Source organism: Pelodictyon clathratiforme (assembly GCF_982375515.1).
The window spans coordinates 1580102-1695444 of record NZ_OZ455102.1; the positions used below are offsets into that span (position 1 = coordinate 1580102).

Below are 115343 nucleotides of genomic sequence, written 5' to 3' on the forward strand. Positions count from 1 at the left end.
CAACCATCTTCGCTCCACTTGAAAACCTCGGAGCAATCATTGTTGACGAAGAGCATGACAGCGCATACAAGCAGGATCGTAATCCCCGCTACCATGCTCGCGATACAGCAATCATGAGGGCAATGTTCAGCAAGGCGATCTGCGTACTCGGATCAGCGACACCCTCGTTCGAATCCTATAACAACGCAGTCAAGGGCAAGTACACCCTTATCAATCTCCCGGAACGAGTTGATGGAGCAACCATGCCCGCCATCACGCTTGTCTGGATGAAAGGCAGTCCCAAAGCTTCAGCATCCATTTCAGAACTCCTTTACAGTCAGATTGCACTTCGTCTTGAAAAAAATGAACAGGTCATTCTTCTGCAAAACAGAAGAGGATTTGCCGGCAGCATCTTCTGTCTTGCCTGTGGTCATATCCCTCTTTGCCCCTTCTGCAATATCCCACTGGTCTACCATGCGACCCCGAAACAGCTTCGCTGCCACTATTGCGGTCACGCCATTCACTTCACGGAATCGTGCATGAAGTGTTCATCGTCTAATCTGTTTTATAAAAGCAGTGGCACCGAACGCATTGAAGAAGAGCTGCAAACCCTCTTCCCTGAAGAAAAAATTCTCCGCATGGATGTCGACACCACCTCCGCAAAAGGCTCTCATGGCAGAATTCTTAAAGAATTTCACGACCGCAAAGCCCGTATTCTGCTGGGTACGCAAATGGTTGCAAAAGGGCTTGATTTTCCGGCAGTCACTCTTGTCGGGGTTCTGATGGCTGATATCGGACTGAATATTCCGGACTTTCGGGCTTCAGAGAGGACATTTTCCCTGCTCACCCAGGTGGCCGGACGTGCAGGACGCTCTTCCCTGCCGGGTGAAGTCTATTTCCAGGTTTATAACATGGAAAACGATGTTTTTACCGCTCTTTTGCAGAAAGAGAGGAGCTATGAAAAGTTTTTTCTGCAGGAAAGCGCTCTAAGAAAGGAGCTTCACTACCCTCCTGCATCCCGACTCATAAAATTCGAATGCAGTGCAGAAGAAGAAAATCAGGCTGAAGCGGCGGCGCTCTATTGCAAAAAAAGTCTTGAATTGCAACTACCAGCAGAAAAAGGTAGGGTTCTTGGGCCGGCACCTGCCGGTATTGCAAAAATAAGAGGCCGGTATCGCTACCATATCCTCGTCAAACTCTTCGACGGCAAACTCTCACCACCATTCATCAAGCAGATGAGCGACGACATCATCGCCCGCTTCCGCTCCTCAGGAGTGCTGTTCAGTATTGATGTCGATCCCCAGAATCTCATGTAGCAACCAGCTTGTTTGAGATCCCATTCTGATGTGGTTACCTTGAGCGGCTCTTCACCTCTGTACGGTATCTCTTTTTTTATTGCTCCGCAGAGTTACTAAAGATCATAAGGATCATCGATAATTTCAAAAACAATCTCTTTCTGGTGATCCGGAAATCCAATTCTGATGTAATGGATGTTTTCACTTTTGAAGATATCTGCGCCTTTTTCTGCTGCCCTCAGAATGATGTGACCTTTATGATGACCGAGCTCTTTTGAAAGGTCGTTCCATTTTCTGAACACGATATTGGTATACGACTCCCCCTCTCTGACCGCTAACAGATCGCTCTCCGAAAGATCAACTATCAGCTCCGGAACTGCAAGCAACGACATCTCCTTGCCAATCCAGATAGAAATAATTTCACAGTGAAACGGCAGGAAAACAGCGTTTTTGACAACAAATCCCTTTTCTGCATTCCTGACAGCATCAAAAAAGCTTTTCATGAGGCTTGAGTGTTTATAATTATTAACCGACGACAACTATAAGCAAAACAATAGTAACCATAATAACAACGGATATTGGCAAAAGGACAGGCAAGGCATCGTTAGAGACTTACGCCAGAAAATCAGGACACTCTACATCTGCCTGAGCTGCAATATTTTTACCCATGAAGTTTGGTGCATTACCGATATACATCATTGCTCAAAAAAAGAGTGTTGCCAAAGAAATTGCCAGGAGACAAATGGCTGATGATACCTCCCCCTGTACCGGAGATCCATTGTGGTATCAGCTTTTATGACTCTCATACTGATCAGACCCATAGAGATTGACCTGTTTGCGATAATACGCAAAAGCCTCTTCCTGACGAACCACTCCAAGCAGCTTTCCCTCACCAGAATCAAGAACCGGCAACAGGTCATAATCGGAGATCTCAAAAAGCTTGAGCGCCTCATCAAGCTTTGAGCTTTCATAGAGCACTGGAACATCTTTTTTTACAATATCTTCGGCAATCAATCCCACAAGAAAATCTTCCTTGAGAAGAATTCTCATCTCATTGAGACTGATAATACCTGAAAACAAGCTGTGCTCATTGGTGACAAGAAAAGTTGACTCAGGTGTATTGAAGAATACATCAATCATGTTTGTCGCACTCTCTGAATCTCTGAATTGTACGTAGTCTGTTTTCATGACTTCGGAAATGCTGATATGCTCGGCAACCGACAAGGCAATGCCGAAGCCGACCCTGACTCCCTCCTTTTCAAGGACATAGCTTTCCATGGTATGGCGGTAGGCAAGCCGTGCAATAAGAGAGGAGGTTACGGCAGCAAACATGATCGGTAGCACAATCTCGTACTGGCCTGTTATTTCAAAGAGAATAAGGATGACGGTCAACGGGGCTCTCATGACTCCTGCCGTCAACGCCCCCATACCGACAAGAGCATAGGCTCCTGAGGTTGCCGTTATTGCGGGAAACAACATATGCACAAGCGTACCAAACATCCCTCCGAGCATGGCCCCCATTTTCATGGCTGGTGCAAACATCCCTCCCGAGCCTCCGGAACCAATACTGAAACCGGCAACAACCGGTTTGAGAAAATAGATACCGATCATGTTGCTCCAGCTTTCATGACCATTGACAGCATGATTAATGGCCTCATAAGAAAATCCATAGAGTCCGGGAAGCCACATGCAGATCAGTCCACTCATGAGGCCACCAATAGCCGGCATGGCCCATATGGGGATCTTCCATCGTTTTTCGATTCTGCCAAACCACTCCTCAATTGCATAGTAAATCTTGATGAACATAACAGCCGAGAGCCCTGCAAGAATGCCAAGTAAACAATAAAAAAGGAGTTCCGTATTTGATACAAGGGAGTATTCATGAACCTGAAAAGTCGGAGAGTTCCCGAGAAAGCTTCTTGAAAGGACAGTTCCGATAACTGCTGCGATAACAATGGGACTGAATGTTTTGACACTGAAATCTCCAAGTAGTACCTCGATAGCAAACATGACGCCACCAATCGGAGCATTGAAAACGGCCGCAAGACCGGCTGCTGCTCCACAGCCGAGAAGCGTACGGGTTTTGTTCGGCGAAAAGCGAAGCATCTGAGCTACCGTAGAACCGATTGCTGCACCAACCTGAACAATCGGAGCTTCACGTCCACCGCCACCTCCCGTACCGATGCTCAAAACAGAGGTTATGCTTTTATGAATCCACAATTTCCGGTTAATAACACCATCATTCTGGGCAACAGCCTTGATCACTGAAGCAAGACCATGTCCGGGCCGTGCTTTTACAATAAATGCATTGTAGAGGCCGACAAATAGCCCCCCTGCTGCTGGTATGAAGGGAAGAAAGAAGATCCAGTATTTGTCGATAAATGGAGCTTTGTCAAAAGATCGAAGAGCGGTAAAACTGATGGCGCTGATCGTCATGATGGCATCGTGAAAAATGACGGCAACATATCCGGTCATAAGACCAACGCCTACAGCAACAAAAAGGAACGGAATATCCTGGGTCAGATTAAGCTGAACAAGAAAAGAATCGAGGGTAAGGCGAAAAAACTGCTGTGAAGTACCCTTGAAATATCGGCTTCGCCTGAAAATACTGTAGAAAAAAGCTAATACCTTTCTGCTGAGACTCCCTTTCATGCGAGGTGACAGTTTCATTACTCAATATGCTAAAAAACGAATGCAACCCGGTGACAAAACCCCTGAAACCCCAACATTCAAAATAAGGTCGGGTTTTAGCACCAAAACTTCAAAGCCGCCTTTTCATCAGGCGGCTTTGTTTTTTTAGAAGTACAGGTTTTACTCAGGATCAAAAAATGAGAGTTGTGAACTTACCGATTGGCTATCACTCACCTTGAAGTCACGATAGGCATTGATAAGAGCGTTGGTCGAACTGTCGTGGCAGGAGATGGTTTCACTCCCCTGAATTTCAGGGAAAATAGCCTTGGCAAGCTGTTTGCCAAGTTCGACACCCCACTGGTCAAAAGAGTTGACACCCCAGATAATCCCCTGCACAAAAACCTTATGCTCATACATGGCGATGAGAGCACCAAGGGAATAAGGATTGAGTTCCTTGAGCAGAATCGTATTTGTCGGACGATTTCCAGGAAAAACCTTATGCGGCAACAGCATGTTCATTTCGGAATCATCACATCCAGCCGCATCGAGTTCCTGACGCACCTCCTGCTCATTTTTGCCTCTCATGAGCGCTTCGGTCTGTGCAAAACAGTTTGCAAGAAGGATATCATGATGCTCCCCTATCGGGTTTTGGGTTTTAAGCGGCACAATAAAATCTGCCGGAATAAAATTGGGGCTCTGATGGAGCAACTGAAAAAATGCGTGCTGTGAATTCGTGCCTGGTTCACCCCAGATCACCGGACCGGTTGCATACTCAACCATGTTGCCAGCAAGATCAACCCTCTTGCCATTACTTTCCATATCAAGCTGCTGCAGATAGGCTGGAAAGCGGTGCAGATACTGGTCGTAGGGAATAACTGCGTGAGATGAGACATCGAAAAAATTATTGTACCAGACTCCAAGCAAAGCAAGGAGAATCGGGATATTGCCTTCAAGAGGCGACTGACGGAAATGCTCATCCATCGCACAGGCTCCATTGAGGAGCTCCTGAAAACGGTCAAAACCGAGAAAAAGTGCTATTGAAAGCCCTATTGAAGACCAGAGAGAATAACGCCCGCCAACCCAATCCCAGAACCTGAACATGTTCGCATCATCAATACCGAACTCCACCACCTTTGAACGGTTGGTTGAAACCGCCACAAAGTGCTTTGCAATATGTGATCTCTCGACAGCATGAGTCAAAAACCATGCACGGGCGCTCATGGCATTGGTAAGCGTCTCCTGGGTCGTAAATGTTTTTGAGGCAATAATGAAGAGCGTCGTTTCCGGATTGAGCTTTTTCAGCGTCTCACTGATATGGGTTCCATCAATATTGGAGACAAAATGCACCTGAAGATGGCCATGTGCAAAAGGACGGAGCGCTTCGGTTACCATACAGGGGCCGAGGTCAGAGCCACCGATACCGATATTGACCACGTCGGTCATACGCTTTCCGGTATACCCCTTCCACGAGCCAGAAATAACCCTCTCACAACAATCCTTCATCTGAACGAGCACATCAGCAATTTCTGTTGAAAGATCGAGACCGTCAACAACAAGCGAATATCCTGGTGGTCTGCGAAGAGCAGTATGGAGCACTGCACGGTTTTCGGTGCGATTGATTGGAGCGCCATCAAACATCTCATCACGTCTTTTTTCAAGCTCAACACTGCGGGCAAGATCCAGAAGCAGTTCCATCGTACGAGAAGTGATCCTGTTTTTTGAATAGTCAAGCATCAGTTCGCCCCACTGAAGAGAAAATTGTTCAAAACGATTACCACCGTCCTGAAACATCTCCCGCATATGAAGTGTTTCAATCTCCTGCTTGTGTAATAAAAGAGCATTCCAGACTTCGCTTCGTGACAGACCCATGTGTTGAATTTGTTTACCTGTTTATAAATTTTTTACTGCCATGAGGGACGATAACGCAGAGTCAGCAACCATCCATCACCATCACGCTCACATGCAATAATCTCAGCAATGCTTCGGATAATATACAAGCCTCTCCCTGATAACCGGAAAAGATTCCGGGGATCAACCGGATTTGGCAATGCATCCAAATTAAACCCGTTTCCACAATCCCTGACAGAGGCCAGGAGCACTTCGGCAGAAGCAGTGAGTGAAATGGAGACATTCAAGTCCTCCCGCTCTTTATTACCATGCTTGACCGCATTGACAAAGGCCTCCTTCATGGTAAGCTGCAGCTCTTCAAAAAAAAGGGTGCTGTATCCCTCATCTTGCGAAAACAAGGCAACAAACCTGTACAATACTTCGTATGCTGAAGAGTTGCCCTGCAGCATAATGTCAGCTCGCCTCATGATACGCTTATCTGTTACGGTAAAATCGGAATATACGCAATGAATGTACAATGAAGCGAGCGTCCGAACAAACCCGAAAAAGAGGGCTGTGCATTATTTTGTTAAGCAAAAAGTAAAAAAAGCCTGATTTATCTCCCTCATTTGCAATATTTTATTAGTTTTCTATATTAGGTGTCAATGTTTTCTTTAAGAACTCAATCTTGTTTCAGGAAGAGAAAAAAAGAAGACAACTGATTAACACAACAACACAACCAATAAAACCAGGAGCAGGTCAATGAAAAAAGCAGTAAAATTATTAAGCCTCGCAGTAGCACTTTTTGCTGGACTCGGCAATACCGCCCAGGCAGCAGGATTTAAAATCGGCGCAGACGTCGTCAGCAGTTACGTCTTTAGAGGTACCGAATTTGGTAATTCAGTAGCCATTCAGCCAGCCCTTTCCTACACCTGCCCGACAACCGGTATTATTGTTGGCGCATGGGGTTCCTATGCTGTCAGTGAAGATGCGGGCAACAGACACAAGGAGATTGATCTTTATGCAACGCTGCCGGTAGGTCCACTCAGCTTCACTGTAACCGATTATAATTCACCTGATGGCGGCGATTCATTTGATTTCAGTGATGATGGTTCCAACGTGGTTGAACTCAGCGTTGGCTATACAAAAGACAATCTCAGCCTTCTGGCCGCAATCAACGTCGCTGGACTTGATACCGATAATGCAAAATACTGCGAAGCCGGCTACAAGTTCTACGACAAGGATGGCTATACGGCAAAAGGCGTTGTGGGATTAGGTGATGAAGATTTCTATGGCGATGGTGATGGAGACAATATCGCTCTTGTCAACACCGGTATATCGGTTTCCAAAGACCGCTTCACTGCATCGTACATCTACAACCCTGACACCGCTAAATCAAACCTTGTCTTTATGGCATCGTTCTGAACCCGGTTCCCGAAACAAAAAAAGGAGGCTTTCTCAAAAGGCCTCCTTTTTTTTATACCTGCCATTGAGCTAAATATCTGCTTCGTAAATAACATACTCTTTATAAGGTGTACCGCCAATCACCTTTGCAAGCTTGCTCATAGCTTCATTGGCTTTGAGTATCCAGCTCATCTCACTTGCATGAACCCCGTGCTGACCGCCATAATCAGCAATTTCGGCATTCATGATACTGTCAACACCCTTGTTGCGATATTCAGGCAGCACACCCATCACAATAGTGCGCACCATAGTAATTTTTCGACTGTACCAGAGATATTTCAGAAGACCAATGGGTGAAAAGGGGTTGCCATTTACATGCCTGAGAGCCTGATTGACATCGGGAAGCGAGAGTGAAAAACCGATCGTACGCTTGTTACGATCCTCAACAAAAAAGATGTAGTGAGGATTTGCAAGAGGCTTGAGACTTTTACCAAGAAAATAGAACTCCTTGTCGGTCATCGGAACAAAACCCCAGTTTTTCTCCCAGGCCTTGTTATAAATCTCCCGCATACGATCAACTTCCCGGTCAAAATCCTTCATGTTCATGGTACGTATGGTCAATCCTTCCCGCTTCTTGACATGCTCTGATATACGGCGCAGACGCTCGATATCAATACTCTCCTGATCGATATACCAGGCAAGAAGCTCCTGACCGATATGATGGCCGTATTTCAAAACAAGATCATTGTAATAGGGGGGATTGTAGAGCATGAGGAAAACTGGCGAACTGTCATATCCTCTTGTCAACATACCGCACTGATCGTTCATGGATGGACTCACCGGTCCACGCATGGCATTGAGTCCCCTCTTTTTGAGCCACCCTGCCGCTGCGCCAAACAAGGCGTCAGCAACACCCTGGTCATTGATACACTCAAAAAAACCCCAGAAGCCAACCTTGTCTTCATGAACTGCATTATGGCGACGATTCTCAATCGCGGCAATGGTGCCCGCCATAACGCCATCTTTCCAGGCAGTAAAGAGGGCTAATTCGGCATGATCATAGAGGGGAAAAAGCTTGGTATCGAGTGTTTTCATGTAATCCTCAATAACCGGCGGCACCCAATACTTATTGAGTTCAGGACTCTTGCGGTAAATCTGCCACGCAAAAGTGATAAACTGTTTTCGCTCTTTTTTATTCTGAACCTGTCGAATCTCAATGGCCATAGAACCCCTCACTCGATAAATTTGTCAGACGCGGAACGGTCTCTCAAAGCTGACTTACTGAAAAAGCTTGCGCATTACAGCGGCCCCCTCACGGAGCATGCGTTCTGTCTCTTCCCATGACAGACATTCATCAGTAATGGAAACCCCATATCTCAGCTTGTCAGGATCCTCGGGGAAAGGTTGGTTGCCACAATAGAGATTACTCTCAATCATGACACCAACGATACTTTTGTTACCCTCGGTTTTCTGTTTGAGAATATTATCCCAGACAGTAAGCTGTTGCTCATGTTTTTTGCCTGAATTGGCATGACTGCAATCAACAAGAAGTGACGGCTCAAGACCGGACTTGCCAATCCATGACTCTGCGACAGCAATACTTGCTGCATCATAATTTGGTTTCTCTCCACCCCGCAACACAAGATGCCCAAAGGGGTTCCCTTTCGTTGTAATGACACTGCTGTGTCCTTCCTGATCAATACCAAGGAAACTGTGGGGATGCATTGCTGAACGGATCGCATCAACGGCAACGTTAAGTCGGCCATCCGTAGAGTTTTTGAAACCGACCGGCATGGAAAGTCCGCTGGCCATCTGCCGATGAGTCTGTGATTCAATAGTCCGAGCCCCAATTGCGGCCCAACTCACCAGATCTGCAACATACTGAGGCGATATGGGATCAAGAAATTCAGTCGCGGACGGCAAACCCATTTCATTGATTTCAAGCAGAAGCTTTCGGGCATGAAACAGACCATGCTCTATATCGTAGGTATCATCAAGATGAGGATCGTTGATAAACCCTTTCCAGCCAATAGTCGTACGTGGTTTTTCAAAATAAACCCGCATCATGATGCAGAGATCATGCTGGAGTTCCGTGCGCAATACGGACAGTTTTGAGGCATACTCCCGAGCGGCATCCATATCATGGATTGAACAGGGACCGACAATCACCAGCATTCTTGAATCCTTGCCAGTCAATATATTTTCAACTTCACGACGTCCAGCCGTTACTGTCGCGGCAACCTTCTCACCAACCGGCAGCATCTCCTTCAGTGCCCTTGGGGAAGCAAGACGAATAATACGCGAAACTCTTAAATCATGTAACTGTTCCATTCTTTCTACAGCAATAATAACATCATAAGGATTTACTTGAGGCAAGATAAAAAAACCACACGAATATCATGAGCATCCATGTCTATAAATTCATCAAAATGGTACACAGAAAAAATCTCTGTTTTTTTATGCAATCATTTATGTATGCTGCTCGTCGCGACAAGATTTCTTTAATCGAATAGCCTCAAAAAAAATATATTATACCAGTAAATAGCAAAGGTGCAAATAAAAAGGTGTAACCGCCATTGAAACATTATCCAATAAAATTACAGGCAATCCATAATCAAACAAAAATATGAACGTACTGATCACTGACGGTATTGACCCTCAATGCGGTCAGATACTCACTCAAAACGGTTTTACGGTAACCGAAAAGCCAAAAATCAGCAAGGATGAACTCAAGGAGATCATCGGGAACTTTGACAAGTTGATCGTCAGGAGCGCAACGAAAGTTACCGCAGAAATTATCGAGTGCGGCACAAAGCTGAAACTTATCGGAAGAGCCGGAGCCGGAGTGGATAACATCGACCTTGAGGCTGCCACCCGCAATGGCATTATCGTAATGAACACCCCTGGAGGAAACACAGTTTCCGCTGCTGAACACACCTGCGCCATGATGCTCTCCGCTGCACGTCGTATCCCCCAGGCAACAGCAGATCTGAAGCAGGGAAACTGGAGTAAGACAAAATTTTCCGGCGTCGAACTTGAGGGTAAAACCCTTTCTGTGATCGGTCTTGGAAAAATCGGGCGTGAAGTAGCATCCCGTATGCAGGCATTCGGAATGAAAACAATTGCCTATGACCCCATGATCCCTGACGAATATGCTGCAAAACTCAACATTGAGCTCCTTCCCCTGCATGAAAATTTCATGCGTGCCGATTTTATCACTATCCACTCATCCCTTAACGAATCAACCCGTAATCTGATTTCAAAAGAGACGCTTGACTTGATGAAGGATGGAGTAATCATCGTCAACTGCGCCCGAGGTGGAATTATTAATGAAGCCGATCTTGCGGAAGCCATTCTTTCCGGAAAAGTCTCTGCTGCGGCACTTGATGTTTTTGAAACTGAACCCGTCAGCCCTGATAATCCACTTCTCAAACTCGATCAGGTTATTGCTACCCCGCATATTGCCGCATCCACCAGCGAAGCTCAGGAAAAGGTTGCCATTCAAATCGCCGATCAGATTGTCGAGTGGAAGCAAACAGGAAAACTCAAAGGCGCCGTTAATGCCTCCGCTGTCGAACTTGCACAGGCCCCGGGGGTACGCTCATATCTTACACTGGCGGAAAAACTCGGAGCTACACTGGCACAAATGGCTCCCGATCAAGCCAACAAAATGACCGTCAGAACCTCTGGTGAGTTCCTTCACACCTTCAATGAAGTCATTACAGCGGCAGCCCTTAAAGGCTTTCTTGATGTCAGGCAGTCGAAAGACACCAATTACATTAATGCATTCACCATGGCAAAAGAGTGCGGCATAAGCCTGGAGCAGAAATTTGAAAAAGAGAATCCGGACTATACCAACCTGATCCGCATTGAACTTGAGAACGGAACAACAAAACGCATGATCGGCGGCACCATCTTTGGTGAGAAGGAGATCAGGATTGTCATGATCGACCAGTTTCTTGTGGAATTCAAACCGGAAGGCAACATCATTATTTACAACAATACCGACAAACCAGGCGTCATTGCCAATGTCACCCAGTTACTGTTGCAGCATAATCTGAATGTCGCCTATGTGGCCCTTTCAAGGGATGAGGAGAAAAATATGGCAATGACCGCAATTGTAGTTGATGGTGAAGTTACACCGGTGTTACTCGATGAAGTGAGGAACGTTAATGGTGTTGATGTCGCCAACCTTGTTTCGCTCTGAACTCTGAAAAAGAAAAAACAGTCAACAAAAAACCTGCCATCGTAGCAGGTTTTTTGTTGTGTTCATAGTAAATAAGAAGCGAACCACCCTGATTATTTCGCCTTTTCGAAATCAACACTCAGCCACTTGTCTTCATAAGAGGCGCCTGTTGACTCCATGCCGGCAAGAAAAATCGGAAGGGCAACAATTTTCTGGTAATCACCAATACGGATAGTAAGATCGTCGCCAAGTTTGAGGATTTTTGGCTCCAGTCCCATGTTTTCCATAAAAGGCAATCTGACGCGAACCTTGTAATGACCATCAGAAACCTTCTTGATATCAATAGGGTTCTCGTTGAAGAAGACATCGAGAGGATTCAGGTCACCATAAACTTTCTCACCTACCCTGCGAAGCATCGGAAGACCAACAACCTCATCATCAAACAAAGGTACTTCGGTGATCGGTATTGGTGCAAAAGCCTCACTGATCTGATCAATGTACTTCTGCTGAATAGCACGCCACTTCTGGAAATAAGGATCGGGACTCTGATCTGGCATAACGCGGTTAATCGTAATGCGGTCAACCGTAATGCCGTAAAGATTAAGATAGGTCAAGGCACGCATAGACTCCTTGATCACCATCTTTTCAGGATTCATGACAAGCCGCATGGTCGTTTTTGAACTGTCGGCCAACAAATCAATAATCCCTTCCGTAGAAGAAAAAAGATTGTCAACCTTATCATAAACTTCCACTGGAGCCACAAAATCGTCCATTTTCTTGATTTTCTTCGAAAGCGGCCTGAGAACCGGCTTTACCATAAATTTTTCGACATTACGGATAAGCTTGATAAACCATCCAAATGTTTCAGGCAGGGAGAGCAGACGAAGTGTTTCACCGGTTGGTGCGCAATCAACAACAAGAAGATCATACTCCTGCTGCTCATTGTAACGTTTAATATACGAGAGGGAAAAGAGCTCTTCCATACCTGGAAGCACACCCATCTCCTCAGCATAAACCCCCTCAATTCCACGAGATTCCATCAAATGAGCGAAGTGCTCCCTGACTACATCCCAGTTCAGATTGAGATCACCAAAAACGCTGACTTCCTGACCCCAAAGATTTTCAGCAACTTTTACTGGCGAAGGTCCTAACTTAACATCGAGCGAGTCACCCAGACTGTGGGCCGGATCGGTAGACATAATGAGGGTCTTGTACCCCATATCTGCTGCCTTAAGCGCTGTTGCGGCTGCTACAGAGGTCTTACCAACACCACCTTTTCCGGTAAAAATGATATTACGCATACGTTTTAGTTATTCTCATTTAAAGAATTATTGAATAAAGCGGTTTCTACCAACAATTATTCTCCGTCAGTTGTCCAACCTGAAAAGGCCTAAGATAACAAATTATCCATAAATTGAATACGACGAAAACAATTCCGATACTAAAAAAATCAGCCCCCCCCCAAAAAAACAGATTGACCCTTGAGAGCTGCTCACATCCCTGTCAACAAGCTGAACAAGAACGCGTCAACACAAAAACCAGCGGGATCAACAAAAGTCTTTTCCCTTGATGATCAACGCCTGCGCTTCCGGGAATGACGAGTATGTCTTGCTTTTTTCGCTTTTCGATTCTTTGCAGCCGAAACCTTCCGGGATGATGAGTGCTTCTTTGTGGTGAAGGTCTCACCCTCAACCTTGAGACGCTGACCAGGAAGAACTTTCATCCTGCCACCCAGATTGTTCAGCGCCATCAAATGCTGAACGGTAGTATGATACTTCCTTGAAATAGAGAGAAGCGTATCGCCTCTCCGCACCCTGTAACGTATTATTTTTTTACCTCCACCATCATTGCCTTTTGGCTTATCCACCTGTGCAGAAGTGCTGTTATCCGGTGCGCCAAAAACGATAAGCTTCTGACCCGGAGTAACATCGGCATCCTTAAGGTTATTCCACGCTATGAGCTGACTGATGTAGGCACGATACAACCGTGCAATAGAGCCCAGACTTTCTCCTGATTGCACGATATGTACTTTCTGGGCATTGTCTGCAGCTCCCGACTCAACAGTGCGGCTGCGAGGCTCAGCATTGAGACTTTCAAGCCGGGCATAAAGATTCTCACGCTCCAGCGTTGCTGCAGACTTGTAAGCATAGATCTCCTCTTCACGCTTCTGGAACTGAGCAACATATCTCCTTGGAAGTCTGATGACATTGGGAGAAACAGATGCCGCTGCAGGAATAATACCCAGTTTATATTGCGGATTAAGGAATCGGAGATCACCCATCGGCACACCTATGGTCTCACTGATCTGTTCAAACGACAAAAGACGTGTCGTTTTCAGCGTATCAATATCCTGATACAAAAATCCCGGTTCAACCGGACGAATATTGTGCTCATTGTAGTAACTCATAATATAGTTCACAGCAATGAACGCTGGAACGTAGCCCCTGGTCTCTGCCGGAAGGTAATCCCATATTGCCCAATAATCCTTTATTCCTCCAGCCCTCCTGATAGCCTTGTTGACATTTCCCGGACCGGAATTATAAGCAGCAAGGGCAAGGAACCAGTCTCCATAGATATTGTAGAGATCCCTTAAATGCCTGCTTGCAGCAACTGAAGCCTTGTAAGGGTCATAACGATCCTCAATAAAGGAAGATGACTGCAATCCGTACATTTTTCCGGTTCCGTACATAAACTGCCATAACCCTTTTGCCCCGGCAGAAGAGACCGCCGTCGGATTCAGGGCAGATTCCACAATAGCGAGATACTTCATCTCAAGAGGCACATTGCAGGCATCCAATTTCTCTTCAAAAAGAGGAAAATAGAGTTTGCTCAATCCCAGAATTTTAGCCGTTGAGCTTCTCCTGTCAACAGCATAAAGTCGTATAAATCCGCGAACATGCTCATTAAATACGAGATTTATCGGCGTTTTACGTCTAAGTGCGGCCATCCTTGCCACATATACCGAATCACTGAACTGGGGTACAAATGTTGCTGGAAATCCGAACTTGTCACCCTCCCGGGCAGGAACAGAAAAATGTTCATCCTTGAAATAGGTCGCATTCACCAAACTGTCAAGAATCTCGGCAACAGTCGACCTGGCAAACTGCTCTTTGCTATTGGTTTGAGATTCTGCAGCACGAACCGGAAAAACCGGCAACTGGAAAAGAAGTGCTGAAAGCAACACCTTAAGCAACGTATACGAAAAGCTGATTTTCACAAGCGGCAGTTTTATTTGGGCAGTGGTTGTTAAACGATCCATGCTGCAACAGCAAAAATCCCTGTGTAAACTATCGGAGTAACATAAAAACAGTTCCTGACTATTACAATAATCGTTTGCGTTTATCTGTAAACATGAGCAAATGACGCCAGCATCAGTAGAGTACGTCCCAGAGAAAAAGACCTGCCGGCAATGCTGGATTAAGCTGACTGGTCGTGACCCCGGTTTCAAGCATCCGACAGAAGTCCCCAACCGAAAGCCTCCCCTTTCCTGCACGTATCATGGCATCCACCAGATAGCGCACCATACTTCGCAAAAAGCGATCCGCTGAAATCCGTAGAACAAGGTAATGTTTGCAGGGGTACCATTTGCAAGCCGTTACGCTACATATCCGACCCGGGTTATCTCTGTCTTCCTTTGAAAAAGCCGAGAAATCATGAGTACCGACCAGGATGGCTGCCATTTGCTGCATAATCGCTACATCAAGCTTACCGAACGAACAGCCCGCAAACCGCCCATAAATCGCCGAAGGCTCCTCGATAAGGAAATAGCGGTATTGCCTTTCTTTGGCACTATGCCTTGCATGAAAATCAGCATCAACCTCTTCGGGATTGCTTATCCTGATTGTTTGAGGCAGAAGCGAGTTCAGTGAATGCACAATCCGGGATGGCTCCAGAGATGATGCTGTAAAAAAGTTTGCCGTCTGAGCCCTGGCGTGAACCCCCTTATCCGTTCTCCCTGCTGCAGCAAGAGAGATCTTTTCCTGCAAAATTTTACCAAGTGCGACTTCAATCTCCCCCTGAACGGTAACAATAGCACCCGACTGCCGCTGCCAGCCGGCAAACGAGGTTCCGTCATATTCAACAGTAACCCTTATGTTCTTCATAAAGAGAAATAAAATCTTTAGTACATTAGCTTTCCAATAATAGTTATCTTCCCGTCATCTACCAGAAAAACAATTACATTACGTTGCAGAAAACTCACCTTGCATCGCTCCTTCATGCGCTGAAAAGCCTGAAAAGCCCTGAAACCGAAAACCACTACAATGTTCCCGGCATCTGGAGCGGGAAAGAGAGCGGTACTGAACAGGTCAACCCTGCTGCTTACTTCGCTCAAATTATCGAAACAATCCTGAACAGCCGGGAAAACCCTGCCCGAAAGCCACAAAATCCCGACTGGAGAAGCAGTGCTGTAGTCTATAACCTCTTTATCCGTACCGCAACAGCTTTTGATCATGACGGTGACGGTTCAATCAGCACAGAGCCTCTTTCATGCGGATTCAGAGAAACAGGCACTCTGCTCAAAGCCATAGCGCTCCTGCCGTATATAAAGAATCTTGGTGCAAATACCATCTATCTTCTTCCGCTCACAGAAATAGGAACAACGTGCAGAAAAGGAGTTCTCGGTTCCCCCTATGCGGTCAAAAATCCGCGAAAACTTGATCCCCTGCTCGTCGAACCGGTACTTGAACTTTCAGCGGAACTTCTCCTCAAAGCATTTGTCGAAGCGGCACATCTCCTTGATATGTACGTTGTGCTTGAATTCGTCTTCAGGACAACCGCCATCGACAGCTCATGGATAACAGCTCATCCCGAATGGTTTTACTGGATTAAAGAGAATGAATGTACGCGCAATTACGGTCCCCCCCATTTTGACCGGGAGACACTCAACCGGATTTATGAGGTAGTTGACCGCCACGAACGGCACAACCTCCCAACCCCCCCTTCAGAGTACCGGGAACAGTTCGTTGCCCAGCCCGTAACACTCTGCGGAGAAGAAGACCTTCAGGGCAACGCAGCAGACGGAACATTATGCCGAATTGCAAGTGCCTTCTCCGACTGGCCCCCTGATGACCAGCAGCCCGCATGGAGCGATGTCACCTATCTGAAAATGCATACCCATGATGCATTCAATTACATCGCTTACAACACCATCAGAATGTACGACAGTGCCCTTGATGATCCCGCCACCTTCAACACAAGCCTCTGGGACGAGATCGCTGATATCATTCCCTTCTATCAGGATGAATATCAGATTGATGGCGCAATGATCGATATGGGCCATGCACTGCCAACACAATTAAAACAGACAATTGTCCGCAAGGCACGCGAAAAAAGAGCCGATTTTGCCTTTTGGGATGAAAATTTCAATCCCTCTCCCGAAATTCTGGCTGAAGGGTTCAACGCCGTCTTCGGTTCACTCCCCTTTGTTATCCATGATATTGTTTTTATCAGAGGGCTCTTGAACCACCTCAACAAAACCGGCGTCGCACTGCCATTTTTCGGTACAGGCGAAAATCACAACACACCGAGAGTCTGTTTCCGTTATCCCTGCCAGGAAGCTGGACGGAACCACTCCATCTTTATCTTTACACTCAGTGCCATACTGCCAACCATCCCGTTTCTTCAGTCGGGCATGGAGCTCTGTGAATGGTATCCCATTAACCTCGGCCTGAATTTCACTGCCGAAGACCGGACTCTTTACCCTCCCGAAAAACTCCCTCTTTTCAGCGCATTCAGTTTCGACTGGGAAAACAGCAATGGTCTCAGGCCACTCAACGGCTATATCCGCAAAATTCTCGAAATACGGGGAAGCTATCTCGACCTCATACTCTCGGGCGAAGCCGGTTCAATAACCATTCCCTATATCAGCCAACAGGATCTTTTTGCCGTGATGAGAACTGCAGCCGGTCGATCACTTCTGTTTGTCGGTAACAGCAACATCAACGATACCAGGAGTGGTTTTCTTGAGTTCAGCATGGAAAACTGCTCCCTGTACGACTTGATCAGCGAAACACATCTGCCGATCAAGGAGCATCGGCTTGAGGTGAGCTGCAAACCAGGAGAATGCATGCTGTTTGAATTGCCTCCCGAGCTTTGAAATACAATCATCGAAAACGTAACTTCCGTACTTTTCCATTAACCAAACCCATCGCTTCTTATGTCTATTCTCATTGTAGGCTCACTTGCCTTTGACGATATCGAAACCCCTTTTGGACGTTCCGACAACACCCTTGGCGGATCATCCACCTACATTGCCCTCTCGTCAAGCTATTTTACCGACAAAATACAAATGGTCGGCGTTGTCGGATCAGACTTTGGGAATGAACATTTCGAACTGCTGCACTCCAGAAACATCGACACCAAAGGGATACAAGTGATTGACGAAGGGAAAACCTTCCGCTGGGCAGGCCGCTACCATTACGACATGAACACCCGCGATACGCTCGACACCCAGTTGAACGTCTTTGCTGATTTCGATCCCGTTGTTCCCGAGCAATACAGGGATGCCGAATTTGTCTGCCTTGGCAATATCGACCCGGAACTGCAACTCAAGGTGCTCGACCAAATCAACAAACCGAAACTCGTCATCCTTGACACCATGAACTTCTGGATCGAAGGGAAGCCGGAAGAACTTAAAAAAACCCTTGAAAGAGTTGACATTTTCATCATCAACGACAGCGAAGCAAGGCTTTTCAGCGGTGATCCCAACCTTGTCAAATCAGCAAGAATCATCCGCCAGATGGGCCCAAAAACCCTGATCATCAAAAAAGGAGAGCATGGTGCCCTTCTCTTTACCGAAACAGGCATTTTTTCTGCTCCGGCCTATCCACTCGAATCCATTTATGACCCAACCGGTGCCGGCGACACCTTTGCGGGAGGTTTTATCGGACACCTTTCCCGCTGCGAAACCATCACTGATACCGAATTGCGCCGGGCGGTTCTCTACGGCAGCGCCATGGCAAGCTTCTGTGTAGAAAAGTTCGGAACCGACAAGATTGCAGCTCTTAATCTGCTTGAAATCGAAGATCGCTACCACAGTTTTCGTGAACTTTCAAGAATTGACGAATAAGGCGATCCCCTGGCCACAACAATTTCAGGAAAAAAAGTGATGGAACAGCTCACCCTCCTTGATTACAGTTTCATCGTCGGCTACCTCCTGCTGACGCTCGGTATCGGCCTCTGGTTCTCCTCACGCGCATCAGAAAATGTGGGGGAATTTTTTCTTTCCGGCCGAAAGCTCCCCTGGTGGATTGCCGGTACCGGTATGGTAGCAACAACCTTTGCTGCCGATACCCCCCTGGCGGTTGCAGGGTTTGTAGCCAAAAACGGCATTGCCGGCAACTGGGTATGGTGGACCTTTGTTTCAGGCGGAATGTTGACTGTATTCTTTTTTGCCCGCCTCTGGCGGCGGGCAGAAATTTTGACTGACCTTGAATTCATTGAACTGCGCTACAGCGGAGCGGCAGCCCGTTTCCTGCGCGGTTTCAAAGCAATCTATTTCGGACTCTTCATCAACGCCATAATTATCGGCTGGGTCAACCTCGCCATGTTCAAGATTATCAGAATCATGGTACCGGAACTGAACCCCGAACTGACCATTGTGGCCCTTGTGCTGCTGACCACCTTTTATTCCGGCCTTTCCGGCCTCTGGGGGGTCTCCATTACCGATGCCGTGCAGTTCGTCATCGCCATGACTGGTTGTATCATTCTTGCAGTTCTCGCCGTTCAGTCGCCCGCCGTCGTCTCTGCCGGAGGCCTTACAAAAGCCCTTCCTGCATGGATGTTCGACTTCTTTCCAACCTTCAGCTCATCATCAGGAAAAAGTATCACCGGAGCAGTTGCCATGCCGTTCATCTCCTTTGCTGCTATGGCCTTTGTTCAGTGGTGGTCTTCATGGTACCCTGGCTCCGAACCGGGCGGAGGGGGCTATATTGCCCAACGCATGATGAGCGCCAAAAACGAAAAACACTCGCTCCTTGCCACCCTCTGGTTTACAGTTGCCCACTACTGTCTGAGACCCTGGCCATGGATCATCGTCGGTCTGGTCAGCCTCGTCATGTTTCCCGATCTTCCCGCAAACCAGAAAGAAGACGGGTTCGTCTACGTCATGAAGGCCGTACTGCCTCCCGGACTGAAAGGACTGCTGATCGCCGCCTTTCTTGCTGCCTACATGTCAACACTCTCAACCCATCTGAACTGGGGAACAAGCTACCTGATCAACGACTTTTACAAGCGCTTCCTGAAAACTGACGCCAGTGAAAGACACTACGTAACCGTTTCCAAAATCACCACATTCCTGACGGCTGCTTTTGCACTCTATATCACCTTTTTTGTGCTCGACACTATCACCGGAGCATGGGAGTTCATTATCCAGTGCGGCGCAGGCACCGGCTTTGTCCTGATTCTCCGCTGGTTCTGGTGGAGGCTCAATGCCTGGTCGGAAATCACCTCCATGGTGGCACCCTTCATCGCATTCACCTGCTTACAGCTTTTTACCACCATAACTTTTCCTTTTTCGATTTTCATCATCGTTGCCTTTACCATTACCACAACCCTCATCGTCACCTTTCTGACACCACCAACCGAAACCACCCAGTTGGAAACCTTTTACAGAACAACCCGGGTCGGAGGCCTGCTTTGGAAAAAAATCTCAAGAAATCTGCCCGACGTTAAATCCGATACCGGCTTCGTCATGCTCTTTGTTGATTGGGCACTCGGCATTATCATGATCTATGCCATCCTGTTCGGTACCGGAAAATTCATCTTTGGCGATATTCTCCAGGGTTCACTCTATCTTGGTGCAGGAGTCATTGCCGGATCCTTTATCTTTGCTGACCTGAACCGCAGGGGCTGGAACAACCTGAACTGACACCATAACTCATGGGTAAACCCGCTCTTATTCTCGCATCGCAGTCACCAAGACGACGCGATATTCTCTCGCTGACACTCATCCCATTTGAAACGATGGCAATTGAGACCAGAGAAACGCTTGACCCAACATCCTCAATTGAGGAGAATGTCACCAAAATAGCCCTTGAAAAAGCGGAGTGCGCAGCAGCCTTGCTGCCGAAACAGAACGGGAAAACCATTATTCTCACAGCCGATACCGTTGTTGCAAAAGGAAACCGGATTTATGGAAAACCGGCAGGATTCGACGAAGCATTCGAAATGCTCAAAAGCCTCCAGAACCGCTCACACCGAGTCTACACCGGTTTTGTACTGCTCTGCTGTGACAAAATCCACACCGAATGCGTAACCACCACTGTGGAACTGGAGCCGATGTCCGACAACGAAATCAAGCGCTACATCCTCTCGGAAAAACCCTACGACAAGGCTGGATCCTACGGCATTCAGGATCCCCTGATGGCCTGTTATATCCGGCGAATTGAAGGGTGCTACCATAACGTTGTCGGACTGCCACTTTCAAGAGTCTGCAAGGCGCTTAAAACATTTTTATAATCCATACAATCGATCAGACATTCAGCGCTCTCATGAAAAGAAAATCACCTCCCCGAATTTTTTCATGGATAGCTCATGAGACGTGGATGAGCATTTTTCTTTCCGTTTTACATATTTGCGCACCCTCGTTATCTTCCGCCTTCTACGCTCTGAAATAACCGTTCAAGATGTAACCCTATACCTATGACCATGAAGGGAGAAACCCAGGCGATTGTCCTGCAGAAAGCCAACAAGCTTAAATTGCAACGTGCTGCATATCATGCCAGTGAACCCGGCGATGTTCTGGTAAAAACCATTGCGAGCACCATCACGCCGGGATTTGACCGGCTTCTTCTGACCAACAAGGCGGTATCAAGCCGGGTTTTCAAATATCCCATCATGCCTGGCAGTGAAGCTATCGGCCAGATTCTCACAATCGGCCCAAGCGTAACAGAGCTGCAGCCCGGCGATTTTGTCTATGCCTTCAAGGGAGATCGCTGGAGTGGAATCGAACCCTATGGAGGCTGCCATGCGGAGACCATCCCCACATCTCACGAGAACCTCTTTGCCCTTGGCCGCCCTCCCATCCACAGGGATCTGCTTATCGGCCTTCTTGCCTATGCCGTCAGCGCCGTGGAAAAGGTACCTCTTGATGCTTCGTCAAGGATTCTTGTACTTGGTCTCGGCTCGGTCGGACTCATGGTTGCCGAATACCTGCAATCTCTCGGCTATAAACACATCGATGCCGTTGAAACCTTCAGCATCAGGGGACAACTCTCCCATGCTGAACATATCGCTCTCGATATCGACGATTTTACCCAGGATTTCAACAACAGCTACGATCTTATTATCGAAACCACCGGAAGGATTCTTCTTGTGGAAAAAGCTGCCCGGCTGATGAAAGCACAGGCAATTGTCCTGCTGATGGGCAACTATGAGGTTATGGCCTATGACTACAGACTGATACAGCATAAGGAGCCCGTCATCATCTGCTCCGGCATTACCACCGGTTCTCACCTGAAGGAGGCTTTTGCTGTACTTGAAAGCGGAAGAATTGAGACTGAAAAATTTTTCACCAATGTCTTCCCCGTCGCACAGTACGAACTGGCCTATCGCAAAGCGCTTGACAGCAAAGATTCCATCAAGACCGTGTTGAGCTGGCTCTAAGCACGGACAACCTTCACGCTATGAGTGTTGCCATACAGTTGAGAAGTATCTCAAAAAAGTTTGGAAATTTTTCCGCAAACAGCAATATCTCACTTGAGGTGAAGGAGGGAACCATTCACGCCCTGGTCGGGGAGAATGGAGCGGGAAAAAGCACGCTTACAAAAATCATCTACGGCATACACCAGCCGACCTCAGGCGAAATGATCATATCGGGTAAAGCTCTCCGCTTCACCTCTCCCCGTGACGCCATCAACGCAGGTATCGGCATGGTTCATCAGCACTTTATGCTTGTTCCAGAGCTATCAGTCACCGAAAACATTATCCTTGGCAATGAACAAAGTAGACTTTTTCAGCGCATTCCCCTGAAAAAAAGTAAAGAGCAGATCCTGAAAAATGCCCAAGCCTACGGGCTGGCTGTCGACCCTGATGCTCTGGTTGGAAACCTCAGTATCGGAGAACAGCAGCGAGTTGAAATTCTCAGGCTCCTCTTTCGTCATGCCGCCATCATGATTTTTGACGAACCGACTGCAGTGCTCACCCCTGCTGAAACGGAATCCTTTTTTGCAACACTCCGCTCCCTTCGCGACACGGGAAAAACCATTATCCTCATTACCCACAAACTGGACGAAGTACTCGCCGCAGCCGACATGATCAGTGTAATGAGAAGAGGTGAAATCGTCGGTACCCTGCCAGCCTCTTCCGCAACAAAAGCAGAGCTTGCACGGATGATGGTGGGACGCACTCTCCTTTTACGAGTCACCAATCCAGAGCCCACCCCTGGCCAAACAATTCTCTCCATCAAGAAGCTCGGGTTTCGCACCAGAAAGGGTGCACTGAAACTCCATGACCTCACCTTGAAGATCAGAGCCGGTGAAATCTATGGCATTGCAGGAGTTGAAGGCAACGGACAAAGTGAACTCCTGCAGGTACTCTGGGGGCTTGTACCTGAAGGATGCATCATCTCTGGCGAAGCCTTGCTCCAGGGAGAGCAACTCATCGGAAAAAAGCCCGCCGAAATAGCCCTAATGGGCGTTTCACACATTCCTGAAAACCGCCTGCGCCATGCAGTTATTACCAACTACACCGTTTCTGAAAACCTCATTTTCGGACGACATCGGGAGCCCTCTTTTCACCGGGGAATTGGTTTCAACAACCACGAACTCGAACGGAATGCCGCAGAGATGACCACCATCTACGACATCAGATGCGGCTCCCCCTCCCGGCAGCCGCTCAGCACTCTCTCGGGAGGCAACCAGCAAAAGGTCGTCCTCGCAAGAGAACTCAAACGACCTGCCATCTCCCTTCTTCTCCTTGCCCAGCCAACCCGGGGCGTTGATATCGGCGCCATTGAAACAATCCATAAAAAAATTCTTGAAACACGCTCAACAGGCGTAGCAATCCTTCTTCTCTCCTCCGAACTTGATGAGATCACGGCACTGTCAACCCGCATCGGATGCCTCTATAAAGGTTCGATTCGCCATGAATTCAGTCAGAAAGAGGTAGAACTCAAAAGAGAGTCCGAGTATGAGTTCCAGAAAGAGATCGGCCTTTATATCACCTGAATAGATATCCCTGCCATGAGTAGAAAGAGCCTCACATTGCTCATCCCCATACTCGCGATCCTCACAGCTTTTGTTGTCAGCAGTCTGCTTATTTTCATGGCAGGTCGCGATCCGGTCATGATTTTCCAAAAAATGTTTCATGCCACACTTGGCTCGCCATACGGAACCGGGCAGGTGCTCTTCAAAATGACAACACTTGTTTTTGTAGCCCTTGCCGTTGCACTCCCCTTCCAGGTCAGACTCTTCAACATCGGTGCTGAGGGGCAGCTTCAGATGGGCGCCTTTGCAGCAGCAATGACCGGAGCAATGCTTCCTGCCTTCGTCCCACCACTTGCAGCAATCACGCTCTGTATCATATCGGCAATGGCGACAGGTGCATGCTGGGCGCTTGTTGCGGGCGTGCTCAAAGTACGCTTCGGCGTCAATGAGGTCATTGCAACCATCATGCTCAATTTTATTGCCCAGGGTATTACCGGATACTTGCTTACCTGGCACTTTGCGATCCCCTCAACAGACCACACTCCACCAATCACGGCCGCAGCAACCATACCAACTTTCGATACCGTAACAGGCTGGTTCGCCAACTCACCAGCAAATCTCAGTACACTGCTTGCTCTCACTCTTGCCCTGCTCTTCCAGATTCTGCTCTTTCATTCAAGATATGGCTATGAGATGCGAGCTGCCGGCATGCAACCTGATGCTGCCCGATATGGAGGAATCAATGCCGGGATGCATACACTCACCGCAATGGGTATCGGTGGCGCTGCAGCCGGTCTGGGAGCCGCGAACCTCGTCCTCGGCTACAAACACTACTATGAAGCTGGAATAAGTGGAGGAATCGGCTTTACAGGAATCGCCGTCGCACTTCTCGCCGGTGCCCATCCGTTATGGATACTTCTCTCAGCCCTCTTTTTCGGAGTCCTCGAATATGGAGGACTGACCGTCAATGCATACATCCCAAAGGATATTTTCATGATCATTGAAGCCCTCACCATCCTTCTCGTCATTACCTTCAGCGCTCTTGGCAGAAGATGGCTGCATGAGAAAAATTAAATAGCCAGCCCTCTACCCTGTTACAGGATTATTTTTTATCTTGGGGATGCTTCCACAAGCTCATATCTACCGATAATAAAGAGACGGAAACAATGGGAAAAAGAAACACAGAAAAAGAGAGCGAAGATAAATATCCTGCAAAAAAAAGGAAAAAACATGACTTCGCCGTTACACCGGAAATGCGCGAAGAGCGCTTGAAGATAGCCGCATACTACCGGTGGGAACAGAAAGGAAAGAAACACGGTTCAGATTCCGACGACTGGCTTGAAGCTGAAGACACGCTTACTGACTGAACCTGCACTGCAAGGCCATTCCGGTGAACGAGTGGCCTTTTTTATGATTATCAACACCTCACTATGATAAAAAAAAGCATCTCCTCTCTTTGGGGATCACTCTCAATTATGTTCGCTGGCCTCTGGCTGGTTGGGCGAATCATCATGGAATATTTCGGTATCATCAGCGACGGCAACGACCGGACGACCGGCATAAAAGATCTTCGGGAAGAGTACAAAAAAGCCAACTATAAATGATTGCGTCTACTCTTCCATGATGACCACCGTAAGCGCCACCGGCTGGTTGGGCGAAACGAGAGAACCTACCCCAGGCCTCTGGCTGATGACCGTATTGGGAACAAGAAAAGCTGAATATTCGGTAGCAACCCTTCCCATAGGGAGGCCTGCTTCCGCAATAGTACGCTCTGCCTGAAGAAGAGACATGCCGAGAACATTCGGCACTGCAATTTTTTCCGCACTCTGTACCGGCGCCTCATAACGACCGATAACGACCGAAACAGAAGAGCCTGACTTTACAGTTGCCTCGGGCGGAATTGACTGACTCAGCACCCGTCCATCCAGGTCAGGACTGGTAACGATGTTGAACTGGACATCCGCAACATCCATATCCATACGAAGGGCAATCTGACGCGCCTCGAATTCAACTCTTCCGAGAAGATCCGGCATAGTAAACGAAGGCTTTTCGCGCTTGTTAACCACCAGATAGACATTCCTGCCAGGTTTTACCTCCGTTCCCGCTTCAGGAATCTGGGAAAGAACAATATTGGAATCAACACGGCTGAGATATTTGACATGGTAGCTTTTTTTTGCCTCAAATCCGGCTCGCCGCAATCGCCCGGAAGCCTCATCATAATCCATGTTAAGAACATCAGGAACAACCTTGACACTTCCCTGTGAAATATAGAAGGGCATTATCAGCTTGTCGAGCATCACGACAAAACCGATGCATAAAAGAATGATCAACCCTGCTTTTTTCATCTCGCTTGTGGTACCATTATTTCCTCAATTATCCTCTGATCAAAAAGCCAACCCCTTGTGTAACGAGCCTGCTAATACTCTCTTTTCATGACAAAATCAACGAGGCGCAGCAGCGAGGTTTTTGCTGCGCTTTCAGGAAAAGAGCTGATAGAAGCCACCGCTTTTGCAGCAAATCCTTCTGCAACTTCAGCAGCATAGACAAGCCCACCCTTGCCTGTAACAAACGCAATAACCTCTCCGCTCTTCACCGCTCTTTTACGTGAACTTTTCAAAATAGAGCGAATCATCTTCTGCTCTGCAACCGGGGCATGAAGAAGCGCATAAATAAGAGGGAGCGTTATTTTCTTGTCCTTGATATCAATACCCATTTGCTTGCCGGTTTTTTTTGAATCCCCTGTATAATCAAGCAGATCATCACGAATCTGGAATGCAAGACCAAGATATTCCCCATAACTTTTCAGAGCAGCAATACGCACCTCATCAGTGGTCGCGCTCATAGCGCCCATTGCACAGGCTGAAGAGATGAGCGAAGCTGTCTTATCGGCAATGACACTGAGATAATCCGCCTCGGAAATATCAAGACTGCGGGTTTTCTGTATCTGAAAAATTTCACCCTCACTCATCCGGCGAACCGCCTCGGAAACCATGTGCAAAAAGCCATAATCCTTGTATTCAAGAGAATAGAGCAAACCCTTGGAAAGCAGATAATCACCAATAAGAACTGAAATCTTATTTTTCCAAAGTGCGTTGATTGATGCCAGACCACGCCTCATCTCGGCGCCGTCAACCACATCATCATGGATCAGTGTTGCCGAATGAAGCAACTCAACCATAATAGCCGCACGATAGCTCGACTCATTTACCCCTCCACACAGTTGAGCGGCAAGTAAAACCATAGCCGGGCGAATCTGTTTTCCCTGCTGCTTGAGCACATAACGGGTAACCTTGTCGACCAGTGTATTCTGGCCTTGCAGCACCACCTTGTACCTCTGCTGAAAAATCTCAATCTCACCGGCTACCGATGCAACAACATCCTTGATATTCACCAATTCCCCGGACAATTACGTGACAAGCCCCGCATACCAACTGAAGCTCTTGAAAAGGAGGAAAAGTATAACATTTCCGGGAGCAAAAAAAATCAGTGAAAGGGTATCGCTTCCTGAAGAGCAAATAAAGTCCATATTAAGGGCTGATTACAAAGTAAAATACCCCTCTCTCGCAAACCACTGAAACAATTTCTTGGCTACATGCATCTTTGTTGCTATGTTTTGTGATTCTTGTCGTTCCCAAAAAAAGATCTCAGCCACAACAGCAGCCACTATCAAAACAATGCCCGAAGAGATAGAATCCACAACCTCACGGCAACTGCCGGAAAGTGACCCAAAGAGCACAGCAATCAGCAAAGTCAGCGAGACCAGTGAGGCCAGCGAAGCCGAACCAGAAAACGAAATGAATTTTATTGGCCATCTCGAAGAGATCCGGTCACGACTGATCCAAACCGGTATCGCGCTGCTCATCGTCACCGCCCTGTGTGCCACCTATGCCGACTTTCTGGTCAACGAAATTCTTATCGGACCACTCAAAAGAAGCAGTGAAGGGTTGGTACTTCAGAACCTTGTCCCCTATGGACAGGTCTCCCTCTACTTTCAGGTCGTCTTTTTTGCAGGATTCATTCTCTCATTCCCCTTCATCGCCTGGCAAATCTGGCAGTTTGTTGCTCCCGGCCTGCATGAACACGAACGTAAAGCCAGTCGTTTTTCAATACTCTTTATCTCCCTCTGCTTCTTTTCCGGCATTGCCTTTGGTTATTTCGTCTTTCTGCCCATCTCGCTGCAATTTTTTGCAGGATTTGGAACAAGCCTGATCAAAAACAATATCTCGGTACAAGACTATGTCAGTTTCTTCATCGGAACACTTCTGACAGCAGGACTGGTTTTCGAACTTCCGTTCATCTCCTATATCCTTTCCAAAATCGGTCTATTGACACCTGCATTCATGCGGTTTTATCGCAAACATGCCATCGTGTTTCTGTTGATTGTTGCTGCACTCGTTACCCCCTCAACCGATCTGGTCACCCAGCTTATCATCGGCCTCCCGATGATCCTTCTCTATGAGCTCAGCATCCTGATTTCAGCACGGGTCAACCGGAACAATGCCGCATTGAAATCATGACAAGAGCCGAAAGAACATACCCCAGGATTATTGAACTTGACATACCGGGCATCACCCTTGCCGGGAACCCCCTTAATGACCCGAGCGAACGCCGGATTCCGGTCTATCTTCCACCCTCCTACGACGGAAAAAAACGGTTTCCGGTTATCTATCTTCTTGCGGGGTTTGCCTCTACAGGAGCAAGTTTCATGAACTTCAGCTTCGGGCGTCAAAGCGTACCGGAGATGGCAGCCGCACTTATTGCTGAAGGGAAAATGCAGGAAACAATCATGGTTATGCCTGACTGCATGACCCGTTACGGGGGCTCCCAGTATGTAGACTCAGCAGCAACAGGCAACTACGAAACCTATCTCGTTGATGAACTGGTTCCCTGCATAGACCGGACGCTCTGTACCCTTGCAGCAAGGAAGCACAGGGCGTTGGCCGGAAAATCATCAGGCGGGTTTGGAGCACTCCGACTTGCCATGAAACACCCGGATCAGTTTGCTGCCATTGCCTGCCACAGCGGCGACATGTGCTTCGAACTCTGCTATAAGCCCAATTTCCCGGCTGCCGCAAAAATCCTTGAGCACTATCAGGGCAGCATTGCCAACTTCCTGGGCGCCTATGAAAATGCACTGAAAAAACCTCAAAAAGAGTTCGCCCTTCTTGACCTGATTGCCATGGCTGCGGCCTACTCTCCCGATTCCGGAAAAGTCGCACCCGAAAACATGCGACTGCCATTCAATCCCTACACCTGCGAACCCATCAGTGAAATATGGAACGAATGGCTGAGCTTTGATCCGGTAGAGATGATTGAGCATGAAGAGTACCGTGACGCACTTCGTTCACTTGACCTGCTTTTCCTTGACTGCGGAACCCTCGACGAATACAATCTGCAATTCGGTAACAGGATATTTTCAGCCAAAGCCGAACGTTATGCAATCGCGCACCGCTATGAAGAGTTCATGGACTCGCACAGCAACACCTCCTATCGATTCAACGTCTCACTGCCTGCACTGTCAGCAGTTATTGCAGAGTGATTCGGCGGCCTGAAGCAATACCTGAAAAAGCGCTTCGGTCTCTTTTTTCAGCTCAACAAGAGAGCCCCTGTTGTAAAGGACATAATCAGCTTTTGCAATCAGCTTCTCCTGAGGCCATTGTGTTGCCAGTCGCCTTACGATCCCTTCACGCTCCCCCATCCCTTTCAGCACGGCCCGCTCAATTTGATCCTGCAGTTCAGCAGCCACAACAACCACAACATCAAGTCCCTCATTTCCACCTGATTCAAAAAGAATTGCCGCCTCTTTCACCAGAATTTTTACCCTCCGCCGTCGGGCATCAAGCACTGCGCGGCTGAATTCGGCCAACACCTTTGGATGGACAAGCCTGTTCAGTGCAGCAAGTTTATCGGAAGAAGAAAAAACAACGGCCGCAATTGTTTTTCGATCCAGCACCAGATTACCGGAAAGATCAAGCGAATAAACCTTTTCCCCAAAAAGCGCCTTAATCCCCTCAATCACTTCGGGATCATGAAGCTGCAGCTCCTTTGCCACCTGATCTGATTCAAAAAGAGCACAACCCATCTCCGAAAGAAAACGGCAAACCATTGATTTCCCGCTCCCGAGCCCTCCCGTTATACCGACCAGAAAAGGATAGCTGTGCATCATTCAGCTCTCCCTGTTTTTTTTACAATGGTCGCCCGCACCTGAACAAGAATCGATTTCCAGAGTTCAGGATTTTTCTTGTAAATTTCAATCTTGCGTTTCAGACTCTCCTGGGTAAGAGCGTGCTTCAAGAGAAGTGCACTGACCTCTGAAGCATCAAGTGCGGCAAGTGCGGCGCCTTCATCTGCAGCCACCACTCCCGATTCAAGGAGATAATCGCTGTAAAATCCGGCAAAATGCAGATCATCCCTGTCAAGAGGTAAAGATTGTTGTGCACCGCATCCTGACAGAACACAAGAGAAAACAAGACAAATAAAAAAACTTCGAATGGTATCACTGCATTTCATCGCGCACCCAGCCCCCTGTTGATATATTCAGATAACCTTTTCGACCATTAAAATCGATTTTGAAAAATGCAAAGAAACTAAATCCCCCAAATGCAAGTTTAAGCATTTCAAATCATACGTGAAGCATCTTTTTAAACCCTAAATGACATCGCTTTATGGCATATCAGCAACCAGCACTTTTATACGCAGAGAACGCACTGGAACCATTTATTTCCGCAAAAACCCTTGGGTTTCACTATGGCAAGCATCATGTTGCATACATCACCAATTACAACAACCTTGTCGCCGGTACACCTCTCGACACCATGAGCCTTGAAGAGGTCATAGCCCATAGCGCTGCCGACCCGCAGAAAGTCGGCATATTCAATAACGGCGCACAAGCCTGGAACCACTCCTTCTACTGGAACTGCCTGACACCCAACGGTGGCGGGGAACCCTCCGGAGAACTTGGAGCAAAAATTACAGAAGATTTCGGCAGCTTCGACAAATTCAAAGAAGAGCTTAAAAGCGCAGCCGCAACTCAATTTGGCAGTGGATGGGCATGGCTCGTCCTTGATGGAACAACGCTGAAGGTAGTAAAAACCGCCAATGCACAAACACCTTCAACCAGCGGTCAAAAACCGATCCTCACCATTGACGTCTGGGAGCACGCATACTACCTCGATTATCAGAACCGCCGCCCCGACTATGTCGCAACCGTGATCGACAACCTGCTCAACTGGGAATTTGCTGCTGAAAATTTCCGCGCTGCACAGTAAAAAACAGATCAAATAAAACGTTCCGGAGGGGGAAAGATTGATCACCCTCTCCGGTTTTGTCCTGCACATAACGCTGGCAATGAGGGCCAGTTACATCCAGGGCAGAAACACCGCATCATCAAGATTGACCACCTTGACTTTTTTCGGCATCAGAAACTGAATCGACTGATTTTCCGGATTAAATACCCGTTCATCATAAGAGATCAGCAGTTGATGCTCCCCAAGCCCATCTGCACCGCTGTTGTAAAGCACCATCCCGATCTCTTTTGGCACCAGCTTGCTGCGACCCTCAATCGTAATGGTCTCAAAATTCCTGAACTGGATCTCCGTTATTGTTCTGCCCTTCCGATCCTTGACAAGAAGAGCGGTCAAGGTTCTGTTGAGAGGATCAATGACCACCTCCTTGCTTCCCTTACGAGTCGCAAGGGTAAAGAGCAGCGACCCTGAGCCTTTTTTCACCGATTGTATAGCACTTGCCGGCTCCGGAATTTTCACAAGCCCCAACAAAGACTCCTTCAGCAAAGTATATCCTGAATTCACTCCAAGAATTTTCTCAAGATTTGTCTCATTGTTACGGCCCTGAAAAAGACGATTATTGAGCATGTCATGCACATAGAGAGAATCACCATTAAAAAACATATCCGCCACAGGCCATCCAAGCAGGCCTGCACTGGCAATCACTCTTGCATTGCCTCCCCGATTGATTCTGATATTGCAAAAGAGACGATTTTGCCTTTTCGGAGTTTTTATCCAGACATCAGCATAACCATCAAGCGAATGAATAAATGGCGATGCCTCTGCAACTTCCCGATAAAGCGCCGTATGTTCAGCAATCAGCGCAGTCTCCTCAACAGGCATCTCCTGCCTGCCAACCGTTCTGAAATCGGCACAGCCACCACCCAGAACAAGCATAAACAATACCAACAAGAGTACTCCCCTTCCCTTCATCTTTCCACTCCTTTACCATGAGTCACCACCCCTGCAGCAACAGATGCATTTATTTCCTTTGAGATTCGTCGCTTTTGCTGCACATTGCAACAGGCCCGCAAAGCACCGGGCTTGATGCTTCGCTACAGAAAATGCCGTTCACTCGCAAGCGAAACCATCGCGTTTTACATTCCACGGTCATGTTAATGTAAAATGCAGAGCTATCAAAACCACAACACATTTTTCAAGCCATGCAATCGCTCTATCTTAAGCCAAAAGAACACCACCGGATCCAGAAAGGACATCTCTGGGTGTTCAGCAATGAACTCGCAAGCCTTCCCCGCGATATCGCTTCCGGTGAAACCGTAAAGCTCTTCACTCACGACAAAAAATTCCTCGGAACAGGCTTCTACAATCCCCACTCACTTATCTCGATAAGATTGCTGAGCCGCAAGGACGAAGAGCCTGACAAAGATTTTTTTCTCAAAAAATTTCGTGAAGCGCTCACACTCCGTGAAAAAATATACAACAGTGATGAAACCAATGCCTACCGGCTTGTGCATGGTGAATCAGACGCTCTTCCAGGACTCATTGTAGACCGCTTCAACAAGGCAATCGTGCTGCAGGCTTTTTCGGCAGGCATGGACATTCACCTGCCACTGATCTGCGATGTCTTGCAGGAGCTGTTGCAACCTGAGGTCATTATCGTGCGCAATGAATCCCCGTTACGAGAGCTCGAAGGACTTACACTCTACAAAGATGTTGTCAGGGGCGAACACTCAGCAACGAAACAAACCATTCACGACGCAGGCATCTCCTATGAAGTCGATTTGTTTGAAGGTCAAAAAACCGGCTTTTTCCTCGACCAACGCGAAAACCGCCGAGTGATCAGAAAGTTCTCTGAAGGCGCCGAAGTTCTTGATGTCTTCACCAATGATGGCGGTTTTGCCCTTAACGCCCTTTATGGAGGAGCACGCTCAGCCATTCTGATTGATGCATCCAAAGAGGCACTGCAGCGGGCCGAGCGTAATGCAGAACTGAACAAATTTTCAGACTACAGTCTTGTTGCCGCAGACGCCTTCGATACCCTCGATCAGATGGTTGAATCGAAAGAGGAATTCGACCTTGTCGTCCTTGATCCGCCAAGTTTCACCAAGAGCCGAAAAAACCTGCCCGGTGCGCTCAAAGCCTACAAAAGACTCAACAAACTCGGGCTGCAGCTCACCCGAAACGGAGGGTTCCTCGCAACAGCATCCTGCAGCCATCATGTTTCAGAAGAAGACTTCCTGCAAAGCGTGCATCAGGCCGCACTTGCTGCCGGTTGCCAGCTCAGGCTGATCCACAAAAGCTCTCAACCCTTCGACCATCCCGTACTGCTTGCCATGCCGGAAACAAGCTACCTCAAGTTTGCCTGCTTTTATGTAACACGCTAAAAAGCGAGAGAACTCTTTCCATAGTTCCTCCCGCTTCCGCCATAACGCAGCCTTCGGGCTGCCGGGCGAGTTATTCCCGCAACAAGCAGTATGCACAAAGAAGCATACGCAGCCTCTTACTTCGGAAGTTCCGAAACTGCAGTCCGTATATACTCTGCAGCATCATCAAGAATTTTTATCGCCTGACGAATTTCATAATCATCATCAGCATCATCTTTTGCTCTTTCCATCCGTTTTTTCGCATCCTGTATTGCATTTGCAGCAAGCTGCAGTTTTGAATCGATCGCCATGGCATTTCCCCTTTTTGATTATGGTGTTACAAAATCCCCACTCCCTGAATGTAGCACCGATTGAGGAAAAGTTATAATCCGGCCATGATGAAAAATCATTGCTGACCGTTCCCGAGAAAACCTCTGCGCAGAAACCATTTAAGCAACTCAATAACAGGCACAACCGAAGCGGCAGCACCAATCACAATGGCCCAGTCTTCCGCCGTCAGGAGGAACGTTCCAAACGGAGTACGAAAAACGGGAATGGTAATAAGGGCAGCAAGCATTACCAGCTCCCAGACAATGGCAAGGTTCAGCCATTTATTGGCAAAAGGACGCTTAAGAATGGAGGCCCGTTCAGAACGGAAATTATAAGCCTTGAAAAACTGGATGAGAACAAGCGACACAAAAGTCATCGTCATGGCCTCTTTCAGTGAACGCCCTGAAGCAATGGCAAACTGAAAAAGCGAAAGATTGACAATCGTCGACCAAATCCCGCCAGTGAGCATAAGGGCCAGTATGGCAGGCGTAAAAATCCCTTTTTTGGGATCATTCGGCTGGCGCAGCATAATATCACGTTCCGCCGGATCTACAGCCAGCGCAAGAGCCGGAAGACCATCGGTAGCGAGGTTCACATAGAGAATCTGTACTGCAGAAAGAGGCAGGGGAATACCCATGAGTGTTGCTCCAACCATCAGGCCAAGTTCGCCAATATTCGAGGAAAGCAGATAAGTGAGATATTTTTTAATATTGTCATAGATACCCCGTCCCTCCTCCACTGCAGCCACAATCGAGGCAAAATTATCGTCGGTCAGCATCATTGCTGAAGCCTCTTTTGAGACATCGGTGCCTGTTATACCCATCGAGATGCCAATATCGGCTTTCTTGAGGGCTGGAGCATCATTCACCCCGTCACCCGTCATGGCGACAACTTCACCGTTTTTCTGCAGCGCGTCAACAATACGAAGCTTGTGCTCCGGAGCTACTCTCGCAAAAACCGAAATGGTACCGATAGAACGACCAAGCTCTTCCTCACTCATAGCCTGCAGTGTTACGCCTGTCACCACCCTTCCATCCCGTAAAATCCCAAGCTCGCGGGCAATGGCTTCAGCCGTCAAAGGATGATCTCCGGTAATCATAACCGGACGAATGCCAGCTTCAAGGCACTGACGCACCGCCTCTCCAGCTTCAGCCCTCGGCGGATCAATCATACCTGCAAACCCAAGAAAGGTCATCCCTTCGTCAGCCCCCCGAACCTCCGAAACCTGATTGACAGCAAAAGCAAGCACCCGCAGCGCCCTTTTTCCGAGAGCATCTGCCTCCGCAAGCAGAGCCTCTCGCATCGCATCATCAAGCAACTGAACACCACCAGCGATACGGACAGAACTACAGTGAGCAAGCAACACTTCAGGTGCACCCTTGATGACCGCCTTCATTCCCTCATCACTCCGGTGCAGGGTAATCATCCGTTTCGTCTCAGAAGAGAAGGGCTGCTCATCAAGACGCTCATTGGCCAATTGCAGCTCACCCTCGTCAAAACCAGCCTTACGGGCAACAACAAGCAGCGCCCCCTCCGTCGGATCACCGGCTATCTTCCAGCCACCATCATCGTTCTTCACCAACCGGGCATCATTACACAAAATACCGGCCAAAAGCAATTCCTGCATACTTTCCGGCAAATCACCCCCACCCGGAACAGTAAAGGAGCCTTCAGGACTATAGCCTGAACCGCTCACCTCAACCAGAACAGCAGAGGTATAGAGCGCACGCACGGTCATTTCGTCACGGGTAAGCGTACCCGTTTTATCAGAACAGATAACGGTCGTGCTGCCAAGGGTTTCAACAACCGGCAAGCGCCTCATGAGGGCATGACGCTTAACCATGCGCTGCACACCAAGAGCAAGCGAAATGGTCACCACCGCAGGAAGAGCTTCAGGAACCACCGCCACAGCCAGCGCAATTCCAAAAATAAGCATCTCAATAAATGGCTGGCCACGGAAAACTCCGAAAGCAACAATAACCAGCACAATCACAAAAGCGGCACGAGCAAGGATCGATCCGACCTTGTCGAGATTTTTCTGAAGAGGTGTTTTTTCAGTTTCAACACTCTGCAGCATAGTGGCAATCCGGCCAAACTCCGTCTGCATACCGGTCGCAACCACCATTGCCACAGCACGACCATAGCTGACAGAAGTACCAGCAAAAACCATGTTTTTACGATCACCAGGGCCGGCATTTTCGTGCAGCAACGCAGCAACCTCTTTTTCCGAGGGTAACGACTCACCTGTCAGTGAGGCTTCATCAGCTCGCAGATTATTGGTCTGCAACAGCCTTGCATCAGCAGGAACACGATCACCAGCAGCAAGCATCACCACATCACCAGGAACAAGCTCCGAAGCATTGATCAAAACCTCTTCACCCTCACGCCTTACTTTTGCAAGTGGAGCCGCCATTTCCCTGAGAGCCTCAATAGCCCGTTCAGCCCTGAACTCCTGAACAAAACCAAGCAGCACGGCAAACAAAACAATAACTGAAATAGCAATTGCCTCAACCCCATGACCAAGAAAAGCCGAAAGAGCCGTAGCAATAAGAAGTGTGATGATAAGTACATTTTTAAACTGCTCCAGCAGCAGCTTCCAGGGACTGGCCCTGCGCTCAGCCTGAATCCGGTTAGGCCCATAACGTGCAAGCCGGGAAGCAGCTTCGCCGACACTGAGACCACCAGGCGTCGAATGCAGCTTCTCAAACAGCTCTTCAACCCTCAACATATGCCATACAGAATTCATCATCCTTTAAACTCCCGTCATGTTAATCATAAACAAATATACACAGTACACGATCCGAATGCTTGAACACCCTTTACGACATCCTCATTTCCCGCAGATCCCTATCAGGCTCCTCTCCTGAAGCCACTCTCATCAATCCATTACATGCGGGACATTTCATCATACTCTCCTGTTATTGGTTTCCGATCGGATAGTCATACATAACTATAATTCGACTGCAAAGATATCGGAACCAACCTTAAAATAACCTGAAGAGCAGCTTAAAAAATCCTTAAAGCGGTCTGATCGGGAGATGAGGATTTTCAAATTCCAGCTTGAAAGACAACAGAATACCGCAGAGTTATGGCAGGATCAGGATATGAAGAGAATGCAAGCACGGAGGAATGCTTTTATCAGGAAGATGCTCGAAGAGATCGAAATCAATATCAGGGGATGCAGGTTTTTCCCGGGAGGAAGCCGCACAAGAGGAACTTGCATACGACTTCAACCAGGTACTTTATGACTATTATAACACGCTTTCACAATAGCTTACAGGAGCAATACCGGCCCGATACGGCCATGACTCCACTCAACGTATCGTTTCAAGGAACCGCTCGGCATCAACAGCCGCCATACAACCGGTACCAACAGCAGTAACTGCCTGCCGGTAAGTAAAGTCCTGAACATCTCCGCAGGCAAAAACACCCGGCACATTGGTTTCGGTCGATGACTTTTTGGTTTTTATATAGCCATAATCATCCAAATCAAGCTGATCCTTGAAGAGCCCGGAATTTGGCGCATGACCAATCGCAAGAAAAACCCCATCGCAGGGATGCTCGGTAAGCTCACCCGTCAGAACATTTTTCAGTCTGATTCCGGTTACCTTTTGCCCATCCCCGAGAATTTCATCAACAACCTCATTGAGCATCATACTGATTTTCGGGTTTTTCCGGGTACGCAGACTCATTATTTTCGATGAACGAAACTCTTCACGGCGATGCACAAGAGTTACATGAGAAGCAAATTTCGTCAGATAGAGAGCCTCCTCCATTGCCGTATCGCCTCCGCCAACCACAAAGACCTTGCAATCCCTGAAGAAAAATCCGTCACAGGTCGCACACGCCGATACACCCTTTCCCCGATAACGAGATTCCGAGTCTATGCCCAGCCATTTGGCATTAGCTCCGGTGGCAACAATAAGCGCATGAGTCAAAAACTCCTGCCCATCTTCAAGAGTCAAACAAAACGGGCTTCTTGAAAGGTCAACCTCAGTGACGCTGCCACCAACAAACTCCGTCCCGAACTTTGCAGCCTGTTCGCGCATTTTCGCCATAAGTTCCGGACCACGGATACCTTCAGGAAAACCCGGAAAATTCTCAATCTCTGTCGTGATCATCAGTTGACCACCCGGCTGAAACCCTTCAATGACCAGAGGCTTGAGATTTGCCCGACCCATATAAATAGCCGATGTATACCCGGCAGGGCCAGTTCCCATGATGATGATATCGCGAACGTTACTCTCCATAATGTTATTTTCAGGATGGAATTATAGGAAGGAAAAACAACCCCCCGGAGCCACTTCCAGTGGTAACCAGTTTCATTACTCTCAAACTATGAGGCAATATACTCATCAAGTTTTTTGGCAATCATATTTTTCGGCATCGCCCCCAACATCTGATCAACAACCACACCATTTTTATAGATAAGCAGAGACGGAATACTTCTGATACCATACTTGGCCGCAGTAGCAGAATTCTCGTCAACATTGAGTTTTGCAATAACAGCCCTGTCCGCATAATCAGCGGCAAGCTCTTCAATAACAGGACCAAGCATCATGCAAGGACCACACCAGACTGCCCAGAAATCAACCAACACAACTTTATCAGAATCAAGAACCTCCGACTTGAAATTCAGATCAGTTGCCACAAGATATTTTCCGCTCATTTTTTCGTCGATTTAAGGATTAATAACAGCTTCACCAACATGACAATCTTAATATATCAGCGAAAACCTTTAAGCATCCTGAAGGCAACCTTAAAAAAAACTTAAAAAACCAGGGGGACGTTGTTGACTACCAGCACTTGCGTTAAAACAGATCGCATCAATACATCTCTTCCAGCGCTATCAGAAGCAACGAACCGACTAAAATATTTTCCAGTGAAATCAGACAGGCAGTTTGTAGCTAATCCTGCCGGTTTAAAGAGTTGCTCCGTAACGGACAGATCCACTACCCATCATGATGGTATCGGGAAACCTCATTTTCAAACATGGATGCTCTTTCAGAATTGGATTACAGTGAATGCCTGCCATATCGGTACTGGCGCACCAGGATAACAGGCTTCGCTGCTCTGGATATCAGAATATCAACCGATATGCTCGTCGATTTTCTTGGCAATGATGTTTTTCGGCATAGCTCCAAGCATCTGATCAACAACCTGTCCATTTTTAAAAACAAGCAGGGAAGGAATGCTTCTGATTCCGTACTGTGCAGCAGTATTGGGATTCTCGTCAACATTGAGTTTTGCAATGACAGCCTTTCCCTCAAAATCACCGGCAAGCTCCTCAATAACGGGTCCAAGCATCATGCACGGTCCACACCAGGCAGCCCAGAAATCAACCAGCGCAACTTTATCAGAATCAAGAATCTCTGTTTTGAAATTCAGGTCGGTTGCCACAAGATATTTTCCACTCATTTTTTTATACACCATTTTAAATTAGAAATACAAACTCATTCATTGCGATATGATCAATTACAATCGATCAGTGGAGAAAGTAACAAAAATATATCAATAAATCTGCCTACCCGGAAATCCTCACATTATCGGGGCCAAGAACCTCCTCAAGCTTTTCAATAGTGCTCTCCCCGGCATCGATAGGAGTACTCCGGGCAAAAATACTGATCGTCTCAATATTTTCGCCAGACTGCGCTTTTACCTCAAACTCGACCGGTGTTCCACCCTTGTTCGCATCAAAAATTTTTTTAACCCTGCCAAGTTTTTCCATCTGCAACTGATCATCAGCATCTACTTTAAGGACAACTTTTTTAACGAGAGCGTTCCTTACCTTCTTGATCGGAATAATCTCGCGGACAAGCAATTTAAGCATACCTCCACTCACCTCTCCTTCAGCAACGAGCATCAAGACCTCTTCAGGTTTTATCAAATGGCCATACTGCTCATAAAGACTGGCAAAGACCGTAAAATCCGCTTTGCCGGTAAAATCTTCAATAATGCCAAAAAGCATCTGCTTGCCTTTGCGGTCCTGATAGGGTTTCACCGATACAATGAGACCAAGTACCTTATACTGTTTTGCCGCAACAACCTCCTTGGCATCAAGCTGCAGCGTTGCAAAAGCCTGCCAGTCACGACGATAGGGTGAAAGTGGATGATGGCTCAGGTAAAAACCGACCAGTTTCTTTTCATGCAACAGCTTTTCAGCCTCGGGCATCATCTCGGCTGCATCCATGTCAGGATAGTGCGCCTCCTCAAGCTCCGCCCCCTCCTCAGCAGTAAAAAAGCCACACTGCCCCAGCGTCACGGAGCGATTCTGCATCTGTCCGAATTTAAACGCCTTGTCAACATTGGCAAGAAGGCGGGCACGATGCTGGTCGATCTCGTCAAATGCCCCCGAAAGAATCAGACACTCCAGCGCCTTGCGATTCATGACCCTCAAATCGACCGATGCCGCCAGATCAAACAAATTCACAAAATCACGCTTTCTGCGAAGCCTTGAAGTAACAACCGCCCTTGCAGCCGCACCAACCTGCTTGATGGCGCTCAACCCCACACGGATAAACGAACGTCCGCCAGCATCTTCAACCGCAAAAAGCGCATCACTTTTATTGATCGAGGGTGGCAGCGTCGAAATACCGAAACTTTTGGCCTCATCGGTCAAATGTTTCATCCGCTCAATATCACCAATTTCGCTGTTCAGGACAGCCGTCACAAACTCAATCGTGTAATGAGCTTTCAGATACCCCGTCCAGTATGCAAGCACCCCGTAAGCCGCCGAATGGCTTTTATTGAACCCATAACCGGCAAACTCAGCCATAAGTTCAAAAACCCTTGTGGCAAGTGTATCGTGTACCCCCTGCTTGATGGCTCCCTGAACAAAATCAGCCTTGTACTTCTCCATAATTTCAGGCTTCTTTTTTCCCATCGCCTTGCGCAGATTATCCGCCTTTGCAAGAGAAAAACCACCCATAACCTGAGATATCTGCATCACCTGCTCCTGATAGACAATAACGCCGTAGGTCTCTTTCAAAATCGTCTCAAGCATGGGATGCATGTAATCAATCGCCTCACGGCCATGCTTGCGATCAACAAAAAGATCGACAGCATTCCGCTTCTCATCAATTCTTGCATTAAGGGCCCCCGGACGATAGAGTGCGCTCATGGCGATGATATCACCAATCTGTGTCGGCTGAAGGCGTGTCATATAGCTCTGCATCCCCGACGACTCAAACTGGAAAATACCGGCCATCTTCCCCTCCTGAAAAATCCTGAACGTTTTGCGATCGTTCATGGGAACTTTTTCAAGCTCAATATCAAGGTTGTGGCGCCGCTTGATCATCTTGAGCGTTTCATCAATAACCGCCAGGGTTTCAAGTCCGAGATAATCAATCTTGAGCAGTCCGGATGTTTCAATCCAGTTCTTGTCAAACTGGGTAACAACCTGCTTCTCCTCGCTGCCGTCAGAAGCCTTTCCCCTGACATGATCGGGTTCATCAAGATCAATCTCATCAGCAAATTTACGCACCTCAGTTTCAATCTTGTTTGAAACATAAAGCGGAACCTGCTCCTCAAGCCGCCCGTCAGTAATCACAACAGCGCCCGCATGCATGGAAACATTCCGCGCCCTCCCTTCAAGAGCACGGGCATAGCGGATCAACTCTCGGAGTTCCGGCGTGCTTTCGGCAAACTGCTGCATCTCCTTCGCTTCACTCAATGCCTTTTCAAGCGTAATACCCGGCTTGACAGGCACCAGTTTAGCCAGTTTGTCGACCAGGGGCAGCGGAACCTCCAACACCCTTCCAGCATCCCTGATAGCCGCCTTGGCAGCAAAAGTACCAATCGCAATAACCTTTGCGACACTCTCCGTACCATATTTTTCAACGGTATACTCAAGCACCTTCTGCTTGCCGACAGGGGTAAAATCGATATCGATATCCGGCATTGAGGAACGCTCGGGATTTAAAAACCGCTCGAACAGCAACTTGTATTTGAGCGGGTCGATCCGTGTAATACCAGTCAGATAGGCAACAATGCTCCCGGCAGCCGATCCCCTTCCCGGTCCTACAGAGTAGCCAAGACGCCGGGAAGCCGCAATAAGATCACTGACAATAAGAAAATAGGAACTGAACCCCATCTTTTCGATCACACCAAGCTCAAGCTCGATTCTCGCGCGGACATCCTCAGCGCTGATACCATCAGCATCCGCGTCAGCATACTTCTCCTTTGCCCCCTCCAGTGTCAGATGACGGAGATAGGCAAACTCGCTCTCAAACCCCTCAGGAAGAGGAAAATGGGGCAAAATAGGCTCTTTGTCACTGAAACTGTAAGAACATTTCCCGGCAATCAGCGCCGTATTACTCAGCTCCCGATGTGCATCACTGAAGAGAGCGCTCATCTCCCCGGAAGATTTCAGATAATGGTCGCTTCCTGCAAGAGCCTGGAGATTCTGGTTCGAGAGCTTCTCCTTGGTGCGGTTGGCAACCATCGCCCGGTAACAGTCAGCATCCTTTCTTTCGAGATAGTGGACATTGTTGGTAGCGACAAGTTCAATCCCTAATTTTTCCGCCAGGGCAATTGTCTGCTCATTAAGCTTGTCATCAAAAGGGGTATTATGGCGCTGCAATTCCAGATAGAAGCGATCCCCAAAAATCTGTTTATAGTAGGCCGCAAACGTTTCAGCTTCATCCGTGGCCCCGGCAAGAAGCGCCCGACCTATTCTTCCTGCAGAATAAGCAGAAAGAGCAATCAGACCCTCATGACAGCTTTCAAGCAGACGGCTTTCAATATGCGGCATACCATTAACAAACCCCTCCCTCGCCGCACGTGAAAGCAGAATACAGAGATTGCGATATCCCGCATCATTCTGAACCAGAAGCACCAGCGAAGGAGAGACAGGAATACGACTATGCTGGTGAGCATCGGTTTCAAGCAGTAACAACTCGCTGCCGATAATGAGCTTGATCCCGGCACTTTTTGCCTCACTGAACAGCTCCGGCATATTGAACATTGCGCAATAATCGGTAACCGCAACACTCTTCATGCCAAACTTTACCGCAGCAGAAAAAATTTCATCCGGAAAAATTGGACTGCTCTGCATCGAATAATGCGTATGAGCATGTAAATGTATAAAATCCATATCGATAACGATCCTTCATCCTTAAATTCCAATATTTCCGTTTTCTGAACCACCCCTATACTTTGGAAATATTCCCGAAAATCAAGATAAACAAGGAAATGAAGAGAGTAAACTTTTGAAGGGTGAATTTATTATTCTCTTCTGAAAGAGGACGTTCACTGCATTAACATCAGTGATACGCCCGGTGCCGGGTAGTTTTGGGGTCTCTGTCCTCTACCTGGCGGCTGAGCGGGTTGAGGCGGAGGCTGATGTGTTTCACCTGAAAAATATTGAGCTGGCTTCAACGAAGAACTGGTTTGAGGCTGCGTGGTTTTTGGAGCGGAAGCATCCTTGAGCGATAGAACAAGCGTGAGGTTCCTCCCGGCGGATGACATGCCGAGGGATAAGTCTGAGGTGATTGGGTAGAGTACAACGGTATATGGACGGTATATGGACGTCATTTGGTTAAAACGATCAGTCAAAATGAACAGGCTGAATAAAGTGACGACCAATGTGGTAAGGAAGCAATTTTTTATGATTGAATCGTCCTATGATCATAGCTGGATGTGTGCCGAATTTTTGTGCAAAATCAATGATCTCGCTTTCCGTCAATGCTCCAGACTCAATAACAGCCCGCTCCTCTTCTTCAGAAAAAGTCCATCGTACGGCAAAAGCATCCGCTTGATCTTCTTTCGCCTTATCCTCTGCATCGAAACAATCATCTTCCAGTGATATATATTTTCTGCCGTGCAAAAGAATATGGCCTGCTTCATGAAAAAAGGTAAACCAGAATCGGTCATTCTGGTCATACCGTGCTGAGAGTTGAATCAATGGGATGTTATCGTGCAACCAGCGGGTTGAACCATGAATCGGGGCTTTCGGCAGACACGGTGTGTAAACAACCTTTACCCCCGCCTCTAAACAGAGCTGCTGCAGAAGCGGGAAAAAATCATCAGGATGCCCTGCCATGACTTTTTTGATGCTTCCAAGATTTGTTTTAAACGTTTTTGCATTAAACGAAGGGGCAACGAGCTTCGCAGCCTCCAACTCACCTTGACGAAGCCATGCAGAAATTGCAAAGGGCTCACGAGAGTGGGCTAACGATATTCGAAAGCTCACCTTCAGCTTGAGACCACAATAAAAGTCTTCCCAGGCCTGATGGCCGGAAATTCCAAAAAAACATAAGAGCGCCTCAACTTGTTGCTCCTCCTCTTCGGTTTTTGGCAACCAACCCAGTTGAGTCATTTTCGCGCAGGGAAATGAACGAGCCCAATCAATTCCAGAGATGAATAGATCCCGGCGTTTTTCCCTTGCAACCGCTTCATCATAGTTCTGCTGCCTCTTCAGCCAGAAATTGGCGGGGATGGCAAGTACTGATTCAAACTGCACCGCCATATCGGGAGTAAGAGAGCTCTCTCCATTGATAACTTTGACAATGGTCTGCTCTGGTTTTCCGGTACGCACGGCAAATTCTTTCTGGCTCATACCCAGTTCAACCAGCTTTTCCCGTAACGTCAGCCCGGGATGGGTCACCGTTTGCGGGATATATTCATTACGCTTCGACATTTTCAACCCTCTTTGTGATAATTTTCTATCTCAACGATCTCAACTCCCCTTATTTTTAGCCAGATATATTGACCATGATCAGTCTCAGGAACAGGGTTTTCATGAGGTTCAAAGATTAACCTGTAAGGCTGATCCAGATCACATGCCCATTGACCTTTACGATTATTTTTCAATTCATGATATCGTCCCGGGAGGTGGCGGACATCTTCAAGAGTTTCTGCTGCTCTCAGATCATCGAGCCGTTGCTTGAAAAGCTCCGCTCTTCTCGACCCAAGTTTACGCACTGCCAAACGATCATCATTTGCATATTTCCTCAGATCTTTACCCTCAAACGAAATGTCCATCAATAATTTAATAAAATTATGAACACTTACTACTCATCAAAATATCACAAATGAAGAATAACTCTGATAATCACCAAAGATCAGCCCCTGCCTGGTCAGGAAAAAAACGTCAGCGTTTCACGACACAATAGGGAAGTTCATATCGCTTGTTCGTCATAATCTTCCAGGTTTTCTCGTAGAGCGTAACAGGCAGTAACAGCTTTTCATCAGAAATGACGAGCAATGCAACCCTGTCATGGAAAATGGTAATTTCAACGGTTCTTGCCCTCCACTGTACACAAAACGAAAGGCTTTCCCATTTTTTCGGCAGCCACGGTTTCAACACCATCCGGTCAGACTTTATCGAAAAACCTCCGAAACCCGAGATCACCGTCTGCCATGTACCGCCAACCGCAGCCGCATGAATCCCCAGCGCCGTGTTTTCATGAAGATTCTCCAGATCAAAAAGCGCCGTCTTCATAAAATAGTGATAGGCCCTTGTGCGCATCCCGACAGAGAGGCCCATCATGGCATGAATACAGTGACTCAGTGACGATGCATGCGCCGTACGTTTCTCATAAAAATCAAAATTGGCTCTTTTATCCTCATCACTGAAAGAATGGGGAAAGAGCATCATCATGATGAGAACATCAGCCTGCTTGATCAACCGTGTCGACTGTATATTGCTGTAATCAATCCCCTCGGGAAGCACAGGATGACCCTTGCGGTCAAACTTCTCAACGAGATAATCTTTCAGGGAAAAGTAGCCGTCAAACTGCTCAAAAAGCCTTGTTTGGGGATCATAGGTGAGCCTGAGTTTCCTGCTGATAGCCAGCCATACATCCACCTCCTCCCTCTCAAGCCCTATTTTGGCGACAAGATCATCCAGAATTCCCGAATAGCTCCTGCCCATATACTTGAAAAGCAGCACAGCAAGCCCGAGATGCCATTTCACCATAAAATTCGTATAGGCATTATTGTTGACATGCTCATGAAACTCGTCAGGGCCAATGACACAACGAATTTCATAATGATCGCCCTCCTCAACAACCCTCGATGCCCAGAATCTCGCCGTAAGAAAGACCATCTCAAATCCATAATCCACAAGAAAACTGTCATCACCAGTGACACGAAAATACTTTTCAACACCATAGATCACATCAGAAACAATATGATCCTCCTCTGTGCCGGTATAAATCAACCGAATGGTTCGCTCAAGTTTTGAAGCAAACCTCGGAGTAACATCCTCTCCGGTCGTTGCTGACTCCCATGCATACTTCGCCCCTTTACAGCCCATTTTCAGCGCATTCTTCTTTGCCCCGTCGAGAGTATTGTAACGGTATAACAGCATATTCCGGGCAACATCAGGAAAATTGTAGACATAGAACGGAAGAATAAAAATCTCGGTATCCCAGAAAACATGACCCAGATAACCCTCGGAACTCAGAAATTTTGCTCCAATACCGGCAGGGCGGGAAGGCGCATTGATCAGCAACTGATAGACATTGAAACGCACTGCATGCTGAGCCTTCTCATCCCCTATAAGAACAATGTCCGCCTGCTTCCATTTTTCATTCCATGCCTTCAGATGAGCCGTTATTTCAGGAACCACTCCAGTGCGAACAAAGGATTTCAATTTGCAGATTGTACCCTTGAACATCTCTTCAGCCACAAACTCCCTGCTTGTAGCAACAACAACCAATTTCTCAAAAACATAGCTCTCACCCTGACGGGCCTCAAGGCTTATTTCGCTGGTGAACTTCTCACCATAAATCCTCGGTTCCCAGGCAAAACTCTGCATAAAAGGAGAAACAAGCTTCCATGAAGCCGCTTCAGCAATCCGTATACCCCGCTCTCTGGTTTTCATTTCGATATACATCAAAGCCCGGCCACGCTCGATTCTCTCAAGCTGCAGATGTTTGAGCTTTTCACGGGGGAAAAAGCCCCTGTTGCACACCTCACCGTTCAAACCACTGAGAACCCGGATCGGGCCGGAAAAATTGATCGGGGTTACCGTTACCATCATGTACCCCAGATGCACATCATGCATGAAAACAAGGCGAGCCGTTTCCAGCCGCACGATCTGGCCTGCAGGATTCACAAGCGTCGTACTCCGATGCAGCACCCCTTTCTTCATATCAAGGATCTGCTCATGGCTGAGCACCTTGCAAGTAGTCATACAGAATTTACAGCCATCACTCCAGACCGACACATCAGTCCACATAGGACACTTAACCAACTCCTCCACATCAGCTTCAGATTTATCGTAAATCCCCCCCACATACATACCACCGGCATTTCCGGGAGGCAACTCCTCAAGACTCCCCCGGATATTGAGATAACCATTTCCGATGGTCAAAAGCGTCTCATTAACCTGTACACTCTTTTCACTGTTGCGAAAACCCTTCCGCCTCAGCAGCCACTCTTCCGCCGAAAGATCAAGCAACGCCTTAACCACCAATCTGTCATCCGTAGCCTCCTGCAAAGAACCACTTACCATAATGCCCCCTCCCCCACTTTATTCCTGATGATGAGTAAACCCATCCGGCAACAGCCTTACTGATGAGAAAATAACGTATTACACTCTAATTCGAACAAAAGCTGCGGTTTAAAAGTTTATACCCATTTTCCCCACTCACTCCTCAGAATTACGGTGCAGAAACCAATTGGCATCAACTTTATCGGGATTTTCAGACTCCTCTTTATGGCGGTAACGCTTTTTTTCTTATTTTTTAACGAAATGCCAGCCTGTTTTATTCCTGTATCTATTTCAATGAAGTAATTGCCATCATCACTTTGGAGCAAAATACCTACAATCAATGCCCTGTCTGTGGCTATCCCCTCACCATGCAAAGTGCGGTATGCGCTCGGTGCGGTAATGACATTCTTGAAGATATCTCCTCCCTTGACCAGCAATCCCAGGAATTTCACCATCAAAACATTGAGGAAAAAAAAGCTGCGTGGTATACCCGCTGCCTAACCGAAAAGCTCAATGTCAGCACCAACGATCCAGCCTCATGCGGCGCAAAATCTCATCAGGAAAGCGCACGACAGAGCTTCACCCGAACGGATGAAATTGCCTACCTTGACAGCATCTCCAGAGCCGAACTCCTGAAAGAGTCTAACGCACGAAAAAAATGGTGGAACGCCCTCACCGCTGACTGGAAGGAGATTGTCAAAACAACCCTGAAAGTTGTTCGTGATCCCTCCGACCAGGAGCTGCTTGACTTCCTTGAAACAACCCACCTCCGTTGCGATAATCGTCGAATCCATAATCTCCTGCCTCTTCGCGTCCTTGAACATCTCCAACAGCTCCGCTGCGACGAGTCACCCGTCGAAAATCTCGACCCGCTTCAGCACCTCGAAAAACTGCGGCGCCTCTACGCATTCGACTGCGACTTTTCATCACTGGAACCCCTGCGTCACCTTGCCGGGCTGAAGCTCCTCTGGATCTCAAGCACCAAGATCACCTCACTTGAACCCATCAGCAACCTGCTCAATCTTGAAGAGCTCTACTGTTCCGAAACCGTCATCGATGACCTCTCCCCGCTCAAAAAGCTCATCAAACTCGAAAAACTCAGTTGCTACAAAACAGAAATCTCCTCGCTTGAACCACTCACAGATCTCGAAAATCTCATAGAACTCGGCATCGACAACTCAAACGTCATCGATATAACGCCGCTCTCCAAACTCAGAAGTCTTGAATACCTCCGCTGCAACAAAACCGGTATCAAGGATATTGAAGCACTCAGAGAGCTTTCCGATCTTCGTGAACTGAGCCTTGCAAACACGCCGCTCAGCAATATAGACCCCCTCGAAGAGCTCGCCAACCTTGAAGAGCTTGATCTGTCGAACACCGCCATCAGCTCCATCGCCCCCCTCATGCATCTTCAGAACCTCGAAAAGATAGAACTTTCAGCAGGCAGGATTCCCCAGGAAGAGCTTGAACGATTCATTGAACTCCACCCGGAGTGCGAAGTACTTTTGAAAGCATAGGCAATCCCCGCCACATGCAACAGGGGCGCCACACATCATCGCGCCCCTGCCTTGCTGCCCCAGATTCCCATTCTATCTTTCCTGGTAAACCCTATGGTTGACACCGTTACAATGGCTCCCCATCCACTTCCGGCATAGCCCGGCGCATAAATTCATCAAAAAGAGGTACCGTAAAGGCCATCACGCCATGCGAAGGGCTGTAGATCATTCCTTTTTTGATGAGCCCCGAGCGCACGGAGCTGAGCGCTGTAATTTCGACACCAAGAGCCGTGGAGATGTCGGCACTGCGATAGGGGCCCGGGCCAAGCTCGGCCATTGCACGCAGGTACTTTTTTTCACGATCGGTAAGGCAATTAAAGCGCACCCGAAAGAAATTTTCATCCAGACGGTTGACGACAAGTCTGGTTGTTTTCTCGACAACCGACAAGGTAATGGGTGAGCTTTCGGCCTGGTTCCAAACCTGATAGCCCCACTCCTGAAGAAAATAGGGATACCCCTTGGTCAGGCGAAAAATTTCGTGGAGGGCGTCACCGTCAAATAAGACCCCAGCCTCACCAACAGGTTCCTGAAGCGCTTTGGCAGCATCCTGCTCGTTGAGCGCCCCGATGTCAGGAAAATTAAAGAGCCGTTCTGCATAAGATATCACGTCCTGCCAGTTCCGGAGGAGGAGAGCCCGCGCCGGGAGAGAATGGATTTCTGATAGCATCCATCGAGAGTCCTGTTTTATTGAGAGTTATATTCTTTTATACCAATTTATACACCATTATACAACACTATACAACAAAAACGATATAATTCGTTCATATGCATTATCATCGCAACTTCCCTTATGACACCAGCGCAAAAAACTGCCGTACTGTCTATTGAAAAAAAAAATTTCCAAGCCCCCCCATGTCAGTTTTTCCCTGTTGAGTGAACTTTCTTTTTCAGAGTTCCAGATAACAGAGGATCAGAATTTCAGGAAGAGGAAGAATGACTGGAACGAATCACTCGAAAACCAATGAAGTAGCCCCTGTTCCTCGGATTGAGGTCGAGCCGGGAGGAGCAGCGCAGAGCATCAGCTTTATCACTATAATCCCCTCCGCGTAACGAACGCCTGTCTTTATCTTCATCATACCAATCCTCTGTCCACTCCCACACATTGCCCGCCATATCGTAGAGCCCCTCAGGCGTTGCTCCCTCAGGATAACGGCCTACAGGTGTCGTTCCCCCCTCGTGATTGTTATAATTAGCCCGTGTTTTATCAGGCTTACCCTTCTCTTCGGGCCAGGGATAGTCCCTAACCTTTAATACTTCATCCCGCTTGTCGCGCTGGCCTCCTGCGGCCCACTCCCACTGCACTTCATCCGGAAGCTGGTACCGTGCCCTCTCCCCTTCAAGCAGCGAAAGCCAGAGGCACCAGGCTTTGGCGGCAAACCAGCTCACCCCGACAACCGGCTGTTCATCCTTGTTGAATCGCTTGTCATCATCATAAAATGAGCGAAAGCGGCTGACCAAAGAGGGTTCTTCTTTCAGCCAATTGCTGAATCCTTTTATGCCCGATGCCAGCTCCTGCAAGCTCTTTCGGTATGTTTCAACGGGCACTCTTTCAGCAAATTCCGGCTCCTTTGCATCGAGATAGTCGATAAAGCGGCGGTAGTGCTGGTTGGTCACCGTGTATTTTGCAACGTACATATCAGGCACGGTTTCCGGCTTCTTCGTCCGAGAATAGATAAATGTTCCGCCTTTGATCAGGATGTACTCTGCACCAAGCTTGTCGAGTGTTACAGCAACAATAACCCGTTCCTCTTTCGACAACCCCAACTGCTTGAACTCCCTCACAACGGCAAGCGCTTCCGGTTTTGCGATAGTTTTCAGGCACTCAAGCAAATAGCGCTGCCGGTTTTGCGTGGTCGCCGGATCAAGCAGTTTTTGGCGCAAGGCATCAATCTTCCGTTGCGGCGCCTCCTCAACAAGAGCAACAAGCAAGTCCTGCTGCTTTTGTGTCAAGTTTTCAGTGACCGGTGAATCAAAAAGCTTCTGCATGAAGGAATCAAACACATCGGCATCATCAACATGACCGATAAAAAAGCGAAGCGGCTCCTGCCACCAATCGTCCCCGAACCGGGTAACGATGATGTCGAGATAACCCATCCGATGCATGTTTTTGAGCAGTTGAACGCCCGCCATATACTCACGGAATGACTTGTGCCGGAAAACATACTCTTTTTCACCGTACTCAACCAGAAGACCAGCCCGGTCAACAAGATTCCGGCAGAACTCCGATGCTGGCAGCGAATTGCAGAGCGTATCGAGCAGCTCCTGCATTTTATCCTGCATTTTATCCCGGTCAGCCTCATCTTTTTTCAGCTCATCCTGCATCCAGAGAGAGACCGGGCTCAGCACCCGACGAGCATCTTCTGCCGCAAGCAGCGGGTCAATTCCCCTGCGACGGTCGCGATAATCAAGCATGTAGTTCAACGCCGCATCGTAGAGCTTCAAACGACTTCCAGGCAGATACTCCCGATCTTTCCAGAGCATAGCCATAATCTGTAACAGCAGAGGAACCCCTGCCAGTGCACGTAAACTCCTGTTTTTATCCTGTGACAGAAAAGCAATAATCGCATCGGCTTTTTGGTCTGCTTTCTGTTCCTGAAGAATTCGCCATCTCCCCTTATCTCCAACGCTTGGTGGAATTTCGCCCAGAAATGCGGCCTTGAACCAGCGCTGTAAAAACTCCGCCTGCTGCTCTTTGGAAAAATCCATAATGTCGGCACGCAGATGGCTCGCTTCAAGCTCAATGCCATCTCCTTTCCGGTACCCGGTGCTCCGTGAAGTCACCACAAAGCGGGCAGAGGTAAACCTCTCAACCATCCTGTCAACCCAGCTACAGACAGCAATCCGCTCGTCAACATCACTGATTTCATCCAGACCATCGAGAAGCACAAGAGATGACGGCTCCTCAAGCCAGCCAGAAAAAAGTGTATCCGGAAGAGTGAGATAATTTTTTTCACACCATCCAGAGAGAATTGCAGGCAGTGAGGCATAGCCGCTATCACCCTTCTTGAGTTCACGCAGCGGAAAGTAAAAAACATTGACGTCTTCGCTGAACCCAAACTGAGTACAGCGCCCGTTGTCGAGACAGGAGAGCGCATAGTATTTCAGCAGGGTTGTTTTTCCTGAACCAGGATCGCCGATAACGAGCAGTAACGGGTAATTTTGGAAAACAAAACGCATAACCTCTTCAGGAGTGCTCGTACGCTCCTCAGTTTGCGACACACACGGTTCGTCTGCGGCATGGATGCGTGTTTCGCAACGCGATGTGCCAGAAAGAGATAAAGAAACAAAAGTGTCGGAGAGCTTTGCTGAAAAATTTGTAATGACGGGAGAGCCTGTCAGGGTGATGTTGCCCAATTGTCTCGCCAGGGTTGAGTGGTAACGTTTGAGGGCCGAAGCAGCATCGAGCTTCGGCGAAACAACAACGCGCTCTTGAGCTGTGGCTTCAGGCCCAAACCACTTGGGTATCTGGATGTCGAGATGAGTCAGAAGGTTTTGACGAAATCTATCCTGACTGTCATATTCCCACAACAGCGAATACCCTTGCAGGGAAGCTTTAAATTCAGCAAGTCTCGTCAACTGACCGGCGAACTCCATTACCTTGCCGGAATCCGAAAGATTCAATGGGTAGTTGGCTTTGGAAAAATAGAGCATGACCGGCTTACCCTTGCTCATCAACCGCTGTACCTCTTCAACAGCTCCTCCCGGAGCCACACCGGTATCAGTACCAATCCGTGTCCAGAAAATACCGATGGCACAATCACACTCGTCAACAATCTGTTTATTGAGAATTCCCTGCACCCTGTCACCGCATTCAGGAGCACCGTGTGATTCCCACAACACCGGTTCCAGCCTCAGTCCAGACAACTGATGACGGATATGCCAGGTACGGATTACCTCATCGGCTATTTTCCGCTCTGCAGCAACGTCAGAGGGAGATGCGACAAGAACATGTACAATTCGACTTTGTTTATCATCTGTTCGTCTGTTCATTTTTTCAGCTCTTGATTTGCAAAGCCAAGCGCATCAACTCCCACCAAACAGCCAATCGGATTGATCGACTTGAGTTCCAATACTGCTATTGCTCTCTTGATGCCGTAACAACAGATAAAAGATGCTTGTCCAATGTCAATAACTCAAGCTTCAATGAGAGTGCCGTTGCTGCAATAATGGCATCTGGCAATTTAATTTTACGCTTTCTGCGTAACTCAATAACCCTGTTTTCAATCTCACTGGTCAGAGTGCAGTGGGTAAAATGGTCAAGTTTCTCCCTGATAAACGACTCTTCACCATCGGTAATCCCTGGATATCCCAATAATTCCATTCGCGTCACAACACTGTAAAAACACTCGGAAGAGTAAACCTGTCGGGAGAATAGTTCCTCTATTACTATCGGATTTGACTTGAAGAGAGCAAGTATAAAATTGGTATCAAGAAGATATTTATTCCCACTCATCACGCAACCGTTTCTGGATTTCTAAAGGATCTCCGGAGAATGTAGTGGAAGTTTCCAGGCCACCAGCAATATCGATCAACACCTCTCTATTTGCGGTGTTTTTTTTTACCGTTTTATTCTGCAAAAACTCTGCGAAATCAAGAATTTCGGCAACAACCGACTCGGGAAGCTCTTGCGCTGTTTTATAAAGTTTTTCTGCTGTCGTCATGGTATGCCCCCTTTTCAACGATCGGTTACCTTATGCATCTATCTTTATTATACTCACAATACAAAGAAAATTCAAACCACAGTTCCCCCACCCATCCTCAAGGAGCATAAAAGGTTGCGGGTATTGGCCTGCCGCGCATGGCCGACCCGCCCTGAAAGCTTGTTGCTGCGCATATTGGCCACTGCGGCAATGAAAGAGCGGTAAAGCCTGTTGATAACCGGATATTTGGCAACGTAGAGATCCGGCACATCCACAGTTTCCTCTGTCACTGAATACCGGTAGTTTCCACCCGGTATCAGGATGTACTCGGCATTCTCTTCATTAGGGTTGCGGTATGAAGTGTTTTTTTCGCCTGCACTCGTTGTTGCTTGATCGACGTATGGTTGCCCTCCAAGAGCGAGCAAGACCTCTTCAGCCCGACTGGCAACATCCCTGTTTTTGGCAAGCCCCTCAAGGATAAACTGCTGCAAGGCATCAAGGGGCGCCGTTTTTCCGATGGTTTTCAGACAGTCCAGAACCACCCGCTGGCGGCTGACAGTGGCTGCGGGGTCAAGCAGCTTTTTGCAGAGGGCAATGACCTTTTTTCCGCCAGCAAACCTGCTCGATTGCTCAGATTTATCCTTTTTATTGGGATGGAAACCTGACTCAGGCCTGTCGGAAAGGCGAAGAGGCACAAAGGTGTCGTCGTTCAAATTGACCTTGATGCTTTCAACGCCAGGCAATCCCAGCATACGAATATAGCCCAACTCCTCTTTCAGGGTTGAACGACATTTCAGTAACGCAGCCCAATTGTCCGCAGCTTGACGCTTGACCTGAAAATCAGGATCGTTTTTTTCGCCAGTTTTGCTCGCTTTCCCTCTCAACCCTGCCTGAGAAGTGTGGCCGCCAGCTTCATCTGTGCATGCTCAAAAGCTGGCGCAAAATCGACCAGGTCATGCGGTTCCATGCCAACCGTCGCAGTTAAAGCCACAACTCGCCAGTTCTCTACAGCAGTGTAGACCTGCCGCAGGATTTCGAGCGCACGCTCTCTTTCGAGCCAAAACTGAGCAGCAACAAGCAACACATCTTTAATGGAGGATACAGGCCCCGTATCCTCCGTCAACCATGTTTTGAGTTCCTGATCCTTGTCGGGGAAAGGATTGAGATCGAAGGCTGGCGCAAGCCGCCACTGACCGTGACCGACGTGCAGAAAGCCATGATTGTGCAGATGGTCATCCACATTGGTAATCAACAGATTAAAGACAATTCGACGCCACAGCTCTGCCAGATCATGTTTTGGGTCTGCACAGGTAGCGATAATACGCTCGGCTATCTCGCTGTATGAAGAATCATCATCACGGCGGAGCTGAAGGAGAGAGGCTGCCGACAAATAGGGAATACGACCACCCTGAAGCGTACGATCAAAACGACGCACGACAGCCACTGGAGCTTTGTCAGCATAAACAATACGAGCCTGGGCGGCATCAATACCGGCAACCAAAGCAAGGCGCAAGGCCAAAACTTCACCTTTGGTCACACTGCGCTGATCCTTGACGCTTGAGAACTTGCCGATGGCCAACTGCCCATTGTCATCAATGACAGAGCATTTCGGACGAAGCCCGCCGAGTGAGGTTCCCCTGCCACGGAGGTAACGAAGGTCTGCTTCCGTATCACTCCCCCGCTCAACAGCATGGCTTGCACCAAGCAAATGTGCCAGCTCCAGCAAGGGTGGCGTTGCCCTGTCGCCACTCTCAATGGTTCTCAGATAGTTCCCGGTTTCATCGCGCAAACGCAGAGCGCCAACCCTACTGAAATCATCCACACCGACCAGATAGTCCCATTCCGTAAGAGGAGCAAATGGCTGCTCAGCGCCATGCAGCATCTGCACGTTACGACGCTTTGCATGATCACGCGCAATGACACGGCAACCCCAACCATCAGGCGCCGTATCGGCAATTGCAAAATGAAAAACGGAGTCATTTGCGGAAGCTGCCTTATGGTACTGATGTGTTTCAATCAATAGAAGGTCAGGGGAGATTGAAAAGCGCTCAATCGACTGAAGCCACTGTCGGCTATAGGCAAACGAAGAGTTTTCACGCATACCACTACGAGCATAGGCAAGTTGGCCAACAACCATCCCGCCTTCACCAAGGCAAACCGTTGCACTTCGCTGTATCGCCTTGCTCATAGCGCACCGGACTCCGCTGAAGGCTTTCGGGAGCGGATACGCCGGGGCAACTGCTCATCCATCAAAACAAGTCCGATATCATCTTTTGCCGTATCGAGCAGTTGGTTAAGCTTCTCGATTTCACCAAGCACATACATGGCACGAGCAATGGTTCCCCAGCTCAAACCTGGATCGCCCTTTTCCAGCCGCCTCAAACTGGAGACCGAAATACCTATCCGCTCTGCCATCGACTCCTGCGAAAACCGGCGACGACGCCTCGCCAGCGACAAATCCCGGCCAAATTTCATGACAGCGCGTTTAACCGGCAAAGGCATTGGCGCTTTTTCTTCAGAAACAATCATATTTAAGCGCTTATAAAAGATTAATGTTTTTATATAAATGAATATAAAAAACGACAACAGCAATCAAAAAAGACAGGGAGCCGCTTGAGCAGATCAAAAAGATGAACTATTACGAAAAATACACAGGAGAACGCTACCTGATTGGCATCGTTTTTGACCCCAAAGCAAGAAACGTAAGCAAGTTCGAGTGGGAGAAGATCTGCTGTTGAGTGAGTTCTTTTTTTTAGATTTCCAGATTGCTATAACGGATCTCTTAAAAAAGCTGATCCGCTGATGTTCCGATACAAAAACACCCCTTCCGGGAGGCTTATATCAAATACTGAAGGGATTATCCCTGAATAACATCGTTCAAAAAAACGGCAGGAGAAACAATATCAATCCGACGGAATGGATTCAGAACAAGACAACAAAATCAAAAACCTGCCGCGATACCGTATGGGGAAGTAAAACCGCACTAATTGCAACATTTGTATCAATAACAGCACAAATTTTATTTTTCATTGAGTAATGATGCCAAAAGTTCCGGTGTCATACCCTGAGCCTCTGCATAACGGCCAATTTCATCCATAATATCAGTGAGAGAGCGTTCAGGAATCGACATCAATTCCTGTAAACGCAACGTCAATAACAGTTGAAGCTTGTTCTTTTTATCGGCAGATACCTGTGAAAACGTCTGAGCGACCTTTTCATCGACCTCAATAACAATCGCTGTCATGTTGTATAACCTTTTGCATATCGTTTCGGATTCTTTTTAATCTATAAAATACTCATCAAAGAAGCAGATGATATTTGTTCCAACCTGCCCCCCAACCGTTTCCGAATCTCTGAAGGATCCAGTTTTTCCCCTCACAACCACAATAATTGCGAAAGGTTGCGGGTTTTGGCCTGCTTGGCATGAGCAAAACAATCAGCATTTCGTGAGCTGGCATTGCAGGATAGTTGACAATTGACAATGGAGATACACCGACTTCGAGGTTTACAAAAAAATTTTTTCAACCCTCCCCATGTCAGTTTTTCCCTGTTGTGTGAACTCTCTTTTTTCAGAGTTCCAGATATCAGAGAATCAGAATTTCAGGAAGAGGAAGAATGACTGGAACGAATCACTCGAAAACCAATGTAGCTATTCCTGCTCCTCGGAAGGTCGGCGTACCGGGAGGAGCAGCGCAGAGCATCAGCTTTATCACTATAATACGCACCACCCCTTAATGCACGCCAGTTTTCTTCTTTTTTATACAAATTCTCCGTCCACTCCCACACATTGCCCGCCATATCGTAGAGCCCCTCAGGCGTCGCTCCCTCAGGATAACGGCCTACAGGTGTCGTCCCCCCCTCGTGATTGTTATAATTAGCCCGTGTTTTATCAGGCTTACCCTTCTCTTCGGGCCAGGGATAGTACCTAACCTTTAATACGGTATCCCGCTTGTCGCGCTGGCCCCCTGCGGCCCACTCCCACTGCACTTCATCCGGAAGCTGGTACCGTGCACTCTCCCCTTCAAGCAGCGAAAGCCAGAGGCACCAGGCTTTGGCGGCAAACCAGCTCACCCCGACAATCGGCTGTTCATCCTTGTTGAATCGCTTGTCATCATCATAAAATGAGCGAAAGCGGCTGACCAAAGCGGGTTCTTTTTTCAACCACTCGCTGAATCCCTCTATGCCCGATGCCAGCTCCTGCAAACTCTTTCGGTATGTTTCAACAGGCACTCTTTCAGCAAATTCCGGCTCATTTGCATCGAGATAGCCGGTAAAGCGGCGGTAGTGCCGGTTGGTCACCGTATATTTTGCAACGTACAGTTCAGGCACGGTTTCCGGCTTCTTCGTCCGAGAATAGACGAATGTTCCGCCTTTGATCAGGATGTACTCCGCTTCCAGCATATCACGCTCTACATCAGCAACAATCACCTTTTCTTTCGACAAGCCTGACTTCCGGAACTCCTGTATTACCGCTTCGGCATCCGGTTTATGAAAAGCCTTCAGGCACTCAAGAAGGTAACGCTGCCGTTCAAGAGTGGTTCCCGGAGCAAGCAGTTTGTTTTTCAAGGCATCACTCTTGCTCTGCGGCGCCTCTTCAATAAGGGTTATGAGCAAATCGAGCTGCTTCGGTTCCAATGCATCGGTGACCGGTGAATCAAAGAGCAGTTCCATAAATCTGTTGAACAGATCAGCATCCTCAACATGGGCAATAAAAAAGCGAAACACCTCCGTCCACCAGTCGTCACCAAAATGGCTCACCAGATTCTTCAGCGCATCAGGCCGATGCATATTCTTGACAAGCTGCACTCCGGCCATGTACTCGCGGAAAGATTTGTGGCGGAAAACATAGTGATGATCACCATACTCCAGCAGCAAACCTGCACGATCAACAAGGTTCCGGCAAAAATCTTCTGCCTGTAGTGACTTGTTCAGCGTATCAAGCTGCACCTGCATCTGCTGCTGCATCTCAGCCCGGTCAACCTCATCTTTTTTCAATTCATCCTGCATCCAGAGCGAAACCGGGCTTAATACTCTCCGTGCATCTTTTGCCGCAAGCGATGGCTCTATTGCTCGATAGCGATCACGATAATCAAGCATAAAGTTCAGCGCCGCATCGTACAACTCAATCCGGCCTTCAGCCAGATAACCACGCTCTTTCCAGAGCATTGCCATAATCTGCAAGAGCAAAGGCACGCCCGCAAGCAGACGCAGGCTTTTGTTTTTTTCATCCTCAAGAAAAGCAAGAATTGCTTGAGCTTTTCCGGTTGCCCTGCTCTCCTGCTCTGCTTGCCACTCCTTAAACGCTATCGTACCAGGGCGAATCTCTGCAAGCAGGGCCGCTTTAAACCAGCGTTGCAAAAACTCCCTCTTCTGCTCCAATGAAAAATCAAGAATGTCTGCCCGTCTGTGTCCGGCCTCAATTTCAATACCATCGCCTTTTCGGTAACCCGTGCTGCGCGACGTTACCACAAACTTTGCTTTTGTAAAGCGTCGCACCGTCCGGGTAATCCACTTGCAGGCAGCAATACGGTCGTTTACATTGCTGATTTCATCCAGTCCATCAAGCAACACCAGTGCAGAAGGCTGCTCAAGCCACTGCGTAAAGTGCTCTTTTTTGATGGTGAGTAATTGTTTGTGAGACGACGCTGCAAGGTTCTCCTCAAGTGACCTATACCGGTTGCCCCGCTTTTGCAACTCTCGCAAGGGCAGAAAAAAAACAGTGACGGCTCTCTTGAAACCATACCTCTCCCGTTGCTGTTCATCAAGGCAACAGAGCGCATAATGCTTCAGCAAGGTGGTTTTTCCTGAACCTGGTTCACCGATGATGAGCAACAGTGAACAGCGCTGCTCAAAAAAGACCCCGCGCATCACCTTTTCCGGTGTACTGCTTTTTTCGTACACAACGTCGTCACATCGGCACCCTTGTGCAGTAGTGCGATCTTCACAATGCAACGATCCCGAAAGGCTTAACGAAACAAAGGTTTCAGAAAGCTTTAAAGGCACATGGCCAAACGCTGGCGAACCCATCAGCGTCATATCGCCAAACTGCTGCTTCAGGGTAGCATGGTAGCGCTGGAGCAAGGCGACGGATACATCCACCTGCGGCAAAGGCTCTGGAAGATACGCTGGAGACTCAACAGCAAGAATATCGGCCATAGCCACTTTCAGCTTTTCAAGCGCAACTTTCACAAGATCATCGCAATTCTGATAATTGGGACATGGTGTCAAGGAGCAGGAGTTCTTTTCCGTCCAGTCACTTGTCAACTGCATCTGACGCTTCAGCAATGCCGTCCAATCTTCGGCAGCCTGAAGTTTGGCCTCTGCATTTGGAAACGTGCCGTGATCAGGCTGCTTTTCCGGAAAAAACGCCAAAATATGCAGGCGCTGCTTCCGGCTGCGCTCTCTTACCTTTTCCAGCTCCTGCCAGGTAACAGCGCCAACCCGCTCTTTAAAAACAAAAATGGCAATCCGTGCATGATCAAGAGCATCTCTGACAACCGCCTCCTGACCGCCAGTGATGGGTAACGCGTCTTCACGCCACTCCCAAAAAACCCACCTGCGAAAACGTGAACGATGCAAATTGACTTTCAGAAATTCCCGAAAGCTCTTCTCAATCTCCGGCCTCAACAACTTTAGAGCCTCAGCTTCCGCCGAAGCATCGTCACTGTGCCCAATGAAAATCAGAAGTTCATCCGGCGGGAATTCAGGGGTGGCATTTCTGGTGTCTGGTTGCATGGAGTGCGGCATTTCTTTTTTCGTATCATTCTGCTCTTTTCCGTTCGCCAATTTACCAGAAATTCCCGGTATACCGTTCAAATCAGGATCGATTTTTTTCGCCAGTTTTGCTCGCTTTCCCTCTCAACCCTGCCTGAGAAGTGTGGCCGCCTGCTTCATCTGTGCATGCTCAAAAGCTGGCGCAAAATCTCCTTGCTCATAGCACACCAGACTCTGCTGAAGGCTTTCGGAAGCGGATACGCCGGGAAGGAGCATTGCAGATGCAATCGCTTTCTGTGTATATTTGCTGGAGCCTTTCAGCAATGCGAACCATTGATGATGAAAAAAATGATACTCATGATGGTTGCTGTTTAAAATCGAGGTTGAATACCATGCAAAAGCTGCCCGTAGGAATACAAACTTTCAGTAAAATAATCGAGGGTGATTATCTCTACATCGACAAAACGGAGATTGCCCGTTCATTGATTGAACAATATCAATATGTCTTTCTGTCGCGGCCACGCCGTTTCGGAAAAAGCCTCTTTCTCGATACGCTGAAAAATATTTTCGAAGGGAAACGAGAGCTATTCAGGGGGCTTCTCATCGAAGAACAATGGAACTGGGAGGTAACCCGGCCAGTCATCAAGATCAGTTTCAGTGGCGGGGTTCACTGCCGGGAGAGCCTTGAAAAAAACCTCTTCTATATCCTTAAGGACAATCAGGAACGGCTCAATATTGTCTGCGAAGAAAAAGAGGATCCGAACCAATGTTTCGCAGAATTAATCAAAAAAGCATTTCAAAAGCATAATCAGAAAGTTGTCATTCTCGTTGATGAGTACGACAAACCCATCCTTGACAATATCGAGCAGCTCCCCGAAGCGCTCGCCATCCGGGATGGAATGCGCGACTTTTATACAAAAATCAAGGAGAATGACGAATATCTGCGCTTTGCCTTCCTCACCGGAGTGAGCAAATTCTCCAAGGTATCACTCTTCAGCGGCCTGAACAACCTCGAAGATATCAGCCTCAATGCGGACTATGGCGCTATTTGCGGCTACACCCAGCTTGACGTGGAAACCCGTTTTGCTCCGTATCTCGAAGGCGTCGATATGGAAGAGGTCAAACAGTGGTACAATGGGTATAACTTTTTGGGTGACAGGGTCTATAACCCTTATGATATCCTGCTCTTTATCAAAAACCAAAAGATGTTCAAAAACTATTGGTTCGAGACAGGAACACCCCGCTTTTTGATTGAGCTCATAAAAAAGAACAGCTATTTTATCCCCAAGCTTAACGGGATTCGAGTTAATGAGTCTCTGGCCAACAGCTTTAACATCGAGTCGCTCAATCTGGAAACGATTATGTTTCAGACAGGCTATCTGACCATAAAATGCGTGATCCAGTCGGGCATGGGAGTTGGTTACGAGTTGGGATTTCCCAATAAGGAGGTGCAGATCAGTTTTAACGATTATATTTTGCAATCGATGACCAGCGTTTCAGAAAAAGAGCCGATTCGCTATGAACTGCTTGATGTCATCAACGCCGGGGATGTTGCAAACCTGGAACCTCTTATCCATCGGCTTTTTGCAAGCATCGCCTACAACAACTTCACCAACAATGCTATCGAGAGTTACGAAGGCTTTTACGCCAGCGTACTCTACGCCTATTTTGCAAGTCTCGGCCTCGACATCATCGCCGAGGATGTGAGCAACAAGGGGCGGATTGACCTGACGCTGAAGGCCGAAGGGAGAACCTTCCTGTTTGAGTTCAAGGTGACCGACAGGGAGCCGCTTGAGCAGATCAAAAAGATGAACTATTACGAAAAATACGCCGGAGAACGCTACCTGATTGGCATCGTTTTTGACCCCAAAGCAAGAAACGTCAGCAAATTCGAGTGGGAGAAGATCTGAGAAGAGTGGACAGTGATCAGTTGTCAGTTGTCAGTGGGCAGTGGGCAAGCACCGACTGAGTGACTTTGCAAAAAAAATTTCAGCTCCTCACCATCTGTCCATTATTCATTGCCCGGTGTCAATTGTTTTTTCAGAGTTCCAGATAACAGAGGATCAGAATTTCAGGAAGAGGAAGAATGACTGGAACGAATCACTCGAAAACCCACAAGGTCGAGGTACCAGCCCCTCGGATCGCTGCCGTTCCGGGAGGAGCAGCGCAGAGCATCAGCTTTATCACTATAATCACCACCCCTTAATGCTTTCCAGTTTTCCTCTTTTTTATATATATCCTCCATCCACTCCCACACGTTGCCCGCCATATCGTAGAGCCCCTCAGGCGTCGCTCCCTCAGGATAACGGCCTACAGGTATCGTTCCCCCCTCATGATTGTTATAATTAGCCCTTGATTTATCAGGCTTACCCTTCTCTTCGGGCCAGGGATAGTCCCTAACCTTTAATACTTTATCCGGCTTGTCGCGCTGGCCTCCTGCGGCCCACTCCCACTGCACTTCATCCGGAAGCTGGTACCGTGCACTCTCCCCTTCAAGCAGCGAAAGCCAGAGGCACCAGGCTTTGGCGGCATACCAGCTTACCCCGACAACCGGCTGCTCATCCTTGTTGAATCGTTTATCTTCATCATAACGTGAGCAAAAGCGGCTGACCAAAGAGGGTTCTTTTTTCAACCACTCGCTGAATCCTTCTATGCCCGATGCCAGCTCATGCAGGCTCTTTCGGTATGTTTCAACAGACACTCTTTCAGCAAATTCCGGCTCCTTTGCATCGAGATAGTCGATAAAGCGGCGATAGTGCTGGTTGGTCACCGTGTATTTTGCAACATACATCTCTTGCACGGTTTCCGGCTTCTGCGTCTGAGAATAGATGAATGTCCCACCCTTGATCAGGATGTACTCTGCACCAAGCTTGTCGAGTGTTACAGCAACAATAACCCGTTCCTCTTTCGACAACCCCAACTGCTTGAACTCCGTCACAACGGAAAGCGCTTCAGGTTTTGCGATAGTTTTCAGGCACTCAAGCAAATAGCGCTGCCGGTTTTGCGTGGTCGCCGGATCAAGCAGCTTTTGGCGCAGGGCATCAATCTTCCGTTGCGGCGCCTCCTCAACAAGGGCAATCAGCAAGTCCTGCTGCTTTTGTGTCAAGTTTTCAGTGACCGGTGAATCAAAAAGCTTCTGCATGAAACTGTCGAACAGTTCTGCATCCTCAACATGGCCAATAATAAAGCGAAACACCTCTGTCCACCAGTCGTCGCCAAAATGGCTCACCAGCTTGTCGAGAGCGTTCGGTTTGTGGATATTTTTCACCAACTGAACGCCCGCCAAATATTCGCGGAATGATTTATGGCGGAAGAGATACTCCTTTTCGCCATACTCCACCAATACTCCCGCACGGTCAACAAGGCTTTGGCAAAAATCCGATGCAGGCCGCGAATTGGAGAGCGTGTCGAGCTGTACCTGCATCTGCTGCTGCATCTCAGCCCGGTCAACCTCATCTATTTTCAGCGTCTCCTGCATCCAGAGCGAGACCGGACTCAGTACCCGTCGGGCATCCTCCGCCACGAGCAGCGAATCAATTCCCCTCCGACGGTCACGATAATCGAGCATGTAGTTCAATGCCGCATCGTAGAGCTTTAAGCGGCTGCCGGGCAGATACTGCCGATCTTTCCAGAGCATCGCCATGATTTGCAACAAGAGCGGCACACCCGCCAAAGGGCGCAAGCTCCGGTTTTTCTCCTGACCAAGAAACAACAGGATGGCATCAGCTTTTGTGGCAGCTTTTTGCTCCTGCTGGCCGCGCCACACCGTATCATCTTCGACGGCTGGCGGCAACTCACCGAGAAATGCCGCCCTGAACCAGCGGTGCAAGAACTCCCTCTGCTGCTCTTTGGAAAAATCCATAATATCCGCCCGCAAATGGCTTGATTCAATTTCAATGCCATCTCCCTTCCGATACCCCGTGCTTCGTGAGGTCACCACAAACTTTGCGTTGGTAAAACGTCCGACCGTCCGGTCAATCCATTTGCATACCGCTATCCGGTCGTGAACATCGCTGATTTCATCAAGTCCATCAAGGAGCATCAGTGTTGAAGGCCGCTCAAGCCAACCGGAAAAGAGGGATTCCTCAATTTTGAGAAACTGTTTGCTTGACCACACAGCAAGATTTGCCGGTAACGACGCATAAGCTCCATGCTCATCTTGTTTCAGTTCGCGCAACGGCAGAAAAAAAACATGAACCGGCTCATTGAACCCGAACTCCTTGTGCCGACCGTTGTCGAGGCAGGAGAGCGCATAATATTTGAGCAGTGTGGTTTTCCCCGAACCCGGATCACCAATGACGAGCAACAGTGGATGGTGCTGAAACACAAAACTCATTACCTTTTCGGGTGTGCTGCTATGCTGATACTCCGCCTCATCGCACCCTTCACCGCCAGCACTACTGCGCACCTCGCATCGCGACGCAGCCGACAAACTGAGCGATACAAAAGTCTCGGAGAGCTTTACCGAAAAATGCTCCAGCGCTGGTGATCCGGTCAGCGTAATGTTGCCAAGTTGCTGCTTCAGGGTGGCGTGGTAACAGCGAAGAAGTTCGGCAGCACTGTTTACCTGCTGTAACGGAGTTGGACGAACTATAGAAGATTCGAGAGAGAGAATAACAGAAAGAGCAGTACAAAGCCTGTCAGCCGCTATTTTTTGCAGATCTTTTGGATCCTTATACTTTGGGAAAGGAGTAACAGAAGACGACCCACTCTGAGTCCAATCACTGGTCAGGCTCTTCTGATACTTCTTTAATTCAAGCCAGTCTGAAGTCGCCTGAATTTCATCATCAAGAGTATCAAACGAATTTACCAGAGGCTGATTGTGCGGGAAAAAAGCAAAAACATGAGTATCCCTGCTCTGCTTTCTTGTAATATCAAGCTCTTGACGAGTCACGCAGCCAACTCGTTTTTTGAAGAGAAAAACAGCTATCTGTGCACGTTCAAGAGCCGGTGCCACAACCACATCCTGGCCGCCGGGTATCGCCAATGCATCATATCTCCACTCCCAAAACTTGATTCGGCGAAAACGTGAACGATGATTATTGGACGTAAGCAAACGGCGAAAATCATGCTCAATCTCCTCTTTCAGTTCAAGCATTGCATCAGCTTCCGCCGAAGCATCGTCACTGTGCCCGATGAAAATCAGCAGCTCATCCGGCGAAAATTCAGGGGTGGCATTTCTCGTATCTGGTTGCATGGAGTGCGGCATTTCTTTTTTCGTATCATTCTGCTCTTTTCCGTTCGCCAATTTACCAGAAATTCGCGGTATACCGCCCAATTTTGGAAGCAAAAATCCAGCTTTGCGGGGCGCTCATGAATGAGCTTGATAAAACCCCTGGCGCTGAACGGAAGTTTATTCTTTTGAAATCATCGCTGCGGATATCCCTTTGTCAAGATCGCACAACTGCTGTGTAATATCGAACAGCGACATCGCCTCTATGTCAGCGGCAAGCCGATAACGCTCTTTTCCGGGATAGACAACAATTTTTCGGGAAGGGTTCAAGTCGGTGCAGGCAGCATGGAATCCGCGCTCCAGCTTTGGCGTCATGCTGCGTTTTATCTCAATTGCCCACAGGTTACCATTCGACCATGAGAGCAGCAAGTCAATCTCAGCTCCTCCTGCGCTTCGGTAAAAAAAGCCCTGAACATCGTCAGTAGCGGCTACGAGGATATTTTCAATAACAAAACACTCCCAGCTTTGTCCAATGACGGGATGAGAGAGAAGGCTCTCCTTGTCGGGAATGGAGAGCAATGCGTGTAAAAGTCCGCTGTCACGCACCGATACTTTTGGTGACTTGACCAGGCGCTTGCCAATATTGCTGTGCCATGGCGCCAGACGGCGAACCAGCAACAAATCGACCAGCAAATCAAGATAGCTGTTGATGGTTTTGACTCCTCCTCAAGAGCACACAAGGCATAATATTTGATCAGGGTTGTTTTCCCGGAACCCGGATCGCCGATAATAAGCAGCATCCGGCGCTTTTTGTAGGCGCGTTGCATCACTTCGTCGGGGTTGAGCATCTCCTCAATCTTGTCACGCCGTTGAAGCAGCGCCTCTTTCCCTGGATGAAAGCCACTCTCTTGTCGATCGGAAAGACGAAGCGGCACAAAGGTGTCGTCATTGAGGTTGACCTTGATGCTCTCAACTCCCGGCATTCCAAGCATACGAATGTATCCCAGCTCCTCCCTCAGCGCGGCATGATAGCGGCGCAATACTTCATCGACTGGAATCGGCTTTGGGGATGGTAGAGCGCCGGGGGTACAGAACCATTCGCGTATATTTCTGTCAAGGTGCCGGGCAAGCAGTTTTTGGAACTTCGCTCGGGTATTATATTCCCACACCAGCCCATCACGCTTCATCGCTGCCTTGAACTCTTTAAGCTTTGCTTTTTGCTGATCATCAATTTTGCTCGGCGCAATGGGCATGTCAGAGAAATAGAGCATGACGGGACGTTTCAGAACGGTGAGCATCCGCTGAACCTCTTCAACGGCTCCTCCGGCAGCAATTCTGGTGGGCGTTCCAATGCGGTTCCAGAAAATACCGATGACACAATCACAATCGTCCACAATCTGGCGGGTAATCACCTCCTGAGGGCCAAGAGCATCTCCCCTGTTCTCCGATGCAGCATGTTTTTCCCACAGCACCGCTTCGAGCACCATGTTATGCTCATTGCCGTTGCGGATATTCCAATCCTCAATCAGCTCCTCAACAATCTTCCGCTCCCTGTCAACGTCACCGGGAGAAGCAACAAGAATCCTGATGGGCTGCAATGTCGTGTCGGGCATCATGTTTCTCTTTTGAGGGTTCTATGACAAGGAAACAGAGTGTGTGTTGCAGAAGCCCCCGGCATACCACCCCCTGGAATCGGTATCCGGGGGCGGGCGGCGGGCATGCTATCCGATGGTCATCATGGTCTCTCCCATTCCGACGGAGTCGCCTTTGGCTACCGTGATGGAGAGGATTCTTCCGCCACAGGGGGCTTTGACGGAGTTTTCCATTTTCATGGCTTCGATGATGGCGACCTCTTCTCCCTCCCTGACCTCATCACCAAGCTTGACGGCAATCGAGAAGACGTTGCCGGGCATAACCGCCGGCACTGGTGTCCCTGGATGCGGGTGGTGGGCTTCAGGAGAGCCTTCCGCTGATGGCAGGGCAACCGTTTGGGGATTGATGGCGGAGCCTTCGGCAAAGGAGACGGTGAAGGGGGCTCCATCAACAAAAACGGTAAAGTTGCCTGCCATTGAGATCACCTTTGATGCTCCCGGAGGCGCAACCGGCGCTGCAGGTGGCAGTTTGGAAAAGAGATCCTTAAGCCGATGGTTCACCTCTTCCTGGTGAATATCGTGTTTGTGTGCCTCATGGTAGGCCGCAACCACCTCTGCTCTTGGTGTTGCCTTGATTTCAACGGCAATATCGGCCTTGTAGCGAATACCGGTTGAGCAATCTCCCTGAAGAAAAGCGATACCTTTGGCGCCGCAGGTTGCTGCGATAAAGATGTTTTCGTCGGTCTGCGGAATGTTGGCTTCATGGAGCAGCGATTTATTATAGGCTACGCCAAGTTCCGGATTGCGATCGTTGATATCGTGCACATCTTCAACCGTTGGAGGAAGACCGAGCTGTTCGGATGCGAGCCTGACAACCTCATCGTCAGGGCGGGCAGGGGTCTTGCCGAAGTAGCCGAGCACCATTTTGCCATAACCGTCGGTGATCTTTTTCCAGTGGCCCTGAATGGTGTTGGCAAAAGCCTGCTGGAAATAGAATTGTGAAACCGGGGTGACCGATGCGCCAAAGCCTCCTTTGACCACCACCTCACGCATGTTGTTGATTACTGCGGGGAAGAGGTGCAGCGTGTTATTGTCGCGCATCATCTGGGTATTTGCCGTGAGGGCTCCGCCGGGCATGGGTGAGAAGGAGATGACCGGATTGACCGCTGTGGCTTCAGGGGGCATGTAGTACTTGTACATCTGATCAATAAAGAGCGCCTCCACCTCAAGATATTTCTCCTGGTCTATGTCGAGGGTGTATTCGGTGCCTCTGAGCCTCTGCCACATGGTGAGGATATCCACTTCGGCGGTTCCTCCACTGACCGGAGCCATGGAGAGATCAATAATGTCAGCTCCACCGGTGATGGCGGCATAGTTGCAGGCTACGCCCATCCCTGCCGTGTCGTGGGTATGGAACTGGATTTCGGTGCCTTCGGGCAGCATCTTCCGTGCTCCCTTGATGGTTTCATGAACAATAGCCGGAGTTGTTGTGCCTGAAGCATCCTTGAAAGCAACGCTGTCGAATGGAATTTCGGCATCAAGTATCTCCCGCAGCTTGTCGAGATAGAACTGCGGGGTATGGCAATAGCTCTCTTGCAATCCGGGTGGAAGGCCCATCATGGCAACAACGACCTGGTGGCGAAGCCCTGCATCGTGAATGCACTGACCGGAGTAGGAGAGATTGCGGACATCCATCAGGGCGTCGAAATTCCGGATGGTGGTGATACCATGCTTTTTGAAGAGACGGGCATGGAGATCAATAATATCGCGTGACTGCGAAACAAGGCCAACGACGTTGGCTCCTCGTGAAAGGGTCTGCAGGTTGATATCCGGCCCCACAACCTTGCGGGCTTCATCCATCATGGTAAAAGCATCCTCTTCGCAATAGAAATAGAGGCTCTGAAAGCGGGCTCCACCGCCAATTTCAAAATTGTCTGTACCGGCATGAACGGCAGCTTCAAGGGCAGGCAAAAAGTCCTCGGTCTTTACTCTCGCACCAAAACAGGACTGAAACCCGTCACGGAATGAGACATCCATAAATCTGATTTTTTTCATCAACGTCCTCTTTACAGTTAAGTGAGAATGGCAACCTGGCCCTTCAGGTCAGTGGGCATCAGTAGCGAATGTGCCGAGTTGACGGAACGACTCTTCTTCGACGATGCTGTGCAGGCTGTTGCCGTGTGCATCCATGGTAACAATAGCCGGAAAGGAGCTTGCCTCCAGATGCCACATCGCTTCGGGAACGCCCATCTCTTCAAGAAAATCAACTCCGGTCACCCGGTCAATGCAACGGGCGTAATACTGTGCTGCGCCTCCGATGGCGTTGAGATAGACGGCTCCATGTTCCTGCAACCCCTTGAGGGTTTTCGGGCCCATCCCCCCTTTACCGATAATTGCTCTCAGTCCAAGTTTTTTGATGACATCCGCCTGGAAAGGCTCTTCACGGATTGAGGTGGTCGGCCCGGCAGCGGTAACGCGGTAACTGCCATCCTCATTTTTCATGATAACCGGTCCGCAATGGAAGAGAATTCCTCCTGTTGTATCGAGATGGGCGGGCAGGTCGTGGTGCATGATATAGTGGTGGAAGGCATCACGACCGGTATGCATGGCGCCGTTAATAAGCACCACGTCGCCAACCTTGAGCGATCTGACCTGCTCTTCAGTAAGTGGAGCCTGCAGGATAACCTCTTTTCCGGTCAGCGCCATTCCCTCGCCTTTGGCCATGCGTTTGATCTCATCGGCAGCTCTGTACTGCCAGCTCTTGATTGAGCCGCTCTCCGGATCAAGCAGCACGCCAAGACGGCGGTATGCCCAGCAGTTGTAGGCTACGGAGACAAAAAAGCTTGCCGGAACGCGGTGTGATTTGCCGATTTTGCATCCAAAGAGGGTGGTTTTTCCGCCAAAACCCATGGGGCCGATATCCATCGTATTGGCTTTCTCAAGAATATCCTGTTCGAGAGCATCAAGTTCACTGTCGGGGTTACGGTCGTCAATGGTGCGGAAGAGCTGCTTCTTGGCAAGGTCAAAACCGCTGGTACGGTCGCCACCGATTCCAACGCCGATAACACCGGGGCTGCACCCCTGCCCCTGCGCCTGATAAACCGCATGAAGCAGGCATTTGCGCACGCCGTCAAGGTCGCGTGAAGCGCTTCCAAGTCCGGGAATTTCTTCCGGCAGTGAGTACTGAATGTTTTTATTTTCGCAACCACCACCTTTCAGAATCAGCTTCACCTCAATCTCATCCTTTGCCCAGGGCTCAAAATGGATTACCGGAAAATGTTCGCCAAGGTTGTTGCCTGAGTTCTTGCCACTTATGGCATCGACCGCATTGGGACGGAGTTTACCGGTTCGGGCCGCTTCCGCAATAGCCGCTTCAATCTCCTCTTTCATAAAGAGTTGATCGGTTCCGCGAGGAGTGTGGATGAAAAAGGTTGGCATACCGGTATCCTGGCAAATCGGTGAAATGTTATCGACAGCCATGTCGATATTGACCGAAATGGTTGACATGGCAAGGCCTGCCTGGGAGAGTGGATCTTCCCGGTCAATAGCGGCTGCGAGTGCACAGCGAACATCACTCGGCAGGTTGGCCGAGGTTTCGGTAATGAGTGCAAGAATTGAGTGCCTGAAGTTTTCCATAGAGTGTAGAGTGCACTAAAATTGAGAGGGATTTGGTCTCTGAAACGTTATTCTGCAATAATTTTTGCCGCCGCCAGCTCCTTGACCAGCAGGACGGGAATGTCGGATGAACGGAAAACCTCTTCAGCAACACTGCCCATCATGAGCCGATGCAGGCCGGTACGTCCATGAGAGCCCATGATGATCAAATCAGCGCCCCATGAATTTGCCTGTTCAACAATAACCTTGGGGGCTTCACCCTTGAGAACACGAAGATCGGCATTCAACCCCTTTTTTTTCTCCGCCATCAGGATACGGGAAAAATTTTCCGGAAGAGCATCATCCTCATCCGGAGATGCTGCGAGAAGCTCGGGAGCAACAACAATCTTTTCAGGAGGCGTTGCGGAGGAGAGGATATGCAAAAACCGGACATGGGCGCCAACTTTCCGGGCAAATTCAACAGCATAACGCACAGCATTATCTGATGTGGCGGAGTAGTCGGTAGGACAAAGTATCCTTGCAAGATGTATCATAACAGTGAGGTGAATACATGAATATGAAGAGTGGCATATCTTTTCTACAGGCCTTTAATTTACATTTTTTTCAAAGGAATCCAGTTTCGCTGAAGATGATTCTTGCCGCCTTCTCATTCCCCTCCTATATTGGAGGGCAGGGTTCTTTTTTTTCAGCACAAGCAGTGATAAACCAAACAAAAAAAGGCCATGGAGTCCCTCGCTGAAGCATTGAGCCATCCGGCAGCATACCCTCGTGCCACAGGAGGCGTTGAGGTTATTGAGACCCACATCTCCTGGATTTTCCTCATCGGCTCTTTTGCCTACAAGCTTAAAAAACCGCTGAACCTCGGTTTTCTTGATTTTTCAACTCCTGAAAAACGGCACTACTACTGCACCGAGGAGCTGCGCCTCAACCGGAGGCTCTGCCCAGGCATCTACCTCTCTGTTGTGCCAGTTCTGCGCTCTGCAGAGTCCGTTCTGGTTGACGCAGAAGAGACAATTGGCGCTGAGTGGGAGATTGTTGACTACGTCGTAAAAATGGTACGCTTTGAGCGGACAATGGAGCTTGACCGGATGCTTTCGGCGAAATTGCTCACAGAAAAGCATATCGACACCCTTTCAACGATGATCGCCGGTTTTCATGCCTCCCTCCCCCCGGCAGAGAGCGAGAGCGGTTTCGGCCATCCGGATAATCTCATCAAACCGATCCTGCACAATTTCACCTCCATGGAGTCAATTGCCACCAGTGAGCATGAAATCGGGCAACTTGAATTCCTCAGAAACTGGAGCATCAACGAGCATCAGCGCCTCTACCCTCTTTTCCTCCAGAGAAAAGAGGGGGGCTTTATCCGCCAGTGCCACGGAGACATGCATACCGGCAATATGGTCTGGTGGAAGGAGCAGATTTTTATCTTTGACTGTATTGAGTTCAATGAGCATCTCAGCATTATTGATGTTATCAGCGACCTCGCTTTCCTCTTTATGGATCTGGTGCATGGCGGAGAGCAGGAGCTGGCCTGGCGGTTCCTGAACAGCTATCTGGCCGAGAGTGGTGATTACCAGGCCCTGCCGCTTCTGAACTTCTATGTTGTCTACCGGGCTATGGTGAGGGCAAAGGTAACCGCCATCCGTTATGCCCAGACAAACGGCCAGAGCCAGGCTGAAAAAATTCTTGAAGAGCACCGTTCATACATCAGGCTCGCACTCGAATTCACCCGGAAGCAGAGCGCTCTGCTCATCCTTGCCTTCGGGGTTTCAGGAAGTGGAAAAACCGTTGTGGCCCGCCATATCGCCGACAAGATACCCTGCATCCATCTCCGCTCGGATATCGAACGAAAACGCATTGGCGGACTCAAGCCGCTTGAGCGAAGTGACGGCTCTCTCTATACGGCGGAGATCGGCCTGCAAACCTACCGCCGTCTGCTCGACCTTGCCGATCTCGGCATCGGTGAGGGAATCGCGGTCATTGTGGATGCAACATTCCTCAGGGAGAGCCAGCGGGAACTGTTCATTGAGCTTGCCAAAACCCGGAAAATTCCGTGCCGGATTCTGCGCTTTTCAGCCTCCGAAAAGGTACTCGTTGACCGGGTACAGGCGCGGTATCTGAGGGGTAACGATGCCTCGGAAGCCGACATTGCGGTACTTGCTTCACAACTGGAGAGCATGGAGCCACTTTCAGCCGAAGAGGAGGCGCTCGCCATCAATCTCAACACGGAAGAAACAATCGATGAGACCGCCCTTGCCGGGTTGCTGCAATCGCTCATTACCCGCTCTCCCGTTCAGCCGGGAGAGGGAGAGCAAGTGCTGTTTCAGGAGCGTGTGAAAAGCTAAATGATAATGCCGAATGCGAAACGTATGACATAACCGGCAAGAAAACTGAGCGCTGCAACAGAGAAACTCAGAGTAACCATTTCAAGAAAACGACCTTTAAAGGGCAGGTCACGCGCAACTGAGATGTAGTAGTTGAAAAACCCTATGATCGTGATGGCTACAACAAACGAAACGCCAAGAGAGAGATAGAGATCATCAAAAATGAGATAGGGAAGAATAAGCAGCAAGACGGTGACGATATAGGCGACACCGGTATAGAGTGCAGCAATGAGGGGATTTTTTCCCTCCGGTTCCGCTTTTGTGGAGAGATAGCCTGATGCAGCCATCGAGAGCGCTGCCGCTACGCCGGTAATGGAGGCTGTCAGGGCAACAAACCTGGTGTTCTGCAAGGCAAAGGTAAGACCGGCCAGCACACCCATCAGCTCAACAAGGGCATCATTGAGACCCAGCACAATGGAACCGGTATATTTCAGCCGATCTTCATCAAGAAGCGTCAAAAGAGCCTGTTCATGCTCCTCCTCATCGCGAATAATGCCGTTAACCTCCTTGAATGAACCGGGAATACGACTGTAGACAAAATGGGCCCGTTTTTCCCCATTTTCCATCAGCTTGATTCCAAAGGTAAAACCAAACAGCATACTGACAAGGGTGAAAAACCACACCTTGATACGGTTGGGTGCAATATCCCGCCGGGTATAGGTTTTCCAGACATTGTAGTGACGCATCTCATCGTCAGCAATCTGGGAGAGGATGCGGCGATTTTTCACACCGCGTACCCTCCCGGAAAGATTTTTATAAATATGATGCTCGGTTATCTCGTTCCTCTGAAAAACCGCAACCTCCCTCTCATCAAAATCCCTTCCCTTTTTCACAAATTCACTGATTAGCTCGTTGTTAGAATTCTTCTATCTGGAAAGCGTCGCGGCCTCGATCAACTCATTCATTCTTGATAAAAATCCGGTCGTTGAATCAAGTCCACCCTCAAGAAACAATGCACCTTCATAAAGCTGTTTCATCGCAGTTACAATGAGCGGATTGGAGGGATCTGCACTGATCAATCCGGCAAGATTTCTGATAATGGGGTGTGCGGTATTGACCTCGAGAATCCTTTTTCCGGCGGGCATATCACTCCTCATCATCTTCATCATCTTTTCCATCTGGCTGTCGAGACCATCCTTGCCACTCACCAGTGTTACCGGGGAGTTAACAAGCCGATGCGACTCAATGACATCCTCAACTCCTTCACCGAGGGTTTCACGGAAAAGCTGAAGCACCGGCGAAAGAAGATTCTCTGCAATCGGTTCCGGCGTCTCCTTGTTCTTCTTTGAAAAATCGATATCTGCCTTTTCAATGGATTTCAGCGGCTTTTTATCGTATTCATGAATGGAGGGAATCACAAAAACGTCAACAGGATCGCTGAGCAACAGGACCTCAATACCCATCTCCTGGAAATACTCAAGGTTGGGATGGGCAAGAAGCTGTCCCTTGCTGGTTCCGGAATGGTAATAGATCTCTTTCTGATCGGCGCCCATCCTTTCACTGTACTCTTTGAGCGTCACATATTCACCATCGACAGTTTTTGTGCTTTCAAACCGCAGCAGCTCAATCAGTTTTTCCCGATTGGTAAAGTCGGTGTTCAGACCGATTTTGATAATCGGGCCGAATGCCTTGTAAAAGGTCTTGAACTTCTCAGGCTGCTCTTTGGCAAGCGATTCAAACCAGCCAAGAATCTTGCCGGTGAGGATCTGACGGATTTTGGCCATCACCGGGCTGGACTGAACAACCTCTCTTGATACATTGAGCGAAAGATCTTCGGTGTCAACAACGCCTGCGATAAAACGAAGGTACTCGGGCAGAAGGTCACGGCACTCATTCTGGATCAGCACCTTTTTGACATAGAGCTGCGGCCCGTGGTTTTCGAGTTCACCCTGACGATACAGCATCTCGGGTGGAGCCTCTTTTGGCAAAAAGAGAAGCGCTTTAAAGGTGACCATTCCTTCGACGGAGACAGGCAGGTAGTCGAGGGGATCCTGATAATCGTTGGCGATGAACTTGTAGAACTCATTGACCTCCTCATCCTTCAGCTCATTTTTTGAACGCTGCCAGAGGGCGGTGATACTGTTGAGCTGCTTCTCGCCGAGATAGATGGGGAAATCAACAAAGTTTGAATATTTTTTGACAATCTGCTCAACACGGTACTCCTCGGCAAACTCTTTCGACTCCTCTTTGAATTTGAAGGAAATTTTTGTTCCCCGCTCAGCCTTGTCGATCTTTTCAATCGTGTAGGTACCCTGACCACCAGAGCGCCAGCGGAAGCCTTGCGAACCGGGATGGGAGCTTCTTGTCTCAACGGTAACCTCTTCCGTTACCATGAAAACCGAATAGAAGCCGACGCCAAACTGACCGATAAGGTTGCCATCAAGCTGCTTCTGCTGCTCTTTGAGCGACTGCATGAAGCCCAACGTCCCCGACTTTGCAACCGTACCGAGGTTGGCAATCAACTCCTCTTCTGTCATGCCGACGCCACTGTCCTCGATAACAAAGGTCATCTCTTTCGGATCAATGGTGATACGGATGGCGAGATCGACCTCCTTGTCGAGCATCTCCTGATCGGTCAGGGCATTGAAACGCACCTTGCTGAGCGCATCAGAGGCGTTGGAAATCAGCTCTCTGAGATATATTTCGGGATGGGTATAGAGCGAATGAACAATCAGGTCGAGCAGTTGCTTCATCTCAGCCTTGTATTCAAACTCCTGAACCGGCGATGTGCCATTATTACTGTTGTTGCTCATAATCGTACTGTATTGATAGTGGTTCCTGATAAAAAAACTTTTTCATGCAAAAGAGCGACGCTTCAGCCATCAGGTGCGTCGCAATTTTTTACGGGCTGCCGCCTCACCGGCATAAACATGTTTAATGCCGTCACCAAGTGCTTTTTCGATATCACGAATGTTGGAAACAAGCCTTGCCATACCCGGCAGCTCTACCGACGCGGCCTGATCGGAGCCCCACATGGCACGATCAAGGGTGACATGACGCTCAATGAACGTTGCTCCAAGCGCTACAGCGGCCCAGGTGGTTGCAAGCCCCACTTCATGACCAGAATAGCCTATCGGCACTTCGGGATAACGGGCTTTGAGAGTCGTAATCATCCGCAGGTTCAGCTCTTCAATCGGAGAGGGATAGGTCGAATTGGTATGCGCAATAAGAATATTCTCACGACCAAGCTCATCAACGGTTTTTTCTACCTCTTCCATGGTAGACATCCCGGTAGAGATGAGCAGCGGCCTTCCGGTAGATGCGGTTTTTTTCAGCAGTGGAAGATCGGTCAACGATGCTGAGGCGGCCTTATAGCAGGGCGGCTCAAACTGCTCCATAAAATCCACTGAATCTTCATCCCAGCAGGAGGCAAACCACAAAACGCCCTGTTCTTTGCTGTAACGGTCTATTTCAAGATACTCATCCCGTCCAAACTCAACCTTGTAGCGGTAATCGATATACTTCATCCTCCCCCAGGGAGTATCACGCTCTATATCACGCTGATCCTTTGGAACACAGAGTTCCGGAGTGCGCTTCTGAAACTTGACCGCATCACATCCGGCAGCCGCTGCACCCGCTATAAGCTTTTTTGCAACGTCCATCGACCCGTTATGGTTGATGCCAATTTCAGCAATGACAAAAACAGGATGCCCGTCCCCTACTTTTCTGTTTCCTATGGTGACTTCCGCCATAACAATCTCTTTTGATAAAACGAACAGCCCATGACCGACCGAACGGCACATGCACAACATCGCAATTAATAAATAACAGTCAGGAATCTCGGAGCATGATCAACCACTCTGCAAAATCCCTGAATGCACCGTAGCCGCCATCAGCATGAGCCCGATAATGAATATATGGCTCAACAAAAATGGTCGCATCTGCCGGGCACGCTGTCAATCCCTCCAAAGCAATCTCTTTCATAATTTCCACATCATTGACATCGTCACCAATATAGGCCAGCTCATGCCGTTGCAGTCCGGTTTCAGCCATAACCCTCTCAAGTAACGGCAACTTCTCCCTGGCACCAAGATAGAGTCTCTTCATCCCCAGCTTTTCAGCACGCCGCTTGATACTCGGCGAAACCTCACCGGTCATGATGGCGGTATCAACACCTCTATCTCTCAGCCGCTCCACGCCCATCCCATCCCTGATGGAATAACGCTTCATCTCCTCTCCCCTCTCCGAATAATAAACGCCGTTATCGGTAAAAACACCATCATTGTCGGAAATGACAAGTTTTATCTTCCCGGCCCTTTCCGCAAGTTCCCCAATCGTTAATGACAGCATAAGAGGTGAAGCATTTCAGCCATTCATGTGAGAAAAAACTGTGGCAACGCAATACATTTTTACCCGGCCAATATATGACTTTTCCACCACTTCAAAAAAAATCAGGGGGACGTTGTTGACTACGTGTACTTCCGTCGCAACCAGCGCCTCCAGCAGATGCAAAAGGCGGTCATTGCCTCGACAATGACCGCCTTTCATCAACATCTTCACAAAGCGTACCAGGAAAAGCGCAGCTTAACAGTAAACTTTTCTGTAATTGTCAATAGCATGAACAATACTTTGGCGGGCAATCTCTGCGCTCTGGAACTCTTCGACAAGAACAGTCTTCTGCTCAAGTGATTTGTACTCTTCAAAGAAGTGCTGCAACTCCGAGGTGAAGTAGGGTGGCAACTGATCAATATTGTGAACGTTGCTCATGCTGATATCATCTTCAGCAACGGCAATAATCTTGTCGTCGCCCTCTCCATGATCAACCATGCGCATGACACCAATAACCCTTGCCCTTACCATGCAAAGCGGAACAATGTCCGACTGGGAAATCACAAGGATATCAAGCGGATCATGGTCATCACCAAGTGTTTTTGGAATGAAACCGTAATTTGCAGGGTAGAAAACAGCGGAATAAAGCACCCGGTCAAGCTTCAGCATACCGGTTTTTTTGTCAAGTTCGTACTTCGTTTTACTGCCTTTTGAAATTTCGATAATAGCATTGACGATATTCGGCTGATTCTCTCCTATCTCAACATCGTGCCAGGGATTAAAATTCATAGCTTGAACGGGCTTATATTCGGTTAAAAAAGCTGTGCCATTATAGCAATTTTTTCAAAGTCCGGCAACCTATATACGCGCATAAAACAAGGAATCTGTACTTTTCACCATTATTGCGGACGAGAAAAATAGTCCTTTGTTTCTGCAGCAACAACCGGGCTGAGCACAATCAGGGAAACCAGGTTGGGCAGCGCCATAAGGCCATTGGCAATATCGGCAAAGGTCCAGACAATCTGCAGCGAAGCAACAGAACCAACCATAACGGCAGCAACCCATGCCCAGCGATAGGGCATAATGAGCTTTTTGCCAAAGAGGTATTCTATTGCCTTTTCCCCATAATAAGACCAGCCAAGAATGGTGGAAAAAACAAAGGTGAGGAGGCCAAAGGTCAAGACAGCATTGCCGATGTAGGGAACTTCGTTGAAAGCGGCACTGGTTAGTTCAGCTCCTTTCAGCCCGCTTTGCCACATACCGGAATTGACAACAACAATTCCAGTCGCAAGACAGACCACTACCGTATCCCAGAAGGTACCGGTTGAGGAGATAAGCGCCTGTTTTACCGGATGTTTGGTCTGGGCTGCCGCAGCAACGATCGGAGCGCTGCCAAGCCCGGACTCGTTGGAAAAGAGACCTCGGGCAATACCGAAACGCATCGCCTCTTTCACACCGGCTCCTGCAAACCCGCCCATTGCTGCCTGACCGGTAAACGCCGATGAAATTATAAGTTGAATGCTATCAAGAATAGTCTCCTGCCGTAAAAAAAGCAGAACGATACAGCCGGCCACATAAAAGAAGGCCATAAAGGGAACCAGATATTCACAGACCTTTGCAATGGAGGTGATGCCGCCGATAATGACAACCGCAGTAAAAACGGTTAACACAACACCGGTTATCCAGGTGGAGACATGGAAGTTATGCTGAACCATCGTCGCAATGGAATTAGCCTGTACCATATTACCAATACCAAAAGCAGCCACGGAGGTGAAAAGAGCAAAAAGCACGGCAAGCCATTTCATCTTCATCGCTTTTTCGAGAACATACATCGGGCCTCCCGAAACCGTACCATCCTCTGCAACCGTGCGATATTTCACAGAAAGCACCGCTTCTGCATATTTGGTAGCAATACCGAAGACACCGGTCAGCCACATCCATAACACTGCCCCCGGACCGCCAGCAGCAACGGCTGTAGCAACACCAACAATATTGCCGGTTCCTATGGTTGCTGCAAGCGCCGTAACAAGCGCTCCAAAATGGCTGATCTCCCCTTCACCCTCACTGCTTCTGGTGAACGACATCCTGATAGCCCGGAAAGTATACTTCTGGATGAAACCAAGCCGAAAGGTCAAAAAAAGATGTGTCCCGAAAAGAAGCACCAGCAAGGGAACTCCCCATACATAACCGCTGATCTGATCCAATACTTTTTCAAGAGTAGCCACGGCACCTCCAAGAGTTATGAAATTTCGGATTTATTGTAATTTTCTGAAAATAACCAATCAGATGATATTCCTGAACGACAAAAGCGACCAGCAAAGAGAGATTCTGTTTATTCACATGGTTCTTTGTATCTTTGCCACCAAAGAGCCGTGATTCCGCCATCCGTTGCCATGTGCTGCAAAAAGCATGGAGCAGACTGCAGGGAATCAGTGCGAATAACGCCATTTTTTCACAACACCCCGTGACCGCAGCACACCGGAAAAGAGAGAGCCGATACCCATAATGGATTTAATAAAGGAAACCGCACGAAGGAAAACATTTGCCATCATCAGCCATCCTGATGCCGGGAAAACAACACTGACAGAAAAATTTCTGCTCTTCGGTGGCGCCATTCAGACCGCTGGCGCCGTAAAAAGCAACAAGATCCGCAAGACTGCAACCAGCGACTTCATGGAGATCGAAAAGCAGCGCGGAATATCCGTAGCTACATCGGTCATGGGGTTTGAATATGGCGGAAAACGGGTCAATATTCTCGATACACCCGGCCACAAAGACTTTGCTGAAGACACCTATCGAACACTGACCGCTGTCGACAGTGTTATTCTTGTCGTGGATTGCGTCAAAGGGGTTGAGGAACAGACAGAAAAACTGATGGAGGTGTGCCGGATGCGCCAGACTCCGGTCATCATCTTTATCAACAAGATGGATCGTGAAGGGCGCAACCCTTTTGAACTGCTCGACGAACTTGAACACAAGCTGCAAATCAGTGTCCGGCCGCTGACCTGGCCAATCAGCCAGGGCCAGACCTTTAAAGGCGTTTACAATCTCTACAAAAAAGAGCTGAACCTTTTTGATGCCAATACTACCCGCATCAGCGAAAGCAATATTCGGGTCAATGACCTGAACGACCCTGAACTGGAGAAATGGATCCCTGAAAGTTTCTGCAAAAAACTCCGGGAAGATGTTGCCCTGATTGAGGGAGTCTATGAACCATTTCACAAGGAGACCTACCGCTCCGGCCTGCTCGCTCCGGTCTTTTTCGGCAGCGCCATCAACAACTTCGGCGTCAGGGAGCTCCTCGAAACATTCCTTGCCGTCGCGCCAAGCCCCGATGAGCGGGAGGCAACCGAGCGCATCGTCAAAGCCTCAGAAGAGGCAATGAGCGGCTTTGTCTTTAAAATCCACGCCAATCTCGACCCCAACCACCGCGACCGCACCGCCTTTTTCCGGATCTGTTCCGGCAGTTTCGAGCGCAACAAATTCTACTACCACACCCGGCTGAAGAAAAAAATACGTTTTTCAAGCCCGACCCAGTTCATGGCCAACGAAAAAAGTGTGGTGGATGAATCCTGGCCAGGCGACGTCATCGGCCTCTACGACAACGGCTCCCTGAAAATCGGCGACTCGCTGACCGAGGGTGAAGAGCTGCACTTCCGTGGAATCCCAAGCTTTTCGCCTGAAATCTTCAAGGCGCTTGAAAACCGCGACCCGATGAAGGCCAAACAGCTCGACAAAGGGGTGCGCCAGCTCACCGAAGAGGGTGTTGCACAGCTTTTCATCCAGCACGGCGCCCGCAAAATTATCGGCACGGTTGGAGAGTTGCAGTTCGACGTCATCAAGTTCCGTCTGGAACATGAATATGGCGCCCAGTGCGACTTCACTCCCCTGCGCTTCAAAAAGGCATTCTGGGTTACCAGTGCCAACAAGGAGATGCTCGAAGAGTTTCTTCGCCGCAAATGGAACGCCATCGCACACGACAAGGAAGATCATCCTGTATTCTTCGCCGAGAGCGAATGGATGATGAAAACTGCCAGGGAGGATTATCCCGAACTTGAGTTCCACACCACGTCGGAGTTCAAGACCGAGGGGTAAAAACGAATCATGCTCTGCACCAGAAACAAGGTCAACGATATGTAACGGCAAAACCGTAACCCGTAAAGGCATTGAGAGTTATTTCACGAAAACATCTGGTTCAGTTCCGGAGTGGGCACTCCGATGCTGAACAACCGCTCAAGGCCTGGTTCAGGGAGGTTCAACAAACACACTGCTCTTCACCAAAGCCGCGTGGTGAAATCAATATCAGGTAAACCTTCTCCATGACGACCAAAAGTTACACCGTAAAGGGGATGCATTGCGCGAGCTGCGCTGCCATCATCACCAAGAAGCTCTCGAAGGTTGAAGGCATTACAGAGGTCAATGTCAATCTTGCAACAGAAACAGCAAAACTGGAGTTCGACAACAACAGCCTGACAGCCGAAGCGCTGAATGAGATTGTCAATAAGTACGGCTACTCCCTTGAAGCGGAGCAACCGACGACAGAAAGAGGAGATGTGGTTTCTGATGCTGCAAAAAAGAGAGCAGAAAAAGAGAGGGAGCTTCACAAGCAATTACGAAAAGTGCAGTTTACCCTGCCTGTTGCCTTGCTGGTATTTTTCCTTATGATGTGGGGTATCGCTGCTATGTTTTTCCACCTCATTCCGCACCTGCCCCTCTCCATGGAGCTTCTGAACCTCTTCTTCATGCTCATTTCAACATGGATGGTCTTCCGCACAGGCGCTCCCTTCCTTCACGGAATTGTGATGTTTGTCAGAAGCGGCGCCGCAAGCATGGACACACTCATTGGTATCGGAACCGTGACGGCATACCTATACAGCGCACTCATCACCCTCATCCCTCCGGTGAAAGCGTTCCTGCACGCACCTGACTACACCTATTTTGACACAACCATTGTGGTGATCGGCTTTGTCCTGCTCGGCAAATATCTTGAAGCCCGCTCAAAGCTGAAGACCGGAGAGGCCATTGAAAAACTGATCAATCTCCAGGCAAAATCAGCACTTGTTTTGAGAGAGGGAAAAGAGATTGAAATTCCGGTCGAAGAGGTCAGAAGAGGCGACCTCGTTATCGTCAAACCCGGCGGCAAGCTCCCGGTCGATGGCACGATTGCAGAGGGCTACTCCTCCATTGACGAATCCATGGTGACCGGCGAGTCCATACCAGTTGACAAAAAAGCTGGCGACAAGGTGATCGGAGGAACCATCAACAAGCAGGGATCATTCACCTTCACCGCCTCAAACGTCGGCCCGGACACCGTTCTTGCACGTATCATCAGGATGGTCGAAGAGGCCCAAGGGTCGAAAGCGCCCATACAGCAGATTGCCGACAAGGTCGCCGGTATCTTTGTGCCGGTGGTTCTGATTCTTGCCCTGCTCACACTGCTCATCTGGCTGACCATAGGCTCCTCCGCTCTTGGATTTTCAGCCGCACTTTCCTACGGCATCATGGGCATGGTTGGCATTCTGGTGATTGCCTGCCCTTGTGCGCTGGGGCTCGCGACACCGACAGCCATCATCGTCGGCATCGGCAAAGGGGCTGAATACGGGATCCTTATCCGCAACGCAGAAAGCCTTGAAAAGCTCAGCTCCGTCAACACCATCGTTTTCGACAAAACCGGCACCATCACAACCGGCAATCCGCAACTCACCGATATCATCGTACTCCACAAAGAGTCCACACCGGCCTCCCTGCTCCAGATGGCCGCAAGCGTAGAAAAGCGCTCGGAACATCCGCTTGCCGAGGCAATTGTAGAGGCTGCAAAAAAGCAAAACCTCACTCCGGGAGAGATTACAAAGTTCAGGGCATTCGAAGGGATTGGCGTGTCGGCATTTATCGAAAACCGCTCTGTAACTGTTCGTAAACCGGTTGAGAGTGAAAAAAAGTTACCCGAACTTCAAAAGCTGCAGGAAGAGGGAAAGACGGTGGTCATCATTGAAGAGAGCGGCATCTGCAAGGGGCTGATTGCCTTGAGCGACACCGTCAAGGAGGAGGCAAAAGAGGCCATTCAGGCGCTGCACCGCAAAGGGCTCAGGGTCATCATGCTGACCGGTGACAACCACGCAGCCGCAAAGTACATGGCGCAACAGGTCGGCATCGATGAGGTGATCGCCGAAGTGGTACCACGGCAAAAAGCGCAAAAGATCAGGGAGTTACAGGCTTTGGGCAAGAAGGTGGTGATGGTCGGAGATGGCATCAACGACGCCCCTGCCTTGGCGCAGGCTGACGTAGGCATTGCCATGGCTACGGGAACCGATGTAGCCATGGAATCCGCCGGAATTACCCTGCTCAAGGGAGACATCAACAAGGTGGCACAAGCCATCACCCTCTCTCGCGCCACCATGCGGGTGATACGCCAGAACCTTTTCTGGGCCTTTATCTACAACAGCATCGGCATTCCCCTTGCCGCCGGAGCACTCTTCCCAGTATGGGGCATCTTCCTGAACCCGGTCTTTTCCGGTCTTGCCATGGCAGGCAGCAGCGTGTCGGTAGTCAGTAATTCGCTGCGGCTCAAGAGGATAAAGCTGTCGTAATGATTTCGTCTCCCCTCAGATGATCACAGAGCATTGGCGAGAGAGGATCATAAAGCCGACGATTGGAGCAGGCCTTTTCCTGGCTGGAAACCGCATAGCAGTAGAGGCAGCCATGGGTGCATGTTGAATAGCCACCGATATCGCGACTCTCAACACATCCGCAGGCATGGCGCTGGCTTTTTGCTTTTTTAACCCGCCGCGACACGCTACGGCCCGAGATCTGCTCAACAAGAGCGGCATCAATACAGCGGCTGTGCATGATGCCATGAGAGGAGAGGTCAATATCATGACTGCAGGTATAGAGCGTGATACCACTTCGCGCGGCGTCAGCAGCAAACTGGCCCGACAGCTCACCCATCAACCCCTTGTCAGGCAACGTATAGTTGAGAGGGCGCATACGGCTCCTGATTTTACGATAATCGTCAAGAAAGCTGATAATGCAGCGCTCCGTAGAGCCAGAGAGCTCTCCGGCAAGTCGGCTGAACGCCGCTGTGTGCCAGGCAGGAGTAAATCGATGGGTCAACACAACCGGATCGTACCGCCATACCACCCTCTCAGGGCCGATAAGTCGTGAAAGCTGCCTGAAGAGCTCCACCATCTTTGTTTTATCCGGAACGCCAGGCTCAAGCGTAGCATCATAGGGCGTCAGCGTAAAAAGAAAATAGTAGGAGTACCCCAAAAGATCAATCTCCGGCAAAGATGAGAGAAAATTTTCAGGATTCTTCGTCCAGAAAACGAGAGCATCGACACGCTCAGGAGTCAACAAAATCCTGCTCACCTGCTTCGACTGCATAGGGTTACGCACCAGCACCTCCCCCGCCCTCAAGCGATTCACCAGCCACTCACCAAAAAACGCCGGAATATCCGTCCTCCTGCTCGCACTGATAATCATATATTCCAATTTGTATTCCAATTTGGGGACGTTGTTGATATCGTGTACTTACCAGCAGAGGGAGACAACATATACAACCCATAAGAAAAGGGGCTCATCCGAGGCTCCCTGTGCAGAAAATTCCAAAACAAGATCTCACCACTCAAGGGTAAGACCGATAAAAAAAACATGCAAGAGAAAATTCTTTGAAATCAGACGCTGTATTCCTTCGTGCAATTATGTTATATTTACCGTCGATAACTGCGTGAATGGAAAATCAACACCATTTTCAGCCATGCAGCAAAACGGAAGAACCACAACAGATTTTTGCAAGCACAACTTCCCTTATCCCTTAAACACATATCCATTATGGCAAACGAAAACGGTGGCGTCTTTTCCGACCTCTTCATTGCGGTTGGCACTCTGGCACAGAATATTGCTGACACGCTGGCTAACGGGGTCGCTTCAGCTACTTCGATCGTCCAGACCTGCACCGATCTCTGCGCAACAATCATCACCAGCACAGCAAACACGGCCATTCAGATCATCCAGGGCGTTTCAACAGCCGTTACATCAGCTATAACCCCGAAAAAGTAAACAGCCGTTCTTCCCAATAACCTCACCTTGCCCCACAAGTCGCAAGGTGAGGTTACCTTTCGATTGCCACCTTGCCGAGTATCTCCAGAAGAAAATCCCGGAACTTCCGCACCGATGCAATATTGACCTTTTCATCCGGAGAATGTGGATAACGAATGGTCGGACCAAAAGAGATCATATCGAGCGCAGGATAGGTGCCGCCTATAATCCCGCACTCCAGACCAGCATGAACTGCCCTTATCTCAGGAACTTTCCCGAATGATGCGATATAGATTTCCCGCATCTTCTTCAGTATCGGTGAATCAGGATTGGGTTTCCAACCAGGATATCCCTTGTCGAATAGCGAGCGCGCCCCGGCCAGATCGAAAAGAGAGCTGATCATTACCTGAAGTTCTTCACGCGCAGAATCCACCGAACTTCTGAGGAGGCACTCAATGGTAAGAGCAGCATGGCTCGATCGAACAATCGCAAGGTTCGTGGAGGTTTCAACCAGTCCAGCCATCTCGCTGCTCATGCGCATCACCCCATTCGGGCAAGCATAAACCGCCTTGAGCAGCTTGACAAAAACAGGCTCTTCAATAATCATCTCCGGGGTTTCAGCAGGAATCGCTTCAATGCAAAGCGCTGGCTCAGTCAATGAAAGCTCATCTTTGATCTTCCCGCTCACTACGGAGAGAGCATCAAGAAAGCTCTCCACCCCGGCGACAGGAACCGCTACCGTGGCTATCGACTCACGCGGAATAGCGTTACGGAGGCTTCCGCCATCAATTGAAGCCAGAAGCAATCCACAGCGTGCATGACCTTCAAAGAGGATGCGGTTCATGATCTTGTTGGCATTGCCGCGACCCAGATGAATATCCACGCCGCTGTGCCCTCCCTTCAACCCGGTTACCGTGATGCTGAACCCTGTATAACCAGCCGGAACAGCTTCTCCGTTAAAACTGAAGCTCATTGTCCCGTTGACGCCACCAGCACAACCGATACAGAGTTCACCATCATCTTCCGAATCGAGATTCAGCAGAATCTCGCCCTTGAGCAGACCGGGCTTCAACCCGATGGCTCCGCTCATACCTCTCTCCTCATCGCTGGTGAAAAGCACCTCAATGGGGCCATGCGGCAGCAGGGTTGCTTCAAGCACTGCCATGGCAGCCGCTACACCAATACCGTTATCGGCCCCCAAAGTAGTACCGCAGGCACGCACCCAATCGCCATCAACAATGGTTTCAATCGGATCATTTTCAAAATCATGCAACGTGCCGCTGTTCTTCTGCGGCACCATATCAAGATGGGCTTGCAGGATGACCCCTTTGCACATCTCCATTCCTGCAGTTGCAGGCTTCCGGATGATGACATTTCCCACTTCGTCAACGCTGGTTTCCAGCCCAAGATTCTTACCAAAATCAGCAATGAACGACCTGATTTTTTCCTCATGCCCTGAAGGACGAGGAATCCGGGTCAAACGGTAAAAATTGTTCCATAAATCCTGCGGATGCAACTCCCTGATATAGTTACTCATCATCCATGCTCTCCCCTGAATACACTGTTTACGACCCCTCCACGTTTGCAATGCAGGCAGCAACCACCCGGCCAATCAGATGCAAGGCGATTGTCCGCTCTCTCTTCCATGATATCACTCCGCAGCATTCCGCTCCTTGAAGATGATTTGCGGTTTCGCCTCTTCGAGGAGAGCGCCATATCTGGCCTTTTCGATTTCCGAAAAACGGATGGAACCGGTCAGAAACCATGTCCCCGGATGTTTTTCAGTATCGTCGCCTTCACTGCTGCCCCGATGCAGCAGATCGGTCACCCTGCCATCCTGAGAGCGTATCACCTGCCAGCTCCCCATGATATAGTGCTCCGCATCGGCGGCCACAATATCAAGCAGCTCCACCAACTCTCCCTCATCGCTCTCTCCGCGTATATCGAGCGACCCATAGGCATAAGCCACGGAGGTTAACTCGTCAAGCACGAATCGGACAAACTTGTTGCGCACCATGTGGTGCAGTTCCAGAGCGTCAAGCAGAAAGAGAAACTGGCGTCCATCTTCGGCAACACCTGAAATCGAGCGAGGCAGGGTGCCGTGCTCCTCGGCAAGAGTCGAATACCACTGAACATATTCCTCAAAAAGATCGGTTAGAAGCTCCCTCGAAGCACTGGTTTCCATAAAAATTATAAATGACTTGATGAATGGTCCGCAAAACCGGCAAAACTGTTTTCACAAGATAGCCATCGCAAAACAGATTCCGGCATGAGCAATTTCATCAGAAACCGGTAAATAAAATCAACGCAGAAGAGGGGTGGGCACTCTTTCAGGAGAAGATATCACATTGCCTGTGGGCAGCATCGACATACAGCTCAAGGAACTTCGCCTTTATGTCGGTTGGTGTGAAGAGTTTGATGTGCCTTCGCAGTTTTCCGCTGCCTTCGAGCACACCATGCGGATCCTGAAGATCGCACCCGCGACCGAACTCGACACTTACATGCTCCTTGTATGCAAAGACGCCGCAGAACTGCTCACCCCCGGAAAACATGAACCCGCCATACATCACCCGCTCCGAGGCGTTCGGCACGACGCTGTAAACAACCTGCCTTGCCGCCTGAACCAGTTCGTATCCTGCAGGATTCATGATCTGCAGCTCCTCCAGCAGGCGCTCAACTTTATTATCACTCATCATCAAGCAAAGGTTCTCCAACGGTTGACAAAGCAATTACAGTAACAGAGCGTTCAATTTTATTGCCAATAAGCCATACAACAACTCAAAACGAATCGTGTTATGCTGTTCAAGCAACTGGCGGATCAATGCAATATATTGATTCCAATCATCGTACCACCTGCGGTGGGTTTTGTTGATTGTCCGGAATGAGCTGCTAACTAACTACGGGACGAAAACAGGGCGAAAGCCTACATTGTTGCTCCGGTTGCCGGGGGGGCTACCGCCCCGAAACGCCGACAGACAGCTCTTGGCATTGTCGTCCCAGCCCCCGCCACGAATTACACGGTACGAACCGGTTTCAGAAAGGAGTGGATTTATGAATGTGCCGTTTTCTGCATACCAGTCAAGACACCACTCCCAGACATTGCCCGCCATATCGTAAAGCCCTTCGGGAGTAACTCCGTCAGGATAACTGCCCACCGGTGTTGTAGCGCCAACATTCTGATTACAATTAAGCAGTGTTGATGTTCGTTTCGCCCTCCCCCTCTCTTCCGGCCAGGGATACGGGCGCACTCTCTCGCCACTTGTTCCCTGTTTTCCTCCTGCGGCCCACTCCCACTCAACCTCACTCAGAAGTCGATACTTCCGTTCCCTCCCTTCAGCCATCGACAGCCACAGGCAGTAAGCGCAGGCGTCATACCAGGTAACACCAACAACCGGCTGCTGCTCTCCGCCAAATTTACGATCTTCATCAAACTTCGAATGGAAGAGTGCAGCAAGGTTGTACTTGTCACGGGAAAAAAGGGAAAACTTGTTCTTGCCTTCCTTAAGATAATCGCCAAACCCGGCACCCCAAACACTCTCATCTGCAATCCTCTCCAGCTCTGCACTGAATCGGGTATTCCCAGCCCCTGTTGCCTGCAACGAGGCAATGAAGGTGCGGTAGAGCCTGTTGGTTACCGGATATTTGGCAACGTACAGATCTTCAACACGCTCTTCCTTTTCTGTTACCGAGTAGAGATAACGGCCTCCCGGAATCAGGATATATTCTGCACGCTCTTCATTCGGATTACGGTATGATTTTGTTTTGCCACTCCCCGACTCTTCAGTTTCAGAAAGAAGCGCAATACCTCCCAGGGCAAGAATCACCCCTTCAGCACGACTGGCCACATCACTGTTTTTTGCCAGTTTCAGCGCCCTGAATTGCTCCAACGGATTGAGTGCGGCGGATTTCCTGATGGTTTTGAGACAGTCGAGAATCACCCGCTGACGGTTTGCTGTGGTTTCAGGGTCAAGCAGTTTTTTACAGAAGGCATCAACCTTCTGCCCTTTCGCCTCTTCCATGATTGTCTGTAGCAGCAACTGCTGCTTTACGCTCAGCTCTTCACTCTGCGGGGAGTTGAAAAGCTTTTCCATAAAAGCGTCAAAGACAGATGCATCAACCGATGCAATAAAAAAGCGGAGCGGCTCACTCCACCAGTCCTCCCCAAAATGAGTTACCAGTTTTTGGAGCTGCTCATAGGGGCGATCCTCCTTGAGTTGAACTCCTGCCAGGTATTCACGAAATGATTTGTGTCGGAAAAGGTACTCTTTGCCCACCGAATCAACCAGCAGACCGGCACGTTTGACCAGATAATCGCAAAATGTTGCAGCATCAGGAGAACTCTCTGAAGTATTGAGTGTGTCGAGCCACTCCTGCATGACAGTGTGCATATCGGCCCTGGGGGCTTCATCTTTTTGGAGGGTTGCCTGCATCCAGAGTGAGACGGGAGCGAGAACCTGCCGGGCATGGGTCGCTGAAAGAAGCGGTTTGATATTGCGCCGTTTGTCGCGAAATTCAAGCAGATAGTCGAGTGAGGCCTCATAGAGCTTCAGACGGTTTTCCGGCATAAAATCCCTCTCCTTCCAAAGAATGGCCATGATCTGCAACATCATGGGTATGGCGGCGAGCTGACGCAAACCCTTGTTCTTTTCGATGTTGAGATAGGCAACCATTGTTGTGGTTCGCCTCTCGGCATCTGCCCTCTGCTTCGCTTCCCACTTTGCTTCGTCATCCCCCTCTTCACGAGGATCCCTCAGGAATGCTGCGGTGAACCAGTTTCGTAAAAACCGCTCCTGCTGCACTGGAGTAAAATCCTGCACATCGGCCCGTTCGTGATCAACTTCAAGCTCTATGCCCTCCTCCTTGCGGTATCCGGTTGCACGCGAGGTAACCACAAAGCGGGCCGTTCCAAAGCCGCTCCATGCGCGGTCAATCCATCGGCAGACCTCTTTTCTCTCCCTGGTATTGCTGATTTCATCGAGCCCGTCAAACAGCACCAGAGAGACGCCACTCCTGAGCCATTTATCGAAAAGAGGCGTTTGAATGGTGTGATGGTGTCTGGCAACCCAACTTTCAAGATTTGCGGGAAGGGAGTCGAAATTGTTGCCTGTTTTGTCACGGACAAGTTCACGGAGTGGCAGATAGAAGAGCTTTGGAGTGACGGCAAATCCGAGCTTCGAACTCTGTTCAAGGGCACACAAGGCATAATACTTGAGAAGGGTAGTTTTGCCAGCGCCTGGGTCACCGAGAACAAGCAGCATACGGCGCTTCCTGAATGCCCGCTTCATGATTTCGTCAGGATAGAGGATATGAGCATCCCCTTCATGCTCCTCAAGGGCCTCCTGGTGTTTTGAAGAGGAGTCTTCCTTTTGGTTTTTGGAAAGGCGCAGTGGCACAAAGGTCTCCTCATTGAGGTTTACCTTGATGCTCTCGATACCCGGCATGCCAAGCATACGAATATAGCCCAACTCCTCTTTCACTATGGAGTGGTAGAGATCTAAATCAGCTTCATCAGCGCGTAACTCTTCATTCGCTGGTATGGGTTCTTTCGTCACCACAGATCCGGGTGTGCAGAACCAGTTGCGAATCTGTATGTCGAGGTGAAGGGACAGATCAGTGCGAAAGTCCTCTATGGTATCATATTCCCAAACCAGACCATCGACCTTCATTGCCGCCTTGAACTCTTTAAGCTGAGCTTTTTGCTGATCATCAATCTTGCTTGGCGCAATTGGCATATCAGAAAAATAGAGCATAACCGGTCTTTTCAGAATGGTCATCATCCTCTGAACCTCTTCAACGGCCCCTCCCGGAGCCCTCTGTGTGGGTGTTCCTATGCGATTCCAGAAAATACCGATAGCACAATCGCAGCCATTAACAATCTGTCGAGTAATCGGCTCTTGGGGCCCCTCACCCTCTCCCCGGTTTTCAGGCGCAGCATGTTTTTCCCAAAGCACCGCCTCAAGCACCATCTTTTGCTCACCGCCATTGAGGATGTTCCATTCCTGAATAACCTCAACAGCAATTTTTCGCTCCCTTTCAACATCACCCGGTGAAGCAACAAGAATTTTCACCCTTCGTATTCCGGCCTCAGGCATCGTACTTGTCGGTTAAGGTTACTCTGTTATTACTTATCGTTCAGACGTACAACTGCTTTGGCAAACTCTTCAAAATCCTGAAGGTGTGCTGTGGCAATAGCAAAAACGATTGCCCAATTGATGGACTCATAGTTATGAACCGCGAGGTTACGAAATCCTACCGCTTTTTTCAGGCGATTGGCTAAATCAGCAGTGATTATTCCGGATTCACATAAAATATCAAACGTTTTTCCCATGGTAGCAGGAGGGGGATACTCACTGCGAGCAACAAGGTGTGTTCCAATATCCACACACATCTGAACAGCTCGGGTGAGGTTGAGGGAGAGAATATCCTGAGCATCGTAATCGGAACCCAGTGCAGCGGCATTTTTTGGGCATTTCTCTTTAACCCTTTGGATTGAGCGGCGCAAAGACTCAAGCTTCTGTTCAATTAACGACCAATCCATGCCTCTCTCCTCTCTTGCAAAATTCTTCTTTGATAGGGCACAAAATCCTCCTGGTTATAAAGATGCTTGAGCACCAGCTCAGCGTAGAGCGTATCACTGCCAACGATTCTCGTTCCTCCGGCGATAATCTGGCCCAGCAAGGGCTCACCAACGGTTGACAAATCAATCAAGTCAACAGGGCGTCCAATTACTGTTGCCAAGTCTGAAATCAGTTCGATGGTTTCATCAACACCAAGCGGGCGATCGGCGCCGACTGCCAAGTCAAGATCACTGTCAAAACGGGCCGTGCCTTTAGCCAGCGAGCCAAACAACAACGCAAGACGAATGGCGCTGTGCCGTTCAAGCACCTGGCGGATCTGTTTGTCGATACTCTCAGTCATCATGCTTTTTGTGTGTATATCCCTGATTTTTTCCCTGTACCCTCGGCCCGGCAGCTCAAGCAACTCTGCAATAACCGTGTAATTCTCTGGTTACAGAATATATTGATTTTGCCGGATTCCTTAACAGCTTATAACTCCCTCCCGGATTTAGCGTTCAGAGCTGCCGATAATGGTCAGACGGTTACCTCCCAAGCCGTCAATGCTCGCATAAAGGTGACGAGCGAGGAAAGAGACCAACGCAAGTATTTGCGGCGGTAAGTTTTCGGAATTCATGGACAAAGGTGCGTATCTTGGAAAAAAGCTGGACGTCTGGTAAGCGGCCTATGCACGCGCTATTGACTACACCATCAGTACCATACAGCAATGAACAAAACAGATGCAGCGGAAATAATTGACTATAACTGTATATGGAAAAGAGCATGACAAACAAAACGGCCCTTGAAGAGTCCCGCTTCTTTCTCAAAGACACCATCCGCCAGAGAGTCGACTTCTCCCTGACAGACCAGAACCGCCGGATTCCACCTCCACCGATCGAAAAGCCTTATGCGCCCGAAAAAAAACAGATCGAGCTGCCAAAAATTGAAACCCTGAATAATATCGGACGGATCGACCTCCGAACGGCCATAATGAGAAGGCAAAGCTGCCGCACATACAGCGATTCTCCCCTCACCCTTGAAGAACTCTCTTTCCTTCTCTGGGCAACCCAGGGGGTCAAACTCAAACTCGATTCCGGTCACGCCCTGAGGACAGTACCTTCCGCCGGATGCCGCCACGCCTTTGAAACATACCTTTGTGTGCTGAATGTCACCGGACTTGAAAAAGGCATTTACCGATACCTTCCTCTTGAACATCACCTCATCTTTGAATTCGAAGTTGAAAATCTGGAACGAAAAATGACGAAGGCTGCCTTCGGCCAGTCCTTCACCGGAGAGGCTGCCGTCACCTTCATCTGGACCACCATCCCCTACCGCATGGAGTGGCGATACGGTCTCGCCGCCCACAAGGTCATCGCCCTTGACGCTGGCCACCTCTGCCAGAACCTCTACCTTGCCTGCGAAGCCATCGACGCTGGCACCTGCGCTATCGCCGCTTACGACCAAATCGCCATGGACAACCTGCTCAAAATCGACGGAGAGGATGAATTCACCATCTACCTTGCACCCGTCGGTAAAAAACAGTGACTGCTCAATACCCCCACTCCTCAGGCTTTTTGGCCAGCTCAAGGTTGATCCAGATTCGCCCTGCTTCTCTGTTACAGGTGCCCCATTTCGTTTTCATTTTCCTGATACCGACCTCATTGACCCGCACTCCAATCTTTTTCTCCCATGACGAAACAAGCTCAGAAATGGCCTTCTTCAACAACTTCCGATACCACTCGTCAAGTTCCAACTGTTTTTTTTCCTGACCTGCCTCTGGCCGGATGTAGAGAAGTATCGTGCTGTGCTGCAGGTCAACAAAGGGAGGGGCTTCTCTTTCAATGATTTTGAGCAGGTAGCGCTTGCCCCAGAGATAATGGCTCTCCCGGTTCAGATACTCACGCGGCGTATCGCGTTCCTGTGCGCTGAGCTTCGCCTGTTGTTTTTTTATCCACCCGATCCGTGAAATGGCATAGAGCCGGATGGTCTTTAATGATCTTGCTGCGGACATTGTTCTCAATGGTTTCAGCAATGGCATCCCTGCTGCTTTTTATCCCCTCGGGCAACATCTTGATCGCCTCTGCAATGCCGGATTTCACAATCAGCTCAAGCAGCGGCATATCATCAAAGGGAGAGATCTTCCTCGGCTCATCGGCTTCAATGTAGGTGTCGATCAGATGACGCATATCGGCTTCATAAGGCGATGGGGCATGATGGACGGCGTCGCATGTATAGATTGGCTGATTCGGTGAATTTCCTTATGCAAAGAGCAGTCTTCTCCCTTTAGGCTTGGGAACAGGATCATTAAATTCCTTGGCGGTAGCAATCCATAACGCTATCGCCTCCTCGATATTTATAAGTGCTGTATTGTGAGAATCACCGTGGGCCATACAACCAGGAAGTTCAGGCACCTCCGCAATAAACAATTGATCCTCCTCGCTCCAAAAAATAATAATTTCGTATTTATCCATCACGGTTTACCTCCAAGTTGATATTTCAATATAAGATATCGCACTTGCCTGACTTGATATGGTTTAGCGTTGTTGCCTTCACGTTGCAGATTGATCTTCTCTTCGATTCCCTCCTTGCGAAAAACATGATGGCTTCGACGAATGCGCATGACAAAACCTGTTCCCTGAAGGAGATTACATAAATCATCGAAAGGGATATTCGTGTCAGACTGACCGCTCAATATCTTCAAGATAAGTTTCTCGTATTTTCCCATCGATTATCCGATTAATCCTGAAGAATAAGAATAAATCATCAATGAAGTTAAGGAATCTTTCGATAGGAAAAGCACAAGAAAAATACACAGCCTGACCGATCACTCCAGTCGCCGAGCTCGCTCGTGAACATGGCGATAACACGGTTCTGCGTCTCGCGTTCAAAGTTGCCTGAATCGCAAGGAGCTGGCGAGGATGAAATATTGTCAAGAAGTTGCCAGCTTTTCCTCGATTCTGTCTATAATAGCCAGAACGATCAGACGATAACCGATGGGAAGAAGATGAAAACATGGCAACTGCAACATGCAAAAAATCATTTGAGCGAAGTGGTTCGCAACGCCAACAATGAGGGGCCACAGGCTATTACCCTGCATGGCAAGCCTTCTGCGGTGGTTATCTCTTTTGACGAATACAACAAGGCAATCAATGTTCGCAAGCCGGACGAGCCACTCTCAAGTTTTTTTCATAACTCACCGCTCCGAAATTCCGGAATAGAGCTCAAACGATCAAAATAACCACTCCGAAACAGGCAAAAAGCGTAATACGTCATAAGCGTAGTATAATAGACCTTGCCAAGGGCCTTATCGAGATGATTTTTTTGAAAAATGTAAAATATTTTCGATTATGGTATTATAAAAAACAAGGGAAGAGCTGTATGGTCATTATCAAAAAATCGGCTTTAAACAGTTTCGGCGCAAAATACCCGGATGCAATACCAGCTCTGAATGAATGGTATGCCAGGGTAAAAGCTGCGGACTGGCAAAACCACGCTGACCTGAAAACCATGTTTCTGTCGGCAGACTATATCGCGAATGAGCGGTATGTTTTCAACATAAAAGGAAATCATTACCGGATCGTTGCAAGAATTCGATTTTCTTCAAGAACGGTCTTCATCAAGTTTATAGGCACCCATAAATCCTATGATAGCATTGACCCGGCAACCATTGAACAGCAATAAACGAGGAGAAATGACAATGAAAATCGTCAGCAAGGCACAATATGAAAAAGCGCTCAGGGAGATAGAATCATTCATGAATGCTTTCAGTGATGGAGAAAACGCGACTAACGATGCCAAAATTACTGAACTGGCAAAAGCAATTGAAGATTACGAGGATCGCCATGTTGTTATGCCAATGCCTCTGGTGATAAAAAAACCAGAAACGTTGCCTGATGTGATTGAACTCAAGATGTTTGAAAAAAAAATGAAACGGAAGGACATGGCAAAACTGCTGGGAATCAGTGATACACGCCTTTCGGAGGTGATGCATGGCAAGCGCAAGGTCAATATGGAACTGGCCAAACGGCTTTATAAAACCTTGGGGGTTGATCCAAAGTTTATCCTTGAAAAATCATAGTATATTCATATTCATACTCATTACCGAACAAGCCGGGATAGATGTCGCACTGTTCAACTTCAGCAAGATAGAGTTCATCAGCCCTGCGGTCGGCAGCAGGAATATCGTCAAACAAACAAGGCTCAAAAAATCGCAGCATCAATCACCCCGCAAATAATCACGCAGTAACTCACGTTCAGTTGAGAACTCTTTTTGAACGCTGCTGACAAATTTTCAAATCTATTTCATCGGAGGTTAATATGAACTTATAACTTTTTAATTCTCGAGTTACTACAAGTTTGTTTAAGGCTCTCATCTAAATATAACTCCTTCAATTCGATGTACTTGCTCTCTCCCATATCCGATCAATTGTTAAAAAACCATAATAGATGACATACTAAAAAGCAAAAGATTAGGATGCACATTGTACTTCCTCCCACTCAAAGTAACCTGTTGAAAATAACGATGAAATATCAAGTTCATCCTTTGGGTCAAAGAACTCACGAGGAATGTTTTGCACCATTCGATATTCAAGCATAAAATTGTGTTTCCACCAATTGTTACCAATTGGAGATAAACTGTTCAAAAGAAGCAATGCCTGCTCATGGTTTGACAATTGTGCTCTAATCGTTTTAACATATTCATATTTATCAATATTAATATTCTGCTGATCTACATACTTGATGGATTGATACAAATGACGATAGTAGTGACCTAAACGAGAAAGATGGCCTTCGAATGGAACATATGTAAGCTTCTTTTCAAGCCGGACACTATTTTTTAATTCTTCATTATTAAGTTGATTTTCTAAATCACAAACAAAGTCATTATCGAATTCTTCCAACGATTTCAAAAGCATTCGTGATGAATTCGGCCCTGTCCCAAAAAGCAAACAATGATAGGCTATATGAGCACGTTGTTGTTGAGTAAGCGTTATATTGTGAATACTTGCAACATGTTTTGTGAGATCAAGCGCACATCTATACTCGCGAATAAGTACAACAAAAAGTTGTCTACCACTTATACCCGAAACCTCAAGTTCGGCAACATTATCTCTGTGAAGTCGTAACAGTTCAAAGTATTTCGTTTCGAAGCTTAATATTTCAGCAGATTTACTCCGACTCTTCAATGTTGCTGAAAGTAGTACAACACTTACAAGAGCTAAAAAGGTGCCAATGTATCCCCCAACAAAATCACCTAATTGACTAGCTCCTAAAGGATTAATCGTATCTGTAGCACGAAATGCATCTGCAAAAACAATCAAATTCATTGCTATAAGGCCACAAAGCAAAATAGAGATTTCTATCCAATACTTTCTAAACCAATTCTGCTCAGCAGGTTTAGTAATGTGCTTTTTCGAAGCCAAGAATAATGTCATTTGCGATTAAATAAGATTATAGATACCAACTTCAATGACAATCAAATCTTTCAGCATAGTAAAACCAAATTGACAATTATTATTTTTTTATGTTAAAATTTATACAGCCCAATATTTTATACCTTAAAATATGATACAATAAATCGAAAACGTATAGCCGCAGATCATAATAATTGGATTATGCATATTAATTGAACATAAATCCCTAATGAAGTTATTGATCTTTAGCAAGATTCATTTTCTGTTTTTCGAAACAATATCAATACACAAACAACGCTAACTACATGACCTGCACGAGCAGTATATGAACAATCACTGAAGTGAGAGACTCCGCCAAAACTCGCTAAACAATTCCGAACATTTTAAACCAATCTCAACATATATGTGCTCATCAGATATTCCAGCAAGACTGATGATATCCTGTTTAATGAGCCGAATATCTGGAGATGATATTCCGTAGGCAGTTGCATAAACTCGACAATTCCTTTCTTTTCCCCCCATGTTCTGACCAGGTAAAAGCAATTCAATGTTTTGGCGATGAAATGCAAAACCGAGAAACGCAATTCGTTGGGCAGTAGATAAAGCTGCCTGTATTGCTGAAATATCGCTCTTCGTAGGATCAATTCCTTCAGTGAATGTCCGAAGTTCTCCTGCGAGGGACAATAGTTTCTTGGGAGTAGGGGTATCACCAAATTCAAATCCTTCGTGCGCACCCTGCTGCCAAGGAAGTTTTCCAACCATTCCATACGGATGATGTATCTCTAAATGAGTCAGAACCTCACTTGCTTCTTTGGCCGTCATACCATAATAATTTCGGACTGACCAAAACAAGAAGTGTTCGATGCATCTATCGTAGTTGAAGGATATTATCGCAACTTTTGACAATCTTTCTGGAAGATCATCTTGCTGACAGTTCTCGGTCAATAGCTGAAAAAATGCGTTGAACCAAGTTAGTTCAAGAACCGAGAAATTAGGTTTATTATAAATGTTACTGCGATCAATTTTTAACAAACTTTTAGACTCTGCAGTAAGAATACATCGAGCAATAGCTAACTTTCCGCAAATTGATATTTTTTCATCTGACTGGTGTGAATCAATAAAATTATCAATAGAAATAGCTTGAGGCATTGCATCGCGAATCCGAAATGCCGCTCCCAAATATGGATTGATATTACCATCCGTAGCCAGAATCCTAAAAGAATCACTGATAATATCGTCACCACTTTTTTTCTGGTAGTGTTCGAATTGTATGTCGAGCACCTTTGCTATTTGCTTTTTCAATTCAGAACCAACAGGCAGATTCACCTCTTTGCTTGCCCCTGCGCCAATAACCAAGACAAGGGACTTTTCAGTATAGTTGCTATTCATACAAGTCGGATTTTTCCGGTTAAAAGATTGTGCATCATTCCCTGCTTTATCTGCTGATTTTTGGCAAGCTTTTCTTTCAGTACATCAATTTCGGTATCCATATCAGAAAGCACTTTAGCGATGGCGATTTGTTCTGCAAAAGGAGGAAAAGGAGTGGTAAGCCTCAAAAATGCAGTCTTGGACAAGTTGTATCGAGTGGCGCCTTGTGCCAATGATTTTATTAGCTCACGACCTTCATTACTCCTGAAATAGTAAGCACAGAACAGTCCATCATTTTCAGCGCCACTTCGGAAACGAAATCCGAAACAAAAACTGTTCAGATATACATCGTGCAATTCATCATTCAAAACCGCACACAGGCCAACTTCTTCTGGCGTCTCTGATGAACCATTGAAGAAAAGATCACCCTTCATAACACGATTTTGATATTCATTTGGGACAACATTTACCTGTTCAAATGTATCGCAGTTGATCACAACGTTGGCCATGATGTTCATAAAGGTAATATAGCGAGACGCTCCTACACCAAAATCTGATTTTGTCTTACCTGTAAGGCCACCAAATATTGAACCTAAATCCCCTATTCGCTTCACCTCCCACTCCCCGCTGAAACCGGGCAGGCGCTTTATGCCGGTGAGCAGTTCCTGCATGGCGCCTTGTTTGATCTGGCGTTTTTTGATAATGAGTTGTTCAAGGGATTCAATGAGGGCGTCTGCATCACTCAAGGCTTCGGCAATTGCTTCTTGTTCATGCAACTTTGGACAAGCGACAGGAAAATCCCTAATATCCTTACTTGTGATGTTTGGATCTTTTCGGCTGCTGCTTGCCACTCGTTTCTAGAATCAATCCTGTAATTGAGATTGCGAATTAAATAATCAGAGAGCAACTTACCCTTTGTAGGGTGAATCGCAGTAATGGCTTGGTTTACAGCAGCAGGGAGCCTGAGTAATCCGGTTCTTCCGATCTGATTAAAACCTCCGTACATCGCAACAAGCACCGTTCCTGTTGCATTAACTCTCAAACATGTTTCTTTCAGTGCTAAATCTGTGACACATTCATCAGTTTCACAAATATCTGAATTGTTCAAGTCTAAGGTCTTGACCCACGCAATCGAACCATTTTTATAATATCGATCCATTAACGAGCGAGAAGGCGTAGTGCCAGAAGACATCTCAGATACGGTACCAAGAGTCATAACATCCCAATCCTCAGGAATCACCCCTGTCTCGGTCAGCTTGTAACCGGGTTTCACCTCTGCGCTCATGCCTGCACCTCTATTTCAATTCTAATAACGTTGAATTCGACAGGTTTAAACTCCGGCCTGAAGCACATATCAAGCTTGAAGAAAATGCCAGGATGAAAATCGTGGCTGCTGATTTTGTGGCTGCTGATGCCCGCTTTGCGTTTAATTATGGCAAATTCGCCATAATTAAACGCCGATCCCCGAATAGCAGGAAATTCGCCAGTATTACAGCTTCTCAGCCAATCTGATATAAAAAACTCTCCGTCCATAGCTTCGAGTATATTCGTCATGCTGATAAAGTCTTCGTTGCCACTGCGAAAGATACTGTCTGCCATGCTCTGAAGATCCGCTGTGGATTTTTTTGCTGTACCCATCCGGTTTTCACCATCTTTGACATATTCATCCGGTTTTGTGTCTGCAATGGTTCAGATAAATAATCATTGCAATTTCTCATGTCTATCAATATTTTGCGGAATAATTATTTGCACTCTCCGGGCTGTATTCTTTTTTTTAATTCTTCAATGGTCACATACTCTGCTTGACCTGTATTAATCAAGTCCATTCTTTCTTCAAGAATTTCTTGATGCCATGCTGGTGATTGCAGATTATTATCTTCATTGCTTAATGTTTCCCATAAGTCTTCCATAAGCTGCAATCTTTCTGCAAATGGTTTTACTTTTAATTCAGCAATTGTCATAAAAAACTTTTTTTTGGGGGTTGATAAAATTTTTGTTGATGTGCTCATACCTCCATCCCCATCCGTTTAAGATGCGCAGTCACCCTTGCCTCCAGCTCGGCAACCTTGCTGTTAACTTCTGGCAGGGGCGTTTCGTAGCGTTCGGCAAGTTCCTTTACCCGGCGGGTGAGGTTCTGGCTGATGCGATCCATTTCGCCGTGAATGGCTGCGGCGATTGTGGCAAGCCATTTGTCGTCAACAACCAGCGTTTTTACCTCCTCTTCGCTCAGCTTTGGATATTTGGCATAAGCGAGCGCGTCAAGGTTGGCTTCAGCCTCCTTGAGCATTTTCTTCATATCTGCTTCTTCTCCTGAAAGTTTCAACCACTGACGGAGGATATCGGCCTCCTCTTTGGCATCCTTCTCCCCTTTGATCTCTTTCAGGGGGGCAGCGACATTTGCCTTGTTCACCTTGTCCAATCCCGTAAAAGCTCCCTCTTCCCCGCCCTGTTCCTCCTCAAGCTCGCTTATGCGTGCGGTGAGGCTTTCCAGTTCAGCCTCAAGCCCGGTGATGGCTTCCTGAAATCTGGCAAAGTAGCGGGCAACAATGAGGGGTTTGGGCACGAGTTCGCAGGCCCACCCCTTGTCAACCTCTTTCCCTTTGCTGTTCTTCACCAGAACCCGGGCAGTTTCAGCCTTCCATCCATCGGCGGCGATGAGGTAGCAGTCGTCCTGCATGGTCTCTGTCCAGTAGTCCATCAGGTGCTGGTAGACGTGATAGTTATCGATGAGCGGCTTGCCGGTGTAGTGCACAAGCAGCATCTGGCGCTTCCCGAATGCCCGCTTCATGATTTCGTCAGGGATTTTCCCAAAGCAACGCCTCAAGCACTTCAAGAATCCACTCCAGCAATTTGCCTGTTATGGGAAATTTTTATAAATGTCTTTCCTGTGCAAAATACGGGTAAAAACAAGTTTGTCGGCAGCGTATTCTATCCCTATTCTGTAATCCCCTGCACGGATACGATAAAAGGTGTCGAAGATAATATTCACTTCGAATTGCCATCAAGAATGGAAAAAATTTCATCCTCTGATACAAATTCATTCTTCCTCCCTTCAGCGATGGCATTTGCCAAACCAACATCCTCTAAAGCTTCTATTATAACATCATACAACTAGTTTTTCTTTGTCTTTAAAAGCTCTACTACAACCTCGGAAAGAAGTTCTTTTGTTTTTTTCATCACTTATATGGAGTTCCATAAAAACATCTCCGGCAACATGTTATTCCTGAAATTGTTATGATTTTAGTCCAAGATCCCTGATTTTCTCTATCAATGTCCAATCCACGCATCCCTCCTCTCCATCAAGAATATATTGATTTTGTCACTCTCCAACACAGCTTATAACTTACTCCCGGGTTGCGCCTTCACTCAAACAAGAACATTCATGCCCTTAAAACCTCTTTCTTGCGTTGCAGGCTGGCATCATCAACTCACCGCAGTACCAGAGTCGCCGGAAGCCTCCTGAGCCGGTATGAACCCTGATTGGTCCACTGATGCGCTCCTTGATTGTTGGCAGATGAAAGATGATGCTGATGATCTTGCCCTTCTGCTGGAGAGCGGAGGGTGTTTGCAGTGCGAGTGAAAAGGCTTCCCCGAAATTATAAAAGCTGTTTCAGGGCACGCTCTCTCTTCTTGTTTGGGTTATAATTTCTGTAACTTCCCTGTGGATTGCCGATAATGATCAGGCGCGGCAACTTACACCAGGAAGAAAAGATAGAGTCCATTAAACAGGAGCATAATCATGGCTACAAGCAAAAAAGCTTTGTGTGTTGGAATTAACAACTTCAAGAACTATCCAAGCGCTGCATTGCAGGGTTGTGTGAACGACGCTCATGATATGTCGGCGTTGCTGCAGAAACTACTTGGTTTTCAGGGCAGCGACATTACCGTGCTGACCGACGCCCAGGCAACGAAAGCCACCATCATTAGTAACCTTAAGGCTATGGTTGATGGTGCAAAGGCGGGAAAGTACTCCTATCTGGTGTTCAGCCTCTCAAGCCATGGTACACAGGTTCCTGACCTGAGCGGTGATGAACCGGATCGTGCCGACGAGGCATTCTGTCCTCACGACCTTGCTCAGGCTGGCGGCCAGTGGGATGCAAATCACGTCATCCTCGATGATGAACTGCGTGATCTTTTTATTCAATTGCCAGCCAATGTGCTTTTGGAGGTCTATCTCGATACCTGCCACAGTGGAACCGGTTTGAAGGCCATTGACATGCTGCTCGATCGCACACCGCGTTACTTGCCACCTCCTTCTCTGGAGGCATTCGAAGAGGTGGAGAGCAAGCGTTCTCGCGGACTTCGTCATGGAATGCTTGAAAAAGGGATGGTTCATAACATCCTTTGGGCTGGCTGCCGTGCCGACCAGACCAGTGCTGATGCCAAAATTGGTGGCAGTTGGCATGGTGCCTTCACCTACTATTTCTGCAAGGAGATGAATGCCTGCAAGAACTCTCTCTCTCGGGCAGATTTACTTACCAAAGTCCGGGCAGACCTAAAGAAAGGAAAATACAGCCAGATTCCTCAACTCGAATGCGAGGCAACGAAGCGTAAAGTGCAAATCGGGTAAGGTGTAGAATTACAACTCCATCAAGAGTGGCTTTAACAAGAGGGGCAAGAGCGAATTACCTGCGACGGCCCCTCTTGTTTTTACCTTTGCGTCGCGCATGAAATCTGAAATGGAAAGCCCGGTCATGAGCAGAAGAGAGCGAACAAATCGCAACGCAACGGCATAAGGAGCAGGCACCGGGCGGCCTGGAATCCTTGCGGTAATGGCAATACGTCAAACCGCGCTCTTACCTCTTGCTATTCATGAAACTTATGCATAGGTTTCATTGTTTTCATGCATCCGATGTAAACCATTGTTACGTATACTTGACACAACGATAATCATTGAATTCCATGTATTTTGATCCTTTGTATTTTGTTTTTGCCCTGCCCCCCATGCTTCTTGGTTTGTGGGCTCAATTCAAGGTAAAGTCTGCTTTTAAAAAGTATTCACAGGTAAGAACCCAGAGTGGCATCAACGGCGCAGAAGCAGCCCGGCGCATTCTTCAGCGTGGCGGACTTGGAAATGTGACCATTGAAACGGCTCATGGAATGCTTTCCGACCACTACGACCCTCACCACAAGGCGCTTCGCCTGAGTGACGAGGTGTACCGTCTTCCGAGCATTGCCTCTGTTGGTGTTGCCGCTCATGAAGCGGGCCATGCCCTGCAGGATAAAACGGGATATCTGCCACTGCAGTTGCGCTCGATCATGGTGCCTGCAGTCTCTATCGGAAGCAACCTTGGCCCCATTATTTTTATGGCCGGTATGTTTCTTGCCGGAACCATAGGAACAACACTTGCCTGGGCGGGTATCATCCTCTTTGGCGCTACAGCCCTCTTTGCACTGGTAACCCTTCCGGTTGAGTTCGATGCAAGCCGACGTGCGAAAGAGCTGCTTGTCTCGCAGGGAATTGTATCGCCCGCTGAGATGCAGGGAGTCAATGCGGTGCTGGATGCGGCTGCACTCACCTATGTTGCCGCTGCGGCGCAGGCTATCATGCAGTTGGTCTATTTTCTCACGATCATGAACCGCCGTAATTCGTAAGCGGGATAGCTGTTTTTGTAAAAGCGAAGAGCATAACCAACCACTTACCAAAATACCTTTGAAAAACAGTTTCAGGAAAAAGCCGCTTTCACTGCTGCTGGGAGAGATGGATGGCGAACATCGGCTGAACAGGATTCTGGGGCCGGTTGCCCTGACCGGGCTTGGTGTTGGCGCCATCATTGGAACCGGTATCTTTGTGCTTATCGGTGTCGCTGCTCACGACAAGGCTGGTCCGGCGGTCACACTCTCTTTTGCAATTGCAGCCCTTGCCTGTATTTTTGCCGCGCTCTGTTATGCAGAATTTGCCTCGATGGTGCCGGTTGCGGGTTCGGCATATACCTACGCCTATGCTACCCTTGGCGAGCTCTTTGCCTGGATAATCGGCTGGGATCTGATTCTTGAATATGGCGTAGCTTCGGCAACGGTTGCGCATGGATGGTCGAAGTACTTTCAGGATTTCATCGGGATATTCGGTATCGGTATTCCCAAACTCTTCTCCAATGCGCCGCTCGACTTCGACCCGGATACCGGTCTGATGAGCCTGACCGGAGCCTGGTTTGATCTGCCTGCAGTACTCATCGCCCTTGCCGTTACGGTGGTACTTGTCAAGGGAATAAAGGAGAGCGCCCGCTTCAATGCCGGGATGGTTCTTGTGAAGGTGGCTATTGTGCTGCTGGTAATCGTGCTTGGTGCAAGGTACGTCAATCCTGCAAACTGGACACCCTTTGCCCCTTTCGGCTATTCAGGACTGAGTGTTTTCGGCCATACCGTTCTTGGTGAACCAGGTCTTGGGGGCGCACCTGTAGGGGTGCTTGCCGGGGCTGCCATGATTTTTTTCGCCTATATTGGCTTCGATGCCATTTCAACCCATGCCGAGGAGGCAAGAAATCCCCAGCGCGATATTCCGATAGCCATTATCAGCTCGCTGGTCATCTGCTCGATCCTCTATATTGCCGTAGCCGCAGTCGTGACCGGCATGGTTCCCTACAACCAGATCAGTATTGATGCTCCTGTCTCCAATGCTTTCATGCAGGTTGGAATCGGCTGGGCGCAATTGCTTATTTCGCTGGGGGCCATCACCGGCATCACATCGGTCTTGCTGGTCATGATGCTCAGCCAGCCGAGGATTTTTCTTGCCATGGCACGTGACGGGTTGTTGCCGAAATCATTTTTCGCCTCTATTCATGAAAAATTCAGGACGCCCTGGAAATCAACTATCCTGACCGGTTTTTTTGTCGCCTTGCTGGGCGGATTACTCCCTTTGCGCCTGCTTGCCGAGCTGGTCAATATCGGCACGCTCTTTGCCTTTGTTGTCGTCTGCAGCGCTGTACTGATCATGAGAAAAACAAACCCTGAAGCTGAGCGCCCTTTCAAAGCGCCCTTGGTACCCTTTGTGCCTCTTGCGGGCATTTTCACCTGCCTTCTGCTGATGTTTTCCCTCCCTGCGGAGAACTGGCTGAGGCTGATTGTCTGGCTGCTTCTCGGATTTGTGATCTACTTTTTTTATGGACGCAAACACAGCGCCCTGAACGCCATCAAACCCTGAGTCAAAACAGCACGATGAAAAACAAGGTATTTCTTATTACCGGGGCATCAACCGGTATCGGTGAAGCAACAGCAAGGCGTGCTGTGGAAGCGGGATTCAAGGTGGCGCTTGTCGCCCGTTCTACCGAAAAGCTTGAACGATTGCAGGCAGAACTGGGCCCTGAGAGGGCTCTTGCCATAACCTGTGATGTTGCAAACTGGCAGTCGCAGCAAACAATGGTAGAAACGACCCTGAAACACTTCGGACGAATTGATGTGGTTTTTGCAAACGCTGGCTTTTCGAAGGGCTCAACCTTTTATGGCGGAGAGGATAAGCCTGAAGAGTGGAAAGAGATGGTGATGGTCAATGTCTATGGCGCTGCAGCCACGGCTCGGCTGACCCTTCCTGAACTGGTAAAAAACAGGGGTCACCTGCTGATTACCGGCTCTGTAGTGGGACGTATCACCTCCATCAGGAACCTCTATTCAGCAACAAAATGGGCTATCACCGGCATGGCACAGGCTATCCGCAATGAGATGGCGGAAACCGGGGTGCGCGTCACCCTTGTTGAACCCGGAGTTGTCGATACCCCTTTCTGGGAGGCTCTGCAAAAACCCTGCACCGCAGAACTTCAGCCGGATGATATTGCCCGCGCAGTCATGTATGCCGTCAGTCAGCCCGCGCATGTTGATGTCAATGAAATCCTGATCCGCCCGACAGGTCAGCCCCATTGAAATGATGGCGTCTTCCGGTACATTTTTGAAACGAATGCAACTTCTTTGCAACACTTTATGCTGATAACCTTTGAAGGAATCGATGGCGCAGGCAAATCAACCCAGATAAAAGAGCTTGTCCATGCCCTTGGCCTCCAGGGAATTGAGGCTGTTGTTTTGAGAGAACCTGGCGGCACCACCGTAGCCGAAAAAATTCGTCAGATCCTGCTTGAAAGCTCTCATGGAATTACCCCGGTGGGTGAGCTGCTTCTTTTTTCAGCATCGAGGGCGGAACTGGTTCAGGAGGTTATCCGGCCAGCCCTTGCCAGTGGAAAAACAATTATTCTTGACCGTTTTTTTGACTCTACGACCGCCTATCAGGGATATGGCCGTGGTATCGACATGGAGTTGCTCCGCTCCATCATCGCAATTTCGACCTGCGGCATTACTCCTGATATCACCTTCTATCTTGATCTGGAGCCTGAAGAGGCTCTGAAGAGAAAATATTCAAAAACCTCTATCCCTCTGGCTTTTGAGGGCGAGGAGCTTGACCGTATGGAGCGTTCGGGTCTTGAATTTTACCGCAATGTACGGCGTGGCTACCTCGACATTAAACAACTCGAAAACCGGCGTTTTGTCCAATTAAACGCTCTTGACCCAGTAGCGGTCATTCACGGCAAGATCCTTGCTCTTCTCGGGGAGCGCTTTCCCTCCTTTCTGAACCCTGTATGAATCAAAAATACCCCGTTACATCCAGAGAGGTAAAAAGAACCGGTTTATTGTGAAAGTTTTCTACCGGATTCTGAAAGAATTTGATTAGATTGCGGTACATTTTACACCACCATCACTCCCTTATCGGTCACACATGCACGAGAGTATTCTTAAAGAGCGTCAACTGAACACCTTTGCCACCTCGATCTCGTTACAGGATATCCGAACCCTGAAAGAACTCTACCAACTCAAGGCAGAAACCCGTGAACTTCGGGCTCCGGTAGTCAATAACATTATCAAGCAGAGGGTTGTGGGGCAGGCATGTGTAGAGTCGCTGAAAAATGCACTTTACTCGCTTGAAACCATCTATATTGATGACGATACCGGGTATCGGCTCCTGCGGCTTGACGGACTGAAACAGATTCATGTGGATCTGACCTATGAGATACGGGAGCTCCAGAAAGATATCTACTATCTGGAATATGGTGAGGACAAGTTCATCGACTACCTTGCAAAATTTATTCCCGATTTCCGGGACTATGTCAACAAGGGAGTTGCCATGCTCAAGGGAAAGCACTTTGACGCCTTTATCACTGACCGTGACGGAACAACCAACAACTACTGCGGACGGTATCGCTCATCGGTACAGCCCATCTATAACTCGGTGTTCCTCACCCGATTTGCCAAAAACCGCTGTAACTACCCCATCATCATCACCTCTGCTCCCCTGAAAGATTTTGGCATCCTGAATGTTTCAATCAATCCAAGTAACACGTTTATTTACGCCGGTTCGAAAGGCAGGGAGTTCATTGATCTCGATGGTGAATTCAACAGTTTCCCCATTGAAGAACGAAAGCAGCGATTGATCAATTTATTGAACGATCGAATGCTCGTGCTCCTTCAGGAACAGGATTTCGAGAAATTTAACTTCATCGGTTCTGCCCTGCAGATCAAGTTTGGCCAGACCACCGTTGCCCGCCAGGATATCAGCCACTCGATCAAGGATGACGAGTCTGCCGCTTTTCTTGAGAAGGTAAAAGGGATTGTCCGTGAAATTGACCCGAGCGGTCGTAACTTCAGGATTGAAGATACTGGCCTTGACATCGAAATCATTTTGACAATTGATGTTGATTCCAGCGAATCGCCCATCAAGGATTTTGACAAAGGTGACGGACTTTCCTTTATCTGCAGCAAACTGGGAATGGGCGAAACAAAAGGGTCAACCCTTGTTTGTGGCGATACCCCTTCCGACATTCCCATGCTGAAAAAAGCTGTTGAAATGTTTGATGATGTTTGTGCAATTTTTGTAACGAGGGATGAGAAGCTGAAACAGCAGATCCGGGAGATCTGCCCGAACAGCTATACGGTACCTTACCCCGACATCCTCCTCACCATCCTTGGACTGCTTTCCCTGTAATACGATACACAACATGATAATTTTTTAATGGTATGAGCAACATCTTCAAAGGCGCAATTTTCGATCTTGATGGGGTGATCACTGGCACGGCAAAAGTACACAGCCTTGCATGGGAATCGATGTTTAATTACTTCCTCAAAAATTATGCGGAATTAAACGACGAAACGTACTTCCCTTTCGACCCGGCCCACGACTATCACAAGTATGTAGACGGCAAACCAAGAATGGAGGGAGTCAAAAGCTTTCTCGCTTCACGTGACATTGAGCTCCCTTATGGCGAACTGGACGATATCCCGGAAAAAGATACCGTCTGCGGTCTTGGCAACCGCAAAAACAGCCTTTTCACCGAAATTCTCATCAAGGAAGGGCCTGAGGTCTATACCTCATCAATTGACCTGATCCACGTCCTCATCTCAAAGGGGATTAAAATTGGTATCGCTTCATCAAGCTGCAACTGCCAGCTCATCCTGAAGCTTGCCAAACTTGAACATCTTTTTGAGACCCGTGTGGATGGAGAGGTCTCCATTCAGCTCGGCCTGAAGGGAAAGCCCAATCCTGATATTTTTATCATGGCGGCCAAAAACCTCGGTCTGGAACCACACGAATGTGTGGTTGTTGAGGATGCCATTTCCGGCGTTCAGGCTGGCTCCCGAGGCAATTTCGGTCTGGTGCTCGGTATTGCCCGTGACATCGAAGGATCGAAACTGAAGGAGCAGGGCGCTGATATTGTTGTCAGTGACCTTGGCGAAATCACCTATGAAGAGATTGAGCGCTGGTTCAAGAAGGGACTTGAGTTTGACGGGTGGAACCTGACCTATACCGATTATTCTGCCAAAGATGAAAAACTTCGTGAGACACTGACCTCGTGCGGCAATGGCTACCTTGGCGTAAGAGGAGCCTATGAAAGCTCTTCCTGTACCAACCATCACTATCCCGGCACCTACATTGCCGGAATTTTCAACAGGGTACCCTCGGAGGTTCATGGTCAAACCGTTTTCAACAATGATTTTGTCAATACCCCAAATTGGCTTCCCATCGAATTCAGGATAGGGGGTGGAGAGTTCATTGAACCATTGGGGCAAAAGATACTCAGCTATCGCCAGAACATGAGTCTGCGCAACGGCCTCATGGAACGGGATCTCGTCATTCAGGACAACCTTGGAAGAATAACAAGCATCAGCAGTCGCCGATTTGCGAGCATGGACGATCCGCACCGCTGCGCGCTCAAGTTCACCCTGAAACCGGTCAATTACAGTGCGGAAATAGAGTTCCGCTCAGCAATTGACGGAAGGATTAAGAACAAGAATGTTGCGCGATACAATGAGCTGACAAACGATCATCTGGAGCAGGTGGAAAGTCTCTCGGAAGATCAGCTCATGCTGCTTCATGTACGCACCAATGTATCGCATTACGATATTGTGACCGGCACAAAAACGAGAATTTTATGCCATGGCAAGCCTGCGGTTGTCGAAAGGGTAACATTGAACAACAATCGCTACATCGGAGAGCTCTTCAAACTCTCGCTCAATCCGAACAAAGGCTGCACCATTGAAAAACTGGCCGCCATTCATACCTCTCTTGATGCAAAAAGTGTCGATCCACTGAAAGCCACCCGCCTTTCCCTGCAAAGCGAAGATTCTTTCGATTCGCTCTTCAAGGCGCATAATGATGCCTGGGAGAAAATATGGAAAAAGGCTGATCTGGTTATTGAGGGCGACCGCTACAGCCAGAAATTGCTCCGCCTGCACACCTATCACATGATGTGCACCGCTTCGCCGCACAATCCCTCCATTGATGCCGGTATGCCGGCCCGTGGACTGAACGGTGAGGCCTACCGTGGACATATTTTCTGGGATGAGATCTTTATTCTGCCCTTTTTCAACCGCCACTTCCCCGAGATCTCAAAGGCTCTTCTGCTCTACCGATACAATCGGCTTGATGCAGCAAGGGAGTATGCGAGTGAAAATGGCTACAAGGGAGCAATGTTCCCATGGCAGACTGCCGATGATGGCCGCGAAGATACGCAGATCATCCATTTTAACCCGAAGAGCGGTAGCTGGGGTCCTGACCTCAGCCGTCTGCAGCGACATGTTTCTATTGCGGTCTTCTACAATGTCTGGCGCTACATCTATGACACCGACGACACGCAGTTCCTCAATGAGTATGGCGCTGAACTGATGTTTGAAATTGCTCGTTTCTGGGCTTCGATTGCCTCATATTCGACCGAGAGCGGCAAGTACCATATTGAAGGGGTAATGGGGCCTGATGAATTTCATGAAGCGCTGCCCGATAGTGGCAAAGAGGGACTGAAAGACAATGCCTACACCAACATCATGGCGATCTGGCTCTTCGACAAAGCCGCTGAAATCGGTGATAAAATTGATCCTCTTGTGCTTGAAGGATTGATGTCGAAGATTGATCTTGACCTTGATGAGCTGAAGAAATGGCGGGAAATCAGCAGCCACATGAATATCCTGATTGATCAGGATGGTGTACTGGAGCAGTTTGAAGGATACAAGAGCCTTAAAGAGCTTGACTGGCGTCACTACCGCTCACGGTACGGCAACATCCACCGTATGGACAGGATACTGAAAGCCGAGGGTGATTCGCCCGATCTGTACAAGGTTGCCAAACAACCTGATGTTTTGATGACCTTTTATACGCTCTCACCCGGTGAGGTAGCCGAGTTGCTCGAAAAAATCGGGTATACGGTACCCGATGCCCTGACCTTTGTCAGAAACAATTATGCCTATTATGAACCACGGACAAGTCATGGTTCAACCTTGAGCAAGGTGGTTCACAGCATCATCTCAAGCTATCTGGAAGATGGTCATGAAATGGCATGGAAATGGTTCTCCGAAGCCCTCAAGAGCGATATTCAGGATACCCAGGGCGGCACAACCCAAGAGGGCATTCACTGTGGCGTCATGGCTGGAACGCTCGACACTGTTATTCGTTATTTTGCCGGTATTTCATTCTATAACGAAAAACTCAATGTGCATCCAAACCTGCCTGAGCAGTGGAAAAAGCTTTCACTAAGCGTCTGTTTCAGGAAAAATCGCTATATCATGACCATTGCACCGAATGATATCGTTGTCACGCTGGTCGAAGCCGAGGGAGATGAAGCCCTCGCATGTATTGCCGGACAGCATATCACCCTCAGGAAAGGAGTTGCATACCACTCCGCTTGAGCAAAAAAAGAATAAAAAAAGCAGAAAGCTGGTATCAAGGCCAGCTTTCTGCTTTATATTCAAATTTGAAGTCTCACACTGTTTTTGACCTATTGAAGATCCTATGCGCCTGTCCAACTTTCGATATACCCTGCCCAAAACAAAAATAGCCGATGAACCTGCTTCGCCGAGAGGGAAGTGCAAAATGATGGTACTGAACCGGCGAAAAAAAGACATCGAGCATAAAGTCTTCGAAGATATCGTCTCCTATTTTAAAAAAGGGGATCTGCTTGTGTTGAATAACAGCAGGGTCTTCCCCGCAAAAATCTTTGGTCAGAAAGAGAAGACTGATGCAAAAATTGAAGTCTTCCTGCTCAGAGTGCTCAATAAAGAGGCTGGATTGTGGGATGTTCTGGTTGATCCTGCACGCAAAGTAAGAGTTGGCAACAAGATCTACTTTGAGGAGGATGTGGTTGCTGAAGTTGTTGACAACACCACTTCACGGGGAAGAACCATCAGGTTCCTCAATCCAGACATCGATGTTTTCAGTCTCGTCGAACGCATCGGCAATATTCCCCTGCCCCCCTACTTCACCCGTCCACCCCGTGAATCAGACAAGGAAAACTATCAGACCGTCTACGCCTCCGAGACCGGCGCTGTTGTAGCTCCAATGGCCGGACTGCATTTCACCATGCCTATCCTGCAAAAAATCCAGAAAATAGGGGTAAAAATCCTGCCGATCACCCTCCATCCGAGTTTGAGCACCTTTAATGCTATTGAGGTTGAGGATGTCTCCAAGCACAAGATGGATTCTGAATACTTTAATATCCCCTATCAAACGGCCATGGAGATCAATGAAACCAAGGTCAACAAAACAGGACGGGTTATTGCTGTTGGAACAACAACATGCCGAGTGCTTGAAGCCAATGCTACGGTTGACGGGAAGATCAAGTTTGGAAGGGGTTGGACCGACAAGTTCATCTATCCCCCTTACCAGTTCAAGGTAACCGATGCGCTTTTGACCAATTTCCAGCAACCTGAAACCACACTGCTGATGACGGTAAGCGCTTTTGCAGAACACCGCCTCCTGATGGAAGCCTATAAAACCGCGCTCAAGGAGGACTACCAGTTTCTGGCCTATGGAGATGCCATGTTCATTCATTAACCAGTGAAAGTACTTGACCTTTTATGCAAGCAACAGCCATTATAGCCGCAAGCGGTATCGGAAAACGGATGCAGCTCAGGGAGGGTGAGAGCAAACAGTTACTTGAAGTCGGAGGGTTTCCGGTTATCTACCATACCCTGAAGGCTTTTCAGATGGCCTCTTCGGTTAAAGCCATCTATATTGCCACCAGGCTGGAGAACAGGAGCATACTCGAAGAACTTGCTGCTGCCTCGGGTTTCAGTAAGCTGAAAGCCATTATCGAGGGCGGAAAAGAGCGACAGGATTCCGTTTACAACTGCATCCGTGCCATTGAGGAAGAAAAACGCCTGACAGGTGCTTCTGCAGAGATCATTCTGGTTCATGATGGTGCACGCCCCTTTATTCGTTCTGAAGAGATTGATGAAATTGCGCGCCTCTCCATGCAGTATGGCGCCTGTGTTCCGGCAAACAGGCCAAAAGACACGATCAAGTATGTCGGGGAGAATCCGGAGTTTTTTGGTGAAACCCTTGACCGCAGCAAACTTCTCCAGGTACAAACTCCCCAGGGTTTTCAAAGCAACCTCTTGATCCAGGCGCATGAGCAGGCAGAACTGGAAGGGTGGTATGCAACCGATGACGCTGCGCTGGTCGAGCGTTTTTTTCCTGAACAACCCGTAAAAATTTTTGAAACCGGCTATCACAATATCAAAATTACGACACCGGAAGATATTCCCGTTGCCGAGGCGATATTCAGCCAGATTTCAACACGGAGTTAACACCGCAAAAAAAGAACAAATAAAACATCATCTCGGCTTGTTTATTCCTGAAGCCTATAGTATATTTTCAGCCGGTAAAATGGTGAGGTAGCTCAGTTGGTTAGAGCACAGGATTCATAACCCTGAGGTCGAGGGTTCAACTCCCTCTCTCACCACCACTGTAAAGCGGGTGTAACTCAGTTGGTAGAGTGTTTGCTTCCCAAGCAAAATGTCGCGAGTTCGAATCTCGTCACCCGCTCAAAGTCAGTGGGCAATATTTAATCTCTTTTTCCAGTGTACCAATTATGACTCAATCCTCTGTTTTTTTTGGTCCGGTAACTGTTGAAGAGATCAATACCACACAAATCATTGATGGCCAGATGGCCCGCCACCTCGGTATTGAAATGACCGAAATCGGACCTGACTTCATGACGGCAAAAATGCCCGTCGATCATCGTACCATACAGCGTATCGGAATTCTTCACGGGGGAGCCTCACTGGCTCTGGCTGAAACCGTCGGAAGCATTGCCGCCTCTTACTGCGTTGACCGTAACTCTTTTTACATTGTCGGTCAAGAGATCAATGCAAACCATATCCGTCCGGTCAGGAGCGGTTTTGTCTACGCTACGGCAACTCCCCTGCATCTTGGAAAAAGCTCACAGGTATGGGATATCAGAGTAAAAAATGAGGAGGGTAAACTTACCTGCGTCAGCCGCTTTACCGTTGCTGTCCTGAAAAAAGCTCCGCTCCCTCAATAAATAGTGACTCTTGCTATTTTTTTAATACATTTATTTCATTCAGCGTAGAAATTTTTCACAGTCGTAGAAGTTTTTCACATTTATTGCAGATTTCAGGGTATGCAAATCATACAATCAGAAACTCTCGTCTCGCCGCTCGACACCGCCTCAAATAGTTCCGAGGAACTTCTCCACCAGCTTGCTGCACAGCAAAAATCACGCAAGAAATGGCTTCTCATCCAGCCGGTAAGCAACACCAGCATGATGGTCGATTCCGGTACGGTCAGTATGCCGTTAAACCTGATTATGGTTGCCACCATCGTCGGAACGCTCTTTGACGTCACCTTTATCGATGAGCGGCTTGGAGACAAGATTCCTGAAGATTTTTCCGGATTTGATGTCATAGCCATCACCTCGCGAACACTCAACGCATCACAAGCCTACCGGATCGGCGACAGGGCATTAAAACAGGGCAAAACCGTTATCCTCGGCGGAGTCCATCCCACCATGCTGAACGAAGAGGCCTCCCTGCACTGCACCAGCGTGGTCTACGGTGAAATTGAGTCCATCTGGACAGAACTTGCCACTGATGTGCTGAAAGGCAAAATGCAGCAGGTATACCGGGCAAAGGAGCTAAAGTCGATGAGCGACATGCACCGCCCCGATTTCAGCTATGCCCTTTCATCAAAAAGCTCGAAAAAATACAGCTCACGCATTCCCCTGCTTGCAACAAAGGGTTGCCCTGTCGGGTGCAACTTCTGCACAACACCAACCATTTACGGCAAGAACTACCGCTACCGCGAGCTTGACCTGGTACTCGATGAGATGCGTTACCATCAGGAGCGGGTTGGGAAGAAAAATGTCAATTTTTCCTTCATGGACGACAACATCAGTTTCCGTCCCAAGTATTTCATGACCCTGCTTGAAGAGATGGCCAAGCTTGGCGTACACTGGAACGCCAATATCTCCATGAACTTTCTCGACAAACCCGAAGTTGCCGAACTTGCTGGCCGCTCCGGCTGCGATCTGCTCAGCATCGGGTTTGAATCGCTCAATCCGGAAACCCTGAAAACCCTCCACAAGGGCTCCAACCGTCTCAGCAACTATGAACAGGTTGTAAGCAATCTCCATAAAAACAAAATTGCCATCCAGGGATACTTCATGTTCGGTTTCGACAACGACACCGAAGAGAGCTTCCAGCTCACCTACGACTTCATCATGAAAAACAAGATCGAGTTTCCGGTATTTTCACTGGTCACCCCCTTCCCCGGAACACCCTATTTCGATGAAATGAAGCCCCGCATCCGCCATTTCGACTGGGACAAGTACGACACCTACCACTACATGTTCGAGCCAACCAACATGACTGGCGAAAAAATGCTCTCAAACTTTGTCAAGCTCCAGAAAGAGGTCTACA

General features: G+C 48.3%; 103 protein-coding genes, 2 tRNA genes and 2 pseudogenes (2 of these 107 running past the window's edge). 41 read left to right on the top strand and 66 right to left on the bottom strand.

All coding sequences use genetic code 11. The features are described from left to right. Positions 1–1295 carry the 3' portion of a replication restart helicase PriA gene (gene priA, locus AC56AD_RS07625; RefSeq protein ID WP_012508249.1) on the top strand. The gene continues 1144 nt to the left of window position 1, outside the view, so 1295 of the gene's 2439 nt are visible here — the last part of the coding sequence; the start codon falls outside the window, past its left edge; the stop codon is at positions 1293–1295. Between the two features lie 95 nt (positions 1296–1390). On the opposite strand, the gene AC56AD_RS07630 is transcribed toward priA, so the two are convergent. The 5 genes from AC56AD_RS07630 to AC56AD_RS07650 all read right to left on the bottom strand — a co-directional run bounded on the left by AC56AD_RS07630 (position 1391) and on the right by AC56AD_RS07650 (position 6220). Further along, positions 1391–1777: a hypothetical protein gene (locus AC56AD_RS07630; RefSeq protein ID WP_012508250.1), complete on the bottom strand. Its 387-nt coding sequence runs from the start codon at positions 1775–1777 to the stop codon at positions 1391–1393. Between the two features lie 109 nt (positions 1778–1886). Further along, positions 1887–1973, bottom strand: a complete 87-nt coding sequence (locus tag AC56AD_RS07635; RefSeq protein ID WP_223294029.1) for a sodium:proton antiporter — start codon at positions 1971–1973, stop codon at positions 1887–1889. Positions 1974–2060: 87 nt separating this feature from the next. Further along, entirely contained in the window at positions 2061–3944 is a 1884-nt protein-coding gene (locus AC56AD_RS07640) for a chloride channel protein (protein WP_012508251.1), read from the bottom strand. Positions 3945–4085: 141 nt separating this feature from the next. Next, positions 4086–5774 carry a glucose-6-phosphate isomerase gene (pgi, locus tag AC56AD_RS07645; RefSeq protein WP_012508252.1) on the bottom strand — a complete coding sequence of 563 codons (1689 nt, stop codon included), beginning with the start codon at positions 5772–5774 and terminating at the stop codon, positions 4086–4088. Between the two features lie 32 nt (positions 5775–5806). Next, positions 5807–6220, bottom strand: coding sequence for an ATP-binding protein (locus AC56AD_RS07650; protein ID WP_150085631.1), 414 nt, complete (start codon positions 6218–6220; stop codon positions 5807–5809). A gap of 274 nt (positions 6221–6494) precedes the next feature. Here AC56AD_RS07650 and AC56AD_RS07655 point away from each other — a divergent pair, with 274 nt between their 5' ends. Then, complete coding sequence (locus tag AC56AD_RS07655; protein WP_012508254.1) at positions 6495–7157, top strand: TorF family putative porin; 663 nt, start codon at positions 6495–6497, stop codon at positions 7155–7157. 69 nt (positions 7158–7226) lie between these two features. Here AC56AD_RS07655 and AC56AD_RS07660 read toward each other — a convergent pair whose 3' ends face one another. Both AC56AD_RS07660 and AC56AD_RS07665 read right to left on the bottom strand, forming a co-directional pair. Beyond that, a complete protein-coding gene (locus tag AC56AD_RS07660; RefSeq protein ID WP_012508255.1) occupies positions 7227–8360 on the bottom strand; it encodes a hypothetical protein in 1134 nt (377 codons plus the stop codon). 54 nt (positions 8361–8414) lie between these two features. Then, positions 8415–9467 carry a 3-deoxy-7-phosphoheptulonate synthase gene (locus AC56AD_RS07665; RefSeq protein WP_012508256.1) on the bottom strand — a complete coding sequence of 351 codons (1053 nt, stop codon included), beginning with the start codon at positions 9465–9467 and terminating at the stop codon, positions 8415–8417. 295 nt (positions 9468–9762) lie between these two features. Between AC56AD_RS07665 and serA the strand changes: the two genes are divergently transcribed. Continuing rightward, a complete protein-coding gene (serA, locus tag AC56AD_RS07670) occupies positions 9763–11343 on the top strand; it encodes a phosphoglycerate dehydrogenase (RefSeq protein ID WP_012508257.1) in 1581 nt (526 codons plus the stop codon). Between the two features lie 92 nt (positions 11344–11435). Here the strand turns inward: serA and AC56AD_RS07675 are convergent, their stop codons facing one another. The 3 genes from AC56AD_RS07675 to truA all read right to left on the bottom strand — a co-directional run bounded on the left by AC56AD_RS07675 (position 11436) and on the right by truA (position 15425). Continuing rightward, positions 11436–12623 (bottom strand): ArsA family ATPase, encoded by a 1188-nt coding sequence (locus AC56AD_RS07675; protein WP_012508258.1) that lies wholly within the window; start codon positions 12621–12623, stop codon positions 11436–11438. Positions 12624–12895: 272 nt separating this feature from the next. Next, positions 12896–14581 (bottom strand): lytic transglycosylase domain-containing protein, encoded by a 1686-nt coding sequence (locus AC56AD_RS07680; protein ID WP_012508259.1) that lies wholly within the window; start codon positions 14579–14581, stop codon positions 12896–12898. Positions 14582–14693: 112 nt separating this feature from the next. Then, the gene (truA, locus tag AC56AD_RS07685) at positions 14694–15425 is read right to left on the bottom strand and encodes a tRNA pseudouridine(38-40) synthase TruA (protein WP_012508260.1); all 732 of its coding nucleotides are present in this window, start codon (positions 15423–15425) and stop codon (positions 14694–14696) included. An 83-nt stretch (positions 15426–15508) separates the two neighbouring features. Between truA and AC56AD_RS07690 the strand changes: the two genes are divergently transcribed. From AC56AD_RS07690 to AC56AD_RS07730, 9 genes are all read left to right on the top strand, one after another. Next, on the top strand, positions 15509–17419 hold the full coding sequence (locus AC56AD_RS07690) for an alpha-amylase family protein (RefSeq protein WP_012508261.1): 1911 nt from the start codon (positions 15509–15511) through the stop codon (positions 17417–17419). A 60-nt stretch (positions 17420–17479) separates the two neighbouring features. Further along, positions 17480–18391, top strand: coding sequence for a carbohydrate kinase family protein (locus tag AC56AD_RS07695; RefSeq protein WP_012508262.1), 912 nt, complete (start codon positions 17480–17482; stop codon positions 18389–18391). Positions 18392–18430: 39 nt separating this feature from the next. After that, positions 18431–20191 (top strand): sodium:solute symporter family protein, encoded by a 1761-nt coding sequence (locus AC56AD_RS07700; protein ID WP_012508263.1) that lies wholly within the window; start codon positions 18431–18433, stop codon positions 20189–20191. An 11-nt stretch (positions 20192–20202) separates the two neighbouring features. Then, positions 20203–20781: a Maf family protein gene (locus AC56AD_RS07705; protein WP_012508264.1), complete on the top strand. Its 579-nt coding sequence runs from the start codon at positions 20203–20205 to the stop codon at positions 20779–20781. A gap of 189 nt (positions 20782–20970) precedes the next feature. Beyond that, complete coding sequence (locus tag AC56AD_RS07710; RefSeq protein WP_041526772.1) at positions 20971–21927, top strand: zinc-dependent alcohol dehydrogenase; 957 nt, start codon at positions 20971–20973, stop codon at positions 21925–21927. Positions 21928–21947: 20 nt separating this feature from the next. Then, complete coding sequence (locus tag AC56AD_RS07715) at positions 21948–23489, top strand: ABC transporter ATP-binding protein (protein ID WP_012508266.1); 1542 nt, start codon at positions 21948–21950, stop codon at positions 23487–23489. Positions 23490–23504: 15 nt separating this feature from the next. After that, positions 23505–24542, top strand: coding sequence for an ABC transporter permease (locus AC56AD_RS07720; RefSeq protein ID WP_012508267.1), 1038 nt, complete (start codon positions 23505–23507; stop codon positions 24540–24542). A 92-nt stretch (positions 24543–24634) separates the two neighbouring features. Continuing rightward, the gene (locus AC56AD_RS07725) at positions 24635–24835 is read left to right on the top strand and encodes a DUF2934 domain-containing protein (protein ID WP_012508268.1); all 201 of its coding nucleotides are present in this window, start codon (positions 24635–24637) and stop codon (positions 24833–24835) included. Between the two features lie 63 nt (positions 24836–24898). Then, positions 24899–25072, top strand: a complete 174-nt coding sequence (locus tag AC56AD_RS07730; RefSeq protein WP_012508269.1) for a hypothetical protein — start codon at positions 24899–24901, stop codon at positions 25070–25072. Positions 25073–25078: 6 nt separating this feature from the next. Here AC56AD_RS07730 and AC56AD_RS07735 read toward each other — a convergent pair whose 3' ends face one another. Next, positions 25079–25813 carry a PASTA domain-containing protein gene (locus AC56AD_RS07735; RefSeq protein WP_012508270.1) on the bottom strand — a complete coding sequence of 245 codons (735 nt, stop codon included), beginning with the start codon at positions 25811–25813 and terminating at the stop codon, positions 25079–25081. Positions 25814–25884: 71 nt separating this feature from the next. Then, on the bottom strand, positions 25885–26859 hold the full coding sequence (locus AC56AD_RS07740) for a polyprenyl synthetase family protein (protein ID WP_012508271.1): 975 nt from the start codon (positions 26857–26859) through the stop codon (positions 25885–25887). Between the two features lie 283 nt (positions 26860–27142). Here AC56AD_RS07740 and tatC point away from each other — a divergent pair, with 283 nt between their 5' ends. Beyond that, positions 27143–27985 (top strand): twin-arginine translocase subunit TatC, encoded by an 843-nt coding sequence (gene tatC, locus AC56AD_RS07745; RefSeq protein WP_012508272.1) that lies wholly within the window; start codon positions 27143–27145, stop codon positions 27983–27985. Beyond that, the gene (locus tag AC56AD_RS07750; protein ID WP_012508273.1) at positions 27982–29007 is read left to right on the top strand and encodes an alpha/beta hydrolase; all 1026 of its coding nucleotides are present in this window, start codon (positions 27982–27984) and stop codon (positions 29005–29007) included. The genes tatC and AC56AD_RS07750 overlap by 4 nt, the downstream gene beginning before the upstream one ends. Here the strand turns inward: AC56AD_RS07750 and coaE are convergent. Both coaE and AC56AD_RS07760 read right to left on the bottom strand, forming a co-directional pair. Beyond that, positions 28987–29634: a dephospho-CoA kinase gene (gene coaE / locus AC56AD_RS07755; RefSeq protein ID WP_012508274.1), complete on the bottom strand. Its 648-nt coding sequence runs from the start codon at positions 29632–29634 to the stop codon at positions 28987–28989. The two genes, AC56AD_RS07750 and coaE, sit on opposite strands and share 21 nt — an antisense overlap. After that, positions 29631–29978: a hypothetical protein gene (locus AC56AD_RS07760; protein ID WP_012508275.1), complete on the bottom strand. Its 348-nt coding sequence runs from the start codon at positions 29976–29978 to the stop codon at positions 29631–29633. Before AC56AD_RS07760 ends, coaE begins: the two co-directional genes overlap by 4 nt. Before the next feature lie 155 nt (positions 29979–30133). Here AC56AD_RS07760 and AC56AD_RS07765 point away from each other — a divergent pair, with 155 nt between their 5' ends. Then, positions 30134–30736 (top strand): superoxide dismutase, encoded by a 603-nt coding sequence (locus tag AC56AD_RS07765; protein ID WP_012508276.1) that lies wholly within the window; start codon positions 30134–30136, stop codon positions 30734–30736. A gap of 90 nt (positions 30737–30826) precedes the next feature. Here the strand turns inward: AC56AD_RS07765 and AC56AD_RS07770 are convergent, their stop codons facing one another. Further along, positions 30827–31684 carry a DUF4292 domain-containing protein gene (locus tag AC56AD_RS07770; RefSeq protein ID WP_012508277.1) on the bottom strand — a complete coding sequence of 286 codons (858 nt, stop codon included), beginning with the start codon at positions 31682–31684 and terminating at the stop codon, positions 30827–30829. Between the two features lie 230 nt (positions 31685–31914). Between AC56AD_RS07770 and AC56AD_RS07775 the strand changes: the two genes are divergently transcribed. After that, on the top strand, positions 31915–33096 hold the full coding sequence (locus AC56AD_RS07775) for a class I SAM-dependent rRNA methyltransferase (protein WP_012508278.1): 1182 nt from the start codon (positions 31915–31917) through the stop codon (positions 33094–33096). Between the two features lie 116 nt (positions 33097–33212). Here AC56AD_RS07775 and AC56AD_RS07780 read toward each other — a convergent pair whose 3' ends face one another. From AC56AD_RS07780 to AC56AD_RS07805, 6 genes are all read right to left on the bottom strand, one after another. Next, the gene (locus tag AC56AD_RS07780; RefSeq protein ID WP_012508279.1) at positions 33213–33386 is read right to left on the bottom strand and encodes a hypothetical protein; all 174 of its coding nucleotides are present in this window, start codon (positions 33384–33386) and stop codon (positions 33213–33215) included. A gap of 95 nt (positions 33387–33481) precedes the next feature. Further along, a complete protein-coding gene (locus AC56AD_RS07785) occupies positions 33482–36154 on the bottom strand; it encodes a cation-translocating P-type ATPase (RefSeq protein ID WP_012508280.1) in 2673 nt (890 codons plus the stop codon). Between the two features lie 565 nt (positions 36155–36719). Continuing rightward, positions 36720–37655 carry a thioredoxin-disulfide reductase gene (trxB, locus tag AC56AD_RS07790; protein ID WP_012508281.1) on the bottom strand — a complete coding sequence of 312 codons (936 nt, stop codon included), beginning with the start codon at positions 37653–37655 and terminating at the stop codon, positions 36720–36722. Positions 37656–37741: 86 nt separating this feature from the next. Continuing rightward, the gene (gene trxA / locus AC56AD_RS07795; RefSeq protein ID WP_012508282.1) at positions 37742–38074 is read right to left on the bottom strand and encodes a thioredoxin; all 333 of its coding nucleotides are present in this window, start codon (positions 38072–38074) and stop codon (positions 37742–37744) included. Positions 38075–38493: 419 nt separating this feature from the next. Continuing rightward, positions 38494–38823: a thioredoxin gene (gene trxA, locus AC56AD_RS07800; RefSeq protein WP_041526480.1), complete on the bottom strand. Its 330-nt coding sequence runs from the start codon at positions 38821–38823 to the stop codon at positions 38494–38496. Positions 38824–38929: 106 nt separating this feature from the next. Then, positions 38930–42499, bottom strand: coding sequence for a DNA polymerase III subunit alpha (locus tag AC56AD_RS07805; protein ID WP_012508284.1), 3570 nt, complete (start codon positions 42497–42499; stop codon positions 38930–38932). A 184-nt stretch (positions 42500–42683) separates the two neighbouring features. On the opposite strand from AC56AD_RS07805, the gene AC56AD_RS07810 reads away from it, so the two are divergent. Next, a complete protein-coding gene (locus AC56AD_RS07810; RefSeq protein ID WP_190273980.1) occupies positions 42684–42833 on the top strand; it encodes a hypothetical protein in 150 nt (49 codons plus the stop codon). Positions 42834–42952: 119 nt separating this feature from the next. On the opposite strand, the gene AC56AD_RS07815 is transcribed toward AC56AD_RS07810, so the two are convergent. The 3 genes from AC56AD_RS07815 to AC56AD_RS07825 all read right to left on the bottom strand — a co-directional run bounded on the left by AC56AD_RS07815 (position 42953) and on the right by AC56AD_RS07825 (position 46867). Beyond that, positions 42953–44044 carry a HigA family addiction module antitoxin gene (locus AC56AD_RS07815; protein WP_012508285.1) on the bottom strand — a complete coding sequence of 364 codons (1092 nt, stop codon included), beginning with the start codon at positions 44042–44044 and terminating at the stop codon, positions 42953–42955. 2 nt (positions 44045–44046) lie between these two features. Then, positions 44047–44388: a type II toxin-antitoxin system RelE/ParE family toxin gene (locus AC56AD_RS07820; protein WP_012508286.1), complete on the bottom strand. Its 342-nt coding sequence runs from the start codon at positions 44386–44388 to the stop codon at positions 44047–44049. 109 nt (positions 44389–44497) lie between these two features. Next, positions 44498–46867, bottom strand: a complete 2370-nt coding sequence (locus AC56AD_RS07825; protein WP_012508287.1) for a glycoside hydrolase family 65 protein — start codon at positions 46865–46867, stop codon at positions 44498–44500. A gap of 296 nt (positions 46868–47163) precedes the next feature. Here AC56AD_RS07825 and AC56AD_RS07830 point away from each other — a divergent pair, with 296 nt between their 5' ends. After that, positions 47164–48363 (top strand): leucine-rich repeat domain-containing protein, encoded by a 1200-nt coding sequence (locus AC56AD_RS07830; protein WP_012508288.1) that lies wholly within the window; start codon positions 47164–47166, stop codon positions 48361–48363. A 106-nt stretch (positions 48364–48469) separates the two neighbouring features. Here AC56AD_RS07830 and AC56AD_RS07835 read toward each other — a convergent pair whose 3' ends face one another. The 10 genes from AC56AD_RS07835 to AC56AD_RS07880 form a co-directional block, all read right to left on the bottom strand. Beyond that, positions 48470–49069 carry a DUF8462 domain-containing protein gene (locus tag AC56AD_RS07835; protein ID WP_012508289.1) on the bottom strand — a complete coding sequence of 200 codons (600 nt, stop codon included), beginning with the start codon at positions 49067–49069 and terminating at the stop codon, positions 48470–48472. Between the two features lie 251 nt (positions 49070–49320). Then, on the bottom strand, positions 49321–52392 hold the full coding sequence (locus AC56AD_RS07840; protein WP_012508290.1) for an NACHT domain-containing protein: 3072 nt from the start codon (positions 52390–52392) through the stop codon (positions 49321–49323). 85 nt (positions 52393–52477) lie between these two features. Then, complete coding sequence (locus AC56AD_RS07845) at positions 52478–52855, bottom strand: type II toxin-antitoxin system VapC family toxin (protein ID WP_012508291.1); 378 nt, start codon at positions 52853–52855, stop codon at positions 52478–52480. After that, positions 52842–53063 (bottom strand): DUF2281 domain-containing protein, encoded by a 222-nt coding sequence (locus AC56AD_RS07850; RefSeq protein WP_012508292.1) that lies wholly within the window; start codon positions 53061–53063, stop codon positions 52842–52844. The genes AC56AD_RS07845 and AC56AD_RS07850 overlap by 14 nt, the downstream gene beginning before the upstream one ends. A gap of 71 nt (positions 53064–53134) precedes the next feature. Then, positions 53135–53926 carry a formylglycine-generating enzyme family protein gene (locus tag AC56AD_RS07855; protein ID WP_012508293.1) on the bottom strand — a complete coding sequence of 264 codons (792 nt, stop codon included), beginning with the start codon at positions 53924–53926 and terminating at the stop codon, positions 53135–53137. Then, positions 53923–55230: a type II toxin-antitoxin system HipA family toxin gene (locus AC56AD_RS07860; protein WP_012508294.1), complete on the bottom strand. Its 1308-nt coding sequence runs from the start codon at positions 55228–55230 to the stop codon at positions 53923–53925. Before AC56AD_RS07860 ends, AC56AD_RS07855 begins: the two co-directional genes overlap by 4 nt. Next, entirely contained in the window at positions 55227–55571 is a 345-nt protein-coding gene (locus tag AC56AD_RS07865) for a helix-turn-helix domain-containing protein (RefSeq protein WP_012508295.1), read from the bottom strand. Before AC56AD_RS07865 ends, AC56AD_RS07860 begins: the two co-directional genes overlap by 4 nt. Before the next feature lie 490 nt (positions 55572–56061). After that, the gene (locus tag AC56AD_RS07870; protein ID WP_012508296.1) at positions 56062–56286 is read right to left on the bottom strand and encodes a hypothetical protein; all 225 of its coding nucleotides are present in this window, start codon (positions 56284–56286) and stop codon (positions 56062–56064) included. A 356-nt stretch (positions 56287–56642) separates the two neighbouring features. After that, positions 56643–59777 (bottom strand): NACHT domain-containing protein, encoded by a 3135-nt coding sequence (locus AC56AD_RS07875; RefSeq protein ID WP_012508297.1) that lies wholly within the window; start codon positions 59775–59777, stop codon positions 56643–56645. A 123-nt stretch (positions 59778–59900) separates the two neighbouring features. Next, on the bottom strand, positions 59901–60080 hold the full coding sequence (locus tag AC56AD_RS07880) for a hypothetical protein (protein WP_041526482.1): 180 nt from the start codon (positions 60078–60080) through the stop codon (positions 59901–59903). 68 nt (positions 60081–60148) lie between these two features. Here AC56AD_RS07880 and AC56AD_RS07885 point away from each other — a divergent pair, with 68 nt between their 5' ends. Further along, entirely contained in the window at positions 60149–61666 is a 1518-nt protein-coding gene (locus tag AC56AD_RS07885) for an ATP-binding protein (protein ID WP_012508298.1), read from the top strand. 161 nt (positions 61667–61827) lie between these two features. On the opposite strand, the gene AC56AD_RS07890 is transcribed toward AC56AD_RS07885, so the two are convergent. From AC56AD_RS07890 to AC56AD_RS07920, 7 genes and pseudogenes are all read right to left on the bottom strand, one after another. Continuing rightward, a complete protein-coding gene (locus AC56AD_RS07890) occupies positions 61828–64953 on the bottom strand; it encodes an SUMF1/EgtB/PvdO family nonheme iron enzyme (protein WP_012508299.1) in 3126 nt (1041 codons plus the stop codon). A 156-nt stretch (positions 64954–65109) separates the two neighbouring features. Continuing rightward, positions 65110–65508: a DUF4143 domain-containing protein gene (locus tag AC56AD_RS07895; RefSeq protein ID WP_498984658.1), complete on the bottom strand. Its 399-nt coding sequence runs from the start codon at positions 65506–65508 to the stop codon at positions 65110–65112. A 39-nt stretch (positions 65509–65547) separates the two neighbouring features. After that, positions 65548–65622: pseudogene (locus tag AC56AD_RS07900) on the bottom strand (hypothetical protein); the annotation flags it as partial. A gap of 482 nt (positions 65623–66104) precedes the next feature. Further along, a pseudogene (locus tag AC56AD_RS07905) lies at positions 66105–66545 on the bottom strand (histidine kinase); the annotation flags it as partial. A 105-nt stretch (positions 66546–66650) separates the two neighbouring features. Continuing rightward, on the bottom strand, positions 66651–68576 hold the full coding sequence (locus AC56AD_RS07910) for a biotin/lipoyl-containing protein (protein WP_012508300.1): 1926 nt from the start codon (positions 68574–68576) through the stop codon (positions 66651–66653). A 48-nt stretch (positions 68577–68624) separates the two neighbouring features. Further along, entirely contained in the window at positions 68625–70157 is a 1533-nt protein-coding gene (locus AC56AD_RS07915) for a fumarate hydratase (RefSeq protein WP_012508301.1), read from the bottom strand. A 47-nt stretch (positions 70158–70204) separates the two neighbouring features. Continuing rightward, positions 70205–70669, bottom strand: a complete 465-nt coding sequence (locus tag AC56AD_RS07920; RefSeq protein ID WP_012508302.1) for a universal stress protein — start codon at positions 70667–70669, stop codon at positions 70205–70207. Positions 70670–70858: 189 nt separating this feature from the next. Here AC56AD_RS07920 and AC56AD_RS07925 point away from each other — a divergent pair, with 189 nt between their 5' ends. Next, positions 70859–72481, top strand: coding sequence for a bifunctional aminoglycoside phosphotransferase/ATP-binding protein (locus tag AC56AD_RS07925; protein ID WP_012508303.1), 1623 nt, complete (start codon positions 70859–70861; stop codon positions 72479–72481). Here the strand turns inward: AC56AD_RS07925 and AC56AD_RS07930 are convergent. The 6 genes from AC56AD_RS07930 to AC56AD_RS07955 all read right to left on the bottom strand — a co-directional run bounded on the left by AC56AD_RS07930 (position 72478) and on the right by AC56AD_RS07955 (position 79014). Next, positions 72478–73353, bottom strand: a complete 876-nt coding sequence (locus AC56AD_RS07930) for a VIT1/CCC1 transporter family protein (protein ID WP_012508304.1) — start codon at positions 73351–73353, stop codon at positions 72478–72480. The two genes, AC56AD_RS07925 and AC56AD_RS07930, sit on opposite strands and share 4 nt — an antisense overlap. 33 nt (positions 73354–73386) lie before the next feature. Next, on the bottom strand, positions 73387–75273 hold the full coding sequence (gene htpG / locus AC56AD_RS07935; RefSeq protein ID WP_012508305.1) for a molecular chaperone HtpG: 1887 nt from the start codon (positions 75271–75273) through the stop codon (positions 73387–73389). Between the two features lie 69 nt (positions 75274–75342). Beyond that, the gene (locus tag AC56AD_RS07940; RefSeq protein ID WP_012508306.1) at positions 75343–76212 is read right to left on the bottom strand and encodes an N-acetylneuraminate synthase family protein; all 870 of its coding nucleotides are present in this window, start codon (positions 76210–76212) and stop codon (positions 75343–75345) included. 79 nt (positions 76213–76291) lie between these two features. After that, positions 76292–76810: a KdsC family phosphatase gene (locus AC56AD_RS07945; RefSeq protein ID WP_012508307.1), complete on the bottom strand. Its 519-nt coding sequence runs from the start codon at positions 76808–76810 to the stop codon at positions 76292–76294. A gap of 234 nt (positions 76811–77044) precedes the next feature. Then, complete coding sequence (locus tag AC56AD_RS07950) at positions 77045–77578, bottom strand: inorganic diphosphatase (protein WP_012508309.1); 534 nt, start codon at positions 77576–77578, stop codon at positions 77045–77047. Positions 77579–77688: 110 nt separating this feature from the next. After that, the gene (locus tag AC56AD_RS07955; RefSeq protein WP_012508310.1) at positions 77689–79014 is read right to left on the bottom strand and encodes an alanine/glycine:cation symporter family protein; all 1326 of its coding nucleotides are present in this window, start codon (positions 79012–79014) and stop codon (positions 77689–77691) included. 280 nt (positions 79015–79294) lie between these two features. Here AC56AD_RS07955 and AC56AD_RS07960 point away from each other — a divergent pair, with 280 nt between their 5' ends. Further along, positions 79295–80884 carry a peptide chain release factor 3 gene (locus AC56AD_RS07960; protein ID WP_012508311.1) on the top strand — a complete coding sequence of 530 codons (1590 nt, stop codon included), beginning with the start codon at positions 79295–79297 and terminating at the stop codon, positions 80882–80884. A 224-nt stretch (positions 80885–81108) separates the two neighbouring features. Continuing rightward, a complete protein-coding gene (locus AC56AD_RS07965; RefSeq protein ID WP_012508312.1) occupies positions 81109–83376 on the top strand; it encodes a heavy metal translocating P-type ATPase in 2268 nt (755 codons plus the stop codon). Here AC56AD_RS07965 and AC56AD_RS07970 read toward each other — a convergent pair. After that, entirely contained in the window at positions 83354–84268 is a 915-nt protein-coding gene (locus AC56AD_RS07970; RefSeq protein WP_012508313.1) for a DUF1848 domain-containing protein, read from the bottom strand. The two genes, AC56AD_RS07965 and AC56AD_RS07970, sit on opposite strands and share 23 nt — an antisense overlap. Positions 84269–84616: 348 nt before the next feature. On the opposite strand from AC56AD_RS07970, the gene AC56AD_RS07975 reads away from it, so the two are divergent. Next, positions 84617–84844, top strand: coding sequence for a hypothetical protein (locus tag AC56AD_RS07975; RefSeq protein WP_012508314.1), 228 nt, complete (start codon positions 84617–84619; stop codon positions 84842–84844). 52 nt (positions 84845–84896) lie between these two features. On the opposite strand, the gene AC56AD_RS07980 is transcribed toward AC56AD_RS07975, so the two are convergent. The 6 genes from AC56AD_RS07980 to mntA form a co-directional block, all read right to left on the bottom strand. Beyond that, entirely contained in the window at positions 84897–86360 is a 1464-nt protein-coding gene (locus tag AC56AD_RS07980) for an aminoacyl-histidine dipeptidase (protein ID WP_041526778.1), read from the bottom strand. A gap of 114 nt (positions 86361–86474) precedes the next feature. Next, positions 86475–87008 carry a hypothetical protein gene (locus AC56AD_RS07985; protein ID WP_012508316.1) on the bottom strand — a complete coding sequence of 178 codons (534 nt, stop codon included), beginning with the start codon at positions 87006–87008 and terminating at the stop codon, positions 86475–86477. Between the two features lie 145 nt (positions 87009–87153). Then, positions 87154–87519: a DUF1801 domain-containing protein gene (locus tag AC56AD_RS07990; RefSeq protein ID WP_012508317.1), complete on the bottom strand. Its 366-nt coding sequence runs from the start codon at positions 87517–87519 to the stop codon at positions 87154–87156. 201 nt (positions 87520–87720) lie between these two features. Then, positions 87721–90915, bottom strand: coding sequence for an NACHT domain-containing protein (locus tag AC56AD_RS07995; protein ID WP_012508318.1), 3195 nt, complete (start codon positions 90913–90915; stop codon positions 87721–87723). 29 nt (positions 90916–90944) lie between these two features. Continuing rightward, positions 90945–91361, bottom strand: coding sequence for a type VII toxin-antitoxin system HepT family RNase toxin (hepT, locus tag AC56AD_RS08000; RefSeq protein WP_012508319.1), 417 nt, complete (start codon positions 91359–91361; stop codon positions 90945–90947). Beyond that, positions 91346–91744 carry a type VII toxin-antitoxin system MntA family adenylyltransferase antitoxin gene (gene mntA, locus AC56AD_RS08005; protein WP_012508320.1) on the bottom strand — a complete coding sequence of 133 codons (399 nt, stop codon included), beginning with the start codon at positions 91742–91744 and terminating at the stop codon, positions 91346–91348. The genes hepT and mntA overlap by 16 nt, the downstream gene beginning before the upstream one ends. Positions 91745–92160: 416 nt before the next feature. Between mntA and AC56AD_RS08010 the strand changes: the two genes are divergently transcribed. After that, positions 92161–92922, top strand: a complete 762-nt coding sequence (locus tag AC56AD_RS08010) for a SagB/ThcOx family dehydrogenase (protein ID WP_012508321.1) — start codon at positions 92161–92163, stop codon at positions 92920–92922. A gap of 4 nt (positions 92923–92926) precedes the next feature. On the opposite strand, the gene AC56AD_RS08015 is transcribed toward AC56AD_RS08010, so the two are convergent. From AC56AD_RS08015 to AC56AD_RS08025, 3 genes are all read right to left on the bottom strand, one after another. Beyond that, positions 92927–93388, bottom strand: coding sequence for a M48 family metallopeptidase (locus tag AC56AD_RS08015; protein ID WP_012508322.1), 462 nt, complete (start codon positions 93386–93388; stop codon positions 92927–92929). Then, a complete protein-coding gene (locus AC56AD_RS08020) occupies positions 93276–93563 on the bottom strand; it encodes a hypothetical protein (protein WP_223293877.1) in 288 nt (95 codons plus the stop codon). Before AC56AD_RS08020 ends, AC56AD_RS08015 begins: the two co-directional genes overlap by 113 nt. A 72-nt stretch (positions 93564–93635) precedes the next feature. Continuing rightward, a complete protein-coding gene (locus AC56AD_RS08025; RefSeq protein WP_012508323.1) occupies positions 93636–93848 on the bottom strand; it encodes a type II toxin-antitoxin system HicB family antitoxin in 213 nt (70 codons plus the stop codon). Between the two features lie 44 nt (positions 93849–93892). Here AC56AD_RS08025 and AC56AD_RS08030 point away from each other — a divergent pair, with 44 nt between their 5' ends. From AC56AD_RS08030 to AC56AD_RS08045, 4 genes are all read left to right on the top strand, one after another. Beyond that, positions 93893–94030, top strand: coding sequence for a hypothetical protein (locus tag AC56AD_RS08030; protein WP_273278923.1), 138 nt, complete (start codon positions 93893–93895; stop codon positions 94028–94030). A 201-nt stretch (positions 94031–94231) separates the two neighbouring features. Next, positions 94232–94615: a type II toxin-antitoxin system Phd/YefM family antitoxin gene (locus AC56AD_RS08035; protein ID WP_273278921.1), complete on the top strand. Its 384-nt coding sequence runs from the start codon at positions 94232–94234 to the stop codon at positions 94613–94615. Positions 94616–94755: 140 nt separating this feature from the next. Beyond that, positions 94756–95058 (top strand): type II toxin-antitoxin system HigB family toxin, encoded by a 303-nt coding sequence (locus AC56AD_RS08040; RefSeq protein WP_011745527.1) that lies wholly within the window; start codon positions 94756–94758, stop codon positions 95056–95058. A gap of 16 nt (positions 95059–95074) precedes the next feature. Then, a complete protein-coding gene (locus AC56AD_RS08045) occupies positions 95075–95455 on the top strand; it encodes a helix-turn-helix domain-containing protein (protein WP_012508326.1) in 381 nt (126 codons plus the stop codon). On the opposite strand, the gene AC56AD_RS08050 is transcribed toward AC56AD_RS08045, so the two are convergent. The 8 genes from AC56AD_RS08050 to AC56AD_RS08085 form a co-directional block, all read right to left on the bottom strand. Continuing rightward, positions 95436–95594 carry a DUF4062 domain-containing protein gene (locus AC56AD_RS08050; protein ID WP_223293880.1) on the bottom strand — a complete coding sequence of 53 codons (159 nt, stop codon included), beginning with the start codon at positions 95592–95594 and terminating at the stop codon, positions 95436–95438. The two genes, AC56AD_RS08045 and AC56AD_RS08050, sit on opposite strands and share 20 nt — an antisense overlap. A 252-nt stretch (positions 95595–95846) precedes the next feature. Then, a complete protein-coding gene (locus AC56AD_RS08055) occupies positions 95847–96812 on the bottom strand; it encodes a putative phage abortive infection protein (RefSeq protein ID WP_012508327.1) in 966 nt (321 codons plus the stop codon). 312 nt (positions 96813–97124) lie between these two features. Next, positions 97125–98180 (bottom strand): hypothetical protein, encoded by a 1056-nt coding sequence (locus tag AC56AD_RS08060; RefSeq protein WP_012508328.1) that lies wholly within the window; start codon positions 98178–98180, stop codon positions 97125–97127. Then, positions 98177–98905 (bottom strand): restriction endonuclease subunit S, encoded by a 729-nt coding sequence (locus AC56AD_RS08065; protein ID WP_083765316.1) that lies wholly within the window; start codon positions 98903–98905, stop codon positions 98177–98179. Before AC56AD_RS08065 ends, AC56AD_RS08060 begins: the two co-directional genes overlap by 4 nt. After that, complete coding sequence (locus tag AC56AD_RS08070; RefSeq protein WP_083765317.1) at positions 98902–99444, bottom strand: restriction endonuclease subunit S; 543 nt, start codon at positions 99442–99444, stop codon at positions 98902–98904. Before AC56AD_RS08070 ends, AC56AD_RS08065 begins: the two co-directional genes overlap by 4 nt. After that, a complete protein-coding gene (locus AC56AD_RS08075; RefSeq protein ID WP_012508329.1) occupies positions 99441–99797 on the bottom strand; it encodes a hypothetical protein in 357 nt (118 codons plus the stop codon). Before AC56AD_RS08075 ends, AC56AD_RS08070 begins: the two co-directional genes overlap by 4 nt. A 104-nt stretch (positions 99798–99901) precedes the next feature. Then, positions 99902–100168 carry an addiction module protein gene (locus AC56AD_RS08080; RefSeq protein ID WP_223293881.1) on the bottom strand — a complete coding sequence of 89 codons (267 nt, stop codon included), beginning with the start codon at positions 100166–100168 and terminating at the stop codon, positions 99902–99904. After that, a complete protein-coding gene (locus AC56AD_RS08085) occupies positions 100165–100947 on the bottom strand; it encodes a type I restriction endonuclease subunit S (RefSeq protein ID WP_223293882.1) in 783 nt (260 codons plus the stop codon). The genes AC56AD_RS08080 and AC56AD_RS08085 overlap by 4 nt, the downstream gene beginning before the upstream one ends. A gap of 951 nt (positions 100948–101898) precedes the next feature. Here AC56AD_RS08085 and AC56AD_RS08090 point away from each other — a divergent pair. Then, positions 101899–102729 (top strand): caspase family protein, encoded by an 831-nt coding sequence (locus tag AC56AD_RS08090; protein ID WP_012508332.1) that lies wholly within the window; start codon positions 101899–101901, stop codon positions 102727–102729. A 9-nt stretch (positions 102730–102738) separates the two neighbouring features. Here AC56AD_RS08090 and AC56AD_RS08095 read toward each other — a convergent pair whose 3' ends face one another. Then, the gene (locus tag AC56AD_RS08095; protein WP_482229384.1) at positions 102739–102906 is read right to left on the bottom strand and encodes a hypothetical protein; all 168 of its coding nucleotides are present in this window, start codon (positions 102904–102906) and stop codon (positions 102739–102741) included. Positions 102907–103061: 155 nt separating this feature from the next. Between AC56AD_RS08095 and AC56AD_RS08100 the strand changes: the two genes are divergently transcribed. The 12 genes from AC56AD_RS08100 to AC56AD_RS08155 form a co-directional block, all read left to right on the top strand. After that, complete coding sequence (locus tag AC56AD_RS08100; RefSeq protein WP_012508333.1) at positions 103062–103754, top strand: zinc metallopeptidase; 693 nt, start codon at positions 103062–103064, stop codon at positions 103752–103754. 58 nt (positions 103755–103812) lie between these two features. Next, positions 103813–105300, top strand: a complete 1488-nt coding sequence (locus AC56AD_RS08105; RefSeq protein ID WP_012508334.1) for an amino acid permease — start codon at positions 103813–103815, stop codon at positions 105298–105300. 14 nt (positions 105301–105314) lie between these two features. Next, positions 105315–106013 carry an SDR family oxidoreductase gene (locus AC56AD_RS08110; RefSeq protein WP_012508335.1) on the top strand — a complete coding sequence of 233 codons (699 nt, stop codon included), beginning with the start codon at positions 105315–105317 and terminating at the stop codon, positions 106011–106013. Positions 106014–106070: 57 nt separating this feature from the next. Continuing rightward, the gene (tmk, locus tag AC56AD_RS08115) at positions 106071–106724 is read left to right on the top strand and encodes a dTMP kinase (RefSeq protein WP_012508336.1); all 654 of its coding nucleotides are present in this window, start codon (positions 106071–106073) and stop codon (positions 106722–106724) included. Positions 106725–106857: 133 nt separating this feature from the next. Next, positions 106858–108120 (top strand): hypothetical protein, encoded by a 1263-nt coding sequence (locus AC56AD_RS08120; RefSeq protein ID WP_012508337.1) that lies wholly within the window; start codon positions 106858–106860, stop codon positions 108118–108120. Between the two features lie 32 nt (positions 108121–108152). After that, the gene (locus tag AC56AD_RS08125) at positions 108153–111311 is read left to right on the top strand and encodes an HAD-IA family hydrolase (protein ID WP_012508338.1); all 3159 of its coding nucleotides are present in this window, start codon (positions 108153–108155) and stop codon (positions 111309–111311) included. A 103-nt stretch (positions 111312–111414) separates the two neighbouring features. Further along, positions 111415–112455, top strand: coding sequence for a tRNA preQ1(34) S-adenosylmethionine ribosyltransferase-isomerase QueA (queA, locus tag AC56AD_RS08130; RefSeq protein ID WP_012508339.1), 1041 nt, complete (start codon positions 111415–111417; stop codon positions 112453–112455). Positions 112456–112478: 23 nt separating this feature from the next. Further along, on the top strand, positions 112479–113210 hold the full coding sequence (gene ispD / locus AC56AD_RS08135) for a 2-C-methyl-D-erythritol 4-phosphate cytidylyltransferase (protein WP_012508340.1): 732 nt from the start codon (positions 112479–112481) through the stop codon (positions 113208–113210). An 81-nt stretch (positions 113211–113291) separates the two neighbouring features. Beyond that, positions 113292–113368 (top strand) — tRNA-Met (locus AC56AD_RS08140). A gap of 7 nt (positions 113369–113375) precedes the next feature. Further along, positions 113376–113448 (top strand) — tRNA-Gly (locus AC56AD_RS08145). 46 nt (positions 113449–113494) lie between these two features. Further along, entirely contained in the window at positions 113495–113947 is a 453-nt protein-coding gene (locus tag AC56AD_RS08150) for a hotdog fold thioesterase (protein ID WP_012508341.1), read from the top strand. Positions 113948–114046: 99 nt separating this feature from the next. Continuing rightward, positions 114047–115343 carry the 5' portion of a B12-binding domain-containing radical SAM protein gene (locus AC56AD_RS08155; RefSeq protein ID WP_012508342.1) on the top strand. The gene runs 113 nt beyond the window's last position, so only the first 1297 of its 1410 coding nucleotides appear in the window; it begins with the start codon at positions 114047–114049; the stop codon falls past the right edge of the window.

Bases quoted from the DNA above. Each gene is read 5' to 3' on its own strand.
- AC56AD_RS07705 (WP_012508264.1), top strand. From the start codon at position 20,203: ATGGGTAAACCCGCTCTTATTCTCGCATCGCAGTCACCAAGACGACGC.
- AC56AD_RS07805 (WP_012508284.1), bottom strand. From the start codon at position 42,499: ATGGATTTTATACATTTACATGCTCATACGCATTATTCGATGCAGAGC.
- trxB (WP_012508281.1), bottom strand. From the start codon at position 37,655: ATGGAGAGTAACGTTCGCGATATCATCATCATGGGAACTGGCCCTGCC.
- AC56AD_RS07660 (WP_012508255.1), bottom strand. From the start codon at position 8,360: ATGGCCATTGAGATTCGACAGGTTCAGAATAAAAAAGAGCGAAAACAG.
- AC56AD_RS08120 (WP_012508337.1), top strand. From the start codon at position 106,858: ATGCACGAGAGTATTCTTAAAGAGCGTCAACTGAACACCTTTGCCACC.
- pgi (WP_012508252.1), bottom strand. From the start codon at position 5,774: ATGGGTCTGTCACGAAGCGAAGTCTGGAATGCTCTTTTATTACACAAG.
- AC56AD_RS07720 (WP_012508267.1), top strand. From the start codon at position 23,505: ATGAGTAGAAAGAGCCTCACATTGCTCATCCCCATACTCGCGATCCTC.
- AC56AD_RS07715 (WP_012508266.1), top strand. From the start codon at position 21,948: ATGAGTGTTGCCATACAGTTGAGAAGTATCTCAAAAAAGTTTGGAAAT.
- AC56AD_RS08080 (WP_223293881.1), bottom strand. From the start codon at position 100,168: ATGAGCACATCAACAAAAATTTTATCAACCCCCAAAAAAAAGTTTTTT.
- AC56AD_RS07695 (WP_012508262.1), top strand. From the start codon at position 17,480: ATGTCTATTCTCATTGTAGGCTCACTTGCCTTTGACGATATCGAAACC.
- AC56AD_RS08070 (WP_083765317.1), bottom strand. From the start codon at position 99,444: ATGAGCGCAGAGGTGAAACCCGGTTACAAGCTGACCGAGACAGGGGTG.
- AC56AD_RS07860 (WP_012508294.1), bottom strand. From the start codon at position 55,230: ATGAGCAAGGCGATACAGCGAAGTGCAACGGTTTGCCTTGGTGAAGGC.
- AC56AD_RS07630 (WP_012508250.1), bottom strand. From the start codon at position 1,777: ATGAAAAGCTTTTTTGATGCTGTCAGGAATGCAGAAAAGGGATTTGTT.
- tatC (WP_012508272.1), top strand. From the start codon at position 27,143: ATGCCCGAAGAGATAGAATCCACAACCTCACGGCAACTGCCGGAAAGT.
- AC56AD_RS07985 (WP_012508316.1), bottom strand. From the start codon at position 87,008: ATGGAAACCAGTGCTTCGAGGGAGCTTCTAACCGATCTTTTTGAGGAA.
- AC56AD_RS07765 (WP_012508276.1), top strand. From the start codon at position 30,134: ATGGCATATCAGCAACCAGCACTTTTATACGCAGAGAACGCACTGGAA.
- AC56AD_RS07950 (WP_012508309.1), bottom strand. From the start codon at position 77,578: ATGAATTTTAATCCCTGGCACGATGTTGAGATAGGAGAGAATCAGCCG.
- AC56AD_RS08110 (WP_012508335.1), top strand. From the start codon at position 105,315: ATGAAAAACAAGGTATTTCTTATTACCGGGGCATCAACCGGTATCGGT.
- AC56AD_RS07915 (WP_012508301.1), bottom strand. From the start codon at position 70,157: ATGGAAAACTTCAGGCACTCAATTCTTGCACTCATTACCGAAACCTCG.
- AC56AD_RS07945 (WP_012508307.1), bottom strand. From the start codon at position 76,810: ATGCTGTCATTAACGATTGGGGAACTTGCGGAAAGGGCCGGGAAGATA.
- AC56AD_RS07980 (WP_041526778.1), bottom strand. From the start codon at position 86,360: ATGAGTAACTATATCAGGGAGTTGCATCCGCAGGATTTATGGAACAAT.
- AC56AD_RS07760 (WP_012508275.1), bottom strand. From the start codon at position 29,978: ATGAAATGCAGTGATACCATTCGAAGTTTTTTTATTTGTCTTGTTTTC.
- AC56AD_RS07785 (WP_012508280.1), bottom strand. From the start codon at position 36,154: ATGATGAATTCTGTATGGCATATGTTGAGGGTTGAAGAGCTGTTTGAG.
- AC56AD_RS07920 (WP_012508302.1), bottom strand. From the start codon at position 70,669: ATGATACATCTTGCAAGGATACTTTGTCCTACCGACTACTCCGCCACA.
- AC56AD_RS07870 (WP_012508296.1), bottom strand. From the start codon at position 56,286: ATGACAGCGATTGTTATTGAGGTCGATGAAAAGGTCGCTCAGACGTTT.
- AC56AD_RS07965 (WP_012508312.1), top strand. From the start codon at position 81,109: ATGACGACCAAAAGTTACACCGTAAAGGGGATGCATTGCGCGAGCTGC.
- AC56AD_RS07990 (WP_012508317.1), bottom strand. From the start codon at position 87,519: ATGATGAGTGATAATAAAGTTGAGCGCCTGCTGGAGGAGCTGCAGATC.
- AC56AD_RS08015 (WP_012508322.1), bottom strand. From the start codon at position 93,388: ATGTCCGCAGCAAGATCATTAAAGACCATCCGGCTCTATGCCATTTCA.
- AC56AD_RS08085 (WP_223293882.1), bottom strand. From the start codon at position 100,947: ATGAAGCGGGCATTCGGGAAGCGCCAGATGCTGCTTGTGCACTACACC.
- AC56AD_RS08020 (WP_223293877.1), bottom strand. From the start codon at position 93,563: ATGCGTCATCTGATCGACACCTACATTGAAGCCGATGAGCCGAGGAAG.
- AC56AD_RS07730 (WP_012508269.1), top strand. From the start codon at position 24,899: ATGATAAAAAAAAGCATCTCCTCTCTTTGGGGATCACTCTCAATTATG.
- AC56AD_RS07875 (WP_012508297.1), bottom strand. From the start codon at position 59,777: ATGCAACCAGACACCAGAAATGCCACCCCTGAATTCCCGCCGGATGAA.
- AC56AD_RS07665 (WP_012508256.1), bottom strand. From the start codon at position 9,467: ATGGAACAGTTACATGATTTAAGAGTTTCGCGTATTATTCGTCTTGCT.
- truA (WP_012508260.1), bottom strand. From the start codon at position 15,425: ATGAAGAACATAAGGGTTACTGTTGAATATGACGGAACCTCGTTTGCC.
- mntA (WP_012508320.1), bottom strand. From the start codon at position 91,744: ATGATGACTGAGAGTATCGACAAACAGATCCGCCAGGTGCTTGAACGG.
- AC56AD_RS08055 (WP_012508327.1), bottom strand. From the start codon at position 96,812: ATGACATTATTCTTGGCTTCGAAAAAGCACATTACTAAACCTGCTGAG.
- AC56AD_RS07815 (WP_012508285.1), bottom strand. From the start codon at position 44,044: ATGTCGAAGCGTAATGAATATATCCCGCAAACGGTGACCCATCCCGGG.
- AC56AD_RS07780 (WP_012508279.1), bottom strand. From the start codon at position 33,386: ATGGCGATCGATTCAAAACTGCAGCTTGCTGCAAATGCAATACAGGAT.
- AC56AD_RS07775 (WP_012508278.1), top strand. From the start codon at position 31,915: ATGCAATCGCTCTATCTTAAGCCAAAAGAACACCACCGGATCCAGAAA.
- AC56AD_RS08150 (WP_012508341.1), top strand. From the start codon at position 113,495: ATGACTCAATCCTCTGTTTTTTTTGGTCCGGTAACTGTTGAAGAGATC.
- AC56AD_RS07845 (WP_012508291.1), bottom strand. From the start codon at position 52,855: ATGAGTGGGAATAAATATCTTCTTGATACCAATTTTATACTTGCTCTC.
- AC56AD_RS07925 (WP_012508303.1), top strand. From the start codon at position 70,859: ATGGAGTCCCTCGCTGAAGCATTGAGCCATCCGGCAGCATACCCTCGT.
- trxA (WP_012508282.1), bottom strand. From the start codon at position 38,074: ATGAGCGGAAAATATCTTGTGGCAACTGATCTGAATTTCAAGTCGGAG.
- AC56AD_RS07650 (WP_150085631.1), bottom strand. From the start codon at position 6,220: ATGAGGCGAGCTGACATTATGCTGCAGGGCAACTCTTCAGCATACGAA.
- hepT (WP_012508319.1), bottom strand. From the start codon at position 91,361: ATGGATTGGTCGTTAATTGAACAGAAGCTTGAGTCTTTGCGCCGCTCA.
- AC56AD_RS07735 (WP_012508270.1), bottom strand. From the start codon at position 25,813: ATGAAAAAAGCAGGGTTGATCATTCTTTTATGCATCGGTTTTGTCGTG.
- AC56AD_RS07995 (WP_012508318.1), bottom strand. From the start codon at position 90,915: ATGCCTGAGGCCGGAATACGAAGGGTGAAAATTCTTGTTGCTTCACCG.
- AC56AD_RS07710 (WP_041526772.1), top strand. From the start codon at position 20,971: ATGAAGGGAGAAACCCAGGCGATTGTCCTGCAGAAAGCCAACAAGCTT.
- AC56AD_RS08050 (WP_223293880.1), bottom strand. From the start codon at position 95,594: ATGCTGCGATTTTTTGAGCCTTGTTTGTTTGACGATATTCCTGCTGCC.
- AC56AD_RS07850 (WP_012508292.1), bottom strand. From the start codon at position 53,063: ATGACGACAGCAGAAAAACTTTATAAAACAGCGCAAGAGCTTCCCGAG.
- AC56AD_RS07825 (WP_012508287.1), bottom strand. From the start codon at position 46,867: ATGGTAAGTGGTTCTTTGCAGGAGGCTACGGATGACAGATTGGTGGTT.
- AC56AD_RS08090 (WP_012508332.1), top strand. From the start codon at position 101,899: ATGGCTACAAGCAAAAAAGCTTTGTGTGTTGGAATTAACAACTTCAAG.
- AC56AD_RS07635 (WP_223294029.1), bottom strand. From the start codon at position 1,973: ATGATGTATATCGGTAATGCACCAAACTTCATGGGTAAAAATATTGCA.
- AC56AD_RS07940 (WP_012508306.1), bottom strand. From the start codon at position 76,212: ATGGCGGAAGTCACCATAGGAAACAGAAAAGTAGGGGACGGGCATCCT.
- htpG (WP_012508305.1), bottom strand. From the start codon at position 75,273: ATGAGCAACAACAGTAATAATGGCACATCGCCGGTTCAGGAGTTTGAA.
- AC56AD_RS08010 (WP_012508321.1), top strand. From the start codon at position 92,161: ATGACAAACAAAACGGCCCTTGAAGAGTCCCGCTTCTTTCTCAAAGAC.
- AC56AD_RS07655 (WP_012508254.1), top strand. From the start codon at position 6,495: ATGAAAAAAGCAGTAAAATTATTAAGCCTCGCAGTAGCACTTTTTGCT.
- AC56AD_RS07680 (WP_012508259.1), bottom strand. From the start codon at position 14,581: ATGGATCGTTTAACAACCACTGCCCAAATAAAACTGCCGCTTGTGAAA.
- AC56AD_RS07640 (WP_012508251.1), bottom strand. From the start codon at position 3,944: ATGAAACTGTCACCTCGCATGAAAGGGAGTCTCAGCAGAAAGGTATTA.
- AC56AD_RS07750 (WP_012508273.1), top strand. From the start codon at position 27,982: ATGACAAGAGCCGAAAGAACATACCCCAGGATTATTGAACTTGACATA.
- AC56AD_RS07835 (WP_012508289.1), bottom strand. From the start codon at position 49,069: ATGCTATCAGAAATCCATTCTCTCCCGGCGCGGGCTCTCCTCCTCCGG.
- AC56AD_RS08040 (WP_011745527.1), top strand. From the start codon at position 94,756: ATGGTCATTATCAAAAAATCGGCTTTAAACAGTTTCGGCGCAAAATAC.
- serA (WP_012508257.1), top strand. From the start codon at position 9,763: ATGAACGTACTGATCACTGACGGTATTGACCCTCAATGCGGTCAGATA.
- AC56AD_RS07910 (WP_012508300.1), bottom strand. From the start codon at position 68,576: ATGAAAAAAATCAGATTTATGGATGTCTCATTCCGTGACGGGTTTCAG.
- tmk (WP_012508336.1), top strand. From the start codon at position 106,071: ATGCTGATAACCTTTGAAGGAATCGATGGCGCAGGCAAATCAACCCAG.
- trxA (WP_041526480.1), bottom strand. From the start codon at position 38,823: ATGAGTGGAAAATATCTTGTGGCAACCGACCTGAATTTCAAAACAGAG.
- AC56AD_RS08025 (WP_012508323.1), bottom strand. From the start codon at position 93,848: ATGGATAAATACGAAATTATTATTTTTTGGAGCGAGGAGGATCAATTG.
- AC56AD_RS07675 (WP_012508258.1), bottom strand. From the start codon at position 12,623: ATGCGTAATATCATTTTTACCGGAAAAGGTGGTGTTGGTAAGACCTCT.
- AC56AD_RS07865 (WP_012508295.1), bottom strand. From the start codon at position 55,571: ATGATTGTTTCTGAAGAAAAAGCGCCAATGCCTTTGCCGGTTAAACGC.
- ispD (WP_012508340.1), top strand. From the start codon at position 112,479: ATGCAAGCAACAGCCATTATAGCCGCAAGCGGTATCGGAAAACGGATG.
- AC56AD_RS07975 (WP_012508314.1), top strand. From the start codon at position 84,617: ATGGCAAACGAAAACGGTGGCGTCTTTTCCGACCTCTTCATTGCGGTT.
- AC56AD_RS07840 (WP_012508290.1), bottom strand. From the start codon at position 52,392: ATGAACAGACGAACAGATGATAAACAAAGTCGAATTGTACATGTTCTT.
- coaE (WP_012508274.1), bottom strand. From the start codon at position 29,634: ATGATGCACAGCTATCCTTTTCTGGTCGGTATAACGGGAGGGCTCGGG.
- AC56AD_RS07770 (WP_012508277.1), bottom strand. From the start codon at position 31,684: ATGAAGGGAAGGGGAGTACTCTTGTTGGTATTGTTTATGCTTGTTCTG.
- AC56AD_RS08035 (WP_273278921.1), top strand. From the start codon at position 94,232: ATGGCGATAACACGGTTCTGCGTCTCGCGTTCAAAGTTGCCTGAATCG.
- queA (WP_012508339.1), top strand. From the start codon at position 111,415: ATGCGCCTGTCCAACTTTCGATATACCCTGCCCAAAACAAAAATAGCC.
- AC56AD_RS08100 (WP_012508333.1), top strand. From the start codon at position 103,062: ATGTATTTTGATCCTTTGTATTTTGTTTTTGCCCTGCCCCCCATGCTT.
- AC56AD_RS08125 (WP_012508338.1), top strand. From the start codon at position 108,153: ATGAGCAACATCTTCAAAGGCGCAATTTTCGATCTTGATGGGGTGATC.
- AC56AD_RS08060 (WP_012508328.1), bottom strand. From the start codon at position 98,180: ATGAATAGCAACTATACTGAAAAGTCCCTTGTCTTGGTTATTGGCGCA.
- AC56AD_RS07960 (WP_012508311.1), top strand. From the start codon at position 79,295: ATGGATTTAATAAAGGAAACCGCACGAAGGAAAACATTTGCCATCATC.
- AC56AD_RS07970 (WP_012508313.1), bottom strand. From the start codon at position 84,268: ATGATTATCAGTGCGAGCAGGAGGACGGATATTCCGGCGTTTTTTGGT.
- AC56AD_RS07885 (WP_012508298.1), top strand. From the start codon at position 60,149: ATGCAAAAGCTGCCCGTAGGAATACAAACTTTCAGTAAAATAATCGAG.
- AC56AD_RS08075 (WP_012508329.1), bottom strand. From the start codon at position 99,797: ATGGGTACAGCAAAAAAATCCACAGCGGATCTTCAGAGCATGGCAGAC.
- AC56AD_RS07820 (WP_012508286.1), bottom strand. From the start codon at position 44,388: ATGGACATTTCGTTTGAGGGTAAAGATCTGAGGAAATATGCAAATGAT.
- AC56AD_RS07890 (WP_012508299.1), bottom strand. From the start codon at position 64,953: ATGCAACCAGATACGAGAAATGCCACCCCTGAATTTTCGCCGGATGAG.
- AC56AD_RS08045 (WP_012508326.1), top strand. From the start codon at position 95,075: ATGAAAATCGTCAGCAAGGCACAATATGAAAAAGCGCTCAGGGAGATA.
- AC56AD_RS07700 (WP_012508263.1), top strand. From the start codon at position 18,431: ATGGAACAGCTCACCCTCCTTGATTACAGTTTCATCGTCGGCTACCTC.
- AC56AD_RS07725 (WP_012508268.1), top strand. From the start codon at position 24,635: ATGGGAAAAAGAAACACAGAAAAAGAGAGCGAAGATAAATATCCTGCA.